Below are 112,892 nucleotides of genomic sequence, written 5' to 3'. Positions count from 1 at the left end.
ATCGCGCGCCTGGAGCGGGAGGCCGAGCAGGACCGCCAGCAGGCCGAACGGGACCGTCAGCGTATCGCCGAGCAGGAATCGGCCTTGCGCTACATCGCCAGCTGGGCCCGCTCGCTGGTGGCGTACATGCGGCACGCGCAGCTGGAGCCACCCCCGCCCCCACAGCCCATCCCCGACGAGGTTCGCCCGTACCTCCACGACATCGGCACGTGACAGCGGCCCCGCTCTCCTTCGGGAGGGCGGGGCCGCTTTCGTCGTGTCCAGTTGCGCGCAAACGGCAGCGGGCCATCGCGAGTCGCAATCCTGCGCAATCGCAGGGCGCTCCCGGGCCATCCCGCGCATTCTGGTACCCCACCGACCCAGCAGCGGAGGCGTGATGACGCTCAGGTTCATCGGCACCACCAGCGACGAAGGCGACTGCCCGACCCTGTACGAGATCGAGGGCACGGACGAGGTCCTCGTCCAGGGCGACCGCGAGACCGACCCCGAGCACCTGGTCCAGTTGCGCGACGTGAAGCCGTCCGAGACCTTCGTCCGGGTACCGCGCAGCCTGCTGATCCGGTATGCGCCGCGCACCCCGGCCCCCGAGTTGCAGCCGTTCTCGGCGATCGCCCACCTGTTCCGCGAGTTCCGCCACACGGCCTGGCGGCTGGAGACCCGCCGCGGATACGCCTCCGATCGACGCAGCCCGAAGTGGGCCCGCTGGCAGGCCGGCGAGGACATCGCCGCCGAAGCGAGCCCGTGGCTGGAGAACGTTGCCGAGCAGACAGCCGCCGGGAAGCGTTTCGAGCGGGTGCGCCTGGTGGACGACCCGCCCACCGAGGGCCAGCGGTTCCTCCTTGCGAGTGCGCCCGGCAATGTCTCCGCCGGCGAGGACATCCGCAACCTGACCCGCTCTCAGGCCGAGCAGCTCCGCCTGCCCGACTATGACTTCTGGCTCTTCGACTCGCGGATCGTGGCACGGTTCGCGTTCGACGCCGATGACACCACCCTCGGCGTGTACGTCACCGAGGACCCCGCCGAGGTCCTGGCCGCCTGCCAGGCCCGGGACGCCGCTTGGCACCACGCTGTGCCTACGCAGGACTTCGCGCGGCAGGTAGCTTCGACTGTGTGACGACCGACTTCCAGACGGCCCGTGAAGCCCTCGGTGCCCGGCTCCGCGAGCTGCGCACCGAGGCCGGGCTGGAAGGCAAAGACCTCGCCGCCCGGCTCGGCTGGCAGACCTCGAAGGTCAGCCGCCTGCAGAACGGCAAGCAGACCCCCAGCCGCGACGACCTCACCGCGTGGGCGCGCGCACTGGGCCGGCCGGACGTCGAGCCGGAGCTACACGGACTGCTCGCCGGGCTCGACATGAAACAGCGCAATCGGTCGTGGCGGAAGCAGCTTGCTGGCGGGCACCGCGGCCGTCAGGAGATCGCCGTACGGCTGACCGAGACCACCCAGCAGATCCGCGGCGTTGAGGTCTCGCGGATCCCCGGGCTGTTCCAGACGCCGGAGTACGCGCGCGTCGTCTTCGACTCCCTCGCCGCGTTCCGCGGCATCCCGGCCACGACCGACGCGGCGGTTGAGAAGCGGATGCGCCGGCAGGATGCCCTGTACGACCCGGCGAAGACGTTCCGGTTCGTCCTCTGCGAGGCCGCCCTGTACCACCGTCCGTGCCCTGTCGACGTGATGGCCGAACAGCTGGATCGCCTGTACAACCTCGTCGGGCAGAAGCGCATCGAGCTGGGCATCATCCCGTTCGGCGCCCAGCTGCGCCGCACGGCTCCCCACGCTTTTTGGATCTACGATCGACGTTTGGTCATCGTTGAGACGATCAGCGAAGAGCTGTGGCTGACCGGCGACGAGGATGTACAACTCTACGAGCGCGCTTGGGAGTGGCTCGCCGAGTCGGCCGAGTACGGAGCGGCGGCCCGGCGGCTGATCGGCCGTGCTCGGGCCTCTCTCGACCTTTCGTAGGCAATCAGCGGCAACCATCGGGGCCACGGGCGCAATCACGCGCAATCGGCGCGCAGGCCCGCAATCGACGTCCCTAACGTCCAGGTCATGGCAACAACAGCCACCACCCGTTCCCTTCGGCAGGCAGGCCAGGACTGGCTCCTGTCCTGCACGCCGCACCCCACCGCCGCCCGGCGCGCATGGGACCAGGATGAACTGTTCCCCATCCCGACCGGGACCCATTGGCGTGCAGCCGAGGCGCGTCTCCTGCCGTCCGTACACGCCATGAAGCGGATCGGTTCCGAGCGTCTGGGCCCCGTCCTCGTGGACGTGGAAGCAGACCGCGCCTGGTGGCTTCTGCCACCCACCCTCGGGGACGAGCTGGACGACGTGCGCCCGCTTCTGGTCCGTCCGGCCGGCTGGGCCCTCGGGTGCCCGCCTGTCCTGTACTCCGTGGGTGGCCGCGGCTGGCTGGAGCGACCGGACGGGACCGGACGACTGACCGACCCTTTGCTGCTCGGTGCCGCGTTCGGCCCCGGCGGCGCCCGCACCGAAGCGGAGACCAGCGCATGACGACTGCCGAGACGAGAGCCCTGGTCGACATCCCGGCCGAGCTTCTACCGCTCATCCCGCTGCCGCCCCTGGAAACGCTGTCCGACGCCCGGGCGCGCGGTGCCGAGTGCGTGTGGGGTGGCGAGTCGCTGTCCACCGCTACGGCCATCGACCTCGGCGAGCGCGAGACCGACGGCGGGCACTGGTTCCCGCGTGCGTGCCGCCCCTGCGCCCGGCAGGCCGTCCTGGCCGCACGCAACCAGCACCCCGGCCTGTGCGAGCAGTGCGCGGACGACGCCAGGCGCTGTGAGACCCGTCGCGCCCTGCACACCCTGGCCCTGGAGTTGCGCCGATGACCGCCGTACAGATCGCCGAGGAACTGGCCCGCCTTCACCGGCTGGTCAGTTGGTTCGACACCCCTGTGCCGCTGCCGGCCGAAGCGGTGACGGGCCACGCCTGTGTCTGGTGCCTGATCCCGGCCGACAGCACCGCCGTCGACCTGGAGTCGGCGGCCGACTACCCCCAGCGCGGATGCCTCTCCTGCTACTCCGCCCGGCTCGCCTGGCACATCAGCTGGTACGAGTGGCACAGCCACGTCGCCGAGTGCTTCCCCTGCAAGCAGGGCCGCATGTGCTTCGTCGGCCGCGGTCGGCGCATCTTGCACGAGCTGACCGCCGGACCAGCGGGCAAGGAACCCCCGGCCTGCTTCAGCTGCCACAGGACCCTGCTGGCGCAGGAGACGGCCATCCCGGTGCGCTGGGAGGGCGAGGCCAGCTTCCACCTCGGCTACGCCCATCCGGGAGGCTGCGCCAGAAAGGGGGCGGCTCTGTGACCGAGCGGAAGTCACTGGAGGCGCGGCGAGCAGAGGCCGCCGAGTCGGGGTACCGGGCCGCCGGCTACTGCGGACTCCTGCACCCCGACGGCAAGGCGCGGTGCACGAGACCGCCGAATCACCCTGGCCGTCGGCATGTGGACTACTACAACGGCCGGACGGCCCCCGGGGACGCCATCGGAACCGAGTGGTTCGAGTAGACCCCGTGCCCGGCGCGTACGCCGATCGTGCCGGGCACGGACAGGCTCCAGCGCGGCCCGACGACGGGCCAGCAGGTGAGCGCTGGAGGCTACAGCCGTCCCTTCCCCCTCGTCGGGGGCGGCCATACAGCTCCGGCAGCCCATTGCGGTGGCCGGAGCGCGGAGCGGCGTGATGTGCGTCCGCCAGCTCCGCGAGCGCTCGCCCAACTGGCTGAGCGCAACCGCCCCGTCATCCGTCCTGGATGACGGGGCGGTCTTCTGCTTGGAGACGTCCCCTGCCGAATCTCGCGGCGGCAGGGGACGCCCTTCCGGCCGAAGGCCCGCAGGCACTTCGACCGGGCTTGTTCTGGGGTTGTGCGTCAGGCGAACGGAATCCGTACGTCCGCCTCCCCTGCCTGCACTGTACACAGATCTATGCTCGGCCTGCAGGGATGTGACACGGCCCCTCAATGGCTCTCCTGTTCAGCCAGTTTTGTCTGCCTGCGAGCGTCCGTACCAGGCCATGACCTGGTACATGGTGTCGAAGTTCAGGGCCTTCCGGATGGCGGCCAGTTCCTTGTCGACCGCGCTGCGGCTCAGTCCGATCCGGGGCCCGACCTGCTGAGCGGGATAGCCGGCGTCCAGCTCTCGGAGGATGCGCCACTGACGTTCGCTAAGCGGGCCGGTGCCGGCGCTCCGGCATACGTCGTGCCAGCGGGTCGCGTTGTCCCAGAAGAGGTCGAAGACGGCTCGGGCCCACATGACGGCTGCCCGGTCGAAGACGTGCCACCCGCTGTTACCTTCGGCGCCCTCGATGACGTGGTTGTCGATGAAGAGGTGCCGTCGGTCGATGATCACAATGCGAGGTCCGGGCAGGGCAGAGACACGCACCTCCGCGCCGTCTGCGGTCATCTCTGTGATGTAGTCGCGGGTCTGGGCGTGTTCGTGGACGCTTCGGTGGTAGAGCGAACGGACATGGACGCCGCGGTGCAGGGCGGTACGTGTCCGCTCGACGCCGAGGCGGAGTATCTCCGGATCCCGGTCTGCCGGCTCTCCGGGCTGGATCGAGCAGAACTCGGCCACGGCGGCATCGCCGACCTCGCCGAGCCGTGCGTTCATCTGCGCGGCCGTCGCTAGGTACTCGGAGCCTGGACCGCCATACAGGCGGTGGGGGTCGAAGTGCTGGGCGAGGCCTTCCAGGGCCGGGATCTGGGCGACGCGGGTGACGAGGCTTTGCAGCTCGCTCAGAACGGAGGTGGTGAGCCCTTGGGCGGCGGCGCGGGGGTCGTGGGCGATGTAACTGCCGGGAGCGTAGGGGTCGGGGTCGACCAGGCGGAACGAGATCAGCCGTTCGACGGCGTATCCGTCGGGCGGGGTGTGGCCTTCGGCGATCGCCCGGTAGGCGTCGAAGTCCTCCTGGGTGAGTGGGAGTTCGCGATCAGGCATGTCCTACTCGCCCCCGTTTGAACGCTGTTGAAGGTACGGAATTCTTCATGTGCATCTTTCCGTACGGCCTGCCGCTTGGATCTCAGTGATCCCACGTGTAACCCTAGCTGTCGGAAGCGGAACCGAAGGCGCGTTCTATTTGTGAGGTGTGTATGTCCAGAGCCCGTGTCGCGGCAGGCGCCGCCCTCCTGGCGCTGGCAGCACTGCTCTCCACGGCTGCGGCGGGTCAGCACGATGAAGCGCGCACCGTCCGGGCGGGTGACATCGGCTGGGGTGTGGTCGCGCCGACCGCGACCGCCACGCCCACCCCGGAGGCCGCCCCGGTCCCCGCGAGCGACATCGGCTGGGGCTGACGCCCCGCCCTCCGAGACTCCGGCCGGCCAGCTTGGGAGGCACGCCGCGCCGGAAACAGAGACGCCCCCTGCCGCGAGAATCGGCAGGGGGCGTCCTGGTGTCAAAGGGTAGAGGGCGACTGGCCTCTTTCGTAACAGCAGGTTCCTGCAATCCGCCGCCGATGTGCCGCCGAGCAAGTTACGGGCCAGTAGCGGGCTAGCAAGATCGACAAATGTAGACGCCCGGTAGATCGAGAGGATCTACCGGGCGTCTGACCTGGCCTTCGGCCGCTGTGGGGCTAACAGGATTTGAACCTGTGGCCTCATCCTTATCAGGGATGCGCTCTAACCAACTGAGCTATAGCCCCGCCGCGCTCTGCGGTGTGTGTCCCGCGCGCTGACTCCTGAAGATTAGCGCACGACCGCGCCAGTCCCAAAATCGGTTGTCGGGGGACCGTCAGAACGCCGCTGGTCCGGAGGTCACTCGTCCTCCGCCAGCGTCAGCTCGATGCCGCCCACGAAGCCCGCGGAGAGGTTGTAGATGAACGCGCCGAGCGTCGCGAGCGCCGTCGCCAGGACCACGTCGATGACCGCGATGATCGCCGCGAACGTCAGGACGTGGGGGAGCGACAGGAACGCCTGGAGGTCGAAGCCGTTCGCCTCGTTCGAGCCGGTCGCCTCCGAGATCGTGCCGCCGACCGTGGAGAACACGCCCATCGCGTCCATGACCATCCACAGCACCGCCGCGGCGACGACGGTGCAGATGCCGAGCGCGATCGAGAGCAGGAAGCTGACCTTCATCACCGACCACGGGTCGGCCTTGGCCACCCGCAGCCGCGCCTTGCGGGTCCGCGGCGCGGTCCGCACGCCCGTACGCGGCTTGCGCGTCGCCCCGGCGGGCGGCTGCGCCGGGTACGCCTGCGGCGGGTGGTAGGGCCCGTCGGGCTGCTCCGGGCGCCGCTCCCCGGGAAGCGGCGACGCCGGCCGCGCCTCACCGGACGCGGCCGGGCCTCGGGTGTCCGTCACAGTTCCCCCCTGGGATCCAGACGTACGGGAAGAGTCCGTCTCGGACACCTTCACCGGCTTCAGGTTCGTCGTCTGCGGGTCGTGCGCACCGGCGGCGGGCGCACTCCCCGCGGGCAGCCCGGTCGCGGCGGAGCCACGGCCGCCGCCGTCCGTTTCCGTACCCGTGGAGGTACCGGCCGATCCGGCGCCCGTGGCTCCGCTCACGCTGACTCACTCCTCGTGCTACTCGGCCGAGGGTGCCTCACCCTCGTCCGTGCCGGTGGTCGCGACACCCTCGGCGGTCTCGTCCACGGCCACGTCGCCGTCGACTTCCTCCGCCTCGCGCCCCGCTTCGGCGTTACGTGCGATACCGACGACGGCATCGCGCTTGCCCAGATTGATCAGTTGGACGCCCATGGTGTCACGGCCCGTCTCCCTGACCTCGCTGACTCGCGTGCGAATCACACCGCCGGAGAGGGTGATCGCGAGGATTTCGTCGTTCTCCTCGACGATCAGCGCGCCGACGAGCGAACCGCGGTCCTCCACGATCTTGGCGGCCTTGATGCCGAGGCCGCCGCGGCCCTGGACGCGGTACTCGTCGACGGCGGTCCGCTTCGCGTACCCACCGTCGGTGGCAGTGAACACGAACGTACCGGGTCGCACCACATTCATCGAGAGAAGCTCGTCGCCCTCCCGGAAACTCATCCCCTTGACACCGGAGGTGGCGCGGCCCATCGGGCGCAGGGACTCGTCCGAGGCGGTGAACCGGATCGACTGCGCCTTCTTGCTGATCAGCAGCAGGTCGTCGTCCGCCGAGACCAGCTCCGCGCCGATCAGCTCGTCGTCCGAACCGTCCTCGCGTTCCCGCAGGTTGATGGCGATGACACCACCGGAGCGAGGCGAATCGTAATCCTTCAGTGGCGTCTTCTTGACCAAGCCGGACTTGGTGGCCAGCACCAGGTAGGGCGCCGCCTCGTAGTCGCGGATCGCCAGGATCTCGGCGATGGCCTCGTCCGGCTGGAAGGCGAGCAGGTTCGCCACGTGCTGGCCGCGCGCGTCCCGGCCGGCCTCGGGCAGCTCGTACGCCTTCGCCCGGTACACCCGGCCCTTGTTGGTGAAGAACAGCAGCCAGTGGTGCGTGGTGGAGACGAAGAAGTGGTCGACGATGTCGTCTTCCTTCAGCTTCGTGCCGCGCACGCCCTTGCCGCCGCGCTTCTGCGCCCGGTAGTCGTCCGTCTTCGTCCGCTTGACGTAGCCGCCGCGCGTGACGGTGACGACGATGTCCTCCTCGGCGATCAGGTCCTCGATGGACATGTCGCCCTCGTACGGGATCAGCTTGGTCTGGCGGTCGTCGCCGTACTTCTCGACGATCGCGGCCAGCTCCTCGCTGACGATCCCGCGCTGGCGGACCGGCGAGGCGAGGATCTCGTTGTACTCGTTGATCTTCGCCTGGAGTTCGTCGTGCTCCTGGACGATCTTCTGCCGCTCCAGGGCCGCCAGGCGCCGCAGCTGCATCTCGAGGATCGCGTTGGCCTGGATCTCGTCGATCTCCAGCAGGTCCATCAGGCCCGTGCGCGCGACGTCGACGGTCTCACTGCGCCGGATCAGCGCGATGACCTCGTCGATGGCGTCCAGGGCCTTCAGCAGACCGCGCAGGATGTGCGCCCGCTCCTCGGCCTTGCGCAGCCGGAACCGGGTGCGGCGGACGATGACCTCGATCTGGTGCGTCACCCAGTGGCGGATGAACGCGTCCAGGGACAGGGTGCGCGGCACGCCGTCGACCAGCGCGAGCATGTTCGCGCCGAAGTTCGTCTGCAGGTCGGTGTGCTTGTACAGGTTGTTCAGGACGACCTTGGCGACCGCGTCCCGCTTGAGCACGATCACCAGGCGCTGGCCGGTGCGGGAGCTGGTCTCGTCGCGGACGTCCGCGATGCCGCCGATCTTGCCGTCCTTCACCAGGTCGGCGATCTTCTGCGCCAGGTTGTCCGGGTTCACCTGGTACGGCAGCTCGGTGACGACCAGGCACTGGCGGCCCTGGATCTCCTCGACCTCGACCACCGCGCGCATCGTGATGGAGCCGCGGCCGGTGCGGTAGGCCTCCTCGATGCCCTTGCGGCCCACGACGAGCGCGCCGGTCGGGAAGTCGGGGCCCTTGATGCGCTCCATGAGCGCGTCCAGCAGCTCCTCGTGCGAGACGTCCGGGTTCTCCAGGTACCACTGGGCGCCGGCCGCGACCTCGCGCAGGTTGTGCGGCGGGATGTTGGTGGCCATGCCGACCGCGATACCGGCCGAGCCGTTGATCAGCAGGTTCGGGAAGCGGGCCGGCAGGACGGTCGGCTCCTGGGAGCGGCCGTCGTAGTTGTCCGTGAAGTCGACGGTCTCCTCGTCGATGTCCCGGACCATCTCCATCGACAGCGGCGCCATCTTGCACTCGGTGTAGCGCATGGCCGCCGCCGGGTCGTTGCCCGGGGAGCCGAAGTTGCCGTTGGAGTCCACCAGCGGCATGCGCATCGACCACGGCTGGGCGAGGCGCACCAGGGCGTCGTAGATGGAGGAGTCGCCGTGCGGGTGGTAGTTGCCCATGACGTCGCCGACGACACGGGCGCACTTGTAGAAGCCGCGCTCGGGGCGGTAGCCACCGTCGTACATCGCGTACAGCACACGGCGGTGGACGGGCTTGAGGCCGTCCCGGACGTCGGGCAGCGCGCGGGACACGATGACGGACATCGCGTAGTCCAGGTACGAGCGCTGCATCTCCGTCTCGAGCCCGACGGGCTCGACACGCATCGCGAGTTCGCCGCCCTCTTCGGGGGTGACGGGGGTGTTCTCGTCGGCCATTGCTGGTGGGGATCCTTCCTGGTGCGGTCAGCTGAGACCGACTCAGATGTCGAGGAAGCGGACGTCCTTGGCGTTGCGCTGGATGAACTGGCGCCGGGCCTCGACGTCCTCGCCCATGAGGACCGAGAACAGGTCGTCGGCCTGGGCGGCGTCGTCGAGGGTGACCTGGCCGAGGACCCGGTGCTCCTGGTCCATGGTGGTCACGCGCAGCTCCTCGGCGTTCATCTCGCCGAGGCCCTTGAAGCGCTGGATGGAGTCCTCGCGGACGCGCTTGCCCCGCTGGCGGCCCATCTCGATCAGCGCGTCGCGCTCACGGTCCGAGTAGGCGTACTCCACGTCGTCGCGACCCCACTTGATCTTGTACAGCGGGGGGCGGGACAGGTAGACGTGCCCGGCCTCGACCAGCGGCCGCATGAAGCGGAACAGGAAGGTCAGCAGCAGGGTGCTGATGTGCTGGCCGTCGACGTCGGCGTCCGCCATCAGGATGATCTTGTGGTAGCGGAGCTTCTCGATGTCGAAGTCCTCGTGCACACCCGTGCCGAAGGCCGAGATCAGCGCCTGGATCTCCTGGTTCTGCAGGATCTTGTCGATCCGGGCCTTCTCCACGTTCAGGATCTTGCCGCGGATCGGGAGGATCGCCTGGTACTGCGGGTTCCGGCCGGACTTGGCCGAGCCGCCGGCGGAGTCACCCTCGACGATGAAGATCTCGCACTTGGCCGGGTCGTTGGACTGGCAGTCGGCCAGCTTGCCGGGCAGCGACGCCGACTCCAGCAGACCCTTGCGGCGGGTCAGGTCGCGGGCCTTGCGGGCCGCCACGCGCGCGGTGGCCGCCTGGATGCCCTTGCGGATGATGTCCGCGGCCTCGACCGGGTTGCGGTCCAGCCAGTCGTTCAGGTGCTCGTAGACCGCCTTCTGCACGAAGGTCTTGGCCTCCGTGTTGCCCAGCTTGGTCTTCGTCTGGCCCTCGAACTGAGGCTCGCTCAGCTTGACCGAGATGATCGCCGTCAGGCCCTCACGGATGTCGTCACCGGTGAGGTTGTCGTCCTTCTCGCGCAGCAGCTTCTTGTCACGCGCGTACTTGTTGATGAGCGACGTCAGCGCGGCCCGGAAGCCCTCTTCGTGCGTACCGCCCTCGTGCGTGTGGATGATGTTCGCGAAGGAGTACACGCCCTCGGTGTAGCCGCTGTTCCACTGCATGGCGACCTCGAGGGACAGGCTCTTGTCCTTGTCCTCGGCCTCCAGCGAGACGACCGTCGGGTGCACCGCCTCTCCCTTGCGGGAGTTGAGGTACTTCACGAAGTCGACGATGCCGCCCTCGTAGTGGTACGTGACGGTCTTGACCTCGGCCTTCTCGTCCGCGCCCGCCTCGTCCGCGCCGCTCGTGGCCTTCGCGGACTCGCGCTCGTCGGTGAGCCGGATCGTCAGGCCCTTGTTGAGGAACGCCATCTCCTGGAAACGCCGGGACAGCGTCTCGAAGGAGTACTCGGTCGTCTCGAAGATCTCCGGGTCGGCCCAGAAGGTGACCGACGTACCGGTCTCCTCGGTCGCCTCGTGCTTGACCAGCGGCGCCGTCGGGACGCCCATCTTGTAGTCCTGCGTCCAGCGGTGGCCGTCGGTCCGCACCTCGACGGCGACCTTCGTGGACAGCGCGTTCACGACGGACACACCGACACCGTGCAGACCGCCGGAGACGGCGTACCCGCCGCCGCCGAACTTGCCGCCCGCGTGCAGCACGGTGAGCACGACCTCGACGGCCGGCTTGCCCTCGGAGGGCACGATGCCCACCGGGATGCCACGGCCGTTGTCGACGACGCGCACGCCGCCGTCGGCGAGGATCGTCACGTCGATGGTGTCCGCGTAGCCGGCCAGCGCCTCGTCGACCGAGTTGTCGACGACCTCGTACACCAGGTGGTGCAGACCGCGCTCGCCCGTGGAGCCGATGTACATGCCGGGCCGCTTGCGGACCGCGTCCAGCCCTTCGAGCACGGTGATGGCGCTGGCGTCGTAGGACGCGGAGGCCGCTGCGGACTCTGTGGCCTCGGCGTTCACGCCGGCGTCGGTGGACGGGATGTTCTCGTTGGGGTTGCCGGAATCGGCCACGAAGCGCCCTTTCTGGCACAGCACGAGCCGGGCTCGTCGGCAGGTTGCCGGAGCGGCTGCGGCATGTTGCGTTGGTAAGCCTTGATCAGCGTTGCTCAGCTTTTCCCGGGCGGTCCCCACGTTGGGGCGGGATTGTCTTCCAGTCTACCGGTAGCACTGACATCGATGGGGGTTTGCGGGCACCTGAGCTCCCATGTGCCGCCCTGAACCGGTCTCCGCCGGGTCCCGATATACGGAAGGGGGCTCAAAGGGGCTCACAGCGGCACTCAGCGCTTCGAGCCGTCAACCCGTGGCTACCGGCGGGTCAGATGGCGGTCCGAGGCCGACCGCCGGGACTTCCGGGGCGCCGCACGACGGTGATCCACACCTGTGGACAGAGGTGTGGGGGCGGGCCGGACCGGGCGCCCGACGTGAGGTACATCACCCGTAGGTGTCGCCGGGACCGGTGCTCCCGGGAGCGCGCAGCGGGCCGTAGCGGCGGCTCTGGCCGCCCGGGTTGAGCACCTTGATCATCCGTACGCTGCCGTGCCCGAGGTCCTCGTTGATCCGCGCCACCAGGGTGGGGGCGAGCACCCGGAGCTGGGTCGCCCAGGCCGTCGAGTCGCACTGGACGGTCAGCACCCGCTCGTCCTCGTCGTACCGCTGGGGCACGCAGTGCTTGGCCAGGTCCTCGCCGACGATCTGCGGCCAGCGGCCCATCACGCCGCCCACCGCGGCCGGCTTCTCCCAGCCGCGCTCGGTGATCAGCCGGTTGATCGCCGCGCCCAGCGCCATGGGGTCGCGTCCGTCGGCGCGCGCGCCGGAGCGCAGCCCGCCGCCCCGCCGCGCCTGCTTCTTCTGCCGCGCCGCGTCCCCCCGCGCGCGTGCCTGCTCCTTCGCCGCGCGCAACGCCACGCGCGCGAGGTCGACGCCGGAGGGCTCGCCACCGCCCGGCGGGTCCGCCTTCCGGGGGCCTGGGGTGTTCGGGACCGGCTCTCCGGTGCTCATACGCGCTCCACCGTCCCGCCGGCCACCGCGTACCGCGCGCCGGCCAGCACCGGGGGCACGTCGTCGTCCACGGCGGCGGTGACCAGCACCTGCTCGCCCGGCGCGACCAGCTCCGCCAGCCGCTCCCGGCGGCGGGCGTCCAGCTCGGCGAAGACGTCGTCCAGGATCAGCACCGGCTCGTTGCCCTCGGCGCGCAGCAGGTCGTAGGAGGCCAGCCGCAGCGCGAGGGCGTACGACCAGGACTCGCCGTGCGAGGCGTACCCCTTGGCGGGCAGCTGGCCGAGTTTGAGGAGCAGGTCGTCCCGGTGCGGTCCCACCAGGGTCACGCCCCGCTCGATCTCCTGCTTGCGCGCGTCCGCGAGGGCCGCCATCAGCTGCGCGTGGAGGTCCTCGCGCGTGTGCGCCTCGCCGGGCGCCGACGGCTTGTACTCCAGCGCGACCGGACCGCCGCCGGGAGCCAGCTGTTCGTACGCCTTGTCGGCGAGCGGCCGCAACGCGGCGATGAGATCCATCCGCTGGGCGAGCAGCTCCGCGCCCGCGCGCGCGAGGTGCTGGTCCCAGACGTCCAGAGTGGACAGGTCCATGGACCGCCCACCGTGCCGACGGGCCAGCGCGGCCGTCTTCAGCAGGGTGTTGCGCTGCTTGAGGACCCGCTCGTAGTCCGAGCGCACACCGGCCATCCGCGGGGACCGCGCGGTGATCAGCTCGTCGAGGAACCGCCGCCGCTCGCCCGGGTCGCCCTTGACGAGCGCGAGGTCCTCGGGCGCGAACAGCACGGTCCGTACGATCCCCAGCACGTCCCGCGGTCTGACCTGCGAGGACCTGTTGATGCGGGCGCGGTTGGCCTTTCCCGGGTTCAGCTCCAGCTCGATCAGCTGCTGCCGGTCGCCCTGCCGGACCTGCGCCCGCACGACCGCCCGCTCGGCGCCCAGGCGGACCAGGGGGGCGTCGGAGGACACCCGGTGGCTGCCCAGGGTCGCCAGGTATCCGACCGCCTCCACGAGGTTGGTCTTGCCCTGCCCGTTGGGGCCGACGAAGGCGGTGACGCCCGGGTCGAGCGGGACCTCGGCCCGGGCGTACGAGCGGAAGTCGGCGAGCGACAGATGCGTGACGTGCATGGCGGTACCGCCGACCTCCCTTGAGGGTGTGGATCGCTGAGCGACCCTGTGGATTACTTCTTCTCCACGGCGTGCCCGCCGAACTGGTTGCGCAGCGCGGCGATCATCTTCATCTGCGGCGAGTCCTCCTGGCGGGAGGCGAACCGCGCGAACAGCGACGCGGTGATCGCCGGCAGCGGCACCGCGTTGTCGATCGCGGCCTCCACCGTCCAGCGTCCCTCACCCGAGTCCTGTGCATAACCGCGCAGACCCTCCAGGTGCTCGTCCTCGTCGAGGGCGTTCACCGCGAGGTCCAGCAGCCAGGAGCGGATGACCGTGCCCTCCTGCCAGGAGCGGAAGACCTCACGGACGTCCGTGACGGAGTCGACCTTCTCCAGCAGCTCCCAGCCCTCGGCGTAGGCCTGCATCATGGCGTACTCGATGCCGTTGTGGACCATCTTCGCGAAGTGGCCCGCGCCGACCTTGCCCGCGTGCACCGAGCCGAAGTCGCCCTCGGGCTTCAGCGCGTCGAAGACCGGCTGCACCTTGGCGACGTGCTCGGCGTCGCCGCCGTACATCAGCGCGTACCCGTTCTCCAGGCCCCAGACGCCGCCGGAGACACCGCAGTCGACGAAGCCTATGCCCTTGGCGGCCAGCTCCTCGGCGTGCCGCTCGTCGTCCGTCCAGCGGGAGTTGCCGCCGTCCACGACCACGTCGCCGGGCTCCAGCAGCTCGGCCAGCTGGTCGATGGTCGACTGGGTGGGCTCGCCGGCCGGGACCATCACCCAGACCACACGGGGGCCCTTGAGCTTGCCCACAAGCTCTTCCAGGCTGTGGACGTCCGCGAGGTCCGCGTTGCGGTCGTATCCGATGACGGTGTGGCCCGCGCGGCGGATCCGCTCGCGCATGTTGCCGCCCATCTTGCCGAGGCCGACGAGACCGAGCTCCATCAGTTGTGTTCCTTAGGTCGCTGTGTGGCGTGAGAGGCACCGGAGTGCCGAGCCGAGCCTAAACCCGGACGCTCATGCACAGCTGTGGGCATAGCCGCTCACCTGCGGGAACGGTCCTGTCCGCGCTCTCGCACAGCCTGGCCGCACGGCCGGCGACCACCCGTCCCGGCTGTGCGCGGTGCCGGGCACTCCGCGGCACCCGGCACTGTGCACAGCTGTGGACAACTGCGGACGACGATCAGCCGCTGAGCCGCACCGGCATGATCAGGTACTTGTACGCCCCGTCGGCCTCCGCGTCCACCGCCGGCTTGCCGCTCAGCAGCGCCGGCTTCGTGGACGTGGTGAACGACAGCTGCGCCACCGGCGAGTCGATCGCGCTCAGGCCGTCCAGCAGGAACGTCGGGTTGAAGGCGATGGAGATGTCGTCGCCGTCCAGCTGCGCGTCGACCCTTTCCACAGCCTGTGCGTCGTCGCTCGACCCGGCCTCCAGGATGAGCACGCCCTGCTCGAAGCTCAGCCGCACCGGGGTGTTCCGCTCGGCGACCAGCGCCACGCGCTTGACGGCCTCCACGAAGGGCGCCGTCTCGATCACGGCGACGGAGTTGAACTCGGTCGGGAACAGCGTGCGGTACTTCGGCAGGTCGCCTTCGAGCAGGCGCGTGGTCGTACGCCGCCCGGCGCCCTCGAAACCGATCAGGCCCTCACCGGCACCGGACCCGGACAGCGCCAGCGTGACGCTGTCCCCGGCACCCAGCGACTTGGCGGTGTCCAGCAGCGTCTTCGCCGGGACCAGGGCGACCGCGGAGGCGTCGGGGTTCTCCGGCTTCCACAGGAACTCGCGGACCGCGAAGCGGTAGCGGTCGGTGGAGGCCAGGGTGACCGTGTCGCCCTCGATCTCGATGCGCACGCCGGTGAGCACCGGGAGCGTGTCGTCCCGGCCGGCCGCGATGGCCACCTGGGAGACCGCGGCGGCGAAGACCTCGCCGGGGACGGTGCCGGTCGCGTTGGGCATCTGCGGCAGCGACGGGTACTCCTCCACAGGCAGGGTGTGGAGGGTGAACCGGGAAGAGCCGCACATCACGGTGACCCGTACACCGTCTGTGGAAATCTCCACCGGACGGTTGGGCAGGGCGCGGGAGATGTCGGCGAGCAGCCGGCCGGAGACGAGGACGGTGCCCTCCTCCTCGACCTCCGCCTCGACGTGCACCCGCGCGGAGACCTCGTAGTCGAAGCTCGACAGGCTGAGCTGACCGTCCTCGGCCTTCAGCAGCAGGCCGGCGAGGACAGGCGCCGGCGGACGGGCCGGGAGGCTGCGTGCGGCCCACGCCACTGCCTCCGCGAGTACGTCGCGTTCCACCCGGATCTTCACCGTAAGCCGCCTCCTGATGCTGCCGTTGCTGCTGAGTCCTCCGACTCGGTGTCACCGCCCTCTGCGTCGGGAAGGACACCGGAACCAGTCTGACGCACGGCACTGACAGTAGGTGCCCGTTGGGGTCAAGTCCGACCGGGGGGCAGCCGGGCTCGAGACGGCGAGTTGTGCACAGGCCCCGCTTCGAAACGATTGCCGAGCTCTCTCTAGTCGGGAGTAGTAGTAGGGCCTGTGGATACCGTGGATAACCACGTTTGCCCAGCTCAGCGCACATATTTTGTCCACCGGGCCTGTGGGTGGAGGCAGTGGACAACTGGGGCGGTCTGTGGAGAACGGAAAGTTCTGCACACGTCGCCCACAGGCTGAGGGCAGTTCTCCCCAGCCGTGTCCCCAGGAATACCCAGGTTTCCCACACCCCAATCCGGCAGCTTCCTGTGACGGCTTTCACTCGACGCGGTGAGCGGGTGCGCCGGGTTGCCGAACAGTGGACAGCGCTGTGGAGAAGCTGGGGATCGCTGGGGACAACCGCCCCCAGCCTGTGGGCCGCCGGTGGACAACTCCGTGCACAGGCTGTGGATCTCCGCGTTGTCCACAGTCTGTGGAGATCGTTCGTCCACCATTCCACAGGCCTCTGAGCTGGGCGGAAGCCATGCGCGAGGCTGCCCTGTGGACACCGTTCGGGACAACTCCGCAGTCCCCAGGATGTGGACGGAAGAAAGTCACCGAATCTGTGGAGAGTGGCCGTAACCAGGCAAGTAATCGAACACCGGATGACAAGCGTCCGTATCGGCACGGCCGCGCCCGGCCCCTCCGCCGACCCCTCGCCCGCCTCCTCGCACGCCTCCGCCGGCGCTGCCGGAACCGTGCCGGCGGAGGCGGACGAGCGACGGCGCCCCGCGCTCGGCCCGTGCACGGCGCAGGGACCGGCTGACGGGAAGCGAAGAGGCGCCCCCGGGATGTTCTCCCGGGGGCGCCTCAGGGCCGGTGCAGGGCCGACGCGGCCGCAGGTCAGCCGTTCTTGATCCGGTTCGTCAGCTCGGTCACCTGGTTGTAGATGGAGCGCCGCTCGGCCATCAGCGCCCGGATCTTGCGATCGGCGTGCATGACGGTTGTGTGGTCCCGCCCGCCGAACTGCGCCCCGATCTTCGGCAGCGAAAGGTCGGTCAGCTCCCGGCACAGGTACATCGCGATCTGCCGCGCCGTGACCAGCTGACGGCCGCGCGAGCTGCCGCACAGGTCCTCGACCGTGAGCCCGAAGTAGTCCGCGGTCGCCGCCATGATCGCCGTGGCGGTGATCTCCGGGGTCGAGTCCTCGCCCCCGGGGATCAGATCCTTCAGGACGATCTCCGTCAGGCCCAGGTCCACCGGCTGCCGGTTGAGCGAGGCGAACGCCGTGACCCGGATCAGCGCGCCCTCCAGCTCACGGATGTTCCGCGAGATCCGGGAGGCGATGAACTCCAGCACCTCCGGCGGGGCGTTGAGCTGCTCCTGCACCGCCTTCTTCCGCAGGATCGCGATGCGCGTCTCCAGCTCGGGCGGCTGGACGTCGGTGATGAGACCCCACTCGAAGCGGTTGCGCAGCCGGTCCTCCAGCGTGACCAGCTGCTTGGGCGGCCGGTCGCTGGAGAGCACGATCTGCTTGTTCGCGTTGTGGAGGGTGTTGAAGGTGTGGAAGAACTCCTCCTGCGTCGACTCCTTGTCCGCGAGGAACTGGATGTCGTCGACGAGCAGGATGTCCATCTCCCGGTAGCGCTTGCGGAAGCTGTCGCCCTTGCCGTCGCGGATGGAGTTGATGAACTCGTTGGTGAACTCCTCCGAGCTGACGTACCGCACGCGCGTGCCCGGGTAGAGGCTGCGCGCGTAGTGCCCGATGGCGTGCAGCAGGTGCGTCTTGCCGAGGCCCGACTCCCCGTAGATGAACAGGGGGTTGTAGGCCTTCGCCGGCGCCTCGGCGACCGCGACCGCCGCCGCGTGCGCGAACCGGTTGGAGGCGCCGATGACGAACGTGTCGAACAGGTACTTCGGGTTCAGCCGCGCGGTCGGCTCACCGGGCCCGCTCGCCGGCGCGGGCTGCGCGGCCAGTGGCCCGGGGGCGCCCGTCGAGGGCACGTCCGGGCGGCCGGGACCACCGCGGTGCACCGGCGGCTCCGGCAGCTCACGGCGGACCGGGTCGCGCTGGTCGTACTCGGTCCGGGACGTGTCGTAGTCCCCGCGCGGGGAGTCGTAGTCCGGGCGGGACGGCTCGTAGTCCGCGCGCGGGCCGTCGTAGTCGCCGCGCTGCTGCTCGTACGGCGGCCGGTCCATGCCCTGCGGGCGGTAGTCCTGGGACGGCGAACCGTACGCGTCCGCGCCGGAGCCGTAGCCGTCCTGCGACGACGGCGAGGCGTACGGATCCCGCTCGGGGAAGCCGAGCCGGGGCTGCTGCCAGCCGTACTCGTCCTGCCCGGGGCGCGGCCAGGCGCCGGGCTCGGGCCGCTGGTACTCGGAGGGGTAGGCCGGACGGGCGGTGGGGAGCTGGTCCGGGCGGGCGGGCGGCAGCTGCTCGGCACGGGGGTCGCCGCCCGGGCGGTCGCCGCGGTGGCGGCCGTAGCCCTCGTAGGGCCCGGCGGGCAGTTCCGGCTCCTCGTAGCGCGGCTGCGGCGGCTGCTGGGCGGGAGGCGCCGCGGGCGCCGGCGGCTCGCCCGCCGAGTCGTCCACGGTGATCGCGATCCGGATGGGACGGCCGCACTCCCGGCTCAGTGTCTCGCTGACGACCGGTGCCAGACGGCCTTCCAGGACGCCCTTCGCGAATTCGTTCGGTACGGCGAGCAGGGCGGTGTCCGCGACCAGCGCGAGCGGCTGGCAGCGCCGGATCCAGTGCTCGTCCTTCGCCTCCACACCCTGTCCGCGGCCCTCTCCGAGGAGCTGCTCCAGTACGCGTGGCCACACTGCGGCAAGATCGGCAGGTACGTCAGCCACAGGGCACGCTCTCTCACAGGTCCCACGAACGTGTGGTTCGGGGACGGGTCGGGATGGAATCCGGGTGGGTGGTCGGGGGGTGGCCCCGCTCGGGCGGGGACAAAGGAACGAATCGGAGTTCAGCCACGGTAGTCAGCGCGGCGGGTACGGTTCAAGTTGTTGTCCCCAGCCTGTGGATAGTGTCCCCCGGTGACCCTCGGTTTGACCGGATGGCGTAGCCCCGCGTACCGTAACCAGGTCGAGTTGTCGATGGCTGCTGCCGCCTGCCTCCGATGGGCACAGATCACGTCAGGTGATCGGGAAGCGGTGCACTCGGGCGTGACGCGAGCTTCTCGTGGGCGCACGGTGACAGCCAGGACGGCACCCCGCCACTACCGATTTCTTTCTGGAGCCCCCGAGTGAGCAAGCGCACCTTCCAGCCGAACAACCGTCGTCGCGCGAAGACCCACGGCTTCCGGCTGCGTATGCGCACCCGTGCCGGCCGCGCGATTCTCGCGTCCCGCCGTAGCAAGGGTCGCGCCCGCCTGTCCGCCTGATCCCGATCAGGTCATGACGTCGTGCTGCCCACCGAGAACCGGCTGAGGCGGCGCGAGGACTTCGCGACCGCGGTACGACGGGGTCGTCGGGCCGGACGCCCGACCCTCGTCGTCCACCTTCGAAGCGGTGCCACGGACCCGCACGCGCCTGGGGAGAGCGCTCCCCCGACGCGTGCGGGTTTCGTCGTGAGCAAGGCCGTGGGTGGCGCGGTCGTGCGCAACACAGTGAAGCGCAGACTGCGCCATCTGATGCGTGACCGAGTCGCCCTGTTTCCCCCCGGTAGCCTGGTAGTCGTACGAGCGCTGCCCGGAGCGGGCGACGCAGACCACGCACAGCTGGCCCGAGACCTGGATGCCGCCCTTCAGCGGCTGCTGGGAGGGGGCGCGCGATGAAGTACCCGCTGCTGGCTCTGATCAAGCTGTACCAGTGGACGATCAGTCCGCTGCTGGGGCCGGTGTGCAAGTACTACCCGTCGTGCTCCCACTACGGCTACACGGCCATCGACCGGCACGGTGCGATCAAGGGCACGGCACTCACCGCCTGGCGCATCCTCCGGTGCAATCCGTGGTCGCTCGGCGGTGTGGACCATGTTCCGCCGCGTAAGCGTCCGCGGTGGCACGAAATGCTGCGCAACGCGTGGCGCGCACGCAGGGGCGGGACCTCCGCCGCCGAACCGGCCACCGAAGCGAAGCCCGGGAAGCCTGCTTCCGAGTTTCCTCCGAGCCCGGCCGCAGAGACCTCGTCCCATGCCCAAGGAGCATGATTAGTGGACACGATTGCCAGCCTCTTCAGCTTCATCACAACACCCGTCTCATGGGTCATCGTCCAGTTCCACACCGTGTACGGCGCCCTCTTCGGCCCTGACACCGGGTGGGCCTGGGGCCTGTCCATCGTGTCCCTGGTGATCCTGATCCGCATCTGCCTGATCCCGCTCTTCGTGAAGCAGATCAAGGCGACCCGGGCCATGCAGACGCTCCAGCCCGAGATGAAGAAGATCCAGGAGCGCTACAAGAACGACAAGCAGCGTCAGTCCGAAGAGATGATGAAGCTGTACAAGGAGTCGGGTACCAACCCGCTCTCCTCGTGCCTTCCCATCCTGGCGCAGTCCCCGTTCTTCTTCGCCCTGTACCACGTGCTCAACGGCATCGCCTCGGGCCACACCATCGGCGTCATCAACGACTCGCTGCTGGCCAGCGCTCGTAAGGCGCACATCTTCGGTGCGCCGCTCGCGGCGAAGTTCAAGGACGGCTCCGACACGATCCACGCCCTGGGCGCCTCGGTCACCGACGTCCGTGTCGTCACCGTGGTCATGATCGTCCTGATGTCGGCGTCGCAGTTCTACACGCAGCGCCAGCTGATGACGAAGAACGTCGACACGACGGTGAAGACGCCGTTCATGCAGCAGCAGAAGATGCTGATGTACGTCTTCCCCATCATGTTCGCCGTCTTCGGTATCAACTTCCCGGTCGGTGTCCTCGTCTACTGGCTGACCACCAACGTGTGGACCATGGGCCAGCAGATGTACGTCATCCACAACAACCCGACCCCGGGTTCCAAGGCCCAGGCCGCCTACCTGGAGCGCCTGACCAAGCACGTCACGCAGCACGGCAAGGTCCGCCGCCGGAGCGAGAAGACCATCGTCAAGGCGATCGTCGCCAAGGGACGCGACCGCAACGAGTTCGAGCGCAAGTTCATCAACGCGCTGACCAAGGCCGGCCTCGCCGCTCAGAGCGACGGCACCGTGGTGAAGAGCACGGTCCACCCCGCGGCGCAGACCGAGGACGGTGCGCCCGTCGACACCACCGCGGCCACCGCAGCCCGGCGCCAGCAGCCCAAGCGTCAGACCAAGGCCCAGCGCCAGTCCGGGCCCAAGCAGGCGGGTGAGCCCACCTCGCTGGAGAAGTCCGACGAGCCGCAGGGCGCCAAGCCCGCCGCTGCCAAGCAGCCCCAGAAGCCCGGCTCCGGCACCCGCAGCAAGGCCCAGTCCGGCCAGCGCAAGGGTGGTCCGCAGCGGCCCAAGTCCCCGTCCAAGAAGTAAGAAGGAGCCCATCCCGTGACGGAAGGCACCACCTCCGCCGCTGCCGAGGGTGCAGACACCCTCACCCGCCTGGAGCAGGAGGGTGAGATCGCGGCGGACTACCTGGAGGGTCTGCTGGACATCGCCGACCTCGACGGCGACATCGACATGGACGTCGAGGCCGACCGCGCCTCCGTGTCGATCATCAGCGACACCGGCAGCCGCGACCTGCAGAAGCTGGTCGGCCGGGACGGCGAGGTGCTGGAGGCGCTGCAGGAGCTGACGCGGCTGGCGGTGCACCGGGAGACCGGCGACCGCAGCCGGCTGATGCTGGACATCGCGGGGTACCGGGCCAAGAAGCGCTCCGAGCTGTCCGAGCTGGGTGCCAAGGCCGCCGCCGAGGTCAAGAGCACCGGCGCGCCCGTGAGGCTCAAGCCGATGACCCCGTTCGAGCGCAAGGTCGTGCACGACGCGGTCAAGGCCGCGGGGCTGCGCAGCGAGTCCGAGGGCGAGGAGCCGCAGCGCTTCGTCGTCGTGCTGCCCGCCTGATCGGCTCTCCCGTTCCACGGCCCCGTCTGTTGAGCAGGCGGGGCCGAACTTTGTCAGCCTGGTAGTTCTGGTGGCCGGTGCGCGAAACGCCGGCGCTGTACGGAAGGACGGTCCCCGTGACGGAGGCAGCGGAGCTTCCCCCCGCGCCCGAGCAGGCGCGCGAAGTGTTTGGTGATCGCTTCGCCGATGCGGTCCGCTATGCGGAGCTGCTCGCCGAGGCGGGCGTGCAGCGTGGTCTGATCGGCCCGCGGGAAGTGCCCCGTCTCTGGGAGCGGCACCTCCTGAACTGCGCGGTGCTCTCCGAGGCCGTCCCCGAGGGAGTGACGGTCTGCGACGTCGGCTCCGGTGCGGGGCTGCCGGGTATCCCGCTGGCCCTGGTCCGCGACGACCTGAACATCACCCTCCTGGAGCCCCTGCTCCGGCGCACCAACTTCCTCACGGAGGTCGTCGAGCTGCTCGGCCTGGACCACGTCACCGTGGTCCGTGGCCGCGCCGAGGAGGTCCTGGGCAAGCTCCCGCCCGTCCATGTCGTGACCGCCCGGGCGGTGGCCCCGCTGGACCGCCTGGCCACCTGGGGCATTCCGCTGCTGCGGCCGTACGGCGAGATGCTCGCGCTGAAGGGCGACACCGCGGAGGAGGAGCTGAAGGCATCCGCCGCCGCCCTCAGCAAGCTCGGCGCCGTGGAGACGTCCATCCTCCACGTGGGTGAAGGCATCGTGGATCCGTTGTCGACGGTGGTGCGGGTCGAGGTCGGTGAGAGCCCGGGTGGTGTCCGCTTCGCCGCCAAGCGGGCGAAGGCGGCCCGGACTGGACGCACTCGCCGACGCCGCTGATCCGTCCTGACGACGAGACGTACTCCACACAAGCTGCCAAACCCGCGCAAGCCGGAGTGTCGCAACGGTCCGGTCGCAGCCGCTGTGCATCGTGTTTCACGTGAAACGTCGCTCACTGCTGCACGGCATCATCAGTCGTGGCCGCGCTGCGGCCGAACCTCGCGACCGTAAGCCTCTCGGCTCCCTCGGAGAGGTCCCGCCTCCGGACACACCGTCTCCTTCTCCGGCGACTCCGTCCCCCTCCAGGGGCGCGGAGTTGTCCACAGAGGTGGATTTCTCCACAGAAGACCAGGCCTCACTGGTTCACGACCCCGAAGACATGGGAGGCTCTGTTCATTGCGAGCCTGAAGTCGAGGAGAGTGAATCCTTGCGGTCCGACGCCAACATCGCGGGACCGATGACCGATCCGGTCCCCGGTCCCCGTACCGAGTCGATGGGGGCGGATGTTTCACGTGAAACACCGCCTCCGATGGACGACACTCCCATCGGTCGTGCGGCCCAACTGGCGGTGGAGGCTCTCGGCCGCGCCGGCGAAGGCCTGCCTCGACCGGAGCAGACCAGAGTCATCGTGGTCGCCAACCAGAAGGGTGGCGTGGGCAAGACGACGACGACCGTCAACCTTGCCGCTTCGCTGGCTCTGCACGGTGCCCGCGTCCTGGTGATCGACCTGGACCCGCAGGGCAACGCGTCCACGGCCCTCGGGATCGATCACCACGCCGACGTTCCCTCCATCTACGATGTGTTGGTCGAAAGCAAGCCTCTCGCCGAGGTCGTCCAGCCGGTCGTCGATGTCGAAGGCCTCTTCTGCGCTCCCGCCACCATCGATCTCGCCGGTGCGGAGATCGAGTTGGTGTCCCTGGTGGCCCGGGAGAGCCGGCTCCAGCGGGCCATCCAGGCGTATGAGCAGCCGTTGGACTACATCCTCATCGACTGCCCGCCGTCGCTCGGCCTGTTGACGGTCAATGCGCTTGTCGCGGGTGCCGAGGTGCTCATCCCGATCCAGTGCGAGTACTACGCGCTCGAAGGCCTCGGTCAACTCCTGCGCAACGTCGACCTGGTGCGGGGGCACCTCAACCCCGCCCTGCATGTGTCGACCATCCTGCTCACCATGTACGACGGCCGGACGCGTCTTGCCTCCCAGGTCGCGGAAGAGGTGCGCAACCACTTCGGTGACGAGGTGCTGCGGACGAGCATTCCCCGTTCCGTCCGTATCTCCGAGGCGCCGAGTTACGGGCAGACGGTGCTGACTTACGATCCAGGATCGAGCGGCGCCCTCTCGTATCTTGAGGCGGCCCGAGAAATCGCGCTGAGGGGCATCGGCGTCAGCTACGACGCGAGCCAGGCCCATATCGGCGCCCAGAAAGACCCGAGCATGGTGGAGGGGATCCAGTGAGCGAGCGACGGAGGGGTCTGGGCCGTGGCCTTGGCGCACTGATCCCTGCTGCCCCGACGGAGAAGGCGCCGGCTCCGTCGGCGATGGGGGGCGGAGGGTCCACCTCCCCCGGAGCCGTCCCGGTGCTGACGACCGACCGAGGGGTGGCAGCGGCGAAGGTGGCCACACTGCCGCCGGTTGCACAGGAGCCCGAGGCGCCTTCGGCGAGCCCGGCTGTCGAGGTGCCCGCACCCCCGATGGGCGCCCACTTCGCCGAGATCCCCCTCGACGCCATCACGCCGAACCCACGCCAGCCGCGGGAGATCTTCGACGAGGACGCGCTCCAGGAACTGGTCACCTCCATCAAGGAGGTCGGTCTCCTGCAGCCCGTCGTGGTGCGGCAGCTGGGACCCGGTCGCTATGAGCTGATCATGGGTGAGCGGCGTTGGCGCGCCTGCCGCGAGGCCGGCCTGGAAGCCATCCCGGCCATCGTCCGGGCCACCGAGGACGAGAAGCTTCTCCTGGACGCGCTGCTGGAGAACCTGCACCGCGCGCAGCTGAACCCGATCGAAGAGGCCGCTGCCTACGATCAGCTGCTGAAGGACTTCAACTGCACGCACGACCAGCTGGCCGACCGGATCGGTCGGTCCCGGCCGCAGGTCTCCAACACGCTGAGGCTGCTGAAGCTGTCCCCGACCGTCCAGAAGCGGGTGGCGGCCGGAGTGCTCTCGGCCGGCCACGCCCGGGCGCTGCTGGCCGTCGAGGACTCCGAGGAGCAGGACCGGCTGGCGCACCGGATCGTGGCCGAGGGGCTGTCGGTGCGCTCCGTGGAAGAGATCGTGACGCTGATGGGCTCGCGGCCTCAGAAGGCCTCGCGCTCCCGGGGTCCTCGGGCCGGGTCGGTGCCCTCGCCGGCGCTGAGCGAGCTGGCCACGCGGCTCTCTGACCGCTTCGAGACGCGGGTGAAGGTCGAGCTGGGCCAGAAGAAGGGCAAGATCACCGTGGAGTTCGCCTCCGCGGACGACCTGGAGAGGATCCTCAGCACGCTCGCCCCGGGCGAGAAGCTGGCCCTCCAGAAGAGCCTCCAGGAGAGCGACGCCGAGGAGACGCACGACTGATCCTCGGGCGGTGCCGCCCTGTGGAGTGGAGCGGGCCGTGTGTGCGGTGGAGCGGGCCGTGTCCGGTGTGTACCGGAACACGGTCCGCTCTTTGCTTTGAGGCGGTATCGAGTGAATCCGATCGTGGATACGATGCGATCAGATAGGGCACATCCACCGGACAGCGTCTGCATCTGTGAGTGGAAAGACGGGGGCAGCCGCTCGCGATGCGCGGGCCAAGGAAGCGAGGATCAGCCTTCATGGGGCGTCGGCTCGTGCCGCTCACACTGGACAACCTTCAGGATCTTCCCCACCGGTGTCGTTCGTGTGTCTTCTGGGAGCTGGACCCCGTCAGCGGCGAGGCGGCGGTGAAGGCGGGCACGGCCGCGCTGGAGAAGGAATCCTGGATCTCCGCCGTCCTGCTGGACTGGGGTTCGTGCGGCCGGGTGGTGTACGTCGATGACGTACCGGTGGGCTTTGTTCTCTACGCTCCGCCGGCCTATGTCCCTCGCTCGGCCGCCTTTCCCACGAGCCCGGTCTCGCCGGACGCGGTCCAGCTGATAACCGGCTTCGTCCTGCCCGGCTACCAGGGGCAGGGGCTGGGCCGGGTGCTGGTGCAGACGGTCGCCAAGGATTTGCTGCGCCGGGGCTTCAAGGCGATCGAGGCGTTCGGCGACTCCCGTTGGAAGGAGCCCGCCTGTCTGCTGCCCTCCGAGCATCTGCTGGCCGTGGGCTTCAAGACGGTCCGGCAGCACCCCGCGCACCCACGGTTGCGGCTGGAGCTGCGGTCCACGCTCTCCTGGAAGGAAGACGTGGAGATGGCACTCGACCGGCTCCTGGGGGCGGTCCAGAAGGAACCCGCGCTGAGGCCGCTGTAGCGCCAGCGCTCGGTAGTGGCGGGCTCTGTAGTGGTGGCCTCTGTAGTGGTGGGCTCAACGCGAAGGGGCCGACCCTTGCGGATCGGCCCCTTCATGTTTCACGTGAAACGTCACTTGGTGATGAACTCTTCGAGGTCGCGGAGGAGCGCGGCCTTGGGCTTGGCGCCGACGATGGTCTTGGCAACCTCGCCGCCCTGGTAGACGTTCAGGGTCGGGATGGACATGACGCCGTACTTGGCGGCCGTGCCCGGGTTCTCGTCGATGTTCAGCTTGACGATCTCGATCTTGTCGCCGTGCTCGGCGGCGATCGCCTCAAGAGACGGGGCGATCTGACGGCACGGGCCGCACCACTCCGCCCAGAAGTCCACGAGGACGGGCTTGTCGCTCTTGAGGACCTCCTGATCGAAGGAGTCGTCGGTCACAGTCTTCAGGTTGCCGGCCACGGTGGGCTCCTTACCTTGGTCGTGCGGTGGGGTGAGGGAGAGGGAAGGTCAGACGGCGGTCTTCTCGGGTTCCGCCTTCTCCTCGTCCGCGAGGGCGGCGAGGAAGCGCTCGGCGTCCAGGGCGGCGGAGCAGCCGGTCCCGGCCGCGGTGATCGCCTGGCGGTAGGTGTGGTCCACCACGTCACCGGCGGCGAAGACACCGGTCACGTTGGTGCGGGTGGACGGGGAGTCGACCTTCAGGTAGCCCTCCTCGTCCAGGTCCAGCTGGCCCTTGAACAGCTCGGTGCGCGGGTCGTGGCCGATGGCGATGAACAGACCCGTCACGGGCAGCTCGGACAGCTCGCCGGTCTTGACGTTGCGCAGCTTCAGGCCGGAGAGCTTCTGGTCGCCCTGGATCTCGGCGACCTCGCTGTCCCAGACGAACTTGATCTTCGGGTCACCGAAGGCGCGCTCCTGCATCGCCTTGGAGGCGCGCAGGGTGTCCCGGCGGTGGACGATCGTCACGGACTTGGCGAACCGCGAGAGGAAGGTGGCCTCCTCCATCGCGGTGTCACCGCCGCCGATCACGGCGATGTCGTGGTCCTTGAAGAAGAACCCGTCACAGGTGGCGCACCAGGAGACGCCGCGGCCGGAGAGCGTGTCCTCGTTCGGCAGGCCCAGCTTGCGGTGCTGGGAGCCCGTGGTGACGATGACGGCCTTCGCGCGGTGGACCGTGCCCGCGGTGTCGGTGACCGTCTTGATCTCACCGGTCAGGTCGACGGAGACGACGTCGTCCGGAATCAGCTCGGCACCGAATCGCTCGGCCTGGGCGCGCATGTTGTCCATGAGCTCGGGGCCCATGATGCCGTCGCGGAAGCCAGGGAAGTTCTCCACCTCGGTGGTGTTCATCAGCGCGCCACCCGCGGTGACGGCGCCTTCGAACACCAGGGGCTTCAGCGACGCACGGGCGGTGTAGAGCGCCGCCGTGTAGCCTGCGGGCCCGGAGCCGATGATGATCACGTTACGGACGTCGCTCACGGCTTGATTCCTCGTCTCTGGTCTGCGTCAGTCGACCGGCGGGAGCCCCTTTCGGGACTCTCACCCCACCCAACGGATCCTACGGGGCGCGCATTCCCGGTGTGTTCCGGCACACGCGCGCCCAGGAACGGCCGAAGGAGTGTTCCAGCCGACTCAGTGACGCGCGACGGACTGTTTCAGCAGGACCGTGCCGGCCGACGCCGTCTGCTGGTGTACACAGGCCGCGTCGACCACATAGGCGGTGACCCGATTGGAGTCGTGTGCGTCGGCGACGACAACGAGGTAGGCAGCCTTCCCCGCGTACGTTCCCGTCTTGGCGCCCAGGACGTCGGCGCTCTGGTTGAGCGCGTGCCGGACACAGTCGGGGACGGGAACCTCGGTCTGGAGCAGAGTGTTGGGGCCCTCGGTGGAGCCCTGCGTGGCCGACCCGCCGTCGCCGCCCAGACGAGGCTTGACACTGTCCGGCGGCAGACCCTTCTTGGTCGCGAGGAGGGCGTGCACCTGGTTCTGCACGCTGTCGCCGGAGAAGGTCTGCGCGGAGGCGGTCGGTGTCCCATGGGCGGTCGTGTGGTCGCTGGTGCCCCCGAGCGACGTCACGATCAGGCCCCCGGCGCCCAGCACAGCGGCGGTGAGAACGGCCCCCAGGACGAGCCGGCCGCGGCGCCGCCCGCGCTGGGGTCCCTTGCGTCCAGGCCCGGCCCCCGCGCGCGGGCGTCCCGCCGGGCGGTCGGCGGGGTGATCAGCGGCAGTGAGAGGGGGGTGCGCACCGGGGCGGGCGGCGGAGGGCGATGTTTCACGTGAAACATCGCCTGCCGTGCCTTCATCGCCTGCGCTCAGTGGTGCCTCGGCTGCCAGAGCGGCGCCGATGCGCACGACCACATCGTCAGGCATGGGCTCGGGCGGCGGCACGGACCCCATGAGGTCCCGGATCTCCTCCAGCGACGTGTAGACGTCCGTGCACGCCTCGCACCCGTCCAGATGGCGCCGTACATCGCTGCTGCGGTCCGGCGGAAGGAGGCCCTCGGTGAGGTCGGAGATCTCCGCGACGTCCGGGTGCCCGGCCGTGTCTGTCGTGGTACTCACGCTCGCCCACCTCCGCCCTTCACTACGGCTGAATCACTCGATCCCGGGTTCTTGGCAGGTCCGCTCGGTGACCCCGGTGCCGGTGGGACGGATGACCCCTGCCCACGGTTCCGTTCCGGGCCGGGCTCTTTCCTGTGTCCGGCACCGGCCGAGCGTGGCTCAGGGGTGCCTTCGGGTCGTAGGTGCGTGAGCAGCGGCAGCAGCCTGGCCCTGCCCCGGGCGCACCGGCTTTTCACCGTTCCCGTCGGGACATCGAGGATCCGGGCGGCCTCCGCCACGGGGTAGCCCTGCATGTCCACCAGGACCAGAGCGGCCCGCTGCTCCGGCGGAAGGGTGCCGAGCGCTTCGAGGAGCTGGCGGTGCACGTCCTTGCGCTCGGCCGGTGCGGAGGCGGACTCGTACGGCTCCAGCAGCTGCTCCAGCCGTTCGGTGTCGTCGACCGGAGCCGTCTTGCGTGAGGCCGCCTTACGCGCCCGGTCCAGGCAGGCGTTCACCGTGATCCGGTGCAGCCATGTCGTGACGGCCGACTGTCCCCGGAAGGTGTGTGCGGCCCGGTAGGCGGACACCAGGGCGTCCTGGACCGCGTCAGCGGCCTCCTCGCGGTCCCCCAGGGTGCGCAGGGCGACCGCCCAGAGCCGGTCCCGGTGGCGTCGCACGATCTCACCGAAGGCATCGGGGTCGCCTTCCACGTGGCGGGCGAGCAGGTCGCGGTCGCCCACTCCGTCATATCCGGCGCCCTCCGTCATCTGCCCCCTCCGGTCCGGGTGAGACGTCAGCCCGTGAACTTCACTTCGCCGATGGCCTGCTTGTAGCCGGCACTGGCGTACAGGGTGGAGTCGTACCCCGAGTTCGGCACGGCCGTCAGCCAGACGAGAACGTACTGCGTCTTGACCGACTTGGTGACCTTCACCGTGGCCGTGGTGCCCGTCGTCGTGACGCTGCCGAGCTTCGTCATGGAATCCAGCGAGGCCGGCGACAGCGAGTCCGCGGCGTACAGCTCGACCGTCGTGTGGTCACCGCCGTAGCGGAGGTCGATGGTGGCCGTGCTGAGCTTCTGGGCCGAGCCGAGGTCGTACACGATGCCGACGCCCGGCTTGAACGGCGCGATCGTCGGGCCTTCGTTGAAGCTCTTGGTCTTCCAGTACGTCGAGGCGTCGCCGTCGTAGGTCTTGGAGACGTTGCCGGGGCTCTGGGCGTCGCCCTTGGCGACGAACTCCTGGCCGTTCTGGATCTTTATCGGAGTCGGCTTCGGCTTCACGGCGTTCTTGTCGCCGCCGTCCGTCGTCTGGCTCTTGTTGGTGTCGTCCGATTTCCCGCCCCGGTCCATCAGAGCGTCCGCCAGCTGCCAGCTGCCCAGACCCAGGGCGGCGATCAGCAGGGCCGACACCGCCCACTTCAGGGCCTTCCCGGTACGGCTCTGCAGCGGCGGCGGAGGGGGAGCGATCGGCTGCGTGGCCCCCGGGTGCGGTGCGGGGCGGCCGTAGGTGCCCTGCTGGTAGGTCGTGCGCTGGTACTCCGGCGGGGCCGTGAACGCCGGCTCGGGCGGGCGGATGCGCGGCATCTCACCGATCGCCTTCACCAGCTCCTCCGGCGTGGTGCAGGGAGTCTCGTGACGCGACGCCGTGGCACCGTCGTTGACGAGGGCGCGCATGGCGAGTTCGGACAGGCCGCGGTGCACACCGGCCCGCACCTGGTCCGGCGGGATGAGGCCGATGTCCTTGGGGAGACCGGACAGACCGTAGGCGTCGCTCTCGTAGGGCCAGCGTTGGGTCAGCGCCGCGTACAGCAGGGCGCCGATCGCCTCGGTGTCGGTGCGCTGCGGGGTGTCGGAGCTGATGCCGCGCAACGCGGCGTTCACGGCGAGACCACGGATGCGCCACTGGCCGGTGGAGGCGCGCAGCACGGCGTTCGGGTTCAGCCGCAGATGGGCCAGACCCTCCCGGTGAGCGGCGGCCATGGCGGAGGCGACCTGACTGACCATCTGATAGGCGTCGTGGGGCTCCAGGGGGCCGACGGCGAGCAGCGTGGACAGCTCGGTGGCGTCGGGCAGCCACTCGTGGACGACGTAGACGAGGTCATTCTCCTCGACGGCGTCGAGGACCTGGACGAAGCGCGGATCGCCGAGGAGGGCCGAGGACCGGGCGGCGGCGAGGACGGAGCGGGCCCGAGTGTGATCCGCGGGCAGTACATGGACGCCGACGGCACGACGGAGTTTCTCGTCGACCGCACGCCAACTGCTGAATCCGTCCAGACGGGTGACGCACTCCTCCAGCCGGTAGCGTCTGGCGAGCTTGTGACCGCTGTGCAACTCCGGAGGTGAGGCCTTCCGTCCGGGACCTTCGGTACTGCCGCTCCCCTGTGCCTCGTCGCTGTCCGTGTCCCGCTCCGGGTTCTTGGCCACCCCGTCGGCCGTGGACTGGTCCGCCTTGGCGGTCAGCGGCTGCTCGCCGCTGTTGTCTGCCACGTCGACGGCAGCCGTGCTCCGTTCCGCCACCGTCGTCCCTGCCTCCCCATCCGTTGCACGCTGTCCGACGCCGAAACCAATTGTGCCCACAGTCCGCCGCTATGCACGACACACAGCAGCGGACGATGGTTGTGCGCCTACCCCCGCCTCAACGCCCCAGACGCCCGCGCACCATACCGACGAGCGAGTTGAGTTCCTCGATGCGCATCCGCCGCGCGGCGACGAAGAAGACGCCGAACAGAACGACGCCACCGGCGAGCAGCGCGGCGAAGGAGCCGACGACGCCCAGGCCCAGGGTGTGTCCGATGCCGTAGCAGGCGGCGCCGCTGAGCAGGGCCGCCGGAACCGAGGCGATACCCAGCCGCGCGTACGTGCGCAGCACCCGGGAGCCGTCCAGGTCCCCGCCCAGCCGCTTGCGCAGCCGGCGCCAGGCGACGCCCACCCCGATGGCGTAGGCGAGGCCGTAGGCGGCGGCCATGCCGGCGACGGCCCAGCGCGCCGGCAGCAGGAAGTAGCACAGGGCCGAGGCGCCGGCGTTGACCACGGCCACGATGACCGTGTTGTAGAAGGGCGTGCGGGTGTCCTCGTAGGCGTAGAAGGCGCGCAGGACGACGTACTGCACGGAGTAGGGGATCAGACCGAGGGCGAAGGCCATCAGCATGTAGCCCATGTTGGTGGCCGCGCCGGTGCCGGCGGAGCCGAAGATCAGCGTGCACATCGGGATGCCGAGCGAGACGAACCCGAAGGCGATCGGCACGATGGCGACCGCGGTGGTGCGCAGTCCCTGGGAGATGTCGTCGCGGACGGCGCCCGCGTCGCCCTCGGCGGCCGAGCGCGAGATGCGCGGCAGCAGGGCGGCCATCAGGGAGACGGTGATGATGGCCTGGGGCAGGCCCCAGATCAGCTGGGCGTTGGCGTAGGCGGCGAAGCCGGCGCCCTTGACCCCGGAGTCCTTGCCGGCGGCGGTGGACAGCTGGGTCACGACCATGGCGCCCGCCTGGTTGGCGAGGACGAACAGGACCGTCCACTTGGCGAGCATCGCGGCCTTGCCCAGGCCGTGGCCCTTCCAGTCGAACCGCAGCCGGACCCGGAAGCCGGTCTCGCGCAGGTAGGGGATCATCGCCAGGGCCTGGACGACCAGGCCGAGCAGCACACCGACGCCGAGGAGACGCTGGCCCTCCGGCGGGATGGTGGTGACGTCCATGTGGGAGTTGGCGGCCGTGCCGTAGACCCAGATGAACATGCCGAGCGTCACGATGATGACGATGTTGTTCAGGACCGGCGTCCACATCATCGCGCCGAACTTCCCGCGGGCGTTGAGGATCTGACCCATCACCACGTGGATGCCCATGAAGAAGATCGAGGGCAGGAAGTAGCGGGTGAAGGTGACCGCGACGTCGTTCGCCGCCGGATTGCTGGCCACGGGGTTGGCGAGCATCCGCACCAGGAGGGGCGCGGCGAACATCGCGAGCCCGGTCAGGGCGGCGAGGGCCACCATCACGAGGGTCAGCAGCCGGTTCGCGAAGGCCTCGCCGCCGTCCTCGTCCTCCTTCATGGAGCGGACCAGCTGGGGCACGAACACGGAGTTCAGGCCGCCGCCGACGGTGAGGATGTAGATCATCGTCGGCAGCTGGTAGGCCACCTGGAAGGAGTCGGCGAGGAAGCCGAGGCCCAGCGCGGCGGCGATCAGCGCGGAGCGGATGAAGCCGGTGAGGCGGGAGACCATCGTGCCCGCCGCCATCACCGCACTGGACTTCAGCAGCCCGGCGGCCCGGCCGCCCTTCTTGGCGGGCGCGGCCGTGTCACCGGCCGTGGTGGCTTCCGGCTCGACGGTCACGGGCGGCCCCGCGGGGTCGGGAGCGGCCGCCGGGGCGGGCACGTGGGACTGTGCCGCGTAGCCGGCGGCGGACGGACCGGCCGGGTACCCGGCGCCGGCGTACGGGTGGCCCTGCTGCGGGCCGTGACCGGGTGACGGCGGGTACTGGCCGACGCTGCCGTGCCCGCTCCCCGGCATGGCGGCGGATCCCGGAACGGCCGGGGGGTCCATGGGCGCGTGGCCGCCGCTGTGCTGCTGGTCCTTGAAGAGGTGCGCGAAGGCGTCCGGCTCGTGGTACTCCTCACCGGAGTGCGTGACCAGATCGTCCACGCCCACGAACTGGGTCGTGCGCGGGTCCTCGCCGTACGGCAGGTACGGGGCCGCGCTCCCCGGCTCCGGCGCCGGGGTCTGCGCCCACACGTTCGGGTCGGGCGCATAGGGCGACTGGGCGGGCGGGGCGTACAGCGGCTGCTGCGGCTCGTACGTGCCCGGGGGCGGTGGCGGGTGCGCCGCCCGGTCGTACAGCGCCTCGGCGACCGGGTCCTGGGCCGCCAGGTCGTGCGCCCGGTAGGGGTCCTGCTCGTAGGCGTCCTGGAGGTACATGTCCGCCGCTTGCTGCGGCGGCACCTGGCCGGGCTCGGGCGGCGGCTCGGGGTAGCCCGAGCCGGCCGCGTCCTGACCGCGGTCACCGTCGTACGGCGCGTTCATGCTTACCCCACCTCATCGTCCCGGGCCCACCGGCCACGACATCGCTCAACGGTCCACTCTCTCACCCGTCCCGGACGGGTCGGCGCTTTCCGGTGCGGTGTCCGGCGCAGGGTCACTCGGCTGCTCCGGGTCGTCTGCCCGTGAGGTGGAGTCGGACTCCTCCGGGAGACGGTCGCCGGGCGCTTCCGGGTTCCCGGGCTCGCCCGCGTCCTCCTCCGCCGTGCCGGGGCCGTCCTCGTCGGCCTGCCGGGCGGCAGCGCGCTTGCGCTGGGTGTACATCCGGAAGCCGGCGAGCACCAGGAGCAGGACGCCGCCGCCGATGACCAGCATCACGGTGGGCGTGACCTCGGTGACCTTCACGTCGAAGCTGACGGGGTCGCCGTACTCCCGGCCGTCCTCGGTGTACAGCTGGGCGATGACCGTGACCCGGCCGTTGGCGTTGGCCGAGGTGGTGAACTTCACCGACTGGCTGTGCCCGCCGGAGACCTCGACGGGCTGCTCCTGGTAGGCCTTGCCGCCGATCTTCAGACGGGTCGGCATGCTCGACCTGAGGCGCAGCACCAGGTGGCCCACGGGCTGCACCAGGTTGTTCTGGACGGTCACCGGGATGGTGGCGCTGCGGCCCGAGAGCTTGGTCTCGGACTTGTCGATCAGCTTGACCTGCTCGGTCAGGTCGTCGAGCCAGGCCTCCACGCCGCCGCGATAGCTGTCCGCCGCACCGTCCCGGCCCCGCCAGGACGTGGACATCTCGCGGTTTATGGCCCGCCCGAACGGAGTGACCACACGGGACTGGTCGGAGAGGATCACCCGGAAGTTGTCGAGCTTGTCCTGGGTGCGGGCGATCTGTTCGAAGACCTCCTTCGGCAGCTCCTGATGGCGCAGCGAGGAGGGGTAGACGGACGTCGGCGGGATGCGCGTGGTGGCGCCCGGGTCGGGCTTGTCCTTGGCCGCCGCGGAGAGGTCCTGGGACTGGGACCAGGTGCCGCCCTGGAGCGCCTTCAGCGCCGTCGCCATCGCCTGCGCCTGGCTCGCCGCGGGCATGCGCTGCGGGGCGACGACGATGCTGCGCTGCTTGTCCGTCTGTGCGTTCAGCGCCAGGCTCTGGGCGAGGAACCGCTGTACGGCGAGGGTGGCCGAGCCCGCCTTCGTGAGGTCGCCCTCGAACGCCGTGGACAGCCGGGCGTCGGCGACCACCGCCGTGGTGCCTCCGCCGACCGGGCGCGCGGCGGACGGCGTGTACGGCAGCCCACCGGTCTCCTGGAGGCTGTCGCTGCGGGCGATCACCCGGTCCGCCCCGGCGGAGGTCGCGACCTTCATGATCGACGGATCCACGGCACCGTTCACCGGCCACGCGAAGTCGGTGCTCGGTGTGACGTGGAGCACGGTCTTCACGGTGATCGCGGCGACGTCGGTGGCGTCCTTGAGGTGGCTGAGCGAGCCGGTGACGCTGGTGCCGTTGTGCGCCAGGGAGGCCAGGTCCGGGTCGGCGAACGGCAGGGCGACGACTTCCTTGCCGGCCACGGCCTTCTGCAGGGCCGCCAGCCACTGCTTGGCCACCGCCTGGTGCTCCCTGGAGCCGGGCGTGCTGGTGCCGTCGGCGCCCTGGAGCCGGTAGTTGCCGGCGGCCATGGCATCGACCGAGGCGAGCAGGTCCGGATCGATCACCCAGGTGACGTCGAGGTCCTTGCCCAGGTCCACCATCTGGGCCAGCCGGCCGCCGGGGGCCAGTTCCTTGGCCAGGTCGTCGTCGAGGAACTCCGGCGTCTGCAGCTCGCCCGCGCCCGTCTTCGCCGTCATGTGGACCGTGGAGATCAGCGGCCACAGGAACGTCGTCTTCGTCTTGGTGTCGGGCTCCGACGGCTGCCACGGCAGGAACGTCCGCTGGATGCCGAGCACCTGGTCCCAGGCCTGGGCGGAGGTCTGACCGGACAGGGTGACCCCGAACTCGTAGACCCCGTCGTCACCGAGGTCGAGCTTGTCCACGGGCACGGAGATCGTGAAGTGCTCGGCGACCCCCGGGGTCAGCTTGTCGAACTTCTCCTCGTACTTGTCACCGACCTCCGTGCCGGCGCTGCTCTGTGGTTCGTCGGAGTGCCGGGCGACGGAATCGATCTCCGAGCGGGTGGTCAGCCGGGGGCCCACCCGCAGACCGACATGGGCGTCGGTGACGGCCTGCTTGCCGTTGTTGGTCACCGTGCCCGACACGGTCAGCGTGTCGCCGTCCGTGGGGGCGCTGGGGCTGAGCGAGTCCAGGGAGACGGACACCGGGTCGGAGGATGCCGCCTGCGCGGGCCCGGCGGCGGGCAGCTGGAGCAGACCGGCCAGCAATGGGGCCCCGGCGAGCAGTGCTCCGGCGCGCCGCAGCCACCGGCGGGCAGGTGAGGCACTGGTCCCCTGGAAGTCAGCCGCCTCGGCCACGCGCTCGCCCGTCCCTCGTCGTCGTCAGTGGTCGTCGGAATGTGCGTCCACGCATGGTAACGATGCGCGCCGAAGGTAAGTGCCGCGGTCTCCTTCACAAGATCGAAGAACAACCGTGACCCGTCCCCTATGGCCAGTATCGAGGGGGGAGCGGCCGTACGCCGCAAGAGCAGCGCTTGCACCGGTATGCCAGGAGCTGTCCGCCCCGTCTTATGGGGGCGCCTCTGGCGGCGCGGGGCACGTACCCTCTTCTGTTGTGCCGAACCCCAACGAAGACACTCCCTCTGCCCTGAGCCAGGCGCAGCAGCGCGCGGTCGCCGAGCTGCTGCGGGTGGCCCCCGTCGCCGACGACCTCGCCCGCCGATTCCAGGACGCGGGCTTCTCCCTCGCCCTGGTCGGCGGATCGGTTCGCGACGCGCTGCTCGGCCGGCTCGGCAACGACCTGGACTTCACCACCGACGCCCGCCCCGAGGACGTACTGAAGATCGTCCGGCCCTGGGCGGACGCCGTCTGGGAGGTGGGCATCGCCTTCGGCACGGTCGGCGCGCACAAGGACGGTTACCAGATCGAGATCACCACCTATCGGTCCGAGGCCTACGACCGCACCTCGCGCAAGCCGGAGGTGTCCTACGGCGACTCCATCGAGGAGGACCTGGTCCGTCGGGACTTCACCGTCAACGCGATGGCCGTGGCACTGCCGGAGAAGGAGTTCATCGACCCGCACGGCGGACTCGAGGATCTCGCGGCGCGGGTCCTGCGGACGCCGGGCACTCCTGAGGAGTCGTTCTCGGACGACCCCCTGCGCATGATGCGGGCCGCCCGCTTCGCCGCCCAGCTGGAGTTCGAGGTCGCCCCCGAGGTCGTCACCGCCATGACGGAGATGGCCGGACGGATCGAGATCGTCTCGGCCGAGCGGGTCCGGGACGAACTGAACAAGCTCATCCTCTCCGCGCACCCGCGCAGGGGTCTGACCCTGCTCGTCGACACCGGGCTCGCGGGGCACGTCCTGCCCGAGCTGCCTGCGCTGCGGCTGGAGAGGGACGAGCACCACCGGCACAAGGACGTCTACGAGCACACGCTGATTGTCCTGGAGCAGGCGATCGCGCTGGAACAGGACGGCCCGGACCTCACCCTCCGCCTGGCCGCGCTGCTGCACGACATCGGCAAGCCGCGCACCCGCCGCTTCGAGAAGGACGGCCGGGTCTCCTTCCACCACCACGAGGTGGTCGGCGCCAAGATGACCAAGAAGCGCATGACAGCCCTGAAGTACTCGAACGAGCTGGTGAAGGACGTCTCACGGCTGGTGGAGCTCCACCTGCGCTTCCACGGCTACGGAACAGGGGAGTGGACGGACTCGGCGGTGCGCCGGTACGTCCGTGACGCGGGCCCGCTGCTGGACCGCCTGCACAAGCTGACCCGCTCCGACTGCACCACACGCAACAAGCGCAAGGCGGTGGCACTGTCCCGGGCCTATGACGGGCTGGAGGAGCGCATCGCTCAGCTTCAGGAGCAGGAGGAGCTGGACGCGATCCGCCCGGACCTCGACGGCAACCAGATCATGGACATCCTGGGGATCGGCCCCGGCCCGGCCGTCGGCAAGGCGTACAAGCACATGCTGGAGCTGCGCCTGGAGAACGGTCCGATGGAGTACGACGCCGCGGTGGCGGCGCTCAAGCAGTGGTGGGCCGAGCAGAGCTGAGACGGACCGGGCGATGTTTCACGTGAAACAGCCGCCTGCGACACCGAGACGAGGGGCGATGTTTCACGTGAAACATCGCCCCTCGTTCCGTCTACCGGCGCATGAAGCGGACCAGCCCGGCAGTGACCACGCCATAGATGACGGCGACGAGTATCACCAGTACTGCCGAGCGGCCGTCCGGTGGAAGCATCAGGGCCGCTACTCCGGCCGCACCGACGAAGGCGACGTTGAAGAGCACGTCGTACACCGAGAAGACACGGCCACGGAAGCCGTCCTCGACACAGGACTGGACGATCGTGTCCGTGGCGATCTTGGCGCCTTGGGTGATCAGGCCCAGAACGAACGCCGCGGCCATGAGTGGTCCGGTGGCGAAGGGCAGGCCCAGGGCGGGTTCCAGCACCATGGCAGCGCCGGAGCACACTGCGATCCAGCGGATGGGGCCGAGCCGCCCCGCCGCCCACGGCGTCACCACGGCCGCCGCGAAGAATCCCGCACCGGACAGGGCCAGCGCCACCCCGAGCAGTCGCAGCCCCTCCTCGGGTCCGTCGGCCAAGGCGTACCGGCAGAGCATGAGCAGCAGGACGAGGAGGGCGCCGTAGCAGAAGCGCATCAGCGTCATCGCGCCCAGAGCCCAGGCCGCTTCCCTGCGTCCGGGCGTGGCCAGGTGACGGATGGCCGCCAGCAACTCGCGCGCCGTCGTGGCGAGCGCCGCGCCGAGGCGGGGCCGGGCCGGATGGCGGTCGGGCCCGAGCAGGCCGGGTGCCAGACGGAGGGACGCGAGACTCGCGCACAAGTAGAGGACGGCGCCGAGCAGGACCACCGCCGCGTCGGAGTCCGAGGCCACGATCCGCACCCCGAAGGCCAGGGCTCCACCAGCGGTCGCGGCGAGGGTGCCGGCGGTCGGGGAGAGCGAGTTGGCCAGCACCAGGCGATCGGTGTCGACGACCCGTGGCAGGGCGGCGGACAGCCCGGCGAGGACGAAGCGGTTGACGGCCGTCACACACAACGCGGACACGTAGAAGAGCCAGTCGGGAGTGGGGCCGAGCATCAGCGTGGCGGTGGCCGCGGCCAGCAGGGCGCGCAGCAGATTGCCGAACACGAAGACCTGCCGGCGGCGCCAGCGGTCCAGCAGGACACCGGCGAAGGGGCCGACCAGTGAGTAGGGGAGCAGCAGGACCGCCATCGCGGAGGCGATCGCGGTGGCCGATGTCTGCTTCTCCGGGGAGAAGACGACGTACGCGGCGAGCGCGACCTGGTAGACGCCGTCGGCCCCCTGGGACAGGAGGCGGACGTACAGCAGGCGCCGGAAGTTTCCCAGGCGCAGCAGGACGCGCAGGTCACGGACGACGGGCATGGATCACACCCTCACACATGCGGAAGGTCCCCGGGTCGCGGGACCCGGGGACCTTCACAGCCCTGGCAGGAGCGTTCTCGGTGCGAGCGGCGCCGGGCGCCTTAGCGCTCGACCTCGCCGCGGATGAACTTCTCGACGTTCTCGCGGGCCTCGTCGTCGAAGTACTGGACCGGCGGGGACTTCATGAAGTACGAGGAGGCGGACAGGATCGGGCCACCGATGCCGCGGTCCTTGGCGATCTTCGCGGCGCGCAGGGCGTCGATGATGACGCCGGCGGAGTTCGGGGAGTCCCAGACCTCCAGCTTGTACTCCAGGTTCAGCGGGACGTCACCGAAGGCGCGGCCCTCCAGGCGGACGTATGCCCACTTGCGGTCGTCCAGCCAGGCCACGTAGTCGGACGGGCCGATGTGGACGTTCTTCTCGCCGAGGTCCCGGTCGGGGATCTGGGAGGTGACGGCCTGCGTCTTGGAGATCTTCTTGGACTCCAGGCGCTCGCGCTCGAGCATGTTCTTGAAGTCCATGTTGCCGCCGACGTTCAGCTGCATCGTGCGGTCGAGGATGACACCGCGGTCCTCGAACAGCTTCGCCATGACGCGGTGCGTGATGGTGGCGCCGACCTGGGACTTGATGTCGTCACCGACGATCGGCACACCGGCCTCGGTGAACTTGTCCGCCCACTCCTTGGTGCCGGCGATGAAGACCGGGAGGGCGTTGACGAAGGCGACCTTGGCGTCGATGGCGCACTGGGCGTAGAACTTCGCCGCGTCCTCGGAACCGACGGGCAGGTAGCAGACCAGGACGTCGACCTGCTTGTCCTTCAGCACCTGGACGACGTCGACCGGCTCGGCGTCCGACTCCTCGATGGTGGCGCGGTAGTACTTGCCGAGGCCGTCGAGGGTGTGGCCGCGCTGGACGGTGACACCGGTGGTGGGCACGTCGCAGATCTTGATGGTGTTGTTCTCGGAGGCGCCGATGGCGTCCGCGAGGTCGAGGCCGACCTTCTTGGCGTCGACGTCGAAGGCGGCGACGAACTCGATGTCGCGGACGTGGTAGTCACCGAACTGCACGTGCATCAGGCCGGGGACCTTGGACGCCGGGTCGGCGTCCTTGTAGTACTCGACTCCCTGCACCAGCGACGCGGCGCAGTTGCCCACGCCGACGATGGCTACGCGAACCGAACCCATTCCGGTTGCTCCCTGTGTGTACGAGTGAGGCCCCGACTGGGACTCACGTGGCGGTGTCGTCGGGCGTATCCGTCCCAGGGGCGTCCCCGGGACGGGGCAGGCCGCCCGTCGATCCAGTGGTGGTGTCCTGCTGAGCGGACCCCCCGGACGCGGAACCTCTCAGGTCCCGCCCGGCCCGCTCGCTCTCGATGAGCTCGTTCAGCCAGCGCACTTCGCGCTCCACGGACTCCATCCCGTGGCGCTGGAGCTCAAGTGTGTAGTCGTCGAGGCGCTCCCGCGTGCGTGCCAGGGAGGTGCGCATCTTCTCCAGGCGCTCCTCCAGGCGGCTCCGCCGGCCCTCCAGGACGCGCATGCGCACATCGCGCGAGGTCTGCCCGAAGAAGGCGAACCGTGCGGCGAAGTGCTCGTCCTCGTACGCGTCGGGGCCGGTCTGCGAGAGCAGCTCCTCGAAGTGCTCCTTGCCTTCCGCCGTCAGCCGATAAACGATCTTGGCGCGGCGTCCGGCGAGGGGAGCGGCGAGTGCGTCGTCGTGGGTGTTTCCGGGTTCCTCGATCAGCCACCCGTTGGCGACCAGCGTCTTGAGGCAGGGGTACAGCGTCCCGTAGCTGAACGCGCGGAACACACCCAGTGACGTGTTGAGTCGCTTGCGCAGCTCGTAGCCGTGCATCGGGGACTCCCGGAGCAGACCGAGCACGGCGAACTCGAGGATGCCGGAGCGCCGGCTCATGGTCGCCTCCTCTCGGTCCCGCAGGTCCGTCCCGCAGGTCTCGCACTGCCTGGCAGCGTCTTTATCTCGTGCTGATGTATCGACTCGATACATCACGACGATAGAACGGCCTACCGCACGCGACAAGAGGGGCAGTGGTGAACGGGATCACATCACCGATTCGTACGAGGCAACTTGCCTGGTTTGGGGTGAACTTCGGAACTCGGCGCGTTTTGGTGGTGCGTAGTCTGTGCGGCATGCACACCACCGGGAACCGCGTGATGCCTGGGGAGCGTCGTCGTCCCTGGTGCAGTACGGGTGAATGCAGGACCGACCACATCCGTACTTCGGGGGGACCGGAAATCAGCCGCCGTTCCAGGCGCGCACGGGTGCGCCTGCCCGAGGAGTAATCGTTCGATGAGCGAGCACCGTCGCAAACCGCCGCAGCCGCAGGGAGGCGGACGTGCCGCGGCCCGACGCGGCCAGTCCGGCTCGTCCTCCGGTCGCCGTGCGGCACCGCGAGGCGCCACCGGGTCCCCTGCCGACTCCTATGGGTCCCGTTCCCCGGGGTCGGAGTCCGCCGGCCCCGCAGGTGAGGAGCGTTCCTACGGCGGCCGTGCCGAGGCCCGCCGTGCCGCGCAGAAGGGCGGCCGACGCAGAGCGGCCGACAACACCGGCGGCCGGCGCGGCGGCCCGGGCGGGCCGACCGGTCCGGGCCGCGGCCGGGGCCGTGCGACGACCGCACCGGGCAAGAAGCGGTTCATCGACTACCCCAGGGCCGGCAAGTACGGCTGGCTTCGCTGGGTGCCGTCCTGGAAGCTGGTCAGCGGGCTGTTCATCGGCTTCGTCGGCAGCCTGGTGGTCATGGTCGGCGTCGGCTACGCGATGGTCTCGATCCCGAACGAGAACGACGCGGCCAAGTCCCAGAACAACGTCTACTACTGGGAAGACGGCACCCAGATGGTGGCGACCGGCACCGGGGTGAACCGGCAGAACGTCACCATCGACAAGATCCCCGAGGCCATGCAGTGGGCCGTGATCTCGGCGGAGAACAAGAGCTTCTACCAGGACTCGGGCGTCGACCCCATGGGTATCGCCCGAGCCCTGGCCAACATGGCCCGGGGCGGTCAGACGCAGGGTGGCTCGACCATCACCCAGCAGTTCGTGAAGAACACCTACCTGAGCCAGGAACAGACGGTCACCCGCAAGTTCAAGGAGATGTTCATCTCCATAAAGGTGGGCACGAAGCTCGACAAGAAGCAGATCCTGCAGGGCTACCTGAACACCTCCTACTACGGTCGCGGCGCCTACGGCATCCAGGCCGCCGCGCGCACCTACTACGGCAAGGACGCGCTCGACCTCAAGCCCAGTGAGTGCGCCTTCCTGGCGGCGCTGCTGAAGGGGCCGACGTACTACGACCCGGCCGGCAACGCGGACCTCGACCCGGCGGCGAACGCGAAGGACAACCTGCGGCGCTCCCACGAGCGCTGGCGCTGGATTCTCGGCGAGATGCACAAGGACAAGCACCTCACGGATGCCCAGTACCAGGAAGCCATCGCGGAGTACCCCAAGCCCCAGGACCGCAAGGCGACCAAGAACATGACCGGCCAGATCAGCTACCTCGTCGACACGGCCAAGAAGTACGTCCTGAACCACTCCGACATCACCGAGGCGCAGTTCGACCAGGGCGGCTACCAGATCTACACGACCTTCGACAAGAAGAGCGTCAACGCCCTGAGCGCGGCCGTGAAGAAGGTCCAGAAGGAGCGTCTCGACCCGAAGCACCGTGATCTGGACAAGTACGTGCAGTTCGGTGCGGCCTCGGTGAAACCCAACGACGGGGCGATCGTCGCGTTGTATGGCGGTGACGGCTACGAGAACGGGCACTTCACCAACAACGCGGACACGTCCGGTGTCCCCGTCGGTTCGACGTGGAAGCCGTTCGTCCTGGCCGCGGCGATGGAGTACGGCACCTACAAGTCCGACGGTGAGGGCATCTCGCCGCTGAGCAAGTACAACGGCAACGACAAGCTCAAGGTGAGAAACCAGGACGGGAGCTACGTCCGGAAGAAGGACGGCTCGATCTTCTACCAGCGCAACGAGGGCCCCAAGCCCTGGGGCTACATCACGCTGCGCAAGGCCATGGAGCAGTCCATCAACACGCCGTTCGTCCAGCTCGGCATGGACGTGGGGATGTCGAAGGTCCGAGACGTCGCGAAGGCCTCCGGCATCCTCGACTCGAGTTTCGCCACGCTCAACCCGTCCTTCGCCATCGGCACCTCCACGCCGAGCGCGATCCGCATGGCCGACGCCTACGCGACGTTCGCCGCGTCCGGCCAGCACGCGGATCCGTACTCGGTGACGAGTGTCAAGAAGGACGGTGAGGAGCTGCGTGGCTTCACCAAGCCCAGGCGGACGCAGGCCATGCCGGAGAACGTGGCCAACAACGTCACGGACACGCTGGAGAACGTGATCCAGAACGGTACGGGTCAGAACGCCAAGGCGCTGGGACGTACCGCGGCCGGCAAGACCGGTACCACCGACAGCAACAAGTCGGCCTGGTTCGTCGGCTACACCCAGCAGCTGTCGACCTCGGTCGCGATGTTCCGCGAGAACCCCAAGGACCACGAGCTGCTGTCCATGAACGGCACGGCGGGTGTGGACTCCATCCACGGTGGTGACATCCCGACGCTGGTGTGGACCGAGTACATGAAGGACGCGCTCAAGGGCAAGAACGACCCCGGCTTCCCGGACGCCACCGAGATCGGCAGGGTCCAGGACGAGGTGGGCGCGCCCTCCCCCACCCCGAGCGTCTCCATCACGCCGAGCCCGACGCCGAGCGACACTCCGAGCCCGACGCCGAGCAAGACGACCACCTCACCGTCTCCGTCGCCGAGCGAGTCGTGCCAGCTCGGCTGGGACCCGAACTGCAACAGCACCGGCAACGGCGGGAGCAACGGCAACGGCAACGGAGGCGTGGACACGGGTGGTGTCGACGGTGGCGGAGGCGGAAGCGAACCGCCGACGCCCACGGCCACGGACACGACCGGCACCGGTAACACCCGAGGAAACGGCAACGGAGGCTTCTTCGGGAGCCAGACCGGCTAGTCCGGCGATCTGAGCGGTTGGCGGCCATATCGCCCGCCGCGGGTGTTTCACGTGAAACATGGGCCGCCGCACCCACCAGGTGCGGCGGCCCTCGGTGTTTTCCCAGCCGGGTACGGCAGGATGTGCCCCATGCCCAGTGCAGAGATGACGCCCGCGAGCATGCACGAGCCCGAGTCCGTGCCGCCCGCCCCGACAGAGCCGGTGCTGCCGACCAGGGAGGACGAGGTCGCCGCCGCCGGCAGTGAGCTGATCGGCGGCCCCGTGGGGCGGCGCGCCCTGCTGGGGACCTCCTGGTGGACCCCCGTGCGGGTCGTGGCGCTCGTGGCGATCGGCATGTTCGCCCTCGGCCTGGTCCAGAAGGCGCCCTGCTACCACAGCGGCTGGTTCTTCGGCGCGAGCAGTCAGTACACCCACGCCTGCTACTCGGACATCCCGCACCTCTACCAGGGGCGCGGATTCGCCGATCACCTCGTGCCGTACTTCGACAAGCTCCCCGGCGACATGGACTACCTCGAGTACCCGGTGCTGACCGGTGTGTTCATGGAGGTGGCCTCGTGGCTGACCCCGCACAGCGGCAGCATCCAGCACCAGGAGCAGTGGTACTGGTTCGTCAACGCCGGGATGCTGATGGTGTGCACCGCCGTCATCGCCGTATGCGTGGCCCGTACCCATCGCCGACGGCCCTGGGACGGTCTGCTGGTCGCCCTGGCGCCGGCCTTCGCGCTGACCGCGACCATCAACTGGGACCTGCTGGCCGTGGCGCTGACAGCCGCCGCGATGCTGATGTGGTCCCGGGGCCGGGCCCTCGCCTTCGGTGTCCTCCTGGGGCTCGCCACGGCGGCCAAGCTCTATCCCGTCCTGCTGCTGGGGCCGCTGCTGGTGCTGTGCTGGCGGGCCGGCAAGTGGCGCGCGTTCTTCCAGGCCGTGTGCGGCGCGGTGGTCGCCTGGCTCGTGGTGAACCTGCCCGTGATGATCACGCACGACGCGACGGGCTTCCACATCCGTGAGGGCTGGGCGAAGTTCTACACCTTCAGCAAGGAGCGCGGCGTCGACTTCGGTTCCTTCTGGCTGATCTGGGCACAGAACTCCAGCAACCCGCCCACCACCGAGTTCGTCAACACCGCTGCCACGGTGCTCGTGGTGTTGTGCTTCCTCGGCATCGCCGCGCTGACGTTCACCGCACCGCGTCGGCCGCGCTTCGCCCAGCTGGTCTTCCTGATGGTGGCCGCCTTCGTCCTCACCAACAAGGTCTACTCCCCGCAGTACGTCCTGTGGCTGGTGCCGCTGGCGGTTCTCGCCCGGCCCAAGTGGCGGGACTTCCTGATCTGGCAGGCGTGCGAGGTGGCGTACTTCCTGGGGATCTGGCTGTACCTCGCCTACACGACCAGCGGAGACGCCCACAAGGGCCTCCCGACGCAGGGCTACCACTGGGCGATCGTCGTGCACCTGCTGGGCACGCTGTACCTGTGCGTCGTCGTCGTACGGGACATCCTCATGCCGGAGCGGGACGTGGTGCGCCGGTCCGGCGACGACGACCCGTCGGGCGGGGTGCTCGACGGCGCGGAGGACGTGTTCGCGCTGGGCGCGGGAGCCCATTCGCCGCGCCACGCCGCCCCCTTCGAGGGGCCTCAGGTGGACTGGGGCCGACCCGAGACGCTGTCCCACGACGACCGTTCGCTCTGAGCGAACACGCGCCCCTCCTGGGCGCGCGGCAGGGCGAGCCGGCCGCCCTGCGGGAGGCGGTACACACAGAAGGCCGTACCCGGGAGCACCGGATACGGCCTTCTCGGCGTTCTGGACGGGCTCAGCGGTCCACGAGACGGTCGAACTGGGTCGTGGTGTGCCGCAGATGGGCGACCAGCTCGTCGCCGACCTTGGGCTCGGGGGCGTCCGAGGGCACGAAGAGGATCGACACCTGCATGTGCGGCGGCTCGGCGAACCAGCGCTGCTTGCCGCCCCAGACGAACGGCGAGAGGTTCCGGTTGACCGTGGCGAGCCCGGCCCGGGCGACGCCCTTGGCGCGCGGCATGACGCCGTGCAGGGCCTTCGGAGCCTCCAGGCCCACCCCGTGCGACGTTCCGCCCGCCACGACCACCAGGAAGCCGTCCGAGGCCGCCTTCTGCTGCCGGTAACCGAACCGGTCGCCCTTCGCCACGCGGGTGACGTCCAGGACGGCACCGCGGTACTCGGTGGCCTCGTGGTCCCCCAGCCACAGCCGCGTGCCGATGCGGGCGCGGAACCGGGTCTGCGGGAACTGCTGCTGGAGCCGGGCGAGTTCGTCCGCCTTGAGGTGGCTGACGAACATGGTGTGCAGCGGCAGCCGTGCCGCGCGCAACCGGTCCATCCAGCCGATGACCTCCTCGACGGCGTCCGAGCCGTCGGTGCGGTCCAGCGGCAGATGGATGGCGAAGCCCTCCAGCCGGACGTTCTCTATGGCCTGGTGCAGCTGGGGCAGGTCCTGCTCGCTGATGCCGTGCCGCTTCATCGAGGACATCACCTCGATGACGACACGGGCGCCCACGAGGCCGTACACACCGTCGATCGACGACACCGAGCGGACGACCCGGTCGGGCAGCGGCACGGGCTCCTCGCCGCGCCGGTAGGGCGTCAGCACCAGCAGGTCACCGCTGAAGAAGTCCTTGATGCGCGCGGCCTCGTAGGTGGTGCCGACGGCGAGCAGGTCGGCACCGAGCCGTGTGGCCTCCTCCGACAGCCTTTCGTGCCCGAAGCCGTAGCCGTTGCCCTTGCAGACCGGGACGAGTCCCGGGAACTGCTCCTGCACGTGCTTGTGGTGCGCCCGCCAGCGCGCGGTGTCGACGTAGAGCGTGAGCGCCATGGCCGGACCCGGAACCTTTCTCGTGGCTGCGGTGGATCAGAGGTGGGAGAGCTGTGAAGGCTATGGAATCAAACGCCCGCGTGGCTCAGCGGCGCGACATGTAGATGTCGAGCGCCTTGTGGAGCAGCTTGTTGAGCGGGAAGTCCCACTCGCCGAGGTACTCGGCGGCCTGGCCGCCGGTGCCGACCTTGAACTGGATCAGGCCGAAGAGGTGGTCGGTCTCGTCCAGCGAGTCGGAGATGCCGCGCAGGTCGTAGACGGTGGCGCCGAGCGCGTAGGCGTCGCGCAGCATCCGCCACTGCATGGCGTTGGACGGCCGGACCTCGCGGCCGATGTTGTCGGAGGCGCCGTAGGAGTACCAGACGTGCCCGCCGACGATCAGCATCGTCGCTGCCGAAAGGTTCACGCCGTTGTGGCGGGCGAAGTACAGCCGCATCCGGTTGGGGTCCTCGGTGTTGAGGGCCGTCCACATGCGCTGGAAGTACGACAGCGGGCGGGGCCGGAAGTGGTCGCGCACCGCCGTGATCTCGTACAGCCGCTGCCACTCGGGCAGGTCCTGGTAGCCGCCCTGGACCACCTCGACGCCGGCCTTCTCGGCCTTCTTGATGTTGCGGCGCCACAGCTGGTTGAAGTTCTTGTGGACCTCTTCCAGGGAGCGGTTCGCCAGCGGCACCTGGTAGACGTAGCGCGGCTGCACGTCGCCGAAGCCGGCGCCGCCGTCCTCGCCCTGCTGCCAGCCCATGCGGCGCAGCTTGTCGGCCACCTCGAAGGCGCGCGGCTCGATGTAGTCGGCCTCCAGGTCGCGCAGGCGCTTGACGTCCGGGTCCTGGATGCCCTTCTTGATCGTGTCCGCGTTCCAGCGGCGGATGATCACCGGCGGGCCCATCTTCACGGAGAAGGCGCCCTGCTGCTTCAGATGCGCGAGCATCGGCTGGATCCAGTCGTCCAGGTTCGGCGCGTACCAGTTGATGACCGGGCCCTCGGGCAGATAGGCGAGGTAGCGCTTGATCTTGGGCAGCTGACGGTAGAGGACCAGGCCCACGCCGACCAGCTGGCCGCTCCTGTCGAACCAGCCGAGATTCTCGGAGCGCCACTCCGCCTTCACATCTGCCCAGGCCGGGACCTGCATGTGGCTCGCCGCCGGCAGGCTCTGGATGAAGGCCAGATGCTGCTCGCGACTGATGGTCCTCAGGGTCAGGCTCATTCGGGGCGCTCCTCGGGCTGGTGTGTCCCCATGGGTACAGGGGCTCCGGCTCTCGCGCCGAAGCCTACTGCGCCTCGCGAGCGCCCCGACTGGCCGTACGGGGCTTTGGGCCCGGTGGGGTCAGCTGATGACCCCGCCGAACAGGCCGCCGTGCGCCATGCCGATCAGGAAACCGACACCGGCGGCGCCGAGACCCAGGATCAGGCCGAACCGCTGCCGCGTGGTCACCGAGATCCACTGTCCGTACACGCCCGTGAGCAGTGCCACCAGGCCTGTCCACGAGGTCAGCAGGTGAAGGCTGTGGAAGAAGGACGTGATGAAGGACAGCAGACCCAGGACGAACGTCACCGCCATCAGCGTGTCCTGCAGCGGATGGGGCTTGCCGTCCGTGGCGAAGAGGGAACCTGCGGTGTTGGGTCGCAATGCCTGTGCCATGGGCACCTCCTGCGGAAGCGGCGCATCGTAGCGCCGTACACACCCGATGTGTACAGATTGTCGGGGCCGACGGCCGGATTTCAACCGGAAGCGTGTCTGCGGGTAGTCTGTACCGTCTGCACTGGTGTCTGCCCAGACCTGCCCAGGTCACACTGCCGGCTTCCCTGAAGGAACCCCGATTGTCAGTGGCGGCCGATACCGTTGCGTACGCATCACAACCCTCCTGCCACGGAACGACCGTGGCCGCTGAGTCCAAAGGAGGTGGGTTCCACATGCGTCACTACGAGGTGATGGTCATCCTCGACCCCGATCTCGAGGAGCGCGCTGTCTCCCCGCTGATCGAGAACTTCCTGTCCGTCGTCCGTGACGGCGGCGGCAAGGTTGAGAAGGTCGACACCTGGGGCCGTCGTCGTCTCGCCTACGAGATCAAGAAGAAGCCCGAGGGCATCTACTCGGTCATCGACCTGCAGGCCGAGCCTGCGGTCGTCAAGGAGCTCGACCGCCAGATGAACCTGAACGAGTCGGTCCTCCGGACCAAGGTCCTCCGCCCCGAGACCCACTGAGCTCTCCCGCTCAGCTGATCTCGGGATTCGAGTAGCAGCAACAAGCAGCCAGAGCAGCAAACCCGCCGAGAGGTTCCCCCATGGCAGGCGAGACCGTCATCACGGTCATCGGCAATCTTGTCGACGACCCCGAGCTGCGCTTCACCCCGTCCGGTGCGGCGGTCGCGAAGTTCCGCGTCGCGTCCACTCCCCGCACCTTCGACCGCCAGACGAACGAGTGGAAGGACGGCGAGAGCCTCTTCCTGACCTGCTCGGTCTGGCGCCAGGCGGCGGAGAACGTCGCCGAGTCGCTCCAGCGAGGCATGCGCGTCATCGTGCAGGGCCGGCTGAAGCAGCGGTCCTACGAGGACCGTGAGGGCGTCAAGCGCACGGTCTACGAGCTGGACGTCGAGGAAGTCGGCCCCAGCCTGCGCAACGCCACGGCCAAGGTCACCAAGACCGCCGGTGGCGCTCGCGGTGGCCAGGGCGGTTACGGCGGCGGTGGCGGCCAGGGTGGCGGCGGCTGGGGCGGTGGCCCCGGTGGCGGCCAGCAGGGCGGCGGCGCTCCTGCCGACGACCCGTGGGCGACCGGTGCTCCCGCCGGTGGCAACCAGGGTGGCGGCGGCTGGGGCGGAGGCTCCGGCGGCGGTGGCGGCTACTCGGACGAGCCCCCCTTCTAAGCCTTCGGGCCAGGCCTTCCGGGCCGGTCCGGGTCGAGGGCGGGTCGTATCCCAACTTCTTGATCACACAGGAGAAACACCATGGCGAAGCCGCCTGTGCGCAAGCCGAAGAAGAAGGTCTGCGCTTTCTGCAAGGACAAGGTCACGTACGTGGACTACAAGGACACGAACATGCTGCGGAAGTTCATTTCCGACCGCGGCAAGATCCGTGCCCGCCGCGTGACCGGCAACTGCACGCAGCACCAGCGTGACGTCGCCACGGCCGTCAAGAACAGCCGTGAGATGGCGCTGCTGCCCTACACGTCCACCGCGCGCTAAGGGAAGGGTGACCGACTCATGAAGATCATCCTCACCCACGAGGTCTCCGGCCTCGGTGCCGCGGGCGACGTCGTCGACGTCAAGGACGGTTACGCTCGCAACTACCTGATCCCGCGGAAGTTCGCTATCCGCTGGACCAAGGGTGGCGAGAAGGACGTCGAGCAGATCCGCCGTGCTCGCAAGATCCACGAGATCCAGACCATCGAGCAGGCCAACCAGGTCAAGGCCCAGCTCGAGGGCGTGAAGGTCCGTCTGGCCGTCCGCTCCGGCGACGCCGGCCGTCTCTTCGGTTCCGTCACCCCGGCCGACATCGCGTCCGCGATCAAGGCTTCCGGTGGCCCCGAGGTCGACAAGCGCCGCATCGAGCTGTCCGCTCCGATCAAGACCCTGGGCGCCCACGAGACGTCCGTGCGTCTGCACCCCGAGGTTGCCGCCAAGGTCAACGTCGAGGTCGTCGCGGCCTGATCGCCGCGTGATCGCCGCGCTCGCTTGAGCCGGTGAAAGGGGCCGCACCCTTCGTTGGGTGCGGCCCCTTTCCCATGGCCTGCCTACCAGGCCGGGCCGACGACGGTGCTGCCGTGACCGGTACGGCATGTTTCACGTGAAACGGTCAGCGGGTCGCACCCGTCACGATCCAGCGGCCCGAGCGGGCCCGCAGCCACAGGGTCAGCATGCGGACCGTCATCATCAAGGTCATCGCGCCCCACAGGGCGGTGAGGCCGCCGCCGAGCGTGGGGACGAGCAGGGCCACCGGAGCGAACACCGCCAGGGTGACGACCATGGCCCAGGCGAGATAGGGGCCGTCCCCCGCGCCCATGAGGACCCCGTCGAGGACGAAGACGATCCCGCAGATGGGCTGCGACAGTGCCACCAGCAGCAGAGCCGGCAGGGCGGCATCCTTCACCAGGGAGTCACTGGTGAACAGCGGTAGGAAGAGCGGTCGTGCGGCGACCACGAGGAGGCCCAGGACCACACCGGTCGCGACACCCCACTGCACCATGCGGCGACAGGCTTCGCGGGCTCCCTGAGCGTCGTTCGCTCCGAGGTAGCGGCCGATGATGGCCTGTCCTGCGATCGCTATCGCGTCGAGTGCGAAGGACAGCAGGCTCCACAGGGACAGGACGATCTGGTGTCCGGCGATGTCGGCGTCACCGAGGCGAGCCGCGACCGCCGTGGCGATCATGAGGATCGCCCGCAGGGACAGCGTGCGGACCAGCAGAGGGACGCCGGCCTGAGCCGAGGCCCGGATGCCGGCGGCGTCCGGACGGAGAGAGGCGCCGTGCCGTCGGGCACCTCGGACGACAACCGCCAGGTAGACGGCGGCCATGCCGAGCTGTGCGATGACCGTGCCCCAGGCCGAACCGGCGATGCCGAGCCCGGCGCCGTAGACGAGCCCGACGTTGAGCGCGGCGTTGGCGATGAATCCCGCGATGGCGACGTAGAGCGGGGTCCTGGTGTCCTGGAGGCCACGCAGCACTCCGGTCGCGGCCAGGACGATGAGCATGGCCGGGATGCCCAGCGCGGAGATGCGCAGATAGGTGATCGCGTAGGGAGCAGCGGTCGAGGAGGCGCCGAAGAGATCCACGATGCCGGGTGCGAAGGGCAGGACGACGGCGATGACGGTGATGCCCAGCAGCAGCGCCAGCCAGATGCCGTCCATGCCCTGGCGGATGGCGGCCGGGAGATCACCGGCGCCGACGCGACGGGCCACGCCGGCCGTGGTGGCGTAGGCGAGGAAGACGAAGACGCTCACCGCGGTGGTGAGGAGCGCCGAGGCGACGGCGAGACCGGCGAGCTGCGCGGTCCCCAGATGGCCGACGATCGCACTGTCCGCCATGACGAAGAGAGGCTCGGCGACGAGGGCGCCGAAGGCCGGGACGGCCAGCGCGACGATTTCCCGGTCGTGCCGACGCCGAGTGGCCTTGGGGATCTCCGGAGCCTGTGTCATGAGCATCAATCTAATCGTCCACAGGTAAGAGATGCAACCGATGAGTGGTCCTTACTTGAGATCGCGGGTCGTGTCCTTTCGGGTGCCGTTCGAAGCGATCTTGGCCCGACTGGGGAAGTTTTTTCTCTGCACAGCCGGTGGATCAGAAAAGTGCAGGTCACAGGCTTGTTCTCGGTGTGGGCGAGGGCTTGTTCACAGGGCTTTCCACCGGGTCGTGCACAGGTTTCGGCGAGTTCTCCACAGCATCCGGGCCGTCGTCCACATGGCCTGTGGATAACCAGATTGGCTGACGGTGCCGACGGGCCTACCGTGGTCCGGCGCCCGCTCCTTCGCCGGGCCCGGAAGGCGTCCTTCTCCGGGCCGGGGAACCGTCACAAACCCGACGCGCCAGAACCGGAGTTGGGCGTCTTATTTGTCAGTGTCGTGCCGTACAAAAGAGGACACGGCGAGGTCCGCCGTGCGGACGGGAGGAGGTGGCTCGGTGAGCATTTCCGAGCCCTTGGACGATCCGTGGGCCGACAGCGGGCCCAGTGATCGTCTGCCGGCCTCCCGACGGCGAGGTGACGTCGGCCGGGGTCGTGACGAGCAGCACGACCGGGGACGGGAGAACGGCGCCTGGGAAGGCGGGGGTTCGTCCTTCGAGCGGGTGCCGCCGCAGGATCTGGACGCCGAGCAGTCCGTGCTGGGCGGCATGCTGCTGTCCAAGGACGCCATCGCCGATGTCGTGGAGATCCTCAAGGGCCACGACTTCTACAAGCCCGCGCACGAGACGATCTACCAGGCCATCCTGGACGTCTACGCCAAGGGCGAGCCGGCCGACCCGATCACCATCGCCGCCGAACTCACCAAGCGCGGCGAGATCAACAAGGTCGGCGGCGCCGCGTATCTGCACAGTCTCGTCCAGACCGTGCCGACGGCGGCCAACGCCGAGTACTACGCGGAGATCGTTCACGAGCGGGCCGTCCTGCGCCGCCTGGTCGAGGCAGGTACGCGCATCACGCAGATGGGATACGCGGCCGACGGAGACGTGGACGAGATCGTCAACCGTGCCCAGGCCGAGATCTACGCCGTCACCGAGCAGCGCACCAGCGAGGACTACCTGCCGCTCGGTGACATCATGGAAGGCGCCCTCGACGAGATCGAGGCGATCGGTTCGCGCAGCGGCGAGATGACGGGTGTGCCCACCGGGTTCACGGACTTCGACTCGCTGACGAACGGCCTGCACCCGGGCCAGATGATCGTCATCGCGGCCCGTCCCGCCATGGGTAAGTCGACCCTCGCCCTCGACTTCGCGCGGGCCGCCTCCATCAAGCACAACCTCCCGAGCGTCATCTTCTCCCTCGAAATGGGCCGCAACGAGATCGCGATGCGTCTGCTGTCCGCCGAGGCCCGGGTCGCCCTGCACCACATGCGGTCCGGCACGATGACCGACGAGGACTGGACGCGGCTCGCCCGCCGCATGCCCGACGTGTCGGCCGCTCCCCTGTACATCGACGATTCCCCGAACCTGTCGATGATGGAGATCCGCGCCAAGTGCCGGCGCCTGAAGCAGCGCAACGACCTGAAGCTGGTCGTCATCGACTACCTCCAGCTGATGCAGTCCGGTGGCTCGAAGCGCGCCGAGAGCCGTCAGCAGGAGGTCTCGGACATGTCCCGTAACCTCAAGCTGCTCGCGAAGGAGCTGGAGATCCCGGTCATCGCCCTCTCGCAGCTGAACCGTGGTCCCGAGCAGCGCACCGACAAGAAGCCGATGGTCTCCGACCTGCGTGAGTCCGGCTCCATCGAGCAGGACGCCGACATGGTCATCCTGCTGCACCGCGAGGACGCGTACGAGAAGGAGTCCCCGCGCGCGGGCGAGGCGGACCTGATCGTCGCCAAGCACCGAAACGGTCCCACGGCCACCATCACGGTCGCCTTCCAGGGTCACTACTCGCGCTTCGTGGACATGGCCCAGACCTGATCCACCGGCCTGTAGGGCCTCATTTTCTGTGGCGGAGTCTCACGGCCGGCGTCGGATGGATGCCGGATACGACATCGCCGTGAGACTTTCCGGGCCCTCCCGGACAGAACTCAGGACCGACAGTCTGAACGGCACCCTGGCGGTATTCCTTGCGACGCGGGCCGCGCGATCCTCCAGGGCCGGCAGCGGTCGGGGGCAGGGGAGCGGGCAGGCGCGGCCGGGACGCACGGGAGACGCACCGGGGCGCACGGCAAATGCATTCGACGCCTGCCTCCGCAGCAGGTGGACTGGGCCCATGACGAAGACTCACGAAGCGCTGCTCCCCGCCACCCGCCGGGCCCTGCTGCACCGGATCGCCGTCGCGCAGGCCGAAGGACGGGCTCCGTCACTGGTCGCCGCCGTGGTGCGGGACGGGCAGGCCGTGTGGCACGGGGCGCGGACCTCGGTGGACGGGCACGGACCGGACGAGACCGTGCAGTACCGGATCGGATCCATCACCAAGACCTTCACCGCCGTCCTGGTGATGCGGCTGCGGGACGAGGGCGTCCTCGATCTCGGTGATCCGCTGGAGAAACACCTGCCGGGCACCGGCGTGGGGGAGGCGACGATCGCGGAACTGCTCGCCCACACCGCGGGGTTGGCGGCGGAGTCGCCCGCTCCCTGGTGGGAACGGACGCCCGGCTCCCTGCGGCCCGAACTGGGCGATGTCCTCGGGGAGCAGCCCCTCCTGCATCCCGTCGGCCGGCGGCACCACTACTCCAATCCCGGCTACACGGTCCTCGGCGCCCTGGTGGAAGAACTGCGCGGCGCCCCGTGGGAGGAGGTGCTGCGCGCGGAGATCCTGGAGCCGCTGGGCCTGCGCCGGACGAGCACGCAGCCGGAGCCCCCGCACGCGGGCGGATGGGCGGTGCACCCGTGGGCCGACGCGATGCTCCCCGAGCCCGCGGAGGACCTGGGCCGGATGGCGCCGGCCGGCCAGCTCTGGTCGACCACCGGGGACCTGGCGCGGTTCGCCGCGTTTCTGGCCCGGGGAGACGAGCGGGTCCTGAGTGCGGAGTCCGTCCGGGAGATGCGGACTCCGGCCGCGCCCGCCGAGGCCATGGACGTGATGGACGGCGTCACGTACGGCCTGGGGATGCAGATCGAGCGCCGTGACGGCCGGCTGCTCGTCGGTCACTCCGGCTCCCTGCCGGGATTTCTGGCCAACCTCACGATCAGCGTCGAGGACGACGTGGCCGCGGTGGTGCTCGCCAACTGCACCAGCGGTCCGCTGCTGGGCGCCGTGGGGGCGGATCTGGTCCGGATCGTCGCCGAGGCGGAGCCGCGCATCCCCGAGCCCTGGAGGCCGCTGCGTGAGGTCGCCCCGGCCGTGCTGGAGCTGGTGGGGCAGTGGTACTGGGGCACCCACGCCTTCGGCCTGCGTGCGACCGCCGACGGACTGCTCGCGCTGGCGCCACTGGCCGGTGGCGGACGCAAGGCCCGTTTCCGGGGGAACGGCGACGGCACCTGGACAGGACTGGAGGGGTACTACGCCGGTGAGGTGCTGCGGCCCGTACGGCGCCCGGACGGATCGGTGAGCCATCTCGATCTCGGCTCGTTCGTGTTCACCCGTCAGCCGTACGACCCCGAGGCGCCGGTGCCCGGTGGCGTGGACCCGGAAGGGTGGCGGGGTATCGGCTAGCCCGGATATGCCGATGGGGTGTGTTTCACGTGAAACACACCCCTTGTTCCCTTCTGTGGCCGCTCCGTTCAGAGGCGCAGCTTGAAGCCCTCGTGCGAGGCGGTGAAGCCCAGGCGTTCGTAGAAACGGTGGGCATCGGTTCGCGTCTTGTCGGACGTGAGCTGCACCATCTGGCAGTCGAGCCGCCGGGAGGTGTCGATCGCCCACTCGATCAGGCGGCCCCCCAGCCCGCTGCCCCGCTCGTCGGCGTGGATGCGCACCGCCTCGATGAGCGCTCGCGTGGCGCCCTTGTGCGAGAGCCCGGGGATGATCGTCAGCTGAAGGGTTCCGATCACACGGCCTTCTCGTACGGCGACCACGACATGCTGGTTGGGGTCGGCCGCGAGGCGTTCCCACGCGTTCCGGTACGGCGTGAGATCGTCCAGCGACTCGCGCTGGGCTCCGAGCGGGTCGTCGGCGAGCATGGCCACGATCGCCGGGAGGTCGTCGGTGGTCGCGGCCCGTATCTCAAGATCGTCCATGGGTGCACCCTATGCGGGCACATTCAGGGACTCCACCACACGCACCAGCGGTGCCAGTTCCGGGTTCTGGGCGGCGCTGTCCAGGGCCTCGCGCAGGGCGGAGTCGTTGGTGGGACGTGCCTCCTCCAGTAGCCGGAGGCCCGCCGGGGTGACGTTGGTGTAGATGCCGCGCCGATCGGTGGGGCACAGGTAGCGCTCCAGCAGGCCGCGGTCCTCCAGCCGGGTCACGAGGCGGGTGGTGGCGCTCTGGCTGAGCACGACCGCGTCGGCGACCTGCTTCATCTGCAGGTGCCCGCCGTCGCCGTCGTGCTGTCTGCTGAGGACGTCCAGCAGTGAGTACTCGCGGACGCTCAGGTCGTGCTTGGCCTGCAGGGCGCGCTCGATGTGCGCCTCGATGCGTCCGTGCAGCGCAGAAAGGGCGCACCAGCCCTGTGCGAGGGCGGTGAGCGCGGGATCCGTCGCTGTCATTGGCGTTTTCCTCCGTCCCGGAGTGGCTGCACCACCAGAGTAGAGCACCGCCGCAATAGCCATCGCTTGCACTTATCCCGCGCTTGCAACTATTGTGGTGGAACGCAAAGCGCTCCTGCAATCGTCTGGGAAGGTGTACCCCCTCATGCCTCTCGCGCTTCTGGCCCTCGCGATCGGGGCCTTCGGAATCGGAACGACCGAGTTCGTGATCATGGGCCTGCTGCCCGAGGTCGCGGGCGACTTCGGGGTCTCCATCCCCATGGCGGGCCTGCTCGTGACCGGCTACGCGCTCGGCGTGGTCATCGGCGCCCCCCTGATGACCGTGCTCGGCACCAAGGTCCCGCGCAAGCGGATGCTGATGCTGCTGATGGGCCTGTTCATCGCCGGTAACCTGCTTTCGGCCGTCGCCCCCGCCTTCGCGATCATGCTGATCGGGCGCGTGGTCGCCTCGCTCGCCCACGGTGCCTTCTTCGGCATCGGCTCGGTCGTCGCCGCCGATCTGGTCGCACCCCACAAGAAGGCCGGCGCCATCGCCATGATGTTCACCGGCCTGACCATCGCCAATGTCGTCGGTGTCCCCTTGGGCACGTTCATCGGGCAGAGCGCCGGCTGGCGCGTCACCTTCGGCATCGTGGCGGCTCTCGGGGTCGTCGGTCTCGCCGGCATCGCCAAGCTCGTTCCCGAGCTGCCGCGGCCGGAGGGTGTACACCTGCGCCATGAGCTGGCCGCCTTCAAGAACGCCCAGGTCCTGCTGGCCATGGCGATGACCGTCCTCGGCTTCGGCGGGGTCTTCGCGGCCATCACCTACATCGCCCCGATGATGACCCACATCGCCGGCTTCTCCGACGGTTCGGTCACCTGGCTGCTGGTCCTGTTCGGCCTCGGCATGGTCGGCGGCAACCTCATCGGCGGCAAGTTCGCCGACCGCGCCCTGATGCCGATGCTGTACGTCTCCCTGGGCGCCCTGGCCGTCGTCCTGGCCCTCTTCACGCTCACCGCGCACAACAAGATCGCGGCCGCGGTCACCATCGCTCTGATCGGTGCCCTCGGCTTCGCCACCGTGCCGCCGCTGCAGAAGCGCGTCCTCGACCAGGCGCACGGCGCACCGACGCTCGCCTCGGCGGTCAACATCGGCGCCTTCAACCTCGGCAACGCCCTGTCCGCGTGGCTCGGCGGCCTCGTGATCGCGGCCGGCTTCGGCTACACGTCCCCCAACTGGGTCGGTGCCGCTCTCGCCGCTGCCGCCCTGGTCCTCGCCTTCCTCTCCGCCGCCCTGGAGCGCCGCGACGGCGCCCACGGCACCGTGGCCGCCTCCGGCACACCGGTGGAGCAGCAGACTCCCGTCCACCACTGAGCGCCCGCACCCCGGGTCCCTCACCCACAAGCCTCCGTACCGGGGCCCCCGGTACGGCAAGCACCCACCACAGAACCACCCGAGGAGACATCTCCATGACCACCACCGCTGTCGCCCCGCTCACCATCGAGGACGCGGAGCTGCTGGTCGCCACCGCCCGCCGGGCGGCCGAGGACGCCGGAATCGCCGTCAGCGTCACCGTGCTGGACGCCGGCGGCCACCTGCTCGCCTTCCGCCGGGACGACCGCGCCGTGCTGATCTCCGGCGAGACCAGCACCCGCAAGGCCTACACGGCTCTTCAGCTGAACGCGGCCACGGCCGACCTAGTCGACGCCGTGCAGCCCGGCGGCCTCTTCCACACCCTGCCCACGGCGCTCGACCGGCCCCTGCTGTTCATCGCGGGCGGTATCCCGGTGCACCGCGACGGCCGGCTGATCGGGGCGATTGGTGTCGGCGGCGGCGCCCCGGACCAGGACCACGGCTTCGCCGCAGCAGCCGTGCAGGCACTCGTCTGAGTCACAGCCACGGCCCGAACCTCATGACTCCGGCCCCCGCCGCTTCGAGCGGCGGGGCCGGTGCGCGTCGTACGAGGCTCAGCCCGCGGCGACCGTCAGCGGTGCGAACCGCCGGGTCCAGTCACCCGGAAGGTCCGTGATGCCATAGGTCATCACCGAGTTGAAGGCCACGGAGGCCAGGCCCCGCTCCTTCGCCCAGTCCAGCAGCTCTTCGTGGCGCACGTCGATGTCGGTCCGCAGAGGCCGGTCCGTACGGGCCGCCAGCGAGGCGATCAACGCCTTGGCGGTCTCCGTGTCCCGGGCGATCAGGGGGCCGATGACATGGGTGTCCATGTTGGGCCACGCGGCGGTGTAACCGATCAGCCGGCCGTCCTCCTCGGCCACCCGCAGCTGATCGGCGAAGGCGGGCAGGCGGGTGATGAGAGGGGTGCGATCGCTGCCGAACACCTCCTCGTCGAGACGGAGGATCGCCGGCAGGTCGTCTGCGGTGGCGGCACGCGTGGCGACCCCGGAATCCCGGCCGTCGGGGGTGAAGAGGCCGGTCAGCATCTCCGCCCGGCCCGTCACCTTGAAGCCCAGCTCCTCGTACAGAGGCCGGCCGTACGGCGTGGCGTGCAGGGTCAGCGGAGTGGTTCCCATGCTCGACACCACATGCCGCATCAGGCGGCGCCCGACGCCCCGGCGGGAGTGGCGTTCGGCCACCAGGACCATGCCGATGGCGCCGAGATCCGGCCGTCCCCACGCGCCGTACTCTGTGACCACGCAGGCGGCGACGAGACCGCCCTCGGGGTCATCGATGCCGAAGCCCTTCCCGGCTGTGAGAAGGAAGCCCCACTTGTGTTCCTCGCGTGGCCACCCCCGGTCTTCGGACAGGTCGGCGCAGGCAGTCAGATCGCGAGGCGTCAGGCGGCGAATGGGCAGAGCGGTGAGGGAAGGAGTTGGCACGCAGGTCAGGCTGTCCGACCAGCACCCCCGCCGTCCACCCGTTTCGATGCAGACGCACGTGCTTTTGGCCATCTCGTGTCCCTGTGCACAGCCCACGGACAGCTCTGCGTGTTTCACGTGAAACATCCGCGGCCCACTAGCCTCGGGCCATGGCGAGACTTCACCTCTTCGATCTTGACGGCACCTTGCTGCACGGAACGACCGCTCCCGTGGAGATTTCACGCCAGTTGGGCCGGGTGGCGGAAACGGTGGCGTTGGACCGTGCGATCGCGGAGGGGAAGATCGGTCCGCCGGAGTACGCGGCGCAGGTGTACGACCTGTGGACGGGGCTGACCGAGGAGCATGTACGGACCGCGTTCGAGGCGGCTCCCTGGCTGACCCGGATCCGCGAGGTCTGGGCGGCGATCAGAAGCGCGGGTGAGTACTGCGCGGTGGTGTCTCTTTCGCCCTCCTTCTTCGTGGAACGCCTCCTTGACTGGGGTGCCCACGCGGCGCACGGATCCCGCTTCCCGGCCGTGCCCTTCACCGAGCCCGTCGATCCGTCCGGAGTGCTCAGCGCAGCGGCCAAGGTGACCATCGCCAGCCGGCTCTGCGCTGAGTTCGGAGTGGCACCAGCCGACTGCGTGGCGTACGGCGACTCGTCGTCGGACAAGGAGTTGTTCGCAGCCGTACCGGTTTCCGTGGCGGTCAACGCCGATGCGCACCTGTCCGGACTGGCGACCCACTCGTACACGGGACGGGATCTGTGGGATGCCTATGCATTGGTCGGGCCGCCCGCCTAGCCAAGGTCTGGGGCGTGCATGGCCCGTACTCCTTCGATGTTCCCGTCCAGGTAGTGACGCAGGGACAGCGGGACGAGATGGACGGAAGCGATGCCGACGCGGGTGAACGGGACGCGGACGATCTCGTACTCACCGGCCGGCTCGTCCACTTCCGGGCCGTGACGCAGGGCGGGGTCCATGGACTCCAGCCGGCAGACGAAGAAGTGCTGCACCTTGACCCCGGTAGCACCGCCGTCCTCACCGATGTGCTCGACCGTGTCCACGAAACACGGCACCACGTCGGTGATCTTGGCGCCGAGTTCCTCGTACACCTCCCGGTGCAGGGCGTCGACGACGGTCGAGTCTCCGGGTTCGACTCCGCCACCGGGGGTGACCCAGTAGGGATCGACACCGGGCTTGGTGCGCTTGATCAGGATCAGGTCGTCACCGTCCAGGAGTACGGCTCGGGCGGTGCGCTTGACCACGGGTCGGACGGTCATGGGAGAAATGTGGCCCGGCTGGTTCCACGTGAAACATCACAAAGCGCCATGACATGACCGCAGCGTGTGCGCACCGGGACGCACCCGTCAGCACCAGGTCGTCGCGGCGCGCTGAAGCCACTCATGGGCCCGGGCGATATGAGGCAGGGCGAGCGTGCCGGTCCGCACCACCAGGAAATACGTGCGCAGCGGTGGGACCGCCGGATCGTGCAGGGTGACGATCGTGCCGTCCTCCAGTGCCGGGGCACACAGGTAGCGGGGCAGTACCGCCAGTCCCGCCCCGGCGATCGCGCAGGAGAGCACGGCCCGCAGATCCGGGACGATGACCGTGCCCGTGGCGGCCGGGCGGGAGTCGAAAACGGAGGCCCAGTAGCGCGAGACGAACGGCAGTGACTCGTGGACCTCGACGAGCGGCAGGTGCTCCAGGGGCGCGGCGCCCTTCAGCCGCAGGGTGTCCGAGCCGATCCGCTCCGCCCAGTGCGGGGCCGCGACCAGTACGTGCTCCTCGTCGCAGAGGGGAGTCGCGGTGAGCAGCGCCCCGCGCGGCTGTGCCGTGCTGATGGCCAGATCATGGTGGCCGCTCGCCAGCCCGTCCAGCGCCTCCTCGGACGTCCCGAAGGAGACCCGCAGTGCGAAGCTCCGGCCGTCGTCGCCGGTCAGCCCGGTGAGCGCCGGAAGAGCACGTTCGGCGGTGAACTCCGGAGGCCCGGCCAGGTGCAGCGTCCGTGACGAGGACTCGTCGTCCAGACCGCTCTCCGCTATCTCCACCAGGGCGTCGAGATGCGGTGCAGCCTTGTGCGCGAGCTCGTCGCCGACGGTCGTCGGGATCACCCCGCGTGCCTGGCGGAGGAACAGCGGTCTGCCGAGCTGGCGCTCCAGCGTGCGGATCTGCGAGGTGACGGCGGGCTGGGAGAGGCCGAGCAGGGCGGCGGCCCGGGTGAAGGAGCCGGCTCTGTGCACGGTGACGAAGGTCCGCAGCAAGGCCAGATCCATGGCACGCCCTCCCCTGTCGCTGCCCCTCCGGCCCCCAGGCAGGCACCAACTATAAATAAGTCGATAGGTCTCTGTCGTTAGCGTGATTGGACACTGACGCAGAGTCAACTAGCCTTGGTCGTGCGGCCTTTCCCCGCGAAAGCCGTAGACGGTCCGAGCCACGAGGGGGGAGGCTCGGACCGTCCAGAGGCAGATCCGGGGGCCACTACTCGGCGGACTCGTCCAGGGCGCGCAGCACGTCGGCCACCAGGTCCTCGGGATCCTCCGCGCCGACGGACATACGGATGAAGCCCTCCGGGACGGCGTCCCCGCCCCAGCGGCGACGGCGTTCGGCCGTGGACCGTACCCCGCCGAAGCTCGTCGCATCCTCCACCAGCCGCAGGGCGGCCAGGAAGCGCTCGGCACGCGTGCGCGTGGGCAGGGTGAAGGAGACGACGGAGCCGTAGCGGCGCATCTGCTGCGTGGCGATCTTGTGCGAGGGGTCGTCGGGCAGCCCGGGGTAGCGCAGGCCGGAGACCTCGGGGCGCTGGCGCAGCGCCTCGGCGACAGCGAGGGCGGTGGCGTTCTGCCGGTCGACGCGCAGCTGGAGGGTGGCGATGGACCGGTGCGCGAGCCATGCCTCCATGGGCCCGGAGATCGCGCCGACGATCTTGCGCCAGCGGCGCACGGCGGCCATCGCCTCGGCGTCGCGGCCGGTGACGTACCCCAGCAGGACATCGCCGTGGCCGGTGAGCTGCTTGGTGCCGCTGGCCACGGAGAAGTCGGCGCCCAGCTCCAGCGGGCGCTGGCCGAGCGGCGTGGCGAGGGTGTTGTCCACGGCCACCAGGGCACCGCGCGCGTGGGCCGCCTCGGCCAGGCGCCGGATGTCGCAGACGTCGAGCCCGGGGTTGGACGGCGACTCGATCCACAGCAGCCGCGCCCCGTCGAGCACCTCCAGCTGGGCGTCCCCGCCGGTCGGCGCGGTGCGTACCTCGACACCGTACGCCTCCAGCTGGGCACCGACCAGCGGCAGCACCTGGTAGCCGTCGGACGGCAGAACGACCGCGTCGCCGGCGCGCAGCTGCGAGAACAGCACGGCGGAGATCGCCGCCATGCCGGAGGCGAAGACCAGCGTCTCGGCGTCCTCCCGCCCGGGTGCCTCCAGCTCGCTGACGGCCCGCTCCAGCAGCGTCCAGGTCGGGTTGTCGTCACGGCCGTAGGCGTACGGTCCCGAGACGTCCCCGGGCAGGTGGAAGTGGGCCGCGAACACCGGTCCGGGCAGGGTCGGCTCGTTCTTGGCGGGCTCCGGCAGGCCCGCCCGTACCGCGCGCGTGCCGTCGCCGACGCGGCTCTCGTTGTTCGTGGCCTCGCTCATGCGACCCGTCCTTCCAGTTCGTCCCGTACGGCGGCGAGCAGACCGGTGCTCGCCTCCTCAACCATCTCAAGGCACTCCTCGAAGCCGTCCCGGCCCCCGTAGTAGGGGTCCGGCACGTCGAGGTCGTCGCCGGCGGCGGGGTCGTAGGAGCGCAGCAGGCGTATCTTGCGCGCGTCCTCCTCGGTGGGCGCGAGGCGCCGCAGGGCCTTGAGGTGGCCGGTGTCGAGGGCGATCACGAGGTCGAGACCCTCGAACCACGAGGGCAGGAACTGACGGGCGACGTGCTCGCTGTCGTAACCGTGCTCCTCGAGGACCGAGACGGTGCGCGGGTCGGCGGGCTCGCCCTCGTGCCAGCCGCCGGTGCCGGCGCTGTCGACCGCCACCAGGTCCTCCAGACCGGCCTCGGCCACGCGCGCGCGGAAGACGGACTCCGCCATCGGGGAGCGGCAGATGTTGCCGGTGCACACGAAACAGACGCGGTAGGTCATGCGCTCAGTCCTCGTCGGGCAGGACGAGGTGCAGCGCCCAGGAGACGACGGAGACGATCAGACCGCCGACCACGGCCGTCCAGAAGCCCTCCACATGGAAACTCAGGTCGAGTTTGCCGCACACCCAGGAGGTCAGCAGCAGCATCAGCGCGTTCACGACCAGGGTGATCAGGCCCAGGGTCAGGATGAACAGCGGGAAGGTGAGCACTTTCACCACCGGCTTGACCAACCAGTTCACCAGGCCGAAGATCAACGCGACGACGATCAGCGTGCCGGCCTTCTTGGCGGTGTTGTCACCCGTCAGGGTGATCTTGTCGAGCAGCCATACCGCGACCGCCAGGGCGCCCGCGTTGGCGATCGTCTTGACTACGAAATTCTTCATGTGTCTGATCGTGGCAGACCGGGCGGACGCCGGCCGGACGGACGGCAAGCGGTACGACGGCGGGCAGCGGACAGCGAGCAGTGAGGCGAGGGCGGCAGCGGCGATGAAGGCATTCCGGCTGGACGAACTGGAGGCGGAACGTACCGCCAACGAGGGCGCCTATCTGCAGTTCCTGCGCGAGCGGAACATGTCGGTCGGCCTGTACGCCCTCAACGCGGGCGAGCACGACCCGCAGAAGCCGCACGGCCAGGACGAGGTCTACTTCGTCGTCAGCGGCCGGGCCTCGATCACCGTCGGTCTGGAGACGACCGAGGTGGCGCGGGGCAGCGTCGTGTACGTGCCCGCCGGGGTCGCCCACAAGTTCCACCACATCAGCGAGGACCTCAGGGTCCTCGTCGTGTTCTCTCCGCCCGAGGCGTGACCCTGGAGCCCCGGGTTCCCTAGGGGACGGGTCAGGGGAGGACAAGGGATGCGGAACCCCCGCAAGGGCCCTCCACGGCCCTAGCATCGAGTGCGGAACATCGACAACGCACGAGAACGCAAAGGACGAGGGCGATGCGAGAGATCTTCGCGGGGCTGCCGTGGTGGGTGAAGTGGGTCGCGGTGCCGGTCATCGCCCTGGTCGTGTTCGGCGGCCTGATAGCGACGGTGGTCGGGTTCGTGATCGGCCTGCTGTTCAAGGTGCTGGTCTTCGTCGCCCTGGTCGGCGGCCTCATCTACCTCGTCCGCAAGTTCATGGGGAACTCCTCGTCGCGCAGCGACTGGTGAGGCACCAGGGAGCCGGTCACCCGTGACGGAGGGCCGGTTCCCTCGGGCGGGGGAAGTTTCACGCGGAAGCCGTCCGCGGGCGGTGGCGGCGGTTAAAGTCCGGAACTCCCCACGGGGTCCGGCCCCGTGGGCGGCGCAGACCCCCCTCCGTGCTCTTCCTCGCACGGGCTGCCCCTCGCGCTCCGGGAGTGACCCTTGGCCACGGTTGACACCGCACCGGCGGAACCCCACGCACCCCCCGCCCCACCGCGCTCCTGCGCGCCCCCCGTCCAACGACCGGTGCCCCTGGCCGTCCCGGACCAGCCACAGGCGGCGGACATCCCCGGACCTCCGCGTGCCGCGGACCGCTGCGGACCACCGCCCTCCGCCGGCCGGCCGGGATCACCGGCCGCCCCCACTCCCACCTCCACGCTCATCGGCTCCGTCCAGCGCGCCATGCGCCTGCTGGAGACCGTCGCCGCGCACGCCTACGGTGCCACCGCCAAGCAACTCGCCCGTGAGACCGGGCTCGCGCTGCCCACGGCGTACCACCTGCTGCGCACCCTGGTCCACGAGGGCTATCTGCGCCGGGAGAAGGGGCTGTTCTTCCTCGGCGACGCGGTGGAGCGACTGGCCTGCAGTGGAGCGCAGCAGAAACGTCGCAGCACGGTGGCGGACACGCTCGCGCACTGGCGGGATTCCATCGGTGTGCCGGTGTACTACGCGATGTACCGGGACGGGGAGATCGAGGTCATGTGCGTCTCCGACTCCCGCCAGACGCCCGCGGTGGAGGAGTGGGCGGACTTCCGCGAGACCGGCCACGCGCACGCGATCGGACAGTGCCTGCTCTCCCAGCTGGACGAGGACGCCCGGCGCGACCACCTCGCCCGGTACCCCGTACGGCCCCTCACGCCGTACACCGTGCGGGACAACGACGCGCTGCTGCGGCGTCTGACCCGGATGCGGCGCATGGAACCGGTGGTGGAACGCCAGGAGTACGCGGTGGGCACCGTCTGCGCGGCGGTCCCGATCACGGTGGGCACCACCGCGGCCACCATGGCCATCTCCCTGCCCCTTCAGCAGGCCGACCGGCTGATGCCCGCGGCACAGCGGCTGCAGGCGGAGATCGGGCGGCATCTGGGATCGCTCACTCTCTCTATCAGTATGTGAAAACTTACTCCTTGTGATCTCCCGTGTACTTTCAGCAAGATTTGACCACGGTCAGAGGGATCAATCCCGGCCAGTCGATGTCATATGACGGGATAGGCGATGCGCGAGTCCGTACAGGCAGAAGTCATGATGAGCTTTCTCGTGTCGGAGGAGCTCTCCTTCCGCATCCCGGTGGAGTTGCGCTACGAGACCTGTGATCCGTATGCCGTACGCCTCACCTTCCATCTGCCCGGCGATGCGCCCGTGACCTGGGCATTCGGCCGGGAGTTGCTGATCGACGGGGTCGGCCGCCCGTGCGGGGAGGGGGACGTGCACATCGCCCCCGTCGACACCGAGGTGCTGGGTGAGGTGCTGATCCGGCTTCAGGTCGGCGGCGACCAGGCCCTGTTCCGTTCGTCGGCGCCGCCGCTCGTGGCCTTCCTGGATCGTACGGACAAGCTCGTGCCGCTCGGCCAGGAGGGCGCGCTCGCCGATTTCGACGCTCACCTCGACGAGGCCCTGGACCGCATCCTGGCCGAGGAACAGAGCGCCGGCTGAAGCGTCACTGCCCGGGTAGGCGGGCGATCCGCCGTGCCGCGTGGGACTGTGCAGGAACGCTTCTGCGGCGGGGGTCCGCTCCGGCGGGCCCGCCCCTGCACGGTGGCCCTCTGCGCGGTGACCTCCCCTGCGCGGTGGTCTCCCCCTGAGCAGCGGACCCTCCGACTAGGGACAAAGCGCTTCCGGCACCCCTTCCCCCGCGTCACCGCTTCCGGCGTCGGCCCCGTCCGCCGCGTGCCGGTGTGCGCTGTGCCCCCACGGGCGCGGTGGCAGCGGGGCCGGGCCGGTCGGCCGACACGACGAGCGCGGCCAGCGCGGTGGTGACCGGCACCGAGGCGACCAGACCGATCGAGCCCACCAGCGTGCGCACGATCTCCTCGGCCACCAGCTCGCTGTTGGCCACGGTGCCGACGCTGCTCTGCGCGATCGAGAACAGCAGAAGGAGCGGCAGTGCGGCACCGGCGTAGGCGAGCACGAGGGTGTTGACCACGGATGCGATGTGGTCGCGGCCGATGCGGATGCCCGCCCGGTACAGTCCCCGCCAGCCCATCGACGGGTTGGCCTCGTGCAGCTCCCAGACGGCCGAGGTCTGCGTCACCGTCACGTCGTCCAGGACGCCGAGCGAGCCGATGATGACGCCGGCCAGCAGCAGACCGCTCATGTCGATCGACGGATACAGGCCGTGGATCAGGCCGGTGCTGTCGTCCGTGTTGCCGGTCAGGGCGGCCCAGCCGATGAACAGCGAGCCGAGCACGCCGATCAGGCAGAGTGAGATCAGCGTGCCGAGCACCGCCACCGACGTACGCGCCGACAGACCGTGGCACATGTACAGGGCGATCAGCATGATGGCGCTCGAACCGACCACGGCCACCAGCAGCGGGTTCGCACCCTCCAGGATCGCCGGCAGGATGAACAGCGTCAGGACCAGGAAGCTCACGGCCAGGGCGACCAGCGCCATGACGCCGCGGAGCCGGCCCACCACCACGACGGCGACCGCGAAGATCCCCGCGAGCAGTGCCATGGGGAACTTCCGGTTCACATCGGTCACCGAGTACTGCAGATCCTTGGGGGCGGAGGGCTCGTAGGCGACCACGACCTTCTCGCCCTGGTCCAGCTGTCGTGACTGGTCCGGCTGCACGACCTCGGTGAAGGTACGGCCCTTGTCCTTGCCGGTGTCGACCCGGATGGTGGCCTTCTTGCACCGTTCGTTGGCCTTCGCCTCCGCCGACGCGCCCTGCGCGGTGGAGGTGGCGCCGGTCGGGCTGCTGCCGGACGCGTTCACCGACTTGCAGCTGACCTCGACGACCCGGGTGACCGTCGCCTGCTGGGTCTGCCGGTCGAAGCCGACGCCGGTGCGTTTATGGGAGGGGGCCTGCCCGGGCCAGAGCACCACGAGGCCGACCAGGACCGCAGCGGTGAAGGGGACCAGGATCGCCGCGATGACCTTGCGCAGGTGCTGGGAGACGGGCGCCGCGGGGCCGTGACTGTGACTGTGGCCGTGCGAGTGGCTGTTGCCGTCCGAGTGATCGTGGCTGTGTGGACGGTGGCCGTGTCCGTCGCCCTGTTCCGGGTCGTCCCGGCGGGGCGGCTCGGGCGGCTGGTAGGGGTACTGCTCGATCCTGGTCACCGCCCGATCATCGCAAGAACGGTGGGGGCCCACTGTTCACCGCGCCACACATGACGCTAGCGTGGAGGCACCTTTGCACACGCGGGAGCTCGGAGCACCGGGCTGAGAGGGCGCTGACCTCCGTACACGCGATGTTTCACGTGGAACAAGAGGTGTTCCACAGGAAATGTCGGCAGACGGAAACCGCTGCGTCGACCGCTGAACCTGTTACCGGGTAATGCCGGCGTAGGGAGTAGGTCTCATGGCCAACAAGGACACACGCACGCCTGCCTCCATCCAGGACGAGAAGTCCCAGGAGGCCGGGAAGTCCATCGGCTGGCACAAGGCGTACGTCGAGGGCTCACGCCCCGATCTGCGCGTGCCGGTCCGTCAGGTGCACCTCACCAACGGGCAGTCGGTCACGCTGTACGACACGTCGGGCCCGTACACCGATCCACTCGTCGACACGGACGTCCGCCGCGGTCTGCCGCCACTGCGGGAGAACTGGATCATCGCGCGCGGTGACACAGAGGAGTACGCGGGTCGGCCGGTCCGTCCCGAGGACGACGGGATCAAGCACACCTCGCCGCGCGGCGGGCTGCGGAACCTCGACGCGGTCTTCCCCGGACGCCCGCGTCAGCCGCGGCGGGGCCGCAACGGCCAGGCGGTGACGCAGCTGGCGTACGCCCGCCGGGGCGAGATCACGCCCGAGATGGAGTTCGTGGCCCTTCGGGAGAACGTGTCCCCTGAGGTGGTCCGCGAGGAGATCGCGGCGGGCCGGGCCGTGCTGCCGGCCAACGTCAACCACCCGGAGATCGAGCCGATGATCATCGGCAAGCGGTTCCTGGTGAAGGTGAACGCCAACATCGGCAACTCGGCGGTGACCTCCTCCATCGAGGAGGAGGTGGAGAAGATGACCTGGGCGACCCGCTGGGGCGCCGACACGGTCATGGACCTGTCCACCGGCCGCAACATCCACACCACCCGCGAGTGGGTCCTGCGCAACTCCCCCGTCCCCATCGGCACGGTGCCGCTCTACCAGGCCCTGGAGAAGGTCGACGGCAAGGCCGAGGAACTGACCTGGGAGATCTACAAGGACACCGTCATCGAGCAGGCCGAGCAGGGCGTGGACTACATGACGGTCCACGCGGGCGTCCGGCTGCCGTACGTCCCGCTCACCGCCAACCGCAAGACCGGCATCGTCTCCCGCGGCGGTTCGATCATGGCCGCGTGGTGCCTGGCGCACCACAAGGAGTCGTTCCTGTACGAGAACTTCGAGGAACTGTGCGAGATCCTCGCCGCCTACGACGTCACGTACTCGCTGGGCGACGGCCTGCGGCCGGGCTCCATCGCGGACGCCAACGACGAGGCACAGTTCGCGGAGTTGAGGACGCTCGGGGAACTCAACAGGATCGCCAGGCGTTTCAACGTACAGACCATGATCGAGGGCCCGGGGCACGTCCCGATGCACAAGATCAAGGAGAACATCGACCTTCAGCAGGAGATCTGCGATGAAGCTCCGTTCTATACGCTCGGCCCGCTGACCACGGACGTCGCGCCGGCGTACGACCACATCACCTCCGGCATCGGCGCCGCGATGATCGCCTGGTGGGGCACGGCGATGCTCTGCTACGTCACGCCCAAGGAGCACCTGGGCCTGCCCAACCGGGACGACGTCAAGACCGGCGTCATCACCTACAAGATCGCCGCACACGCGGCGGACCTCGCCAAGGGGCATCCCGGAGCGCAGGAGTGGGACGACGCCCTGTCCGACGCTCGCTTCGAGTTCCGGTGGGAGGACCAGTTCAACCTCGCGCTGGACCCGGACACGGCTCGGGAGTTCCACGACGAGACGCTGCCTGCGGAGCCCGCCAAGACGGCGCACTTCTGCTCCATGTGCGGCCCGAAGTTCTGCAGCATGAAGATCTCGCAGGACATCCGGCGTGAGCACGGCGGCAGCCGGGCCGAGATCGAGGAGGGCATGGCCCAGAAGTCGAAGGAGTTCGCGGCGGCCGGCAACCGGGTGTACCTGCCGATCGCCGACTGAACGACGCATGCGGAACTCGTCGCGCCGGCCGGTCCGATGGCGGCCGGCTGGTGCGACGGGCGCCGTGGGGTGCGCGGCCGGCCGGGGTGACGGCGGCGGACCGGTGGGCCGCTCGGGTCACTCGGGCCGGTGTTCCGGGCCGCCGAAGTCCGGGCTCGTGTAGTCGGGGCTGGTGAAGCTCGGGCGGCCGGTCCCGGTGCCGTCCTCGGGGCTGGTGAAGCCGGGGCGGTCGTAGCCGAGGCGCGGGATGCGGCCGGTCGGTGCGGGCGGGGTCGGCGGATGCGCCGCGGGCGGGCCGGGCTCGCTGAGTGCCTCCCGGAGGAAGGGCAGGATGCCGCGCTCCAGCAAGGCGTCCCGCCAGGCCTCCTTGGCCCTGGCCAGTTCCTCGTGGGCCGCGTCCCGTGCCCGGTCGTCCGCCGGGGTGCTGTTGCGCAGGGCGGTGAGCAGCAGTCCGACCGCGGCGACGAGGATCGCCGCCGCGGTGATGGCACCGAACACCCAGCCGGCGGTGAGCATGGTCCGGGCGAAGGCCTGGCCGGGGTCGAGCATCTTCAGGATGTAGCCGACGAGCAGGAAGATCACCGCGGCGGTTCCGGAGAGGACGGGAGCCAGGACGGCGATGACCGCGATGGCGCCCGCGCCGGCGCTCTCGGCGGCTTCGCCGAGGGTGGTGGCGAGGCCCGTGGCGGTCGCCCCAGGGTCCGCTTCCTCGGAGTCGCCGACGGCCGGCGGACCGGACAGCGCCGGGTGGCGCAGTGCGTCGCGCAGCTTGACGTAGTGCTGGTACTCGGCCGCCGCGGCTGCCGTGATCAGGGCGGAGGCGTTGAGCGCCATGGTGCGCAGTTGTTCGGAGTTGAGCCGCTGTCCGACGGCGGCCAGTTCCGGTCGGTGCGGTGCGGAGCGCAGCGCCTCATCGAGGAGCCGCTCGAATTCCTGGCGGTCCTCGCTCTGCAGGTGCTGCGGAACGCTGTTCATGTGCATCCCCCGATGCTCCGTAGGGCTTGGGGCTCGCACGCCGGCGAGCCGTCGGGCAGAAACGGAGGGGAGCCTGCTACGGATAAGCCGATGGTAGAGCCGTGACGGCGCGCGGTGACAGGGGATTGCCGGAATTTGCGGTCCGGCCTGCGCGTACGCGGCTGGGGGAGGTCCGCCCGACGAACGGTCAGTTGTCCAGGGGCAGTTGCTGGACCAGCAGCTTTCCGGCCATGGTCACTCCGCCGTCCATGGCGATGGCCAGTCCGTCGGCGTAGACGTGCGGTCCCTCGACGACCGGGCGGGTGCTCTCCTCGCCGTCCTCGGAGCCGACCTGGCCGAGGAGATAGGGAATGGGGCTGTGCCCGTGAACGACCCGGGTGCCGCCGTACGTATCGAGGAGGGAGCGCACGGCGTCGGCGCCGCCCTCGTCGCGGAAGGAGAAGCGCTTGGTGAACTTGCGGAACAGGTCCCAGACCTCGTCGGCGTCGTTGCGGGTCAGAGCCTCGCGGACGGTGTCGTTGACCGCTTCGATGGAGTCGCCGTAGTCGAGGTAGGCGGTGGTGTCGGAGTGGAGGAGCAGATAGCCGTCGACCTCCTCGACGGCGTCGAGGCGGGCCATCCACTGCAGGTGGTGGTCCTGGAGGCGGTCCATGTCGGTCTTCTGGCCGCCGTTGAGCAGCCAGGCCGCCTGGAAGGTGGCGGTGCCCGCGCCGGAGTTGACCGGGGTGTCGCCGAACCGTTTGGCGCCGAGGAGCAGCAGCTCGTGGTTGCCCATGAGGGCCTTGCAGTAGCCGCCGGCGGCCGCCGCCTCGGCGGACAGCCGCATGACCAGGTCGATGACGCCGATGCCGTCCGGGCCGCGGTCGGTGAAGTCGCCGAGGAACCACAGCCGGGCGGTGCCGGCGCACCACTGGCCGGAGGCGTCGATCAGGCCCTGCTCCTGAAGGGCCGCCACCAGCTCGTCCAGGTAGCCGTGGACGTCACCGACGACGTAGAGCGGGCCGGGCCCGGTCGCGGGCTGCGGGGCCGGGGCGGCGGGGGCGGGCTCGACGGGGACCTGGAGGGTGTCGCCGCGGTTGATGACGGGCAGGTCGCGCTGGGTGGGGGTGTAGCCGTCGGGGTACGCCTCGTCGGTGGGCGGCACCACGTCGCCGGGGTGGACGTGCTGGACGTACGGACCGGTCTCGTGGACGTACGCGGGTACCCGGAAGTCGCGCAGCGTCGCCGTCCGCTCCGCCTCGGGTCCCTGACCGGCCCCCTGAGTCATCAGACCCCTCCACCATCGCGCCGCATCTGCACCGCTTCGGACTGCCTGGTCGCAGCGGTCCGCGGTGTCGTGGGCCCATCATAGGAATGCGCGTCGCGCCGTGTGATGACCCAGGGGTGGTGAATCGGAACAAGACTCCAGTTCACCGCGGCTTTCGCCCCGTTTGGGCAGATGTTCGGCCTGCTGGCGGCCGGACGATTCCTCGGTCCGGCGGGTTCGCCCCGCCCGGACCGTGCCGGCCGGTCCTCCGCACCGGCCGGTCACCTCTTCCGCACCGGCCGGGCCCCACGCGGGCCGGTGCGGCGGGTGGTGCTACTTCTCGTCCGGTGTCCGCGGCGGGCTGACCGTCGTGCGCGGGGACCGCCGCTGGGAGGAGGTGCGCACGATCAGTTCGGTCGGTATCACCTGCTCGACCGGCTGGTCCGACTCGACGCCCTCGATGGCGTCGATGAGGAGCTGGACGACGGCGGTGCCGATGCGGCGCGGCTTCAGGGACAGGGTGGTGATGGGCGGCTCGGTGCTGGCGTACACGGTGGACTCGCTGCAGCACACCAGCAGCAGGTCGTCGGGGACGCGCAGGCCGTAGCGGCGGGCGGCGGCGAGCAGGTCGGTGCCGTTGGGGTCGAACAGCCCGTACACCGCGTCGGGCCGGTCGGGGCGGGCGAGCAGCCGGTCGGCGGCGACGGCACCCGCGCACGGGTCGTGCGCGGGGTAGGCCTCGTAGACCGGGTCCTGGCCGACCCGTTCGCACCAGCGCAGGTACGCGGTGGTCGACAGGTGGGTGTACGTGTCCGTCGTGGTGCCCGTGAGCAGGCCGATGCGGCGGGCGCCGGCGGCGGCGAGGTGGTCGAGGATGCCGAGTACGGCCGCCTCGTGGTCGTTGTCGACCCAGGCGGTGACGGGGAGCGCGCCGGCCGGGCGGCCGTCCGAGACGACCGGCAGGCCCTGCCGGACCAGCTCGCTGACGACCGGGTCCTGGTCGGAGGGGTCGATGACGACCGTGCCGTCCAGGGCGACGTTGGACCAGACGTCGTGGCGGGAGGTCGCGGGCAGGATGACCAGGGCGTAGCCGCGGGCGAGCGCGGCCGAGGTCGCGGCCCGGGCCATCTCGGCGAAGTAGGCGAACTCGGTGAAGGTGAAAGGTTCATCCCCGTACGTCGTCACGGTCAGGCCGATCAGACCCGACTTGCCGGTACGGAGGGTGCGGGCGGCGGCCGACGGCCGGTACCCCAGCCGGTCGGCGACCTCACGGACATGGCGCCGGGTGGCATCCGGGAGCCGGCCCTTGCCGTTGAGGGCGTCGGACACGGTCGTGATGGAGACCCCGGCGGCGGCGGCGACGTCTCTGATGCCCGCCCGGCCCGGCCGGCTGCCTCGACGTGAGGTTTCCGCGCGGCTCACCTGGTGCTTCCCTGCTGCTGTCATGGCGAGCCGATAGTAGGGCTCATGCGGTGGGGTAGTGCGGACGCATATGCACGCGTTGACAGGCACGTTTCTGCATGGTCATTGGAGGTCAACTTCCTTGGAACCCAAGGTTGTTGACCGATCCAATAGTAAGACGTGACTTGTCGACGCGGATGGACCTACCAAGTCCCCGATGTCTCGAAGAGGTCTCAACTCACCTTCACGGGGGACGCGCGCCACGGCGCAAGCTACCGGCGCATAGATATATGTACGGCGCGCCCCCCGAAACGTACGCCTTCGTACGGGGATGCCCTGGATGCCGGTGGAAGACGTGAGCTTGGCAACCTCCCGGCGGCGACGGCCGCACTGCCGGCCCTCCCGCACCTGTTCGCAGCGGCGCCGAATCCTCTTAAGGTGAGGAGTATTGGATGCCGGCGGTGTCGACGGGCCGCCGGTGGTCGCGAGGAGGACTGCGGTGAGCGAGACGAGCCCGAAGCTGCGCGCCGAGCTGGAGGGTATCCCCACCTACAAGCCGGGGAAGCCGGCCGCGGCCGGCGGTCCGGTCGCCTACAAGCTGTCCTCCAACGAGAACCCGTACCCGCCGTTGCCCGGCGTGCTGGAGAGCGTGACGGCGGCGGCCTGCGACTTCAACCGCTACCCGGACATGGCCTGCACCGGGCTGATGAACGAGCTGTCCGACCGCTTCGGTGTGCCGCTCTCCGACCTGGCCACCGGCACCGGTTCGGTCGGCGTCGCCCAGCAACTGATCCAGGCCACCAGCGGCCCCGGTGACGAGGTGATCTACGCCTGGCGGTCGTTCGAGGCGTACCCGATCATCACGCAGATCAGCGGCGCACGCTCGGTGCAGGTGCCGCTGACGCCGGGCGATGTGCACGACCTGGACGCGATGGCGGACGCGATCACCGACCGGACCCGGCTGATCTTCGTCTGCAACCCCAACAACCCGACCGGCACGGTGGTGCGGCGGGCCGAACTGGAGCGGTTCCTCGACCGGGTGCCCGCTGATGTGCTGGTGGTGCTGGACGAGGCCTACCGGGAGTTCATCCGCGACCCCGAGGTGCCCGACGGTGTCGAGCTGTACCGGAAGCGGCCCAACGTCTGCGTCCTGCGGACGTTCTCCAAGGCCTACGGGCTCGCCGGGCTGCGCGTCGGTTTCGCGATCGCCCACGAGCCGGTGGCGGCGGCGCTGCGCAAGACGGCGGTGCCGTTCGGGGTGAGTCAGCTGGCTCAGGAGGCTGCGATCGCTTCGCTGCGGGCCGAGGACGAACTGCTGGGCCGGGTGGGTTCGCTGGTGTGCGAGCGCACGCGTGTGGTCGACGCGCTACGGGCCCAGGGCTGGACGGTGCCGGAGACGCAGGCCAACTTCGTATGGCTGCGGCTCGGGGAGAGCACGGTGCCGTTCGCACAGGCGTGTGAGGAGCACGGGGTGGTGATCCGGCCGTTCCCGGGCGAGGGTGTGCGGGTGACGGTCGGGGAGGCCGAGGCGAACGACATCTTCCTGAAGGTGGCGGAGGGGTTCCGCAAGGAGCTGTAGTCCGGCGGCAGCCCTATTCGTCGATCAGCTCCACCCGGATGGGGTCGCCGTCGGGTACGGTCGCCAGCAGGTCGGCGTCCCCCTCCACGCTGCCGAGAACATTGCACGGGCTCGCGAGGCGGCACTCCTCGCCTCGCGAGATCGGCGTGGGGCCGTAGGGGAGGGCGAGTGCGTCGCCGTCCGTCCAGAAGGCCACCGTGCCTGGTTCCACGATCTGTCGCGCGTCCGTTTCACGTGAAACCGAGACGCCTGTGTCGAAATACACCTCCTCACCCCATGTGCGCGCGGTCGAAGCGAGGGGTAGCGCCTTGGCCAGAGCCTGGGCTGTCGGGGTGGTCGCGTCGAGGGTCGCGGTGACGTTGCCCGCGGGCCAGGAGATGCGTATCTGCATGGCGGGAAATTCAACAAGATGTTGAAGTCGCTGCCAAGACCTTGACGTGACGGCGGAGGGGGGACCCCCCTCCGCAGGCTGAAAATCAGTGCGTCATAATGGCTTGTGAATGTGAACGCGTTCACAAGCGCGTCCCGTTTGCTCCTTATGTATGCAGCAAAAGGGGCGAACCGCCGCTGTACCACGCCGTAGTAAGGAGAGTGACGACGTGGACCTGGCTTTGGCGCCGGAGACACTGGCGCGCTGGCAGTTCGGCATCACCACCGTCTACCACTTCCTGTTCGTTCCGCTGACGATCTCCCTGGCCGCGCTCACGGCCGGGCTGCAGACGGCCTGGGTGCGCACGGAGAAGGAGAAGTACCTCAGGGCGACGAAGTTCTGGGGCAAGCTCTTCCTGATCAACATCGCGATGGGTGTGGTCACCGGCATCGTGCAGGAGTTCCAGTTCGGCATGAACTGGTCCGACTACTCACGCTTCGTCGGGGACATCTTCGGCGCCCCGCTCGCCTTCGAGGCGCTGATCGCGTTCTTCTTCGAGTCCACCTTCATCGGCCTGTGGATCTTCGGGTGGGACAAGCTGCCCAAGAAGATCCACCTGGCCTGCATCTGGATGGTCTCGATCGGCACGATCCTGTCGGCGTACTTCATCCTCGCGGCGAACTCCTGGATGCAGCACCCGGTCGGCTACAAGATCGACAAGGCCAGGGGGCGGGCCGAGCTGACCGACTTCTGGGCCGTGCTGACCCAGAACACCGCTCTCAGCCAGGCCTTCCACACCCTGTCCGCGGCCTTCCTGACCGGTGGTGCCTTCATGGTGGGCATCTCCGCCTACCACCTGGCCCGCAAGAAGCACATCCGCGAGATGAAGACCTCGCTGCGGCTCGGCCTGGTCACCGTGGTCATCGCCGGCCTGCTCACCGCGGTCAGCGGCGACACCCTCGGCAAGGTGATGTTCAAGCAGCAGCCGATGAAGATGGCCGCCGCCGAGGCGCTGTGGGACGGCCAGAAGCCGGCGCCGTTCTCGATCTTCGCCTATGGCGACGTGGACAAGGGCCACAACACCGTGGCCATCGAGATCCCGGGTCTGCTGTCCTTCCTCGCCGATGACAGCTTCACCTCGTACGTGCCCGGCATCAACGACGTGAACAAGGCCGAGCAGCAGAAGTTCGGGCCCGGTGACTACCGGCCCAACATCCCCGTCGCCTTCTGGGGCTTCCGCTGGATGATCGGTTTCGGCATGGCCTCCTTCGCCATCGGGCTGGCCGGGCTCTGGCTGACCCGGAAGAAGTTCATGCTGCCGCAAGCCCTGAGGGTCGGCGAGGACGAGGTCCCACACCTGGTGCTGTTCAAGAACAAGGCGCTCAGCCCGACGCTCACCCCCTGGTACTGGCGCATCGCGACCTGGACCCTCGCCTTCCCGCTGATCGCCAACTCGTGGGGCTGGATCTTCACCGAGATGGGCCGTCAGCCCTGGGTCGTGTACGGCGTCCTGCAGACCCGGGACGCGGTCTCCCCCGGCGTCTCCCAGGCCGAGGTCCTCACCTCGATGACCGTCTTCACCGCGCTGTACGCCATCCTCGCCGTGGTCGAGGTCAAGCTGCTCGCGAAGTACGTCAAGGCCGGCCCGCCCGAGCTGACCGAGGCCGACCTCAACCCGCCCACGAAGATCGGCGGCGACACCCGTGACGCCGACAAGCCGATGGCCTTCTCGTACTAGGCCGAGGGAACAGTCATGGAACTTCACGACGTCTGGTTCGTCCTGATCGCCGTCCTGTGGACCGGCTACTTCTTCCTGGAGGGATTCGACTTCGGGGTCGGCATCCTCACCAAGCTGCTGGCCCGCAACCGGCCCGAGCGCCGGGTGCTGATCAACACCATCGGCCCGGTCTGGGACGGCAACGAGGTCTGGCTGCTCACCGCGGGCGGCGCGACCTTCGCCGCGTTCCCCGAGTGGTACGCCACCCTCTTCTCCGGCTTCTACCTGCCCCTGCTCCTCATCCTGGTCTGCCTGATCGTCCGGGGGGTCGCCTTCGAGTACCGGGCCAAGCGGCCGGAGGAGAACTGGCAGCGCAACTGGGAGACGGCGATCTTCTGGACCTCGCTGCTCCCGGCCTTCCTCTGGGGGGTCGCCTTCGGGAACATCGTGCGAGGGGTGAAGCTCGACCGGAACTTCGAGTACGTCGGCAGCATCGGAGACCTGCTCAACCCCTACGCCCTGCTCGGCGGTCTGGTGACGCTCACGCTGTTCACCTTCCATGGAGCGGTCTTCACCGCGCTCAAGACGGTCGGGGAGATCCGGGTGCGGGCCCGGAAGCTGGCCCGGTGGGTCGGTCTGGTCGCGGCCGTCGTGGCGCTCGCCTTCCTGTTGTGGACGCAGGCCGACAGTGGTGACGGCAAGAGTCTGGTGGCTCTGATCGTGGCCGTCGTCGCCCTGGTGGCGGCTCTCGTGGCCAACCAGGCCGGACGAGAGGGATGGTCGTTCGCCCTGTCGGGCGTCACCATCGTGGCGGTCGTGGCGATGCTCTTCCTGTCGCTCTTCCCGAACGTCATGCCGTCCACCCTGAACGCGGACTGGAGCCTGACGGTCACCAACGCCTCGTCGAGCCCGTACACCCTGAAGATCATGACGTGGTGCGCGGCGATCGCCACACCGCTCGTTCTGCTCTACCAAAGCTGGACCTACTGGGTCTTCCGCAAGCGGATCGGTACGCAGCACATCGCTCCTGACGCTGCGGCCGGCGCCGCGCACTGAGTCCGCCGAGGGTGCCGTTTCACGTGAAACAGCACCCTCGGTACCGAAGGGCCTGTTTCACGTGAAACCAATCGACCCCCGCCTCCTGCGCTACGCCCGCGCCACCCGTCTCTTCCTCGTCGCGGTCATCGCCCTGGGGGCCGTCGGCGCCGGTCTGGTCATCGCTCAGGCCATGCTTGTCGCCGAGATCGTCGTCGGAGCGTTCCAGCATGGCCAGTCGGTCGCCGAACTGCGCACTCCGCTGCTGTTGTTGGCCGCTGTGGCCGTCGGTCGGTCGATGGTCGCGTGGCTCACCGAACTAGCGGCCCATCGCGCCAGCGCGGCCGTGAAGTCGGAGTTGCGCGGGCGGCTGCTCGACCGTGCGGCGGCGCTCGGTCCGGGGTGGCTGAGCGGGCAACGGACCGGCTCGCTGGTCACCTTGGCCACGCGTGGGGTCGACGCCCTGGACGACTACTTCTCGCGCTACCTGCCGCAGTTGGGGCTCGCTGTGGTCGTGCCCGTGGCGGTGCTGGCCCGGATCGTCACCGAGGACTGGGTGTCCGCGGCGATCATCGTCTGCACCCTGCCGCTGATTCCGGTCTTCATGATGCTGATCGGCTGGGCCACCCAGTCCCGGATGGACCGTCAGTGGCGGTTGCTGTCCCGGTTGTCCGGCCACTTCCTGGACGTGGTCGCGGGACTGCCCACGCTGAAGGTGTTCGGCCGGGCCAAGGCACAGGCCGCGTCCATCCGGCGGATCACCGGGGAATACCGGCAGGCCACTCTGAGGACGCTGCGGATCGCCTTCCTCTCCTCGTTCGCGCTGGAGTTGCTGGCCACGCTGTCGGTCGCACTGGTCGCCGTGACGATCGGGATGCGGCTCGTCCACGGCGACATGGATCTCTCCATCGGTCTGATGATCCTCGTGCTGGCCCCCGAGGCGTATCTGCCGCTGCGGCAGGTGGGTGCGCAGTACCACGCGGCGGCGGAGGGGCTCGCCGCGGCGGAGGAGATCTTCACCGTGCTGGAGACGGCCGTGCCGGAGTCCGGCAGCGGTGCGGTGCCGACGGGCGGGCTGGCCTTCGAGGGGGTCACCGTCCGGTATCCGGGCCGCTCCTCGGATGCGGTGACCGATGTGTCGTTCACCGTCGGGCCTGGCGAGACCGTCGCGCTGGTCGGGCCGAGCGGGGTGGGCAAGTCGACGCTGCTGAGCGTGTTGCTGGGGTTCGTACGGCCCACCGAGGGGCGGGTGCGGATCGGGGGCGCGGATCTTGCCGGGCTCGATCTGGCGGAATGGCGGTCGCGGATCGCGTGGGTGCCGCAGAGGCCGCACCTGTACGCCGGGACGATCGCGGAGAACGTGCGGCTGGCTCGGCCTGACGCCGACGAGGATGCCGTGCGGCGGGCGTTGCGGGACGCGGGGGCGTGGGACTTTGTGGCGGCGCTGCCGGACGGGGCCGACACCGTGCTCGGGGAGGACGGGGCGGGGCTGTCGGCGGGCCAGCGGCAGCGGCTGGCGTTGGCCCGGGCGTTTCTCGCCGATCGGCCCGTGCTGCTGCTGGATGAGCCGACGGCTGCGCTGGACGGGGAGACCGAGGGGGAGGTCGTGGCCGCGGTGCGCAGGCTCGCGGCGGGGCGGACCGTGGTGCTCGTCGTGCACCGGCCTGCATTGCTGGGGGCGGCTGACCGGGTGGTACGGCTCGGTGGTGCCGGGGTTGTCTCGCCCCCGGGACGCAGTGGGCCCACCAGGGGACCCCTTCCCGTGGACCCCCGCCCTCGCCCAGCCGTCACCCGACTCGATGGGCCGGACGGTGAGCCGGCCGGGGACCGGCCCGGTGGGCTGGACGGCGGGCCGGAGCCGGAGCGGCGGGCCGGGGCCGGCGTGCTGCGGCGGGTCCGGGGGACGGGTGGCAAAAGGCGGGGGCGGTTGCTCGGGGCCCTGGTGCTGGGGAGTCTCGCGCTGGGGAGTGCCGTGGGGCTCATGGCGACCTCCGGCTGGCTCATCTCGCGGGCCTCTCAGCAGCCCCCGGTGCTGTACCTGATGGTGGCCGTGACCGCGACCCGGGCGTTCGGGATCGGGCGGGCGGTCTTCCGGTACGCCGAGCGGCTGGTGTCGCACGACGCCGTTCTGCGGATGCTGGCCGACACCCGTGTCGCGGTGTACCGGCGGCTGGAGCGCCTGGCTCCCGCAGGGCTGCGCGGCGCGCGACGCGGTGATCTGCTCACCCGGCTGGTCGCGGACGTGGACGCGCTCCAGGACTACTGGCTGCGCTGGCTGCTGCCCGCCGGAGTGGCCCTCGCCGTGTCCGCGGCCTCCGTCGGCTTCACGGCATGGCTGCTGCCCGAGGCCGGAGCCGTCCTCGCGGCCGGCCTGCTGGCGGCCGGTGCCGGTGTCCCCCTGCTGACCGCGACCGCGGCCCGGCGGACCGAGCGGCGGCTGGCACCCGCCAGGGGAGTGCTCGCGACCCGCGTGACCGACCTGCTCACCGGTATGGCCGAGCTGACCGTGGCCGGTGCGCTGCCGGCCCGTACCGACGCGGCCCGGCGGGCCGACGGCACCCTGACCCGGATCGCCGCGCGCGCCGCCGCCGTCACCGGGCTCGGGGACGGGCTCACCGCGCTGATCTCCGGGCTGACCGTCACGGCCACGGCGGCGTTCGGCGCCCAGGCGGTGGCGGCCGACCGGCTGAGCGGCGTGGCGATGGCCGTGGTCGTCCTGACCCCCCTGGCCGCCTTCGAGGCCGTACTGGGGCTGCCGCTCGCCGCGCGGTACCGGCAGCGGGTGCGGCGCAGCGCGGAGCGGGTGTACGAGGTCCTGGACGCCCCGGAGCCCGTGCGGGAGCCGGGCTCGCCCCGGCAGGCGCCCGCCTCGCCGTTCCCGCTGGTCGTCAGGGGCGTGGCCGCGCGGCACGCGGGACAGCGGCGCGAGGCGCTCGCCGGGCTGGACCTGACGCTGGAGGAGGGGCGCCGCGTGGCGGTGGTGGGGGCGTCCGGCTCCGGCAAGACGACCCTCGCCCAGGTGCTGCTGCGGTTCCTCGACCCGGAGGCGGGCTCGTACACGCTCGCCGGTGTGGACGCGTGCGCGCTGGACGGGGACGACGTACGGCGATTCGTGGGGCTGTGCGCGCAGGACGCGCATCTCTTCGACAGTTCGGTGCGTGAGAACCTGCTCCTGGCCAGGAAGGACGCCACCGAGGCCGACCTGCGCGGGGCGCTGGCCCGGGCCCGGCTGCTCGACTGGGTGGAGGCGCTGCCCGACGGCCTGGACACGCTGGTCGGCGAGCACGGGGCACGGCTGTCCGGCGGGCAGCGGCAGCGGCTGGCGCTGGCCCGCGCGCTGCTGGCGGGTTTCCCCGTGCTGGTCCTGGACGAGCCCGCCGAGCACCTGGATCTTCCGACGGCGGACGCGCTGACCGCCGATCTGCTGACCGCCACGGAGGGCCGTACGACACTGCTGATCACCCACCGGCTGGCGGGGCTCGACGCGGTGGACGAGGTGATCGTGCTGGACGCGGGCCGCGTGGTGCAGCGAGGACCGTACGAGCGGCTGCTCACCGAGGAGGGGCCGCTGCGGGAGATGGCGCGCCGGGAGGCCGAGGCGGAGTCGCTCGTGGGGGTGGGCTGACGCCCCCGGTGGCCGCCGGGGGCGGCGGGCCTCGTGCCGGGGCTGGGCGGAGCCGGCTGCGCGTGCCGGGTCCGTCGGCCTGCCGGGCGGCCGTGACCTGCGCGGAGCGCTACCGCACGCGGTCGGCGAGCAGGTGCTCGATCACCACCGCCACGCCGTCGTCGTTGTTGGCGACCGTGCGGCCCGAGGCGGCGGCGATGACGTCCGGGTGGGCGTTGCCCATCGCGTAGGACTGGCCGGCCCAGGTCAGCATCTCGACGTCGTTGGGCATGTCCCCGAAGGCCACGACCTCCTCGTGCGAGATGCCGCGCTCGGCGCAGCACAGGGCGAGGGTGCTGGCCTTGGACACGCCGGGGCCGCTGAGCTCCAGCAGGGCGCTGGGGCTGGACCGGGTCACGTTGGCGTGCTCGCCGACGGCCAGCCGGGCCAGGGTCAGGAACGCGTCGGGGTCGAGGGACGGGTGGTAGGCGAGGATCTTGAGCACGGGCTGGTCGGCGTCGGGGCCGTCGGGTGCGAGCAGCTTCTCGGCGGGCAGGAGATGGTCGGGTATCTCCATGTGCAGCTTGGGATAGTCCGGCTCCTGGTGGAAGCCGTACGTCTGCTCGACCGCGAACACCGTGCCGGGCGCCGCATCGCGCAGCAGCTGTACGGCCTTCAGCGCGTTGTCCCGGGCCAGCTCGCGGACCTTCACGAACCGGTGGGCGCCGGGCCCGCCGTGCAGGTCGACCACGGCGGCGCCGTTGCCGCAGATCGCCAGGCCGTGGCCGTGGACGTGGTCGCTCACCACGTCCATCCAGCGGGCCGGCCGGCCGGTGACGAAGAAGACCTCGATACCGGCCTCCTCGGCGGCGGCCAGCGCGGCGACGGTCCGTGGGGAGACCGACTTGTCGTCGCGCAGCAGAGTGCCGTCCAGGTCGGTGGCGATCAGCCGCGGCGGCAGGGCGGCGGCAGGGGTCCCGGGCTGTCTGGTCGCTGAGGTCACCCGGTCATTCTCACCCAGGCCTCCGCACGACCGTGCGGGAGTCCGCGCAGATGAGACACAGGCGACCCTCAGGGCCGCCGCCGCGGGCGGTCGGTCCGGGGGTCAGTCCAGCTGGGCGAGGGCTTCCATGGCGATCCGCTCGAAGACCTTCTCGTCGGCGGCGAAGTCGGAGTCCGGGACGGGCCAGTGGATCACGATCTCGGTGAAGCCCAGTTCCCGGTGCCGGCCGGCGAAGTCCACGAAGGCGTCCAGGGACGCGAGCGGCCGGGCGCGGTCCGGGGTGAAGCCGGTGAGCAGGACCTTGTCCAGCCCGGCGATGTCCCGCCCGGCGGCCTCGCAGGCCTCGGCCAGCTTGCCGATCTGACCGCGCAGGGCGGCGACGGACTGCTCCGGCGTGCCGGTCTCGTACAGCTTGGGATCACCGGTGGTCACCCACGCCTGGCCGTGGCGCGCGGCGAGCCGCAGGCCGCGCGGGCCGGTGGCGGCCACGGCGAAGGGAAGCCGGGGCCGCTGCACACAGCCCGGGATGTTCCGGGCCTCGTGCGCCGAGTAGAAACGGCCCTCGGACGACACCGCGTCCTCGGTGAGGAGCCGTTCGAGCAGGGGGACGAACTCGGCGAACCGGTCGGCGCGCTCCCGCGGGGTCCATGGCTCCTGGCCGAGGGCGGTGGCGTCGAAGCCGGTGCCGCCCGCGCCGATGCCGAGGGTGACCCGGCCGCCGGAGATGTCGTCCAGCGAGATGAGTTCCTTGGCGAGGGTCACCGGGTGGCGGAAGTTCGGCGAGGTGACCAGCGTGCCGAGGCGCAGCCGGTCGGTGGCCGCCGCGGCGGCCGTCAGCGTCGGGATCGCGCCGAACCAGGGGCCGTCCCGGAAGCTGCGCCAGGACAGGTGGTCGTAGGTGTACGCCGTGTGGAAGCCGAGCTGCTCGGCGCGCACCCAGGCCGAGCGGCCACCCTCGTGCCAGCGGCGGTACGGCAGGATCACGGTGCTCAGACGCAGACTCATGGGTCCGAGGTTAAGCGGCCCCGCTGACGACGGGCGAAACGGTCACCGTGTGCGGGCCGGTGCTCACGGAGCGCTCGGTGCGGGCCGGCGACAAGGGAGTGCCCGGCGCGGTCCAGCGGCGCAGAGGCTCACCGCACGGGTGCTCGCGGCCGGGGCGCTCGCGGTACGGAGGCTCAGCGCGCGCCGGCCGCATGGGCGCTCACGGCACAGCCGCTCGCCCCGCGGGCGCTCAGTGCGGGCCGGGGAAGCGGAGGTAGCGCGGCGGCACGGTCGCGGTCAGCCAGACGCCGTTGGCGCTGATGTGGAAGACATGGCCGTCGCGGTGCATCGCGCCGGAGTCCACGGACAGCACCACGGGCCTGCCCCGGCGGGCGCCGACGCGGGTGGCGGTCTCCCGGTCGGCGGAGAGGTGCACGGCGTGCCGGTTCATGGGACGCAGGCCCTCCGCGCGGATCGCGTCCAGGTGGCGGGCGACCGTGCCGTGGTACAGGTACGGCGGTGGGGTCGCCGGGGGCAGGCCGAGGTCGACGTCGATGCTGTGGCCCTGGCTGGCGCGGATCCTGCCGTCCTCGACGGCGAAACGCCGTTTGTCGTTCGCGGCGACCACGTGGTCCAGCTCCTCGCGGGTGACCGCGAACCCGTGGGCGGCGGCCGCGGCGAGCAGCGTGTCGATCTCCACCCAGCCGCCCGGGTCCGGCGTGATCCCGATCCTTCCGGGCTGGTGGCGCAGGTGTCTGGAGAGGTACTTCGACACCTTCACGGTGCGGCGTTCGTCCATGGGTCCAGCGTGCGGGAGAGACGCGGATCACGCAGGTTGTTTTCGCTCCGAGGTTTGATCCACAACCAAGTGCGGTTATCCACAGGGGAATTGGCGAAGCTGTGGACAACTGGCGTGCTCGGTGCGGCATTCGGCACCCCCACGCGTCACCACCTCGGTTCCACCCGCGCGATCCGCCGCAGCAGCCCCGGAGCGAAGCGGGACAACAGGCGGGCGCCGCGGGCCTCCGGGGTCACCGGGGCCACCGCCTTGTCGCCGGCCACCGCGTCCAGGATCGCGCCGGCCACCTTCTCCGGTGGGTAGTTGCGCAGACCGTACAGGCGGGCCGCCCTGCGCCGGCGGCGGCGTTGTTCCTCCTCGTCGACACCGGCGAAGCGGGCCGTGGAGGTGATGCCGGTGTTGACGAACCCCGGGCAGACCGCCGTGACGCCGATGTTCCGGGCGGCCAGCTCGGCGCGCAGGCACTCGGAGAGCATCAGGACCGCGGCCTTGGAGGTGCTGTAGGCGGGCAGTGCGCGCGAGGGCTGGTAGGCGGCGGCCGAGGCCACGTTGACGATGTGGCCGCCCTGGTCGCGCTCGGCCATCCGCGCGCCGAAGAGCCGGCAGCCGTGGATCACTCCCCACAGGTTCACGTCCAGCACCTTGCGCCAGTCGTCGGGCGTCGTGGCGAAGAAGGAGCCCGACAGACCGATGCCCGCGTTGTTGACCAGCACGTCCAGCACGCCGTACGCCTGGTGGACCTTCTCCGCGAGCTTCTCCATGGCCTGCTCGTCGGAGACGTCGGCCGGCTCGGCCCAGGCCTCGGGCGCGCCGGCCCGCCGGGACAGCTCGGCGGTGCGGGCGGCGGCCTCGGCGTCGCGGTCGACGGCGATCACGCGCGCGCCCGCCTCGGCGAAGGCGAGCGCCGTGGCCCTGCCGATCCCGCCGCCCGCGCCGGTGACCAGCACCAGCCGGCCGGCGAACCGGTCGGCGTGGCGCCCGGTGGGCCGCGGGGCGGGACGGCCGCCCTCGACGGCGGTCGCGAACTCCTCGATCCAGGCGGCCACCTGGTCGGGACGCGTGCGCGGGACCCAGTGCCCGGCCGGGAGCGTGCGGCGGGTCAGCCGGGGCACCCACCGGTCCAGGTCGTCGTACAGCCGCTCGGAGAGGAACGCGTCGTCCTCGGGGACGATGAGCTGCACGGGCGCGTGCGCGTACGCGTCCGGGCGCGGCCTGCGCAGCCGCGCGCGGACGTTGTCCCGGTACAGCCAGGCGCCGTGCGCGGCGTCCTCGGACAGCGAGGCGGTCGGGTAGTCGCCGCCGGTGACCCGCTCGGCCCGCTCCAGGATCTTCGGCCAGCGCTTGCCGAGGGGGCCGCGCCAGGCCAGTTCCGGCAGGGCCGGGGTGTGCAGCAGGTACACGTACCAGGACTTGGCGCCCTGGCCGAGGAGCTGGCCCGCCCTGCGGGGCGTGGGGCGCTTCACGCGCGCGTCGATCCAGTGCCCGAAGTGGTCGAGGGACGGCCCGGAGATCGAGGTGAAGGAGGCGATGCGGCCCTGGGTGCGGCCCACCGTGACGAACTCCCAGGACTGCACCGAGCCCCAGTCGTGCCCGACGAGGTGCACCGGCCGGTCCGGGCTGACCGCGTCCGCGACGGCCAGGAAGTCGTCGGTGAGCTTGGCCAGGGTGAAGCCGCCGCGCAGCGGCCGGGGTGCCGTGGAGCGGCCGTGGCCCCGGACGTCGTAGAGGACGACGTGGAAGCGGTCGGCGAGCCGTACGGCGACCCGGGACCAGACCTCCTTGCTGTCGGGGTAGCCGTGCACGAGCATCACCGTCGGCCGGCCGGGGTCGCCCAGCTCGGCCACGCACAGCTCGACCCCGCCCGTGCGCACCCAGCGCTCGCGTGCACCCTTCAAGGTCACTTCCCCTCCGCCCAGCGCCGCGTGTGCGGCGGATCGTCGTCCAGCCGGAACGTGCTCTTTCCGGGGTCCCGGGAGCCGGTGACCACCAGGATCTCCTCGAACTGCGCGCCCGTCCCCCGCAAGCCGAGGCGGCGGTCAGGGAAGCGGTACGGCGACCACGGCGGCGACCAGCGGCACTGCCGCACCCGGTCCACCTCGGGGGCGGTCACTCCGCAGGGGGAGGCGCGGTGCCGGTTGGCGTAGCCCGGCGGGCCCTGGACCGGGCCCCGGAAACCGCGCAGCCTGGCCCAGTGCTCCCTGGCCGCCGCCGTCGCCATGCCACCCCGCCCACCATCGCGGTACGTGTCCGTAACCTGACACCGCAGAATCTGGCACTTGTTAGATCCGGCGTCAACAGGCGCTCCGTACCTCTCAAGGAGGGGGCCCCTTACGGAACCCCTACACCTGGAGGCTGACGCCAAGACGGCCCTTCGGTCTGACGACGGACGTGGTCCGCGTCACTACCGTCGACGACGTGACTGTGATCGCGACCGAAAGCCTGAGCAAGCGGTTCCCCCGGGTGACCGCGCTCGACCGGCTGTCCGTGGACATCGGAGCCGGTGTGACCGGACTCGTCGGGGCCAATGGCGCCGGCAAGTCCACCCTGATCAAGATCCTGCTGGGGCTGTCCCCCGCCACGGAGGGCCACGCCGAGGTGCTCGGCCTGGACGTCGCCACCAAGGGCGCCGCCATCCGCGAGCGCGTCGGGTACATGCCGGAGCACGACTGCCTGCCGCCCGACGTCTCGGCCACCGAGTTCGTCGTCCACATGGCCCGCATGTCCGGCCTGCCGCCGGCCGCCGCCCGCGAGCGCACCGCCGACACCCTGCGCCACGTCGGGCTGTACGAGGAGCGGTACCGCCCCATCGGCGGCTACTCGACCGGCATGAAGCAGCGGGTGAAGCTCGCCCAGGCGCTGGTGCACGACCCCCAGCTGGTCTTCCTCGACGAGCCGACCAACGGCCTCGACCCGGTCGGCCGCGACGAGATGCTCGGCCTGATCCGCCGCATCCACACCGACTTCGGCATCTCGGTCCTCGTCACCTCGCACCTGCTCGGCGAGCTGGAACGCACCTGCGACCACGTCGTCGTCATCGACGGCGGCAAGCTCCTGCGCTCCAGCTCCACCACCGACTTCACCCAGACCACGACCACCCTCGCGATCGAGGTCACCGACAGCGAAACCCACCCGGACGGCACCCGCGCGGTCCGCGACGCGCTCCACGCGCGCGGTGTGGACACGCACGCGGAGGCCGGCGGCCTGCCCGGCGCCGGACACATCCTGCTGCTGACCGCCACGGGCGACGAGACCTACGACCTCGTCCGGGACGTGGTCGCCGACCTCGGCCTCGGCCTGGTCCGCATGGAGCAGCGCCGGCACCACATCTCCGAGGTGTTCACCAGCAGCGACGAACAGCGGAAGGAGGCCGTCGGCCATGGCGGTTGAGCAGCCCACGCCGGCGATGGCCGGCGCCGACCAGTCCCGCATCCACGACATCGGCTACCGCGGCTACGACGGCCCCCGCCTCGGCCGCGCCTACGCCCGCCGCTCGCTCTACTCGCAGTCCCTGCGCGGCGCCTACGGCCTCGGCCGCTCGGTGAAGTCCAAGGTGCTGCCGATGCTGCTGTTCGCGGTGATGTGCGTGCCCGCGGCCATCATGGTGGCCGTCGCCGTCGCCACCAAGGCGCACGAACTGCCGGTGTCCTACACCCGGTACGCGATCATCATGCAGGCCGTGATCAGCCTGTACGTCGCCTCCCAGGCGCCCCAGGCGGTCTCCCGCGACCTGCGCTTCAAGACCGTGCCGCTGTACTTCTCGCGGCCCATCGAGACCGCCGACTACGTCCGCGCCAAGTTCGCGGCGCTCGCCTCGGCGCTGTTCATCCTGACCGCCGCACCGCTCGTCGTGCTCTACGTGGGTGCGCTGCTGGCCAAGCTGGACTTCGCCGACCAGACCAAGGGATTCGCCGAAGGACTCGTCTCCGTGGCCCTGCTCTCACTGCTCTTCTCCGGCATCGGCCTGGTCATCGCCGCGTTCACGCCGCGCCGCGGCTTCGGCATCGCCGCCGTGATCGCCGTACTGACCATCTCCTACGGCGCGGTCACCACGCTCCAGGCCATCGCCGATACCCAGGGCAGCACCGGCGCCATCCCGTGGATCGGCCTGTTCTCGCCGGTCACGCTCATCGACGGGGTGCAGTCGGCGTTCCTGGGCGCGACCACCCGGGCCCCCGGCGGGGTCGACCCGAGCACCGCCCAGGGCCTGGTCCACGTCCTCGTCGTCCTCGGACTCATCACGGCCTGCTACGGCCTCCTGGTGCGGCGCTACACGAAGGTGGGCCTGTGACCACACTCAGCATCGACCACGTCTCCCGCTGGTTCGGCAACGTGGTCGCCGTCAACGACATCACCATGACCATCGGCCCCGGCGTCACCGGTCTGCTCGGCCCCAACGGCGCCGGGAAGTCCACCCTCATCAACATGATGGGCGGCTTCCTCGCCCCCTCCACCGGCACGGTCACCCTCGACGGACAGCCGGTGTGGCGCAACGAGGAGATCTACCGGCACATCGGCATCGTCCCCGAGCGGGAGGCGATGTACGACTTCCTCACCGGCCGTGAATTCGTCGTCGCCAACGCCGAACTGCACGGCCTCGGCGACAAGGCCGCCCAGCGCGCCCTCGCCACGGTCGAGATGGAGTACGCCCAGGACCGGAAGATCTCCACGTACTCCAAGGGCATGCGGCAGCGCGTGAAGATGGCCAGCGCCCTGGTCCACGATCCGTCGCTGCTCCTGCTGGACGAGCCGTTCAACGGCATGGACCCGCGCCAGCGCATGCAGCTCATGGACCTGCTGCGCAAGATGGGCGACGAGGGCCGCACGGTGCTGTTCTCCTCGCACATCCTCGAAGAGGTCGAGCAGCTCGCCCGGCACATCGAGGTCGTCGTCGCCGGACGGCACGCGGCCAGCGGTGACTTCCGCAGGATCCGCCGCCTGATGACCGACCGCCCGCACCGCTACCTGGTCCGCTCCAGCGACGACCGGGCCCTCGCGGCGGCGCTGATCGCCGATCCGTCGACGGCCGGCATCGAGGTCGACCACGCCGAGGGCGCCCTGCGCGTCCAGGCCGTCGACTTCGGCCGCTTCACCGCCCTGCTGCCGAAGGTCGCCAGGGACCACGGCATCCGGCTCCTCACGGTCTCGCCGTCCGACGAGTCCCTGGAGTCCGTCTTCTCGTACCTGGTCGCGGCGTAGGAGGCCGAAGATGTACGACCCCACCGTCGCCCGGCTCACCTACCGGGCCCTGCTCGGCCGCCGCCGGGCCCTCATCCTCGGCGCGCTGCCGCTGCTGCTCATCGTGATCTCCGTGGCCGTCCGCGCCCTGACCGGAGCCGACGACCAGACGGCCTCGGACGTCCTCGGCGGCTTCGCGCTCGCCACCATGGTGCCGATCATCGGTGTCATCGCGGGAACCGGCGCGATCGGCCCGGAGATCGACGACGGCTCCGTCGTCTACCTGCTGTCCAAGCCGCTCAAGCGTCCCACGATCATCTTCACCAAGCTGATCGTCGCCATCGCCGTCACCATGGTCTTCTCGGCGGTGCCGACCCTGATCGCCGGCCTGATCCTGAACGGCAACGGCCAGCAGATCGCGGTCGCCTACACGGTCGCCGCGCTCGTCTCCTCCATCGCCTACTCGGCGCTGTTCCTGCTCCTGGGCACCGTCTCCCGGCACGCGGTGGTCTTCGGGCTCGTCTACGCCCTGGTCTGGGAGGCGCTGTTCGGCTCCCTGGTGCCGGGCGCGCGCACGCTGAGCGTCCAGCAGTGGTCGCTGGCCGTCGCCCACAAGATGGCCGGAGGGGATCTGGTCACCTCCGAGGTGGGCCTGCCGACGGCCACCGTGCTGCTGGTGGCGGTCACCGTCCTGGCCACCTGGTACGCCGGCCAGAAGCTGCGGTCGCTGACGCTGGCGGGCGAGGAGTGACGAGTCCCGGCCTTGACGGGGCCTTCACCCCCGCGCGGGCACACTGGGCTGAGCGGACGCACGGCTGGGAGGCCGGAGATGGCTGAGGAGAAACCGCGGCACGAACGGCGCGAGCGGACCGGCGAGGACGGGTGGGACGACGTCGTGCTGGACGAGGCGTTCGTCCGGGCGGCCGAGACCTCCGAGCCGTCGGCCCGGGCCCGGATGCTCGCCGCGCGCTGGCGGGCCGAGGCACCCGAGCCGCAGCCGTGGCGCTCCGACGAGCCACCGGCCGGCTGGTTCTTCAGCAGGGTGCGGCGCCGCAGGTGGCGCCGCCGGTAGCGGTCGTCCGTCTGTTCGTTTTATTCGGTGGCGTCCAACTCCGGCGCGGGGCACAGTGGTTGTGCCCCATCCGCCGGGTTCGTCCCGGCGTCACCGGCTGGGAGCGGAGGGTGGGCGGGCACCGCCCGGGGCGGCCGCTTCGAGCACGCGAGGTCGCTCTCGCGTGGGCCGCCCGTCCAGCCGTTGCCACGGGGGCTCGGCCGCCCGCGGTGGCCGACCCCCCTGGCCCCGGGCCGGGTCGGACCGAAGTATGAGCGTATTTCCCGCGCGGGATCACCTGGCCGAGGCATGTCGGGCGAAAGAGCACCCGGACGGCCGTACGGTCAGCGTGTCCTGATACGGGCAGGTTCGACGCTTCTAGCATGTGCGGGCATGTTCTCCCTCCTCCATGGCCTTTTCCGCGGCCCTCTCCGTGGCCCTCGCCGCGGCCCCCGGTCGCTGTCCGCCCGGGCCGGTACCGCGGCCGCCGCGGCGCTGGCGCTCCTGCTCGCCCTGCCCGGTTCCGCGCATGCCGCCCCCGGCGGCCTCGACCCCTCCTTCGGCGGGAACGGAAAGGTGGTCAACCTCGACGTCTCCACCGGGCTGGAGGGGCACGGTCTGGCCGTGCAGGACGACGGCAAGGTGGTCGTTCTCGGGGGTTCCTACAGCGGTGGCTTCGGCGCCGACTTCGTGGTGGTGCGGTACAACCCCGACGGGAGCCTGGACAGCGGCTTCGGGAACGGGGGCGTCGTCGTCACCGACTTCAACGGCGATGACGCGGCCCACGGGCTCGCCCTGCAACCCGACGGGAAGATCGTCGTCGTGGGCACCTCGCAACGGCCGGATTCCGAGGGATGCTGCTGGTTCACGGTGGCCCGCTACCAGCCCGACGGCGATCTGGACACCGGCTTCGGCGACGGCGGCCGTACGACCACCGACTTCGGTGCCGACGGCTCCGCCGACGCCTCCGCGGTCACCGTGCAGCCCGACGGCCGGATCGTGGCCGTCGGTCAGTCCGGCGGTGACATCGTGGTGGCCCGCTACGACTCCGAAGGCGACCCGGACCCCACCTTCAGCGACGACGGCCGGCTGACCACGCACTTCTCGGGGGGCGACTTCTCCAGCGCTCACGACGTGGCGCTGCAGTCCGACGGCAGGATCGTCGTCGCCGGCGGTGTCGGACTCGGCAACCCCGGCTACCGGCCGGCCTTCGCGCTGGTCCGCTACAACCCCAACGGCAGCCTGGACACCGGGTTCGACGGTGACGGCAAGCGGGTCGTCAGCTTCAGCGGAGAAGCCCAGGCGTACGGGCTGGTGCTCATCCCGGGCGGTGACATGGCGGTCGCCGGGTACGTCACCCCCTCCAGCGGCGTCAGCAGCCGGTTCGCCCTGGCCCGGCTCAACGCGGACGGCTCCCTGGACACCGGCTTCGACGGCGACGGCAAGGTGACGACGGCGTTCGCGGGCAGTGCACGCGCTCATGACGTGGCACTCCAGTCCGACGGCAAGCTGGTCGCTGCCGGCAGCCGCGGCGGTGACTGGGCCCTGGCGCGCTACGACACGAACGGCAGCCTGGACACCGGTTTCGACGGCGACGGCAAGGTGGTCACCGACTTCACCCCCGGGGAGGCCGACCACGCGCGCGACGTCGTGATCCAGGCCGACGGCCGGATCGTGGCCGCCGGGGACGCCGAGACGTACCTGGCCCTGGCCCGCTACCTGCCCTGACGACGACCCTGACGCGGCGGCCCGCTAGCCGAGCAGCCGCTCCAGCACGACCGCGATCCCGTCCTCCTCGTTGGAGGACGTGATCTCGTCGGCCACCGCCCGCAGTTCCTCGTGCGCGTTGGCCATGGCCACTCCCCGGGCCGCCCACGCGAACATCGGGATGTCGTTCGGCATGTCGCCGAAGGCGATCGTGTCGGCGGCCTTCAGGCCCAGCCGGCGGGCCGCCAGGGACAGGCCCGTGGCCTTGGACAGGCCGAGCGGGAGCAGCTCCACGATGCCCTCGCCCGCCATGGCCACCGTGACGAAGCCGCCGGCCGCCTGCCGGGCCGCCTCCGCCAACTCGTCGTCGCCCATCGTCGGATGCTGTATGTAGATCTTGTTCAGGGGCGCCGTCCACAGGTCGGAGGCGTCCGTGAAGGGGGTGGCGGGCAGCTTGCCGGTGACCGCGTAGCCCGGGCCCACCAGCACCTCGCCGTCCAGGCCGTCCCGGCTGGCCGCCAGGTACAGCGGGCCCACCTCGGCCTCGATCTTGGCCAGGGCCACTCCCGCCAGCTGCCGGTCCAGGGTGACCGAGGTCAGCAGGCGGTGGGACCCGGCGTCGTACACCTGGGCGCCCTGGCCGCAGACGGCGAGGCCGTTGTAGCCGAGGTCGTCCAGGATGGGCCGGGTCCAGGGGACCGCGCGGCCGGTGACGACGATGTGCGCGGCGCCCGCCGCGGTGGCCGCGGCGAGCGCGTCACGGGTGCGCTGCGAGATCGACTGGTCGGAGCGCAGCAGCGTTCCGTCGAGGTCGGTGGCGATCAGTCGGTACGGGAATCCGGTCACTTGGCGACCGGCTCCAGGACCTCTCGGCCGCCCAGGTAGGGGCGCAGCACCTCGGGGACCCGGACGGAGCCGTCGGCCTGCTGGTGGTTCTCCAGGATGGCCACGATCGTGCGCGGTACGGCGCACAGCGTGCCGTTGAGGGTGGCGAGCGGCTTGACCTGCTTGCCGTCGCGGACCCGGATGGACAGCCGGCGGGACTGGAACTCGGTGCAGTCCGAGGTGGAGGTCAGCTCGCGGTACTTGCCCTGGGTCGGGATCCACGCCTCGCAGTCGAACTTGCGGGCGGCCGAGGAGCCGAGGTCACCGGAGGCCACGTCGATGACGCGGAACGGCAGCCCCAGCGAGGTCAGCCACTGCTTCTCCCACTCCAGCAGGCGCTGGTGCTCGGCCTGCGAGTCCTCGGGAGCGACGTACGAGAACATCTCGACCTTGTCGAACTGGTGCACCCGGAAGATGCCCCGGGTGTCCTTGCCGTGCGAGCCGGCCTCGCGGCGGAAGCACGGGGAGAAGCCGGCGTACCGCAGCGGCAGCCGGTCCGCGTCGATGATCTCGTCCATGTGGTAGGCCGCCAGCGGGACCTCGGAGGTGCCGACCAGGTAGAGGTCGTCCTTGTCGAGGTGGTAGACGTCCTGGGCGGCCTGGCCGAGGAAGCCGGTGCCGGCCATGGACTGCGGGCGGACCAGCGCCGGGGTGAGCATCGGGGTGAAGCCGGCGGCGGTGGCCTGGGCGATCGCCGCGTTCACGAGGGCCAGCTCCAGCAGGGCGCCGACACCGGTGAGGAAGTAGAAGCGGGAGCCGGAGACCTTGGCGCCGCGCTCGACGTCGATCGCGCCGAGCAGCTGGCCCAGCTCCAGGTGGTCCTTCGGCTCGAAGCCCTCGGCGCCGAAGTCGCGGATCGTGCCGTGCGTCTCCAGCGTGACGAAGTCCTCCTCGCCGCCGACGGGCACGTCGGGGTGGACGAGGTTGCCGAGCTTGAGCAGCAGCTCCTGGGTCTCGGCGTCGGCCGCGTCGCGCTCGGCGTCGGCCGCCTTCACGTCCGCCTTCAGCTGCTCGGCGCGCGCCAGCAGCTCGGCCTTCTCCTCGGCGGTGGCCTTGGGGATCAGCTTGCCGAGCTGCTTCTGCTCGGCGCGCAGTTCGTCGAAGCGGACGCCGGAGGACCTGCGCCGCTCGTCGGCAGACAGGAGGGCGTCGACGAGCGCGACGTCCTCTCCACGGGCGCGCTGGGACGCGCGCACACGGTCGGGGTCCTCACGGAGCAGGCGAAGGTCAATCACGAGGGCAAGGCTACCGGTGCGGGGTCGCGGCTCACGAATCACTCATCCGGGGAGTTCTGATTCGCGGCGTACGTTCCGTTATGCGGTAATTGCCGAGCGTGTTCCGTTGTGCCGTCGGTACGTCATGGCGAGCGTCAAGGGAAAAGTGTCTCACTCCCTGGGATGGACCACGTCCCGCGCGCCCGGTTGACTCGACTGCCTTGTGGAGAACGGGATTTGGCGGCCCGGTTGTCCACAGCGCTCCGCACCTTCCGAAGAGTTATCCACAGGCTGTGTGGAAGATCTGTGGACTTCGGAATTGATCACTCCGGAAAGCCGGAACGGACGAAAGAATTCCTGGTTCAAAGCGCACTGAGGCCCACTTTCGGGTGGAAAACGGTCGCCCCAAAAGATGAACCGAAGGAAACGGGTGGACGAAGGGTGAGTCAGGTGCCGGTGGCCCGGACCGGGGCCACCGGGCCGATTTGTCGACCCGGTGGCGCGGCCGTGTCGACTTGTCCCCAGGTCGAGAAGGGAACCTGTGGATAACTTCTGTGGATAACGTTCGTCCGACGGTACGACCGGCTAGAACCGGCCGTCCTGGCAGCGCGCCACCCAGTCCGCCGCCGCGATGAACTCCTCGTCGGACGTCCCCGGCAGGAGCGGCCGGGCCCCGCCCGGCGCGATGTCCGCGCGCGGATAGGAGCCGAGGAAGCGCACCTGGAGACAGATGCGCCGCAGCCCCATCAGCGCCTCCGCCATCCGCCGGTCGGCGATGTGCCCCTCGGCGTCGATGCAGAAGCAGTAGTTGCCGATGCCGGCGCCGGTCGGCCGGGACTGGAGCAGCATGAGGTTGATGCCGCGTGAGGCGAATTCGCCGAGCAGGTCGCGCAGGGCGCCGGGGTGGTCGTCCCGCTGCCACAGCACCACGGAGGTCTTGTCGGCACCGCTCGGCGCGGCCGGCCGGGCCGGGCGGCCGACCAGGACGAACCGGGTCTGCGCGTTCTCCGCGTCGTGGATCGCGGTCTCCAGCGCTTCGAGGCCGTACCGGGCGGCGGCGAACTCGCCGGCGAAGGCGGCGTCGTAGCGGCCCTCCTGGACCAGGCGGGCGGCGTCCGCGTTGGAGGCCGCCGACTCCCAGGTGGCGTCCGGGAGGTTCGCGCGCAGCCAGTTGCGCACCTGGGGCTGGGCCGCCGGGTGGGCGGAGACCGTCTTGATGTCCGCGAGCTTCGTGCCGGGGCGGACCAGCAGCGCGAAGGTGATCGACAGCAGCACCTCGCGGTAGATCATCAGTGGCTCGCCCGCGACCAGCTCGTCCAGGGTGGTGGTGATGCCGCCCTCGACGGAGTTTTCGATCGGCACGAACGCGGCCTCGGCCTCGCCGGCGCGGACGGCGTCCAGGGCGGACTGCACCGACACGTACGGGATCAGCTCCCGGGTGGCCGCCTCCGGAAGCGTGCGCAGAGCGACCTCGGTGAAGGTGCCCTCCGGGCCGAGATAGGCATAGCTCGCTGGCATGTCCTCACCCTAATGGCCGCAGGGCCGGACGGCTGACGCGTCTCACGACGACCACCCGACCGGGTGGTTTGAACCCGGATCGCCCCGCACACGCCGGGTTCCCCGTGGTTCACCCCTCCAGCAGCCGCTGTCCCACGTACTCCCCCTCGGCCGCCCCGCCCGGCACCGCGAACAGGCCGCTCGCCTCGTGCCGGATGTACTTCGACAGCGCGTCGCCCCGGTCGAGCTTGCGCTGCACCGGGACGAAGCCGCGCAGCGGGTCCGCCTGCCAGCAGATGAAGAGGAGACCGGCGTCGGGCGTTCCGTCGGTGTCGACGCCGTCGTGGTAGGAGAACGGGCGCCGCAGCATGGCCGCGCCGCCGTTCTCGTCGGGCCGGGTGATCCGGGCGTGTGCGGTGAGCGGGACGACGTAGTCGCCGTGGGCGTCGGTCTTCTCCAGGTCCATCGGGGTCGTCTCGTCGCCGCCGGACAGCGGCGCCCCGTCGGCCTTGCGGCGCCCGATGACCCGCTCCTGGGCGGCGAGCGACAGCTTCTCCCAGTCGTCCAGGAGCATGCGGATGCGGCGTACGACGGCGTAGGAGCCGTGGGCCATCCACCCGGGCTCGCCCGAGGCCGGCACGAAGATCCGCTGATCGAAATCGGGGTCCGCGGGCTTCGGATTGCGGGTGCCGTCGAGCTGGCCCATGAGGTTGCGGGCGGTCATGGGGTGGGCGGTGGCGCCCGGGCTGCGGTTGAAGCCGTTCATCTGCCAGCGCACCCGTGCGGCCGAGCCCGCGTCCTTCTGGATCGCGCGCAGGGCGTGGAAGGCGACCAGGGCGTCGTTCGCACCGATCTGCACCCACAGATCGCCGTCGCTGCGGGACCTGTCCAGGTGGTCCGAGGAGAAGTCCGGCAGCGGGTCGAGCGCGCCGGGCCGCTGCTTCTCCAGGCCCGTCCTGGCGAAGAAGCTGTATCCGAAGCCGAAGGTGATGGTCAGCGAGGAGGGTCCCGCGTCCCGGGCCACATCGGTGTCGCCGTGCGGGGTCGCCTCGCCCGCCATCAGCCGCTCGGCGGTCGTGGACCAGCGGCGCAGCAGGGCCGCCGCCTCCTTGCGGCCCGCGCCCGCCGCCAGGTCGAAGGCCACGAGGTGACCGCGCGCCTGGAGGCCGTCGGTGATGCCGGGCTGATGTTTCCCGTGAAACATCACCCTCCCCGCGCCCACCGAGGTGAGCGGAGTGGCCTCGGCGGGCGCGGAGGCATAACCCACGGCCCCGCCGGCCGCGCCGAGCACGAGCCCGGTGGCGCCGGCGGTGCCGAGCAGGGCGCGCCGCGAGATGCCGCTCGTCCCGGACACGGGCTCCGCCGTCGGCGCGTCGGGCGTACGGGCGTGAGGGATGGACTGGTCGGGCATGGTGTGGTTCAGCCGATCTGCGCGTTCTTGGAGACGGTCACCTGGTCGATGTCGGAGGTGCGGACCGTGACGGCGATCTTCCAGTCGCCGGCCATGGGGATCTGCACGCCGTTCGCCGACCAGTGGCCGGTGGCGATGTGGTCGGGGTTCACGGGAAGCGGGCCGATCTTCTTCGTCTCCAGGGTGAAGGCGACCTTCACCTCCGGGACGTCGAAGGCCCGGCCGTTGGGGCGCTGGACGTAGACGTGCATCTCGTTGCCGCCCACGCGCGCGGGGTCGAGGTCGACGCTGACGACGCCCTTGCCGTCGGGGCCGCCGGTGTCGAAGGGCATGTCCACGGTGAGCGCTCCGGACGCCGCCGAGGTGCCGGAGTCCGCCGACGTGGAGGTGGCCGCCTTGGCCTCCTGCTCGGTGCGGCCCGGCTCGGTCTGGGTCAGGGCGGTGGTGACGGCGAGCAGCACGATGGCGACGCCGGCTTCGGCGAGCACCGAGCGGCGCAGGCCGAAGCGGTTCGGGTCGCCGTCCCGCAGCCGCTTCTCCCGCGCGGCGTCGACGGCCGCGCGCTGCCGGGCGAGCTGGGCGGCGCGCTGGGAGGCCCCGGCACCGGAGCCCTTGGCCTCGCCGGTCGCCTTGCCGCTGGACGCGGTCACCTTTTGTGCCTGGGCCTGCCGAGCCTGCCCCTTCTTCGCCTTCCCGGTGCGCACGACCGGGTCCGTGAGCCGGCCCGTCCACCGCCGGGACACGGCCGCGATGCCGACCAGCACCGCCACCAGCCCGATCTTGACCAGCAGCAGCTGTCCGTACCGGGTCTCGGTGAACGCCGACCAGGAGCCGAGCTGCCGCCAGGACTGGTAGACGCCGGTGACGACGAGGGCCAGGACACTGCCGAAGGCCACCCGGGAGAAGCGCCGGACGGCGGCGGCCTCGACCGGGGTCTCGGCAGGCGCCCGGTACAGGGCGGTCAGCAGGGCGGTGAGGCCGCCGAGCCAGGCGGCGACGGCCAGCAGGTGGACGACGTCGACCGGCATGGCGATCCCCGGCTGGAGCCCGGTGGAGGCGTGCTCGGCCATGGCCCAGCTGGTCGCGAGCCCGGCCGCGACGACCACCCCGCCGACGCTGAGCCCGAAGGTCAGGTCGCGCTTCTCCTCGCCCTCCTCGCGCCGGGTATAGGCGCCGAAGAGGACGGCGACGAACAGCGCGGCGGCGGCGAGCAGCAGCAGCCGGGAGACCAGCGCGGCACCGGTCTTCGTCTGGAGCACCTGGCCGAGCAGGTCGAGGTCGAAGACGTCGGCGAACTTCCCGGAGGTGGTGTAGGCGCCGCGCAGGAGCAGCAGCCACAGGGTGGCCGCGGTCAGCGCGACCCAGCCGCCGACGACCAGCCGTTGCAGGGGCCGTACGCCCGCGCCGCGCCGCCAGCAGGCGAGCACGAAGGCCGCGCCGCCGGCGAGCACGATGAAACCGGCGTACGACACATAGCGCCCGAACGCGTAGAGACCGCCCACGACCCCGCCGCCGGCGACCGGGCCGGTGCCGGAGACGACGGTCTGCGAGGGTGCCCCGATGGAGAAGGTGTAGGCGCCGGCGACGGGGTGGCTGTCCGCGGAGACGACCTGGTAGGTGACGGTGTACGTGCCCTTGGCCAGGCCGCTCTTGAGCTTCACGGCGTACGTCGTCCCGCTCACGTTGGCCGGGCTGCCGGTCTGGACCGGCTTGCCCTTCGGGTCGAGGACGCGCAGGGAGTCGTCGTTCAGCGCGACCTTCTCGGAGAAGGTGAGCGACACCTGGGTGGGCGCCTTGTCGGCCACCACCCCCTGCGCGGGGTCGCTGCCGGTCAGCGCCGCGTGGGCGGAGGCCGGTCCGGCGCCCGCCAGCAGCGCGCCGGTGACGGCGATGAACAGCAGCACCAGGATCCGCACGCGGGGGGCGATGGTCCGGGTCACGGTGGTCCCTCCCTCAGTGGCCGGTCGACGGGTTGTACGTGGCGGACTTGACGGGCATCCGGACGGTGAGCGGACCGGACTTGCTGAAGCGGAGCCGCACGGTGACCGTCTGGCCCTCCTTCGGCGCGCGCTTCAGCTTCTCGAACATCAGATGGTTGCCACCGCTCTTGAACACCAGCCGTCCATGGGCCGGTATCGCGAAGGAGGACTTCTCCGCCATGGCGCCGCCGACCGTGCTGTGCATGGTCACCTCGCCGGCTACGTCACTGGTGACCGACGTCAGCTCGTCCCCGGCACCGCCCTTGTTGGTGATCGTCAGGAATCCGGCGGCCATGTCGGCGGAGACCGGCTGGGGCATGTACGGGGAGCCGACGGACAGCTCGGCCTTGTCCGGGCCCGTGCCGGACCCGGAGCAACCGGTGAGGGCGAGGGCCCCGGCGAGCGCGCCCGCGGTCAGCACGGCGGCACGGCGCCTCACGGGTTGGCTCCCTGGACGAGCTTGGGCAGGTCCTTGGTGTAGTCGTCGACCGTGGTGTCCTCGCCGTAGAGGACGTACCCGGCGTCGGTCTTCGGCGAGAAGGCGACGACCTGGGTGCCGTGGACGGAGACCAGCTTGCCGTTCTTGTCCTTCGTCGTCGGCTCCACGGAGATGCCGACGGACCGGGCGCCCGCCTGGATCCTGGCGAAGTCGCCGGTCAGGCCGATGAACTGCGGGTCGATGCCCTTGAGCCACTTGCCCAGTTCGGCGGGGGTGTCGCGGCCGGGGTCGGTGGTGACGAACACGACCCGGAGGTCGTCCTGCTCCGCCTTGGGCAGCGCCTTCTTGGCGACGGCGATGTTGCTCATCGTCGTCGGGCAGATGTCGGGGCAGTGCGTGTAGCCGAAGTAGACCAGGGTCGGGTGTCCGTGGGTCTCCTTGCGGAGGTCGTACTTCTTGCCGTGGGTGTCGGTGAGGACCAGGTCCGGCTTGTCGAACGGCTGGTCCAGCACGGTGGCGGCCTTGCCCGCGTCCGATCCTCCCGAGACCACGGCGACCGGAGGCTTGCCGGCGTCGTCGTTGCCGCAGGCGGAGAGGGTCAGGCCGGCGGCGGCGAGCAGCACGGCCGCGGTGAACGTCTTCTTGCGCATAGAGAAATGTCCCAGATGTAGATGATCCGGCGCGCACCGGGACCGTACGACGGGCCGGGTGCGGGGCCGCCCGGCCCCGGTGCGCGCTGCGGAACGAAGTGCTCAGGCGGCGGTGCGGCGGCGGCCCGCGAGGACGCCGTAGGCCACGCCCGCGACGCCGACGACGATGCCGACCACGCCGAGCACGCGCGCGGTGGTGTCACTGCCGTCGCCGGAGTCCTGGGCGGCGGCCGTCTTCTCGGTCTTCCCGGCGGTGTTCTCGGCGCTCGACGTGCCGTGGTGGTCGTCGGTGGCGGCGGACAGCTCCAGGACCGGGGCGGGGTTCTCCGGCTCGTCCTGGCCCTCCTGCGGCACCTCGATCCAGCGCACGACCTCCTTGTTGGAGTACGTCTGGATCGCCTTGAACACCAGCTGGTCGGTGTTCTCGGGCAGCGCGCCCAGGGAGAGCGGGAACTTCTGGAAGTAGCCGGGCTCGATGCCCTTGCCGTCGGCGGTCCAGGTGACCTTGGTGACGGCCTCGTCGATCTTCTCGTCGTGCACGGTCAGGGGCTTGGCCAGCTTGGACTTCGTGACGTCGATCTTCCAGCCCGGGATCGACTCCGGCATCACCGAGGCGATCGGGTGGTCGGCCGGGAAGTTCACCTCGACCTTGGTGGTCGAGGCGTTGTCACGCTCGTTCGGGACCTTGAAGTCGACGACCGCGTAGCCGCCCTTGGCCGCGGGGCCCTCCGGCTGCACGGAGACGTGCGCGAAGGCGGGGGCGGACAGGGCAAGGACGGCCGTACCCGCGACAGCGGCGGCGGCGGCGAGACGAGAAGCCTTCATGGAAGGAAGCACTCCACTCTGAGTGAGAACCGGTGGTGAAGAGGGATACGCGCACGCGACCGGTGATGTGGCGGTACGGCGTGGGAAAAGGCCGTACGGCTCGGAAGAAGGCGCACGCGCGCGTGCCGCGCGTCGGCGGCGCACCGGGTCCGTGTCGGGGGAGCGGTGGCCGCGTCAGGCGGCGAGGAGGAGGGCGGCGGCGGGCGGGCCGCGCCGGATCACCGAGTGCTGGAGTACGGCGGTGGGCGGGGCCGGTGCCTCGTCCCGGCCGGGGCGCGGGCCGCGCGGGCCGGGCCCGGTGGCGGGCAGCAGCCCGGCGCACAGGGCGCGCGTCAGCGCGAGAGCCGCGCGCAGGGACCGTACGAGCGCCCCCTCCGCGACTCCATGCGCCGATAGCTCGATCAGCCGCAGCACCGCGAGATCACCGCGGCGCAGCAGCCAGCCGGCGGCGACGGCCGCGAGTACGTGGCCGAGCAGCATCGGCAGCGAGGGCAGCAGACCGGCCGAGGCGCCGGTGGCGTCGTGGGCGTGCTCGAAGGTGCCCAGGGCGGACGTCGGCCGGCCGGCGCGGTCGATGAGCCGCGCGTCGAGCAGCAGGCGGAAGGCGTGCCCCGGGGTGAGGGACGCGGCGGTCGAGCCGCACACGAGCCGGGCGGCCCGCTCGACCAGCGCGCTGTCGCTCAGCACGGCGCCCGTCGGCCCCCCGGCCGGTCCCATGGAGCCCATCGGCATCAGGGCGGAGCCCGCCGTCGCCCCGTGCTGGCCCAGGCCGAACAGCGTGTGCAGCGCGGTCTGGCCGAGGGCGAGGAGCACGGCGATGCCCGGCAGTGAGCGGGCCCGCCCGGTGAGCGGTGCCACGAGCAGCAGGGCGCCGAGGAAGCCCGCGCCGAGCGTCCACAGCGGCACCCGCGCGCAGGAGGCCAGGGAGTGCCCGCCCGCGGCCAGCGCGACGCAGACCGCGGCGAACACCGCGGCCCGCAGGATCCGGAGCCCGGCTCCGGGGTGCGCCGTGCGCGGGTGGGGGGCAGTCATGGCTGGGTCATCATCGCACTGCCCTTACCGCGCGTGTACGGCAGGGCGCCTGAGGCGTCCCTCATACACCGATTCCTCCCCCGGCGCATCGGCCGTATGGGCGGAGTCACGTCGACGGAGTGCTTACGGTCGCCTACGGGCGGCAATACGTAACGGTATGTCGAGCCGCGGCCAGGAGGCTGGAGCATGAGCATCTGGTGGTCACTCCATCTGCGGCGCGAGGCCGCCAGCGTGCCGCTCGCCCGGCGGCTGCTGATCGGCACGATGGAGACGGCGGGGGTCGACCCGGAGATCTCCTACGACCTGTCCGTCGCCCTGAGCGAGGCCTGCGCGAACGCCGTCGAGCACGGTGGCGACACCGGCCGCGGCGCCTCGGAGGCGTACCGGGTGACCGCCTATCTCGACGGGGAGAAGTGCCGTATCGAAGTGACCGATTCCGGTCCCGGGATCATCCGCCCGCAGGACCTCCGGCCGGCCCGCCCCGACGCCGAGCACGGCCGCGGTCTGTGTCTGATCCGGGAACTGGCCGACCACGTCCACATCGGCCCGAAGCCCGGCCGGGGCGGCACGGTGGTCAGCTTCGACAAGATCCTCAAATGGCGCAAGGACCCGTCGCTCCTCACGGCCTAGCGGCCGGCCTGCCGGTGCCGCCGAGCTGTCCGAGGACCTTCGCGAGGGTCTCCAGGGCCTCCGGGTACACCCGCTCCCTGGGGGTGCCGTAGCCGACGACCAGGCCCTGGGGCCGTCCGGGGCCCGGGGTGTGCCAGTGGTCGCCGAGGGCGCCCAGCGCCAGCCCCTCCGCCTCCGCGCGGGCGAGGACCGCGGCCTCGTCCGGCACCTCGATCAGCGCGTGCAGCCCGGCCGCGATCCCGCGCACGCTCCGGCGCGCCCCCAGCCGGTCCAGCAACTGGTCCCGGCGCCGCCGGTAGCGCAGCCGGCACGCGCGCACATGGCGGTCGTAGGCGTGGCTGTCGATCAGCTCGGCGAGCGCGAGCTGGCCGATGGTCTCGGTGTGGTGGTCGCTGTGCAGCTTCGCGTCGGCGACCGCGTCGACCAGGTGCGGCGGCAGCACCATCCAGCCGAGCCGCAGCGCCGGGCCCAGGGTCTTGGAGGCGGTGCCCAGGTACACCACCTGGCCCGGCGCCATCCCCTGCACCGCGCCCACGGGCTGGCGGTCGTAGCGGAACTCGCCGTCGTAGTCGTCCTCCACGATCAGCCCGCCCCGCGCGCGTGCCCAGTCGGTGAGCGCCCGGCGCCGCTCGGGGTGCAGGGTCACCCCGGTCGGGTACTGGTGGGCCGGCGTGACCACCACGGCCGCCGCCTCGCCCAGCTCCTCGGGGCGCACCCCGCGCGCGTCGACCGGCGCCGGCAGGACCGTTCCGCCGTTGTGCCGCACCACCTCCCGGTGGAAGGGCAGCCCGGGGTCCTCCATGGCGACGGCGGCGCCGTCCAGCACCCGCGTGAGCAGCGCCAGACCCTGCACGTAGCCCGAGGTGATGACGATCCGCTCCGGCGGCGCCAGCACCCCGCGCGCCCGCCCCAGATAGCCGGAGAGCGCGGTGCGCAGCTCGATCCGGCCCCGCGGGTCGCCGTAGTCGTACGCCAGCGAGGGCGCCGTCGCTATGGCGCGGCGCAGCGCGCGCAGCCAGGCCGCCGCCGGGAACGCGCCGACGTCCGGGCTGCCGGGACGCAGATCGAGACGCGGCGCACGCGCGCGCGTGTCCGCCCCCGGCTCCTCCGCCTGCACGGCCGGCAGCTCGGCGACCCGGGTGCCCGAGCCCTGCCGTGCCGTCAGATACCCCTCGGCGACCAACTGGTCGTAGGCGGCCTTCGCGGTGCCGCGCGAGATCCCGAGCTCGGCCGCGAGCCGCCGGGTGGCGGGCAGCCGGGTGCCGGGCGTGAGCCGCCCGTCCCGTACGGCGTCCCTGAGGGCTCGTTCGAGCCCTGCCCGGCGGCCGTCCACCGAGTCGGGTTCGAGGTGCAGATCCACACCGAAACCGGACCAGAAGCCGTCCACGATCCCCCCAACGTGACGAACCAGAAAGGGCCGGGCACCTCCCCGGTACCCGGCCATTCAAACGCAGATCAGCCCTTCAGGGAGGCCATCCAGGATTCGACCTCGTCCGACCGCCGGGGCAGCGCGGCGCTCAGGTTCCGGTTGCCGTCCTCCGTCACGAGGATGTCGTCCTCGATCCGGACGCCGATGCCCCGGTACTCCTCCGGCACGGTCAGGTCGTCGGCCTGGAAGTACAGCCCCGGCTCGACGGTGAGCACCATGCCCGGCTCCAGCGTGCCGTCCACGTACGTCTCGGTCCGCGCGGCGGCGCAGTCGTGGACGTCCATGCCGAGCATGTGCCCGGTGCCGTGCAGGGTCCAGCGGCGCTGGAGGCCCAGCTCCAGGACCCGCTCGACCGGGCCCTCGACCAGGCCCCACTCGACGAGCCTCTCGGCCAGCACTCGCTGCGCCGCGTCGTGGAAGTCGCGGTACTTGGCGCCCGGCTTCACGGCCGCGATACCGGCCTCCTGGGCCTCGTACACGGCGTCGTAGATCTTCTTCTGGATCTCGCTGTACCTGCCGTTGACCGGGAGCGTACGCGTGACGTCGGCGGTGTAGAGGGTGTGGGTCTCCACGCCGGCGTCGAGCAGCAGCAGGTCGCCGGAGCGGACCGGGCCGTCGTTGCGGACCCAGTGCAGGGTGCAGGCGTGCGGGCCGGCCGCGCAGATGGAGCCGTAGCCGACGTCGTTGCCCTCCACGCGCGCGCGGAGGAAGAACGTGCCCTCGATGTAGCGCTCGCTCGTCGCCTCGGCCTTGTCGAGGACCTTCACGACGTCCTCGAAGCCGCGGACCGTGGAGTCGACGGCCTTCTGCAGCTCGCCGATCTCGAACGCGTCCTTCACGAGCCGCATCTCGGAGAGGAAGACGCGCAGTTCCTCGTCGCGCTCGGCGGTGACCTTGTCGGTGAGCGCGGCCTCGATGCCGGCGTCGTGGCCGCGCACCACGCGGACCGGGCCGGTGGCCTCGCGCAGCGCGTCGGCCAGCTCGCGGACGTCCGCGGCCTTGATGCCGTACAGCGCCTCGGACTCGGCGAGGGAGTGCCGGCGGCCGACCCACAGCTCGCCCTGGCCGGAGAGCCAGAACTCGCCGTTCTCGCGGTTGGAGCGGGGCAGCAGGTAGAGGGTGGCCTCGTGGCCGTCGCCCTCGGGCTCCAGCACCAGGACGCCGTCCTCGGTCTGGTTGCCGGTGAGGTACGCGTACTCGACGGAGGCGCGGAAGGGGTACTCGGTGTCGTTCGAGCGGGTCTTCAGGTTGCCCGCGGGGATCACCAGGCGCTCGCCCGGGAAGCGGGCGGAGAGCGCGGCGCGGCGGCGCGCGGTCTCGGCGGCCTGCGGGATCGGCTCCAGGTCACGCAGCTCCGTGTCGGCCCAGCCGGACTTCATGTTCTCGGCCAGCTCGTCGGAGACGCCCGGGTACAGGCCGTTCTTCCGCTGCTTGACGGTCTCCTCGGCCTCGGCCTCCGGGCCCTCCGCGGTAGCGGAGTCGGGCACAGCCGGGTTGAGCTCGTCGGACACGTGATCCTCCTCGATACGCCATTGATCTCCCCCGGGGCCCGCGACGCTCCTGCTTGTGGCCGAGCGGGGACCTCCATCATCGTACGGTCGTACCGGGAGCGGGCGGGGCCGGATGACCTGCTATGCCCGGTCATGCCAGGCCCGGGACGCGGGGCTCAGTCGAAGCGGGCCGCGAGCAGGACCACGTCCTCCTCGTCGTCGGCCGCGTCCAGGCCGTCCGGCAGGACCGCGCGCAGGACGTGGTCGGCGACGGCTCCCGGATCCTGCCGCACCGCGCGCGGGACGCCCGCGGCGGCGGCGTGCAGCCGGGCGAAGGCCCGGTCCATCGGGTCGCCGGTACGGTGCAGCAGCCCGTCGGTGTAGAGCAGGACCGTCTCCCCGGGCTCCGCCTGGATCTCCACGCTGGGCGCCTCCCAGCAGGCGAGCATGCCGAGCGGCGCGGAGACGGAGGTCTCGGCGAACTCGGTGCGCCGCTCGCCGGTCACCAGCGGCGGGCTGTGCCCGGCACCGGCCAGGGTGACCCGGCGCACGGCGGGCTCGCAGTAGGCGAACGGCGCGGTGGCCGAACGGGCCGGCTCGGTCAGCCGCAGCAGCAGCTCCAGGTCGGACAGGACGGCGACCGGGTCCTCGCCCTCCATCACGGCGTACGCGCGCAGCGAGGCGCGCAGCCGGCCCATGGCGGCCACCGCGCTCGGCCCGCAGCCGGTGACCGAGCCGACCGAGAGGCCGAGGGCGGCCTCCGGCAGCGGCAGGGCGTCGTACCAGTCGCCGCCGCCGCGCGGGCCGGTGCGGTGGCGGGCGGCGAGCTGGACGCCGGCCACCCGGGGCAGCCGGGCGGGCAGCAGTTCGCCGGTGAGCGTCGCCATGCACGCGCGCGTGCGCTCCACCTCCAGCAGCCGGGCGAGGTGTTCGGTGGCGTGCCGGACGTACAGGCCGGCGAGGTGACGCCGGCGTTCGTGCGGCTCGGCCGGTTCGTCGTAGAACCAGACGACGGAGCCGAGGCGGCCGGCGGACTCGGTGGCGAGCGGGAGGGCGTAGCTGGCGGCGTACCCGAGGCGGGCGGCCACCTCGCGGTGGCGCGGGTCCAGGCCGTCCTCGGCGAACAGGTCGGGGTGGACGACCTCGGCGACGCCGACCGGGTCGTACGGCAGGGCGCGGCGGGGCACGGTCTCCATGTGGCCGAGGTCGGCGCGGTTGAGACCGAGACCGAGGGTGGTGCGGGGACCGTCGCCGTCGGCGGGCTCCAGGACGACCAGGCCGCGGGGGGCGCCGACCAGGGCGGCGCCGGCACGCAGGAGTTCGTGCAGGGCGGGGTCGAGGGCGCTGGTGCGGGAGAGGCGCTCGGTGAGCTCGTGGAGGGTGGTGAGATCGGAGACCCAGCCGGCCAGCCGGTCCTGGAGCAGGGCGCCGGGGGCCGGACTGTGCGGCGCGGGTACGGCGGGGGCGGGGCCCGAGGTGGGGCAGGCGGGGGCGGCAGTGTGTGCGGGCGTGGGAACCGTAGGATCGATTCCAGCCACTTTCGGAGGGTGCGGGGCGTTCATGGCGTCCGGCCTTCAGACCGGTGCGTATTGCTCAGAAGCATCGCAAACCCCCATGTCATTCTGCGCCGCTAGCAGTGTCTCCACATGTACACGCACTCGTGAGGGGATGTCCAGCATTGTCCTGCGAGGATTCCTGGTGTCCATGAGGTTGGTGAGGGTTTTTCCCGAACCCCTTGCCTTACTGCCAAGTTGGCTCAAAACTGCCTTAGGTATCGGTTCATTGCGGTCGACTGGCCTTGCTCCACGGAGCGTCACAGCGGTCGTGATGGGTACGTACTCGGAGAAGGCCAGGGGTGGTTGGGGGCCACCCGGAACCTGGCGACGGACCCGGGCGTCATAGCCACCGACGGCCGAGCCCCATCCTCCCGTGGCGGAGGCGGAGAGAAATACGCGCGACGGCAAAACGCCAGACTTCGCCACCCCCACGCCGCAGCCGTGCTTTTGATAGACGCACTATGGACGCGGACGCGGCCAACGCTCGACCCCCTGGGGTTCCCTCCGCCGTGCGCGGGGGTGTGATGCGCCAACAGGTACGCCCAGTGAAGTGATCGACACATGGTGTGATGTGGTCCACGGTGTTGCCAGCGGTGCAACGGAAAGGAACGAGCGCTCATGCGCGAGATCCTCGGAAGGCGACGCAGGCTTCTGTCCAGGCGGAACGGCGGCAGGCCTGAACTGATCGGCGCGGCCCTGACCTTCGCGACGGAATGGCAGTGGCCGGTACTCCCCGGTGTGGCGCCGGACCCGCAGGGGCGGGCCCGCTGCGCCTGCCCCGACCCGGAGTGCTCGGTGCCCGGTGCGCACCCCTTCGACCCCGGCCTGCTCGCCGCCACCACCGACGCGCGCATGGTGCGCTGGTGGTGGACCAACCGGCCGGCCGCCCCGGTCATCCTGGCCACCGGGGGCAAGGCGCCCTGCGCGGTCAGCCTGCCGGCGCTCGCCGCCTCCCGCGCGCTCGCCCTGCTCGACCGGCGCGGCATGCGGCTCGGCCCGGTGATCGCCTCGCCCACCCGCTGGGCGCTGCTCGTCAAGCCGTACTCCATGGAACAGCTGGGCGAACTGCTCTACGCCAAGGACTTCGTCCCCGGGTCCCTGCGCTTCCACGGGGAGGGCGGCTATCTCGCGCTGCCCCCGTCCGAGACCGGCCAGGGCGCCGTCCGCTGGGAGCGGGCGCCGCTGCCCGGATCCTCCGCGCCCTGGGTGCCCGATGTGGAGGCCGTCGTGGACGCCGTCGTCGACGCCCTCACTCGTACGGGTGTGAGCGCGCCCGAGTTGTAGGGGTGTCGGGCGCGGGCGGGGCGGGCGAGCCCCGCTCGCTCGTTATCGTCCGCATATGCAGCGTCAACCCGGCGGCCACCGCGCCCCACGGCCGCACCGCGGCCGGCGGAACCACCGAAAGCCCGACCCCCGGCAGCTCCGTCTGCTCGCCCTCACGGGCTTCGTGGTGGCCATGGTCGCGCTACCGCTGGCCGTGGCCTCCGCGCGCCAGACGGGCGACGCCGGCCGGGCCGCCGCACCGGCCGCCCCCCACGGTGACGCCAAGTCCCGCCCGGACACCGGCCGCCGCTCCACCCGGCCGCCCGGCCCGGGGCTCGTCACCGCGGCCCGCTGCGGCCCCGAACTCACCTCGCCCGACGGCATCGAGGCGCAGACCTGTGTGCTGACGCGGGGCGCGGACACCTGGGCGCGCACCTACTACCGCAACGCCACCGGCCGGTCGCTGGACTCCGTGCTGAGCCTGATGGGACCGGGCGACCGGACCGTGCAGATGCGCTGTGCCACCGGGGCCGACGACGAGCCCGCCACCTGTGAGACGCCGCGCGAGCGCAGCCGGGGCGGCCCGGACTCCTACACGGCCGTCACGGAGTTCGCCGAGCGCGGCCCGGACGGAGCGCTGCTGCTCCGCTCCGGGAGCAACTCCTGAGGCCCGGACGGGAGTTGGCAGCCGGCCGCGTGGTGCCCGCCGTGCGCGGGCATGGAAAGGCCCGGTTGCTGGCGACGGGGGATGCACCAGCAACCGGGCTACTGGAACGGTAACAAGAGATCGGCGGTTCGCAAATTCCGGGTTGGCTATTCGGACACCGATCGCCCTGTCGGAACCCGGAGTTGTGACAGGAGTCACCTGCCGCACGGCTTGGTGTCACGGCTGACCGGCCGGTCAGCCGTGACACCCGCGCGCGGGGCGTCAGCTGAGCGTGACCTGCCGGTTGGTCAGGCCGCCACGCGCCCGGCGCTCGTCCGGGGTCAGCGGCTCCTGGACGGCGAGGGCCGCGGCGAGACGCTCGGCGAACTCGGCGGCCGGCTTCTCCACGTCGTCGGCGGTCACCCCGGTCGGCAGGTCCCAGACCGGCACGGTGAGGCCGTGAGCACGGAAGGAGCCCACGAGCCGGGTGCCCTCGCCGAGGCTGGACCGGCCCGCCGCGTGCAACCGGGCGAGGGCGTCCAGAAGCTGCTCCTCGGGGTGGGGCATGACCCAGCGCAGGTGGTTCTTCTCCGGGGTCTCGCACCAGTACGCGGCGTCCACGCCGGACAGTTTCACGGTCGGGATGGCGGCGGCGTTCGCCCGCTCCAGGGAGGCCGCCACCTCCGGCGCGGCGTTCTCCGCGTCCGGCACCCAGAACTCGAAGCCGCTGTGCACGACCGGCTCGAACGGGCCGTTCACATCGAGCAGATCCTGCATGCGCGGACCGTCGGCGGGGGCCCGGCGGCCCTGCACCGGGGTGCCGGGCGTGGCCTCCAGCGCGCGCAGCAGCGTGTCGGCGAGATCGCGGCTGATGTCGCCGGACGCCGTGTCGTTCTGCAGGCCGAGCAGGACCGAGCCGTCGTCGCGGCGCAGCGCGGGCCAGGCCATCGGCAGCACGGTGGCCAGGGTGACCGACGGGACGCCCTCGGGCAGGCCGCCCCGCAGGGTCAGCGCGGCCGTCGCGGCCGGGACCAGCTCGCGCAGGGCGACCCAGTCGCACTCGCCGGGCAGTCCCTCGAACGGGCGCTGCACCAGCTCGGTCACGGCGTGCGCGGCGGCCCGGCCGTGGCAGGCCTTGTAGCGCCGGCCGCTGCCGCACGGGCAGGGTTCGCGGGCGCCGACAACCGGGATCTCCCCGTCGATCAGCTGCGGCTTGGCCTTCGTCTGGGGTCGCTTTTTGGCCATGGTGGGCGTCTCCCGGTTACGGCTCTTCTCGTACGTCCGGAGCCTAGCCGTTCGGACCATGACCGACGGGAACCTGTGGACAACGTACGCGCGCTCGACGCCGGTGGGTGAGCCCGTCCGGGGTGGACGGGAGGCCGCCCGCAAACCGTCGCGGGTCAGTCCAGGTCGTCGAACGCGTCCGCGAAGTCGAGCCCGGACAGGCCGGGCAGCGGCGCGGAACCGGTGACGCGCGTAGCGAAACCGTCGCGGCGGCACCCGGCGTCGGGATCGTGGACGTCCTCGTGGACCAGCGCCCAGACGGTCACCTCGCCCTGGACGTCGTCCCGGACGCCCCAGTCGTCGGCGAGGGCCGTGATGATGTTCAGCCCGCGACCGCCGTGCGCGGTCACCGAGGGCGTGGCCGGTGCCGGGCGGGTCGGTCCGCCGCCGTCCGTGACCTCGACGACGATCCGCCCGCGCGTGTCGACCCGCCACGCGGCGCGGACGTCCCCGTCCCCGGCCGGCGCGTCCCCGAGGGGCCGCCCGTGCTTGCAGGCGTTGCTCAACAGTTCGGAAAGGATCAGTACGGCATCGTCGATGACCGATTCGGACACGCCACCGCTGCGCAGCTGCGCCCGCATCCGGTGCCGCGCCTTCCCCACGCCCGCAGGGCCATGGGGTACGGCCATGCTCGACGACGTGGGCACCTCCTGTGCCACCACCAACGCCACCCCCGAGACCTCCTTCGCCCCACGCCACGGAGTGGATGCCCTTTTGACCTGTGCCGGAAACCGGCCAATCCACTTCCGGTGACGCATTCGACACGGGTGGACACGCAGCGAACGCGCCGGAGCACACCCTGTGACGGGAGCGCCCGGGGCGGACGGGCGCCGGCCGGCTCAGCGGCCCAGTTGCCGCAGCACCGCGCGCGGGCGGTTGGTGATGATGGCGTCGACACCCAGCCCGATGCAGAGATCGACGTCCTCGGGCTCGTTCACGGTCCACACGTGGACCTGGTGGCCGGCCCGCTTCAGCCGTTCCACGTACGCGGGGTGGCTGCGCACGATGCGGATCGAGGGGCCCGCGATGGGCACACCCACGGGCAGCCGGCCGTCGCGCAGCCGGGGCGAGACGAACTGCATCAGGTACACCGTCGGCAGCGTCGGCGCCGCTGCGTGCACGCGGTGCAGCGAACGCGCCGAGAAGCTCATGACCCGGACCGGCGACTCGGCGGCGGAGGCCGGCGCGTCCAGCCCGAACCGTTTCAGCAGGCTCAGCAGCCGCTCCTCGACCTGGCCCGCCCAGCGCGTGGGGTGCTTGGTCTCGATGGCCAGCTCCACCCGCCGCCCGGCGTCCCTGACCAGCTCCAGCAGCCGCTCCAGGGTGAGCACGGAGGTCTCCTCGCGGTCCTCCGGACGGTGCTCCCAGTCGGGCTCCTCGTCCCGCCCGCGCCAGGCCTCGCGCGTCTTCCAGGAGCCGAAGTCGAGGGCGGCCAGATCGGCCAGCTCCAGCGCGGACACCGCGCCGCGGCCGTTGGAGGTACGGTTCACCCGCCGGTCGTGGACGCAGACCAGATGGCCGTCCGCGGTCAGCCGTACGTCGCACTCCAGGGCGTCCGCGCCGTCCTCGATCGCCTTCCGGTAGGCGGCGAGGGTGTGTTCGGGGGCGTCCTCGGAGGCGCCGCGGTGGGCGACGACCTGAAGGGAGTGCTGTCGTGCGTGGGTCACCGCGTCATGGTGCCACCGTCGCCGGGTACACGTGGCCGCGCGGACGCGTCCGTGCGGTGGACGGGAGCATGCGGCGCGCAGGTGAGAAAACCTTTGAAAACCTTTGCTCGATAGATCCTATATAAACCTATATAAAGACAGCCGCCGGACCCACAGCCACCGCTTATGGTGCTCTGACGGCCCGTGGGAAAAGCTGACTGCAGACCAGTGCTACCGACGACAACAGGCGTGGACCGAGGAGAAGACCTGTGAGCACCGAGAACGAGGGCAACGCGGTACCCCCGGCGCCGTCCGCACCTCCCGTGCCGATGGCCTCTCCCACCGCTTCCCCGCAGGGCCCCGCGCCCGGGGGGAACACCCCGACGACCCCGCTCCCGCCCGTGCCCCACGAGGCCCCGGCGGCCTCCGCCGCGGCGGACCACGGCCCCGCCCACCAGCCCGGCCCGGCTCCCGACGGCTCCTGGCCGCCTCCGCCGGCCACCCCGGCCTAC

General features: G+C 70.5%; 102 protein-coding genes, 1 tRNA gene, 2 pseudogenes and 1 riboswitch (1 of these 106 running past the window's edge). Of the genes and pseudogenes, 48 read left to right on the top strand and 57 right to left on the bottom strand.

Going from position 1 to position 112,892, the window contains the following annotated elements; all coding sequences use genetic code 11:
- The 7 genes from ABZV94_RS00525 to ABZV94_RS00495 all read left to right on the top strand — a co-directional run.
- A protein-coding gene (locus tag ABZV94_RS00525; protein WP_356335668.1) for a hypothetical protein crosses the window boundary here: on the top strand, window positions 1–213 show its 3' portion. Its footprint begins 165 nt before the window's first position; the window shows 213 of its 378 coding nt (coding positions 166–378); the start codon falls outside the window, past its left edge; the stop codon is at window positions 211–213.
- A 163-nt stretch (window positions 214–376) separates the two neighbouring features.
- Window positions 377–1,114: a DUF6879 family protein gene (locus ABZV94_RS00520; RefSeq protein ID WP_356335665.1), complete on the top strand. Its 738-nt coding sequence runs from the start codon at window positions 377–379 to the stop codon at window positions 1,112–1,114.
- Window positions 1,111–1,959 (top strand): helix-turn-helix transcriptional regulator, encoded by an 849-nt coding sequence (locus ABZV94_RS00515; protein ID WP_356335663.1) that lies wholly within the window; start codon window positions 1,111–1,113, stop codon window positions 1,957–1,959. Before ABZV94_RS00520 ends, ABZV94_RS00515 begins: the two co-directional genes overlap by 4 nt.
- 87 nt (window positions 1,960–2,046) lie before the next feature.
- Entirely contained in the window at window positions 2,047–2,511 is a 465-nt protein-coding gene (locus ABZV94_RS00510) for a hypothetical protein (protein ID WP_356335661.1), read from the top strand.
- Entirely contained in the window at window positions 2,508–2,846 is a 339-nt protein-coding gene (locus tag ABZV94_RS00505; RefSeq protein ID WP_356335659.1) for a hypothetical protein, read from the top strand. The genes ABZV94_RS00510 and ABZV94_RS00505 overlap by 4 nt, the downstream gene beginning before the upstream one ends.
- Window positions 2,843–3,322: a hypothetical protein gene (locus ABZV94_RS00500; RefSeq protein ID WP_356335657.1), complete on the top strand. Its 480-nt coding sequence runs from the start codon at window positions 2,843–2,845 to the stop codon at window positions 3,320–3,322. Before ABZV94_RS00505 ends, ABZV94_RS00500 begins: the two co-directional genes overlap by 4 nt.
- Entirely contained in the window at window positions 3,319–3,522 is a 204-nt protein-coding gene (locus tag ABZV94_RS00495; protein ID WP_356335655.1) for a hypothetical protein, read from the top strand. Before ABZV94_RS00500 ends, ABZV94_RS00495 begins: the two co-directional genes overlap by 4 nt.
- 462 nt (window positions 3,523–3,984) lie before the next feature.
- On the opposite strand, the gene ABZV94_RS00490 is transcribed toward ABZV94_RS00495, so the two are convergent.
- Window positions 3,985–4,947, bottom strand: a complete 963-nt coding sequence (locus tag ABZV94_RS00490) for a hypothetical protein (RefSeq protein WP_356335653.1) — start codon at window positions 4,945–4,947, stop codon at window positions 3,985–3,987.
- A 152-nt stretch (window positions 4,948–5,099) separates the two neighbouring features.
- Between ABZV94_RS00490 and ABZV94_RS00485 the strand changes: the two genes are divergently transcribed.
- A complete protein-coding gene (locus tag ABZV94_RS00485) occupies window positions 5,100–5,300 on the top strand; it encodes a hypothetical protein (RefSeq protein WP_356335650.1) in 201 nt (66 codons plus the stop codon).
- 273 nt (window positions 5,301–5,573) lie between these two features.
- Here ABZV94_RS00485 and ABZV94_RS00480 read toward each other — a convergent pair.
- The 9 genes from ABZV94_RS00480 to dnaA all read right to left on the bottom strand — a co-directional run bounded on the left by ABZV94_RS00480 (window position 5,574) and on the right by dnaA (window position 18,583).
- Window positions 5,574–5,647: transfer RNA gene (locus ABZV94_RS00480), tRNA-Ile, on the bottom strand.
- A 112-nt stretch (window positions 5,648–5,759) separates the two neighbouring features.
- The gene (locus ABZV94_RS00475; RefSeq protein ID WP_356335648.1) at window positions 5,760–6,509 is read right to left on the bottom strand and encodes a DUF3566 domain-containing protein; all 750 of its coding nucleotides are present in this window, start codon (window positions 6,507–6,509) and stop codon (window positions 5,760–5,762) included.
- 18 nt (window positions 6,510–6,527) lie between these two features.
- Complete coding sequence (gene gyrA, locus ABZV94_RS00470) at window positions 6,528–9,122, bottom strand: DNA gyrase subunit A (protein ID WP_356335646.1); 2,595 nt, start codon at window positions 9,120–9,122, stop codon at window positions 6,528–6,530.
- 42 nt (window positions 9,123–9,164) lie between these two features.
- Window positions 9,165–11,246 (bottom strand): DNA topoisomerase (ATP-hydrolyzing) subunit B, encoded by a 2,082-nt coding sequence (gyrB, locus tag ABZV94_RS00465; protein WP_030982202.1) that lies wholly within the window; start codon window positions 11,244–11,246, stop codon window positions 9,165–9,167.
- Between the two features lie 396 nt (window positions 11,247–11,642).
- A complete protein-coding gene (locus ABZV94_RS00460) occupies window positions 11,643–12,209 on the bottom strand; it encodes a DciA family protein (protein WP_356335644.1) in 567 nt (188 codons plus the stop codon).
- Window positions 12,206–13,327: a DNA replication/repair protein RecF gene (gene recF, locus ABZV94_RS00455; RefSeq protein WP_356335641.1), complete on the bottom strand. Its 1,122-nt coding sequence runs from the start codon at window positions 13,325–13,327 to the stop codon at window positions 12,206–12,208. Before recF ends, ABZV94_RS00460 begins: the two co-directional genes overlap by 4 nt.
- A 53-nt stretch (window positions 13,328–13,380) precedes the next feature.
- On the bottom strand, window positions 13,381–14,256 hold the full coding sequence (gene gnd, locus ABZV94_RS00450) for a phosphogluconate dehydrogenase (NAD(+)-dependent, decarboxylating) (protein WP_356335638.1): 876 nt from the start codon (window positions 14,254–14,256) through the stop codon (window positions 13,381–13,383).
- A gap of 238 nt (window positions 14,257–14,494) precedes the next feature.
- The gene (gene dnaN, locus ABZV94_RS00445) at window positions 14,495–15,625 is read right to left on the bottom strand and encodes a DNA polymerase III subunit beta (protein ID WP_356335636.1); all 1,131 of its coding nucleotides are present in this window, start codon (window positions 15,623–15,625) and stop codon (window positions 14,495–14,497) included.
- A gap of 1,008 nt (window positions 15,626–16,633) precedes the next feature.
- Entirely contained in the window at window positions 16,634–18,583 is a 1,950-nt protein-coding gene (gene dnaA, locus ABZV94_RS00440) for a chromosomal replication initiator protein DnaA (RefSeq protein ID WP_356335634.1), read from the bottom strand.
- Window positions 18,584–18,981: 398 nt separating this feature from the next.
- Here dnaA and rpmH point away from each other — a divergent pair, with 398 nt between their 5' ends.
- From rpmH to ABZV94_RS00395, 9 genes are all read left to right on the top strand, one after another.
- Window positions 18,982–19,119: a 50S ribosomal protein L34 gene (gene rpmH / locus ABZV94_RS00435; protein WP_003956500.1), complete on the top strand. Its 138-nt coding sequence runs from the start codon at window positions 18,982–18,984 to the stop codon at window positions 19,117–19,119.
- A 21-nt stretch (window positions 19,120–19,140) separates the two neighbouring features.
- Window positions 19,141–19,512 (top strand): ribonuclease P protein component, encoded by a 372-nt coding sequence (gene rnpA / locus ABZV94_RS00430; RefSeq protein WP_078611778.1) that lies wholly within the window; start codon window positions 19,141–19,143, stop codon window positions 19,510–19,512.
- Window positions 19,509–19,883, top strand: a complete 375-nt coding sequence (gene yidD, locus ABZV94_RS00425) for a membrane protein insertion efficiency factor YidD (RefSeq protein ID WP_356335632.1) — start codon at window positions 19,509–19,511, stop codon at window positions 19,881–19,883. Before rnpA ends, yidD begins: the two co-directional genes overlap by 4 nt.
- 3 nt (window positions 19,884–19,886) lie before the next feature.
- Entirely contained in the window at window positions 19,887–21,158 is a 1,272-nt protein-coding gene (gene yidC / locus ABZV94_RS00420; protein WP_356335630.1) for a membrane protein insertase YidC, read from the top strand.
- A 15-nt stretch (window positions 21,159–21,173) separates the two neighbouring features.
- Window positions 21,174–21,686, top strand: coding sequence for a R3H domain-containing nucleic acid-binding protein (locus tag ABZV94_RS00415; protein WP_356335628.1), 513 nt, complete (start codon window positions 21,174–21,176; stop codon window positions 21,684–21,686).
- 116 nt (window positions 21,687–21,802) lie between these two features.
- Window positions 21,803–22,519 (top strand): 16S rRNA (guanine(527)-N(7))-methyltransferase RsmG, encoded by a 717-nt coding sequence (rsmG, locus tag ABZV94_RS00410; protein WP_356335626.1) that lies wholly within the window; start codon window positions 21,803–21,805, stop codon window positions 22,517–22,519.
- 319 nt (window positions 22,520–22,838) lie between these two features.
- Window positions 22,839–23,912, top strand: a complete 1,074-nt coding sequence (locus ABZV94_RS00405; RefSeq protein ID WP_356335957.1) for a ParA family protein — start codon at window positions 22,839–22,841, stop codon at window positions 23,910–23,912.
- Window positions 23,909–25,009 (top strand): ParB/RepB/Spo0J family partition protein, encoded by a 1,101-nt coding sequence (locus ABZV94_RS00400; protein ID WP_356335624.1) that lies wholly within the window; start codon window positions 23,909–23,911, stop codon window positions 25,007–25,009. The genes ABZV94_RS00405 and ABZV94_RS00400 overlap by 4 nt, the downstream gene beginning before the upstream one ends.
- A 239-nt stretch (window positions 25,010–25,248) precedes the next feature.
- Complete coding sequence (locus tag ABZV94_RS00395) at window positions 25,249–25,866, top strand: GNAT family N-acetyltransferase (RefSeq protein WP_356335621.1); 618 nt, start codon at window positions 25,249–25,251, stop codon at window positions 25,864–25,866.
- A 110-nt stretch (window positions 25,867–25,976) separates the two neighbouring features.
- On the opposite strand, the gene trxA is transcribed toward ABZV94_RS00395, so the two are convergent.
- The 7 genes from trxA to ABZV94_RS00360 all read right to left on the bottom strand — a co-directional run bounded on the left by trxA (window position 25,977) and on the right by ABZV94_RS00360 (window position 35,815).
- The gene (gene trxA, locus ABZV94_RS00390; RefSeq protein ID WP_356335619.1) at window positions 25,977–26,309 is read right to left on the bottom strand and encodes a thioredoxin; all 333 of its coding nucleotides are present in this window, start codon (window positions 26,307–26,309) and stop codon (window positions 25,977–25,979) included.
- Window positions 26,310–26,357: 48 nt separating this feature from the next.
- Window positions 26,358–27,326 carry a thioredoxin-disulfide reductase gene (gene trxB / locus ABZV94_RS00385; RefSeq protein ID WP_356335617.1) on the bottom strand — a complete coding sequence of 323 codons (969 nt, stop codon included), beginning with the start codon at window positions 27,324–27,326 and terminating at the stop codon, window positions 26,358–26,360.
- A gap of 153 nt (window positions 27,327–27,479) precedes the next feature.
- Window positions 27,480–28,409, bottom strand: a complete 930-nt coding sequence (locus tag ABZV94_RS00380) for a zf-HC2 domain-containing protein (RefSeq protein ID WP_356335614.1) — start codon at window positions 28,407–28,409, stop codon at window positions 27,480–27,482.
- A complete protein-coding gene (gene sigM / locus ABZV94_RS00375; RefSeq protein WP_356335612.1) occupies window positions 28,406–29,155 on the bottom strand; it encodes an RNA polymerase sigma factor SigM in 750 nt (249 codons plus the stop codon). The genes ABZV94_RS00380 and sigM overlap by 4 nt, the downstream gene beginning before the upstream one ends.
- A gap of 26 nt (window positions 29,156–29,181) precedes the next feature.
- Window positions 29,182–30,903 carry a protein kinase family protein gene (locus tag ABZV94_RS00370; RefSeq protein WP_356335610.1) on the bottom strand — a complete coding sequence of 574 codons (1,722 nt, stop codon included), beginning with the start codon at window positions 30,901–30,903 and terminating at the stop codon, window positions 29,182–29,184.
- A gap of 118 nt (window positions 30,904–31,021) precedes the next feature.
- Window positions 31,022–33,397, bottom strand: a complete 2,376-nt coding sequence (murJ, locus tag ABZV94_RS00365) for a murein biosynthesis integral membrane protein MurJ (protein ID WP_356335608.1) — start codon at window positions 33,395–33,397, stop codon at window positions 31,022–31,024.
- A 45-nt stretch (window positions 33,398–33,442) separates the two neighbouring features.
- Window positions 33,443–35,815, bottom strand: a complete 2,373-nt coding sequence (locus ABZV94_RS00360; protein ID WP_356335606.1) for a DUF6049 family protein — start codon at window positions 35,813–35,815, stop codon at window positions 33,443–33,445.
- Between the two features lie 256 nt (window positions 35,816–36,071).
- Here ABZV94_RS00360 and ABZV94_RS00355 point away from each other — a divergent pair, with 256 nt between their 5' ends.
- Window positions 36,072–37,514 carry a CCA tRNA nucleotidyltransferase gene (locus ABZV94_RS00355; protein ID WP_356335603.1) on the top strand — a complete coding sequence of 481 codons (1,443 nt, stop codon included), beginning with the start codon at window positions 36,072–36,074 and terminating at the stop codon, window positions 37,512–37,514.
- Window positions 37,515–37,605: 91 nt separating this feature from the next.
- Here ABZV94_RS00355 and ABZV94_RS00350 read toward each other — a convergent pair whose 3' ends face one another.
- The 3 genes from ABZV94_RS00350 to ABZV94_RS00340 all read right to left on the bottom strand — a co-directional run bounded on the left by ABZV94_RS00350 (window position 37,606) and on the right by ABZV94_RS00340 (window position 40,779).
- Window positions 37,606–38,868 (bottom strand): MFS transporter, encoded by a 1,263-nt coding sequence (locus tag ABZV94_RS00350; RefSeq protein ID WP_356335601.1) that lies wholly within the window; start codon window positions 38,866–38,868, stop codon window positions 37,606–37,608.
- A 101-nt stretch (window positions 38,869–38,969) separates the two neighbouring features.
- The gene (locus ABZV94_RS00345; protein ID WP_356335599.1) at window positions 38,970–40,052 is read right to left on the bottom strand and encodes an inositol-3-phosphate synthase; all 1,083 of its coding nucleotides are present in this window, start codon (window positions 40,050–40,052) and stop codon (window positions 38,970–38,972) included.
- A gap of 43 nt (window positions 40,053–40,095) precedes the next feature.
- Complete coding sequence (locus ABZV94_RS00340; protein WP_356335597.1) at window positions 40,096–40,779, bottom strand: PadR family transcriptional regulator; 684 nt, start codon at window positions 40,777–40,779, stop codon at window positions 40,096–40,098.
- A gap of 396 nt (window positions 40,780–41,175) precedes the next feature.
- Here ABZV94_RS00340 and ABZV94_RS00335 point away from each other — a divergent pair, with 396 nt between their 5' ends.
- Window positions 41,176–43,866, top strand: a complete 2,691-nt coding sequence (locus ABZV94_RS00335) for a transglycosylase domain-containing protein (protein WP_356335595.1) — start codon at window positions 41,176–41,178, stop codon at window positions 43,864–43,866.
- Between the two features lie 129 nt (window positions 43,867–43,995).
- The gene (locus ABZV94_RS00330; RefSeq protein ID WP_356335593.1) at window positions 43,996–45,549 is read left to right on the top strand and encodes a glycosyltransferase 87 family protein; all 1,554 of its coding nucleotides are present in this window, start codon (window positions 43,996–43,998) and stop codon (window positions 45,547–45,549) included.
- A 121-nt stretch (window positions 45,550–45,670) separates the two neighbouring features.
- Here ABZV94_RS00330 and ABZV94_RS00325 read toward each other — a convergent pair whose 3' ends face one another.
- The 3 genes from ABZV94_RS00325 to ABZV94_RS00315 form a co-directional block, all read right to left on the bottom strand.
- Window positions 45,671–46,702, bottom strand: a complete 1,032-nt coding sequence (locus ABZV94_RS00325; RefSeq protein WP_351785152.1) for an alanine racemase — start codon at window positions 46,700–46,702, stop codon at window positions 45,671–45,673.
- 85 nt (window positions 46,703–46,787) lie between these two features.
- Window positions 46,788–47,906 carry a peptidoglycan bridge formation glycyltransferase FemA/FemB family protein gene (locus ABZV94_RS00320; protein WP_356335590.1) on the bottom strand — a complete coding sequence of 373 codons (1,119 nt, stop codon included), beginning with the start codon at window positions 47,904–47,906 and terminating at the stop codon, window positions 46,788–46,790.
- Window positions 47,907–48,026: 120 nt separating this feature from the next.
- Window positions 48,027–48,341, bottom strand: a complete 315-nt coding sequence (locus ABZV94_RS00315; protein ID WP_356335589.1) for a hypothetical protein — start codon at window positions 48,339–48,341, stop codon at window positions 48,027–48,029.
- Between the two features lie 272 nt (window positions 48,342–48,613).
- On the opposite strand from ABZV94_RS00315, the gene rpsF reads away from it, so the two are divergent.
- The 4 genes from rpsF to rplI all read left to right on the top strand — a co-directional run bounded on the left by rpsF (window position 48,614) and on the right by rplI (window position 50,346).
- Window positions 48,614–48,904: a 30S ribosomal protein S6 gene (gene rpsF, locus ABZV94_RS00310; protein WP_014673750.1), complete on the top strand. Its 291-nt coding sequence runs from the start codon at window positions 48,614–48,616 to the stop codon at window positions 48,902–48,904.
- 80 nt (window positions 48,905–48,984) lie between these two features.
- Window positions 48,985–49,563 carry a single-stranded DNA-binding protein gene (locus ABZV94_RS00305; RefSeq protein ID WP_014673749.1) on the top strand — a complete coding sequence of 193 codons (579 nt, stop codon included), beginning with the start codon at window positions 48,985–48,987 and terminating at the stop codon, window positions 49,561–49,563.
- An 81-nt stretch (window positions 49,564–49,644) separates the two neighbouring features.
- Window positions 49,645–49,881, top strand: coding sequence for a 30S ribosomal protein S18 (gene rpsR / locus ABZV94_RS00300; protein WP_003949403.1), 237 nt, complete (start codon window positions 49,645–49,647; stop codon window positions 49,879–49,881).
- 18 nt (window positions 49,882–49,899) lie between these two features.
- Window positions 49,900–50,346 carry a 50S ribosomal protein L9 gene (gene rplI, locus ABZV94_RS00295; RefSeq protein ID WP_030640106.1) on the top strand — a complete coding sequence of 149 codons (447 nt, stop codon included), beginning with the start codon at window positions 49,900–49,902 and terminating at the stop codon, window positions 50,344–50,346.
- Between the two features lie 145 nt (window positions 50,347–50,491).
- Here the strand turns inward: rplI and ABZV94_RS00290 are convergent, their stop codons facing one another.
- Window positions 50,492–51,835 (bottom strand): MATE family efflux transporter, encoded by a 1,344-nt coding sequence (locus ABZV94_RS00290; RefSeq protein ID WP_356335586.1) that lies wholly within the window; start codon window positions 51,833–51,835, stop codon window positions 50,492–50,494.
- Between the two features lie 475 nt (window positions 51,836–52,310).
- Between ABZV94_RS00290 and dnaB the strand changes: the two genes are divergently transcribed.
- Both dnaB and ABZV94_RS00280 read left to right on the top strand, forming a co-directional pair.
- A complete protein-coding gene (gene dnaB, locus ABZV94_RS00285) occupies window positions 52,311–53,789 on the top strand; it encodes a replicative DNA helicase (protein WP_356335585.1) in 1,479 nt (492 codons plus the stop codon).
- 295 nt (window positions 53,790–54,084) lie between these two features.
- On the top strand, window positions 54,085–55,470 hold the full coding sequence (locus ABZV94_RS00280; protein ID WP_356335584.1) for a serine hydrolase domain-containing protein: 1,386 nt from the start codon (window positions 54,085–54,087) through the stop codon (window positions 55,468–55,470).
- Window positions 55,471–55,538: 68 nt separating this feature from the next.
- Here the strand turns inward: ABZV94_RS00280 and ABZV94_RS00275 are convergent, their stop codons facing one another.
- Both ABZV94_RS00275 and ABZV94_RS00270 read right to left on the bottom strand, forming a co-directional pair.
- On the bottom strand, window positions 55,539–55,991 hold the full coding sequence (locus ABZV94_RS00275; protein ID WP_356335582.1) for a GNAT family N-acetyltransferase: 453 nt from the start codon (window positions 55,989–55,991) through the stop codon (window positions 55,539–55,541).
- Window positions 55,992–56,000: 9 nt separating this feature from the next.
- Window positions 56,001–56,459: a MarR family transcriptional regulator gene (locus ABZV94_RS00270; protein ID WP_356335580.1), complete on the bottom strand. Its 459-nt coding sequence runs from the start codon at window positions 56,457–56,459 to the stop codon at window positions 56,001–56,003.
- Between the two features lie 145 nt (window positions 56,460–56,604).
- Between ABZV94_RS00270 and ABZV94_RS00265 the strand changes: the two genes are divergently transcribed.
- Window positions 56,605–57,813: an MFS transporter gene (locus ABZV94_RS00265; protein ID WP_356335578.1), complete on the top strand. Its 1,209-nt coding sequence runs from the start codon at window positions 56,605–56,607 to the stop codon at window positions 57,811–57,813.
- Between the two features lie 95 nt (window positions 57,814–57,908).
- Window positions 57,909–58,328, top strand: coding sequence for a heme-binding protein (locus ABZV94_RS00260; protein WP_356335575.1), 420 nt, complete (start codon window positions 57,909–57,911; stop codon window positions 58,326–58,328).
- Between the two features lie 78 nt (window positions 58,329–58,406).
- Here the strand turns inward: ABZV94_RS00260 and ABZV94_RS00255 are convergent, their stop codons facing one another.
- Entirely contained in the window at window positions 58,407–59,273 is an 867-nt protein-coding gene (locus ABZV94_RS00255; protein ID WP_356335574.1) for a GNAT family N-acetyltransferase, read from the bottom strand.
- Window positions 59,274–59,422: 149 nt separating this feature from the next.
- On the opposite strand from ABZV94_RS00255, the gene ABZV94_RS00250 reads away from it, so the two are divergent.
- The gene (locus ABZV94_RS00250; RefSeq protein ID WP_356335571.1) at window positions 59,423–60,055 is read left to right on the top strand and encodes a haloacid dehalogenase-like hydrolase; all 633 of its coding nucleotides are present in this window, start codon (window positions 59,423–59,425) and stop codon (window positions 60,053–60,055) included.
- On the opposite strand, the gene ABZV94_RS00245 is transcribed toward ABZV94_RS00250, so the two are convergent.
- The 5 genes from ABZV94_RS00245 to ABZV94_RS00225 form a co-directional block, all read right to left on the bottom strand.
- Window positions 60,052–60,534 carry an NUDIX hydrolase gene (locus ABZV94_RS00245; protein ID WP_030640089.1) on the bottom strand — a complete coding sequence of 161 codons (483 nt, stop codon included), beginning with the start codon at window positions 60,532–60,534 and terminating at the stop codon, window positions 60,052–60,054. The genes ABZV94_RS00250 and ABZV94_RS00245 overlap by 4 nt on opposite strands.
- Before the next feature lie 87 nt (window positions 60,535–60,621).
- Window positions 60,622–61,527 carry a LysR family transcriptional regulator gene (locus tag ABZV94_RS00240; RefSeq protein ID WP_356335569.1) on the bottom strand — a complete coding sequence of 302 codons (906 nt, stop codon included), beginning with the start codon at window positions 61,525–61,527 and terminating at the stop codon, window positions 60,622–60,624.
- Between the two features lie 205 nt (window positions 61,528–61,732).
- The gene (locus ABZV94_RS00235) at window positions 61,733–62,881 is read right to left on the bottom strand and encodes a cystathionine gamma-lyase (RefSeq protein WP_356335566.1); all 1,149 of its coding nucleotides are present in this window, start codon (window positions 62,879–62,881) and stop codon (window positions 61,733–61,735) included.
- Window positions 62,878–63,369: a low molecular weight protein-tyrosine-phosphatase gene (locus ABZV94_RS00230; RefSeq protein WP_356335564.1), complete on the bottom strand. Its 492-nt coding sequence runs from the start codon at window positions 63,367–63,369 to the stop codon at window positions 62,878–62,880. Before ABZV94_RS00230 ends, ABZV94_RS00235 begins: the two co-directional genes overlap by 4 nt.
- Before the next feature lie 4 nt (window positions 63,370–63,373).
- Window positions 63,374–63,751, bottom strand: a complete 378-nt coding sequence (locus ABZV94_RS00225; RefSeq protein ID WP_356335562.1) for a phage holin family protein — start codon at window positions 63,749–63,751, stop codon at window positions 63,374–63,376.
- 103 nt (window positions 63,752–63,854) lie between these two features.
- Here ABZV94_RS00225 and ABZV94_RS00220 point away from each other — a divergent pair, with 103 nt between their 5' ends.
- The 4 genes from ABZV94_RS00220 (at window position 63,855) to ABZV94_RS00205 (ending at window position 66,205) form a co-directional block, all read left to right on the top strand.
- The gene (locus ABZV94_RS00220) at window positions 63,855–64,172 is read left to right on the top strand and encodes a cupin domain-containing protein (RefSeq protein ID WP_356335955.1); all 318 of its coding nucleotides are present in this window, start codon (window positions 63,855–63,857) and stop codon (window positions 64,170–64,172) included.
- A 134-nt stretch (window positions 64,173–64,306) separates the two neighbouring features.
- A complete protein-coding gene (locus tag ABZV94_RS00215) occupies window positions 64,307–64,519 on the top strand; it encodes a DUF5326 family protein (RefSeq protein WP_356335560.1) in 213 nt (70 codons plus the stop codon).
- Window positions 64,520–64,714: 195 nt separating this feature from the next.
- The gene (locus ABZV94_RS00210; RefSeq protein ID WP_356335558.1) at window positions 64,715–65,668 is read left to right on the top strand and encodes an IclR family transcriptional regulator C-terminal domain-containing protein; all 954 of its coding nucleotides are present in this window, start codon (window positions 64,715–64,717) and stop codon (window positions 65,666–65,668) included.
- A gap of 99 nt (window positions 65,669–65,767) precedes the next feature.
- On the top strand, window positions 65,768–66,205 hold the full coding sequence (locus ABZV94_RS00205; protein WP_356335555.1) for an SsgA family sporulation/cell division regulator: 438 nt from the start codon (window positions 65,768–65,770) through the stop codon (window positions 66,203–66,205).
- Between the two features lie 202 nt (window positions 66,206–66,407).
- On the opposite strand, the gene ABZV94_RS00200 is transcribed toward ABZV94_RS00205, so the two are convergent.
- A complete protein-coding gene (locus ABZV94_RS00200; protein ID WP_356335553.1) occupies window positions 66,408–67,832 on the bottom strand; it encodes a YibE/F family protein in 1,425 nt (474 codons plus the stop codon).
- 71 nt (window positions 67,833–67,903) lie between these two features.
- Window positions 67,904–68,081, top strand: a riboswitch (TPP riboswitch).
- Between ABZV94_RS00200 and thiC the strand changes: the two genes are divergently transcribed.
- Window positions 68,074–69,858, top strand: a complete 1,785-nt coding sequence (gene thiC, locus ABZV94_RS00195; RefSeq protein ID WP_356335551.1) for a phosphomethylpyrimidine synthase ThiC — start codon at window positions 68,074–68,076, stop codon at window positions 69,856–69,858. Its footprint overlaps the riboswitch before it by 8 nt.
- Window positions 69,859–69,975: 117 nt before the next feature.
- Here thiC and ABZV94_RS00190 read toward each other — a convergent pair whose 3' ends face one another.
- The 3 genes from ABZV94_RS00190 to ABZV94_RS00180 form a co-directional block, all read right to left on the bottom strand.
- Window positions 69,976–70,839, bottom strand: coding sequence for a hypothetical protein (locus ABZV94_RS00190; protein WP_356335548.1), 864 nt, complete (start codon window positions 70,837–70,839; stop codon window positions 69,976–69,978).
- A gap of 181 nt (window positions 70,840–71,020) precedes the next feature.
- Window positions 71,021–72,100 carry a metallophosphoesterase gene (locus ABZV94_RS00185; RefSeq protein WP_356335546.1) on the bottom strand — a complete coding sequence of 360 codons (1,080 nt, stop codon included), beginning with the start codon at window positions 72,098–72,100 and terminating at the stop codon, window positions 71,021–71,023.
- 312 nt (window positions 72,101–72,412) lie between these two features.
- Window positions 72,413–73,525 carry a LacI family DNA-binding transcriptional regulator gene (locus ABZV94_RS00180; protein WP_030982269.1) on the bottom strand — a complete coding sequence of 371 codons (1,113 nt, stop codon included), beginning with the start codon at window positions 73,523–73,525 and terminating at the stop codon, window positions 72,413–72,415.
- 454 nt (window positions 73,526–73,979) lie between these two features.
- Here ABZV94_RS00180 and hisC point away from each other — a divergent pair, with 454 nt between their 5' ends.
- Entirely contained in the window at window positions 73,980–75,059 is a 1,080-nt protein-coding gene (gene hisC, locus ABZV94_RS00175) for a histidinol-phosphate transaminase (protein WP_356335544.1), read from the top strand.
- A 13-nt stretch (window positions 75,060–75,072) separates the two neighbouring features.
- Here hisC and ABZV94_RS00170 read toward each other — a convergent pair whose 3' ends face one another.
- Window positions 75,073–75,450: a cyclophilin-like fold protein gene (locus ABZV94_RS00170; protein WP_356335542.1), complete on the bottom strand. Its 378-nt coding sequence runs from the start codon at window positions 75,448–75,450 to the stop codon at window positions 75,073–75,075.
- A 208-nt stretch (window positions 75,451–75,658) separates the two neighbouring features.
- Between ABZV94_RS00170 and ABZV94_RS00165 the strand changes: the two genes are divergently transcribed.
- From ABZV94_RS00165 to cydD, 3 genes are all read left to right on the top strand, one after another.
- Window positions 75,659–77,167: a cytochrome ubiquinol oxidase subunit I gene (locus tag ABZV94_RS00165; RefSeq protein WP_356335540.1), complete on the top strand. Its 1,509-nt coding sequence runs from the start codon at window positions 75,659–75,661 to the stop codon at window positions 77,165–77,167.
- A gap of 15 nt (window positions 77,168–77,182) precedes the next feature.
- Window positions 77,183–78,202, top strand: a complete 1,020-nt coding sequence (cydB, locus tag ABZV94_RS00160) for a cytochrome d ubiquinol oxidase subunit II (protein ID WP_356335538.1) — start codon at window positions 77,183–77,185, stop codon at window positions 78,200–78,202.
- 61 nt (window positions 78,203–78,263) lie between these two features.
- On the top strand, window positions 78,264–81,806 hold the full coding sequence (gene cydD, locus ABZV94_RS00155; protein WP_356335536.1) for a thiol reductant ABC exporter subunit CydD: 3,543 nt from the start codon (window positions 78,264–78,266) through the stop codon (window positions 81,804–81,806).
- A gap of 109 nt (window positions 81,807–81,915) precedes the next feature.
- On the opposite strand, the gene ABZV94_RS00150 is transcribed toward cydD, so the two are convergent.
- The 5 genes and pseudogenes from ABZV94_RS00150 to ABZV94_RS00130 all read right to left on the bottom strand — a co-directional run.
- Window positions 81,916–82,788, bottom strand: a complete 873-nt coding sequence (locus ABZV94_RS00150; protein ID WP_356335534.1) for a Cof-type HAD-IIB family hydrolase — start codon at window positions 82,786–82,788, stop codon at window positions 81,916–81,918.
- Window positions 82,789–82,890: 102 nt separating this feature from the next.
- On the bottom strand, window positions 82,891–83,793 hold the full coding sequence (locus ABZV94_RS00145) for an LLM class flavin-dependent oxidoreductase (protein ID WP_356335533.1): 903 nt from the start codon (window positions 83,791–83,793) through the stop codon (window positions 82,891–82,893).
- A gap of 229 nt (window positions 83,794–84,022) precedes the next feature.
- Window positions 84,023–84,571: an RNA 2'-phosphotransferase gene (locus ABZV94_RS00140; protein WP_356335531.1), complete on the bottom strand. Its 549-nt coding sequence runs from the start codon at window positions 84,569–84,571 to the stop codon at window positions 84,023–84,025.
- A 146-nt stretch (window positions 84,572–84,717) separates the two neighbouring features.
- Window positions 84,718–86,472, bottom strand: a complete 1,755-nt coding sequence (locus ABZV94_RS00135) for an SDR family oxidoreductase (protein ID WP_356335529.1) — start codon at window positions 86,470–86,472, stop codon at window positions 84,718–84,720.
- Window positions 86,469–86,717 (bottom strand): annotated as a pseudogene (locus ABZV94_RS00130) (Xaa-Pro aminopeptidase); the annotation flags it as partial. The gene ABZV94_RS00135 and the pseudogene ABZV94_RS00130, both read right to left, overlap by 4 nt.
- A gap of 275 nt (window positions 86,718–86,992) precedes the next feature.
- Between ABZV94_RS00130 and ABZV94_RS00125 the strand changes: the two are divergent.
- From ABZV94_RS00125 to ABZV94_RS00100, 6 genes are all read left to right on the top strand, one after another.
- Window positions 86,993–87,958 (top strand): ABC transporter ATP-binding protein, encoded by a 966-nt coding sequence (locus tag ABZV94_RS00125; protein ID WP_356335953.1) that lies wholly within the window; start codon window positions 86,993–86,995, stop codon window positions 87,956–87,958.
- Window positions 87,948–88,859 carry an ABC transporter permease gene (locus tag ABZV94_RS00120; protein ID WP_356335527.1) on the top strand — a complete coding sequence of 304 codons (912 nt, stop codon included), beginning with the start codon at window positions 87,948–87,950 and terminating at the stop codon, window positions 88,857–88,859. Before ABZV94_RS00125 ends, ABZV94_RS00120 begins: the two co-directional genes overlap by 11 nt.
- Window positions 88,856–89,767 carry an ABC transporter ATP-binding protein gene (locus tag ABZV94_RS00115; protein WP_356335524.1) on the top strand — a complete coding sequence of 304 codons (912 nt, stop codon included), beginning with the start codon at window positions 88,856–88,858 and terminating at the stop codon, window positions 89,765–89,767. The genes ABZV94_RS00120 and ABZV94_RS00115 overlap by 4 nt, the downstream gene beginning before the upstream one ends.
- 10 nt (window positions 89,768–89,777) lie before the next feature.
- Complete coding sequence (locus ABZV94_RS00110; protein ID WP_103813629.1) at window positions 89,778–90,497, top strand: ABC transporter permease; 720 nt, start codon at window positions 89,778–89,780, stop codon at window positions 90,495–90,497.
- 78 nt (window positions 90,498–90,575) lie between these two features.
- Window positions 90,576–90,818 (top strand): hypothetical protein, encoded by a 243-nt coding sequence (locus ABZV94_RS00105; protein WP_356335522.1) that lies wholly within the window; start codon window positions 90,576–90,578, stop codon window positions 90,816–90,818.
- A gap of 372 nt (window positions 90,819–91,190) precedes the next feature.
- Window positions 91,191–92,525, top strand: coding sequence for a hypothetical protein (locus ABZV94_RS00100; protein ID WP_356335520.1), 1,335 nt, complete (start codon window positions 91,191–91,193; stop codon window positions 92,523–92,525).
- Between the two features lie 24 nt (window positions 92,526–92,549).
- On the opposite strand, the gene ABZV94_RS00095 is transcribed toward ABZV94_RS00100, so the two are convergent.
- The 9 genes from ABZV94_RS00095 to ABZV94_RS00055 all read right to left on the bottom strand — a co-directional run bounded on the left by ABZV94_RS00095 (window position 92,550) and on the right by ABZV94_RS00055 (window position 102,436).
- Entirely contained in the window at window positions 92,550–93,350 is an 801-nt protein-coding gene (locus ABZV94_RS00095; RefSeq protein ID WP_356335518.1) for an HAD family hydrolase, read from the bottom strand.
- Complete coding sequence (gene serS / locus ABZV94_RS00090) at window positions 93,347–94,624, bottom strand: serine--tRNA ligase (protein ID WP_356335516.1); 1,278 nt, start codon at window positions 94,622–94,624, stop codon at window positions 93,347–93,349. Before serS ends, ABZV94_RS00095 begins: the two co-directional genes overlap by 4 nt.
- A 564-nt stretch (window positions 94,625–95,188) precedes the next feature.
- Window positions 95,189–96,121 carry a prephenate dehydratase gene (gene pheA, locus ABZV94_RS00085; RefSeq protein ID WP_356335513.1) on the bottom strand — a complete coding sequence of 311 codons (933 nt, stop codon included), beginning with the start codon at window positions 96,119–96,121 and terminating at the stop codon, window positions 95,189–95,191.
- A 109-nt stretch (window positions 96,122–96,230) separates the two neighbouring features.
- The gene (gene efeB / locus ABZV94_RS00080) at window positions 96,231–97,511 is read right to left on the bottom strand and encodes an iron uptake transporter deferrochelatase/peroxidase subunit (protein ID WP_356335511.1); all 1,281 of its coding nucleotides are present in this window, start codon (window positions 97,509–97,511) and stop codon (window positions 96,231–96,233) included.
- Between the two features lie 8 nt (window positions 97,512–97,519).
- Window positions 97,520–99,451 (bottom strand): copper resistance protein CopC, encoded by a 1,932-nt coding sequence (locus ABZV94_RS00075; RefSeq protein ID WP_356335508.1) that lies wholly within the window; start codon window positions 99,449–99,451, stop codon window positions 97,520–97,522.
- A gap of 13 nt (window positions 99,452–99,464) precedes the next feature.
- Window positions 99,465–99,929, bottom strand: coding sequence for a copper chaperone PCu(A)C (locus ABZV94_RS00070; protein WP_356335506.1), 465 nt, complete (start codon window positions 99,927–99,929; stop codon window positions 99,465–99,467).
- Entirely contained in the window at window positions 99,926–100,579 is a 654-nt protein-coding gene (locus ABZV94_RS00065) for an SCO family protein (protein WP_356335504.1), read from the bottom strand. The genes ABZV94_RS00070 and ABZV94_RS00065 overlap by 4 nt, the downstream gene beginning before the upstream one ends.
- A 102-nt stretch (window positions 100,580–100,681) precedes the next feature.
- Window positions 100,682–101,404, bottom strand: a complete 723-nt coding sequence (locus ABZV94_RS00060) for a YcnI family protein (RefSeq protein ID WP_356335502.1) — start codon at window positions 101,402–101,404, stop codon at window positions 100,682–100,684.
- Window positions 101,405–101,578: 174 nt separating this feature from the next.
- Window positions 101,579–102,436 carry a hypothetical protein gene (locus ABZV94_RS00055; protein ID WP_356335500.1) on the bottom strand — a complete coding sequence of 286 codons (858 nt, stop codon included), beginning with the start codon at window positions 102,434–102,436 and terminating at the stop codon, window positions 101,579–101,581.
- Between the two features lie 186 nt (window positions 102,437–102,622).
- Here ABZV94_RS00055 and ABZV94_RS00050 point away from each other — a divergent pair, with 186 nt between their 5' ends.
- On the top strand, window positions 102,623–103,066 hold the full coding sequence (locus tag ABZV94_RS00050; RefSeq protein WP_356335498.1) for an ATP-binding protein: 444 nt from the start codon (window positions 102,623–102,625) through the stop codon (window positions 103,064–103,066).
- Here ABZV94_RS00050 and ABZV94_RS00045 read toward each other — a convergent pair.
- The 3 genes from ABZV94_RS00045 to ABZV94_RS00035 form a co-directional block, all read right to left on the bottom strand.
- Complete coding sequence (locus ABZV94_RS00045) at window positions 103,056–104,453, bottom strand: PLP-dependent aminotransferase family protein (protein WP_356335496.1); 1,398 nt, start codon at window positions 104,451–104,453, stop codon at window positions 103,056–103,058. The genes ABZV94_RS00050 and ABZV94_RS00045 overlap by 11 nt on opposite strands.
- 68 nt (window positions 104,454–104,521) lie before the next feature.
- Window positions 104,522–106,006, bottom strand: a complete 1,485-nt coding sequence (locus ABZV94_RS00040; RefSeq protein WP_356335494.1) for an aminopeptidase P family protein — start codon at window positions 106,004–106,006, stop codon at window positions 104,522–104,524.
- 155 nt (window positions 106,007–106,161) lie between these two features.
- Window positions 106,162–107,547 (bottom strand): PP2C family protein-serine/threonine phosphatase, encoded by a 1,386-nt coding sequence (locus tag ABZV94_RS00035; protein WP_356335492.1) that lies wholly within the window; start codon window positions 107,545–107,547, stop codon window positions 106,162–106,164.
- 612 nt (window positions 107,548–108,159) lie between these two features.
- On the opposite strand from ABZV94_RS00035, the gene ABZV94_RS00030 reads away from it, so the two are divergent.
- Window positions 108,160–108,825 (top strand): bifunctional DNA primase/polymerase, encoded by a 666-nt coding sequence (locus tag ABZV94_RS00030; protein WP_356335490.1) that lies wholly within the window; start codon window positions 108,160–108,162, stop codon window positions 108,823–108,825.
- 172 nt (window positions 108,826–108,997) lie between these two features.
- Window positions 108,998–109,471 carry a hypothetical protein gene (locus tag ABZV94_RS00025; protein WP_356335952.1) on the top strand — a complete coding sequence of 158 codons (474 nt, stop codon included), beginning with the start codon at window positions 108,998–109,000 and terminating at the stop codon, window positions 109,469–109,471.
- Window positions 109,472–109,732: 261 nt separating this feature from the next.
- On the opposite strand, the gene ABZV94_RS00020 is transcribed toward ABZV94_RS00025, so the two are convergent.
- From ABZV94_RS00020 to ABZV94_RS00010, 3 genes are all read right to left on the bottom strand, one after another.
- Entirely contained in the window at window positions 109,733–110,695 is a 963-nt protein-coding gene (locus tag ABZV94_RS00020) for a DUF5926 family protein (RefSeq protein ID WP_356335488.1), read from the bottom strand.
- A gap of 155 nt (window positions 110,696–110,850) precedes the next feature.
- Complete coding sequence (locus tag ABZV94_RS00015; protein WP_356335486.1) at window positions 110,851–111,492, bottom strand: ATP-binding protein; 642 nt, start codon at window positions 111,490–111,492, stop codon at window positions 110,851–110,853.
- A gap of 81 nt (window positions 111,493–111,573) precedes the next feature.
- Window positions 111,574–112,401, bottom strand: a complete 828-nt coding sequence (locus ABZV94_RS00010) for a glycerophosphodiester phosphodiesterase (protein ID WP_356335484.1) — start codon at window positions 112,399–112,401, stop codon at window positions 111,574–111,576.
- A 248-nt stretch (window positions 112,402–112,649) separates the two neighbouring features.
- On the opposite strand from ABZV94_RS00010, the pseudogene ABZV94_RS00005 reads away from it, so the two are divergent.
- Window positions 112,650–112,892, top strand: a pseudogene (locus tag ABZV94_RS00005) (protease); the annotation flags it as partial.

Origin of the sequence: Streptomyces sp. NPDC004658 (assembly GCF_040609555.1) — a bacterium.
In the GTDB taxonomy this organism is placed as follows: domain Bacteria; phylum Actinomycetota; class Actinomycetes; order Streptomycetales; family Streptomycetaceae; genus Streptomyces.
Note: the sequence above shows the minus strand (reverse complement) of the source record. Positions and strands in the feature narration are given on the sequence as shown.

Bases quoted from the DNA above. Each gene is read 5' to 3' on its own strand.
- ABZV94_RS00290 (WP_356335586.1), bottom strand. From the start codon at position 51,835: ATGCTCATGACACAGGCTCCGGAGATCCCCAAGGCCACTCGGCGTCGG.
- ABZV94_RS00460 (WP_356335644.1), bottom strand. From the start codon at position 12,209: ATGAGCACCGGAGAGCCGGTCCCGAACACCCCAGGCCCCCGGAAGGCG.
- ABZV94_RS00035 (WP_356335492.1), bottom strand. From the start codon at position 107,547: ATGAACGCCCCGCACCCTCCGAAAGTGGCTGGAATCGATCCTACGGTT.
- ABZV94_RS00335 (WP_356335595.1), top strand. From the start codon at position 41,176: ATGAGCGAGCACCGTCGCAAACCGCCGCAGCCGCAGGGAGGCGGACGT.
- rpsR (WP_003949403.1), top strand. From the start codon at position 49,645: ATGGCGAAGCCGCCTGTGCGCAAGCCGAAGAAGAAGGTCTGCGCTTTC.
- ABZV94_RS00245 (WP_030640089.1), bottom strand. From the start codon at position 60,534: ATGACCGTCCGACCCGTGGTCAAGCGCACCGCCCGAGCCGTACTCCTG.
- pheA (WP_356335513.1), bottom strand. From the start codon at position 96,121: ATGCCAGCGAGCTATGCCTATCTCGGCCCGGAGGGCACCTTCACCGAG.
- ABZV94_RS00225 (WP_356335562.1), bottom strand. From the start codon at position 63,751: ATGAAGAATTTCGTAGTCAAGACGATCGCCAACGCGGGCGCCCTGGCG.
- ABZV94_RS00305 (WP_014673749.1), top strand. From the start codon at position 48,985: ATGGCAGGCGAGACCGTCATCACGGTCATCGGCAATCTTGTCGACGAC.
- ABZV94_RS00060 (WP_356335502.1), bottom strand. From the start codon at position 101,404: ATGAAGGCTTCTCGTCTCGCCGCCGCCGCCGCTGTCGCGGGTACGGCC.
- thiC (WP_356335551.1), top strand. From the start codon at position 68,074: ATGGCCAACAAGGACACACGCACGCCTGCCTCCATCCAGGACGAGAAG.
- ABZV94_RS00325 (WP_351785152.1), bottom strand. From the start codon at position 46,702: ATGGCGCTCACGCTCTACGTCGACACCGCGCGCTGGCGGGCGCACCAC.
- ABZV94_RS00050 (WP_356335498.1), top strand. From the start codon at position 102,623: ATGAGCATCTGGTGGTCACTCCATCTGCGGCGCGAGGCCGCCAGCGTG.
- sigM (WP_356335612.1), bottom strand. From the start codon at position 29,155: ATGACGGAGGGCGCCGGATATGACGGAGTGGGCGACCGCGACCTGCTC.
- ABZV94_RS00250 (WP_356335571.1), top strand. From the start codon at position 59,423: ATGGCGAGACTTCACCTCTTCGATCTTGACGGCACCTTGCTGCACGGA.
- rpsF (WP_014673750.1), top strand. From the start codon at position 48,614: ATGCGTCACTACGAGGTGATGGTCATCCTCGACCCCGATCTCGAGGAG.
- cydB (WP_356335538.1), top strand. From the start codon at position 77,183: ATGGAACTTCACGACGTCTGGTTCGTCCTGATCGCCGTCCTGTGGACC.
- ABZV94_RS00015 (WP_356335486.1), bottom strand. From the start codon at position 111,492: ATGCGTCACCGGAAGTGGATTGGCCGGTTTCCGGCACAGGTCAAAAGG.
- ABZV94_RS00110 (WP_103813629.1), top strand. From the start codon at position 89,778: ATGTACGACCCCACCGTCGCCCGGCTCACCTACCGGGCCCTGCTCGGC.
- ABZV94_RS00265 (WP_356335578.1), top strand. From the start codon at position 56,605: ATGCCTCTCGCGCTTCTGGCCCTCGCGATCGGGGCCTTCGGAATCGGA.
- ABZV94_RS00505 (WP_356335659.1), top strand. From the start codon at position 2,508: ATGACGACTGCCGAGACGAGAGCCCTGGTCGACATCCCGGCCGAGCTT.
- ABZV94_RS00055 (WP_356335500.1), bottom strand. From the start codon at position 102,436: ATGACTGCCCCCCACCCGCGCACGGCGCACCCCGGAGCCGGGCTCCGG.
- ABZV94_RS00140 (WP_356335531.1), bottom strand. From the start codon at position 84,571: ATGGACGAACGCCGCACCGTGAAGGTGTCGAAGTACCTCTCCAGACAC.
- ABZV94_RS00230 (WP_356335564.1), bottom strand. From the start codon at position 63,369: ATGACCTACCGCGTCTGTTTCGTGTGCACCGGCAACATCTGCCGCTCC.
- ABZV94_RS00485 (WP_356335650.1), top strand. From the start codon at position 5,100: ATGTCCAGAGCCCGTGTCGCGGCAGGCGCCGCCCTCCTGGCGCTGGCA.
- ABZV94_RS00275 (WP_356335582.1), bottom strand. From the start codon at position 55,991: ATGGACGATCTTGAGATACGGGCCGCGACCACCGACGACCTCCCGGCG.
- ABZV94_RS00260 (WP_356335575.1), top strand. From the start codon at position 57,909: ATGACCACCACCGCTGTCGCCCCGCTCACCATCGAGGACGCGGAGCTG.
- ABZV94_RS00240 (WP_356335569.1), bottom strand. From the start codon at position 61,527: ATGGATCTGGCCTTGCTGCGGACCTTCGTCACCGTGCACAGAGCCGGC.
- ABZV94_RS00185 (WP_356335546.1), bottom strand. From the start codon at position 72,100: ATGACTCAGGGGGCCGGTCAGGGACCCGAGGCGGAGCGGACGGCGACG.
- ABZV94_RS00510 (WP_356335661.1), top strand. From the start codon at position 2,047: ATGGCAACAACAGCCACCACCCGTTCCCTTCGGCAGGCAGGCCAGGAC.
- ABZV94_RS00330 (WP_356335593.1), top strand. From the start codon at position 43,996: ATGCCCAGTGCAGAGATGACGCCCGCGAGCATGCACGAGCCCGAGTCC.
- ABZV94_RS00270 (WP_356335580.1), bottom strand. From the start codon at position 56,459: ATGACAGCGACGGATCCCGCGCTCACCGCCCTCGCACAGGGCTGGTGC.
- ABZV94_RS00320 (WP_356335590.1), bottom strand. From the start codon at position 47,906: ATGAGCCTGACCCTGAGGACCATCAGTCGCGAGCAGCATCTGGCCTTC.
- gyrA (WP_356335646.1), bottom strand. From the start codon at position 9,122: ATGGCCGACGAGAACACCCCCGTCACCCCCGAAGAGGGCGGCGAACTC.
- ABZV94_RS00025 (WP_356335952.1), top strand. From the start codon at position 108,998: ATGGTCGCGCTACCGCTGGCCGTGGCCTCCGCGCGCCAGACGGGCGAC.
- ABZV94_RS00220 (WP_356335955.1), top strand. From the start codon at position 63,855: ATGAAGGCATTCCGGCTGGACGAACTGGAGGCGGAACGTACCGCCAAC.
- ABZV94_RS00215 (WP_356335560.1), top strand. From the start codon at position 64,307: ATGCGAGAGATCTTCGCGGGGCTGCCGTGGTGGGTGAAGTGGGTCGCG.
- ABZV94_RS00145 (WP_356335533.1), bottom strand. From the start codon at position 83,793: ATGAGTCTGCGTCTGAGCACCGTGATCCTGCCGTACCGCCGCTGGCAC.
- ABZV94_RS00280 (WP_356335584.1), top strand. From the start codon at position 54,085: ATGACGAAGACTCACGAAGCGCTGCTCCCCGCCACCCGCCGGGCCCTG.
- ABZV94_RS00345 (WP_356335599.1), bottom strand. From the start codon at position 40,052: ATGGGTTCGGTTCGCGTAGCCATCGTCGGCGTGGGCAACTGCGCCGCG.
- ABZV94_RS00520 (WP_356335665.1), top strand. From the start codon at position 377: ATGACGCTCAGGTTCATCGGCACCACCAGCGACGAAGGCGACTGCCCG.
- ABZV94_RS00315 (WP_356335589.1), bottom strand. From the start codon at position 48,341: ATGGCACAGGCATTGCGACCCAACACCGCAGGTTCCCTCTTCGCCACG.
- murJ (WP_356335608.1), bottom strand. From the start codon at position 33,397: ATGAACGCGCCGTACGACGGTGACCGCGGTCAGGACGCGGCCGGCTCG.
- yidD (WP_356335632.1), top strand. From the start codon at position 19,509: ATGAAGTACCCGCTGCTGGCTCTGATCAAGCTGTACCAGTGGACGATC.
- gnd (WP_356335638.1), bottom strand. From the start codon at position 14,256: ATGGAGCTCGGTCTCGTCGGCCTCGGCAAGATGGGCGGCAACATGCGC.
- ABZV94_RS00490 (WP_356335653.1), bottom strand. From the start codon at position 4,947: ATGCCTGATCGCGAACTCCCACTCACCCAGGAGGACTTCGACGCCTAC.
- recF (WP_356335641.1), bottom strand. From the start codon at position 13,327: ATGCACGTCACGCATCTGTCGCTCGCCGACTTCCGCTCGTACGCCCGG.
- ABZV94_RS00105 (WP_356335522.1), top strand. From the start codon at position 90,576: ATGGCTGAGGAGAAACCGCGGCACGAACGGCGCGAGCGGACCGGCGAG.
- ABZV94_RS00500 (WP_356335657.1), top strand. From the start codon at position 2,843: ATGACCGCCGTACAGATCGCCGAGGAACTGGCCCGCCTTCACCGGCTG.
- ABZV94_RS00405 (WP_356335957.1), top strand. From the start codon at position 22,839: ATGGGAGGCTCTGTTCATTGCGAGCCTGAAGTCGAGGAGAGTGAATCC.
- ABZV94_RS00350 (WP_356335601.1), bottom strand. From the start codon at position 38,868: ATGCCCGTCGTCCGTGACCTGCGCGTCCTGCTGCGCCTGGGAAACTTC.
- ABZV94_RS00205 (WP_356335555.1), top strand. From the start codon at position 65,768: ATGCGCGAGTCCGTACAGGCAGAAGTCATGATGAGCTTTCTCGTGTCG.
- ABZV94_RS00065 (WP_356335504.1), bottom strand. From the start codon at position 100,579: ATGCGCAAGAAGACGTTCACCGCGGCCGTGCTGCTCGCCGCCGCCGGC.
- ABZV94_RS00030 (WP_356335490.1), top strand. From the start codon at position 108,160: ATGCGCGAGATCCTCGGAAGGCGACGCAGGCTTCTGTCCAGGCGGAAC.
- ABZV94_RS00190 (WP_356335548.1), bottom strand. From the start codon at position 70,839: ATGCACATGAACAGCGTTCCGCAGCACCTGCAGAGCGAGGACCGCCAG.
- ABZV94_RS00020 (WP_356335488.1), bottom strand. From the start codon at position 110,695: ATGGCCAAAAAGCGACCCCAGACGAAGGCCAAGCCGCAGCTGATCGAC.
- ABZV94_RS00170 (WP_356335542.1), bottom strand. From the start codon at position 75,450: ATGCAGATACGCATCTCCTGGCCCGCGGGCAACGTCACCGCGACCCTC.
- ABZV94_RS00100 (WP_356335520.1), top strand. From the start codon at position 91,191: ATGTTCTCCCTCCTCCATGGCCTTTTCCGCGGCCCTCTCCGTGGCCCT.
- efeB (WP_356335511.1), bottom strand. From the start codon at position 97,511: ATGCCCGACCAGTCCATCCCTCACGCCCGTACGCCCGACGCGCCGACG.
- ABZV94_RS00395 (WP_356335621.1), top strand. From the start codon at position 25,249: ATGGGGCGTCGGCTCGTGCCGCTCACACTGGACAACCTTCAGGATCTT.
- ABZV94_RS00340 (WP_356335597.1), bottom strand. From the start codon at position 40,779: ATGAGCCGGCGCTCCGGCATCCTCGAGTTCGCCGTGCTCGGTCTGCTC.
- ABZV94_RS00120 (WP_356335527.1), top strand. From the start codon at position 87,948: ATGGCGGTTGAGCAGCCCACGCCGGCGATGGCCGGCGCCGACCAGTCC.
- ABZV94_RS00180 (WP_030982269.1), bottom strand. From the start codon at position 73,525: ATGACAGCAGCAGGGAAGCACCAGGTGAGCCGCGCGGAAACCTCACGT.
- rplI (WP_030640106.1), top strand. From the start codon at position 49,900: ATGAAGATCATCCTCACCCACGAGGTCTCCGGCCTCGGTGCCGCGGGC.
- ABZV94_RS00235 (WP_356335566.1), bottom strand. From the start codon at position 62,881: ATGAGCGAGGCCACGAACAACGAGAGCCGCGTCGGCGACGGCACGCGC.